Origin of the sequence: Sinorhizobium fredii NGR234 (genome assembly GCF_000018545.1) — a bacterium.
GTDB classification, from domain to species: Bacteria; Pseudomonadota; Alphaproteobacteria; order Rhizobiales; family Rhizobiaceae; genus Sinorhizobium; species Sinorhizobium fredii_A.
On sequence record NC_012586.1, the window covers coordinates 1 to 112,993 of the forward strand.

The 112,993-nt window shown below is 61.8% G+C and carries 106 protein-coding genes and 13 pseudogenes (1 of these 119 cut by a window edge); 54 read left to right on the forward strand and 65 right to left on the reverse strand.

Features of this window, described 5'->3' with window-relative positions:
• The first annotated feature begins 247 nt into the window (after positions 1-247).
• The 5 genes from repA (at position 248) to NGR_RS00025 (ending at position 6,384) form a co-directional block, all read left to right on the forward strand.
• Positions 248-1,441, forward strand: coding sequence for a plasmid partitioning protein RepA (repA, locus tag NGR_RS00005; protein ID WP_164924021.1), 1,194 nt, complete (start codon positions 248-250; stop codon positions 1,439-1,441).
• 3 nt (positions 1,442-1,444) lie between these two features.
• A complete protein-coding gene (gene repB / locus NGR_RS00010; RefSeq protein ID WP_012706085.1) occupies positions 1,445-2,449 on the forward strand; it encodes a plasmid partitioning protein RepB in 1,005 nt (334 codons plus the stop codon).
• 156 nt (positions 2,450-2,605) lie between these two features.
• Positions 2,606-3,919, forward strand: a complete 1,314-nt coding sequence (gene repC, locus NGR_RS00015; RefSeq protein WP_012706086.1) for a plasmid replication protein RepC — start codon at positions 2,606-2,608, stop codon at positions 3,917-3,919.
• A gap of 258 nt (positions 3,920-4,177) precedes the next feature.
• Positions 4,178-5,389, forward strand: coding sequence for a glycosyltransferase family 4 protein (locus NGR_RS00020; protein WP_012706087.1), 1,212 nt, complete (start codon positions 4,178-4,180; stop codon positions 5,387-5,389).
• A gap of 14 nt (positions 5,390-5,403) precedes the next feature.
• Positions 5,404-6,384: an NAD-dependent epimerase/dehydratase family protein gene (locus NGR_RS00025; protein WP_012706088.1), complete on the forward strand. Its 981-nt coding sequence runs from the start codon at positions 5,404-5,406 to the stop codon at positions 6,382-6,384.
• A 141-nt stretch (positions 6,385-6,525) separates the two neighbouring features.
• On the opposite strand, the gene NGR_RS00030 is transcribed toward NGR_RS00025, so the two are convergent.
• Both NGR_RS00030 and NGR_RS00035 read right to left on the reverse strand, forming a co-directional pair.
• Entirely contained in the window at positions 6,526-6,888 is a 363-nt protein-coding gene (locus NGR_RS00030) for a VOC family protein (RefSeq protein ID WP_164923768.1), read from the reverse strand.
• A 94-nt stretch (positions 6,889-6,982) separates the two neighbouring features.
• Positions 6,983-7,819 (reverse strand): hypothetical protein, encoded by an 837-nt coding sequence (locus NGR_RS00035; protein ID WP_012706089.1) that lies wholly within the window; start codon positions 7,817-7,819, stop codon positions 6,983-6,985.
• Positions 7,820-8,354: 535 nt separating this feature from the next.
• On the opposite strand from NGR_RS00035, the gene NGR_RS00040 reads away from it, so the two are divergent.
• Positions 8,355-9,518, forward strand: a complete 1,164-nt coding sequence (locus NGR_RS00040; protein ID WP_164923769.1) for an RHE_PE00001 family protein — start codon at positions 8,355-8,357, stop codon at positions 9,516-9,518.
• Positions 9,519-9,547: 29 nt separating this feature from the next.
• Here the strand turns inward: NGR_RS00040 and NGR_RS00045 are convergent, their stop codons facing one another.
• Both NGR_RS00045 and NGR_RS00050 read right to left on the reverse strand, forming a co-directional pair.
• On the reverse strand, positions 9,548-10,048 hold the full coding sequence (locus NGR_RS00045) for a hypothetical protein (RefSeq protein WP_012706091.1): 501 nt from the start codon (positions 10,046-10,048) through the stop codon (positions 9,548-9,550).
• Positions 10,049-10,346: 298 nt separating this feature from the next.
• On the reverse strand, positions 10,347-11,210 hold the full coding sequence (locus tag NGR_RS00050; RefSeq protein ID WP_012706092.1) for a DMT family transporter: 864 nt from the start codon (positions 11,208-11,210) through the stop codon (positions 10,347-10,349).
• A gap of 117 nt (positions 11,211-11,327) precedes the next feature.
• On the opposite strand from NGR_RS00050, the gene NGR_RS00055 reads away from it, so the two are divergent.
• Positions 11,328-12,725 (forward strand): PLP-dependent aminotransferase family protein, encoded by a 1,398-nt coding sequence (locus NGR_RS00055; protein WP_012706093.1) that lies wholly within the window; start codon positions 11,328-11,330, stop codon positions 12,723-12,725.
• Between the two features lie 65 nt (positions 12,726-12,790).
• Here NGR_RS00055 and NGR_RS00060 read toward each other — a convergent pair whose 3' ends face one another.
• Positions 12,791-13,690, reverse strand: a complete 900-nt coding sequence (locus NGR_RS00060; protein ID WP_012706094.1) for a LysR family transcriptional regulator ArgP — start codon at positions 13,688-13,690, stop codon at positions 12,791-12,793.
• A 102-nt stretch (positions 13,691-13,792) separates the two neighbouring features.
• Between NGR_RS00060 and NGR_RS00065 the strand changes: the two genes are divergently transcribed.
• Genes NGR_RS00065 through NGR_RS00075 form a run of 3 tightly spaced genes read left to right on the forward strand, consistent with a single transcriptional unit; the run spans position 13,793 to position 15,997 of the window.
• Positions 13,793-14,401: a LysE/ArgO family amino acid transporter gene (locus NGR_RS00065; RefSeq protein ID WP_012706095.1), complete on the forward strand. Its 609-nt coding sequence runs from the start codon at positions 13,793-13,795 to the stop codon at positions 14,399-14,401.
• A 56-nt stretch (positions 14,402-14,457) separates the two neighbouring features.
• Positions 14,458-15,093, forward strand: coding sequence for a LysE family translocator (locus tag NGR_RS00070; RefSeq protein ID WP_012706096.1), 636 nt, complete (start codon positions 14,458-14,460; stop codon positions 15,091-15,093).
• 10 nt (positions 15,094-15,103) lie between these two features.
• The gene (locus NGR_RS00075; protein ID WP_012706097.1) at positions 15,104-15,997 is read left to right on the forward strand and encodes a dihydrodipicolinate synthase family protein; all 894 of its coding nucleotides are present in this window, start codon (positions 15,104-15,106) and stop codon (positions 15,995-15,997) included.
• Here the strand turns inward: NGR_RS00075 and NGR_RS00080 are convergent.
• On the reverse strand, positions 15,963-17,291 hold the full coding sequence (locus NGR_RS00080) for a mechanosensitive ion channel family protein (RefSeq protein WP_012706098.1): 1,329 nt from the start codon (positions 17,289-17,291) through the stop codon (positions 15,963-15,965). The two genes, NGR_RS00075 and NGR_RS00080, sit on opposite strands and share 35 nt — an antisense overlap.
• 330 nt (positions 17,292-17,621) lie before the next feature.
• Here NGR_RS00080 and NGR_RS00085 point away from each other — a divergent pair, with 330 nt between their 5' ends.
• Entirely contained in the window at positions 17,622-18,092 is a 471-nt protein-coding gene (locus NGR_RS00085) for a cupin domain-containing protein (RefSeq protein WP_012706099.1), read from the forward strand.
• 103 nt (positions 18,093-18,195) lie between these two features.
• Here the strand turns inward: NGR_RS00085 and NGR_RS00090 are convergent, their stop codons facing one another.
• From NGR_RS00090 to NGR_RS00110, 5 genes are all read right to left on the reverse strand, one after another.
• On the reverse strand, positions 18,196-20,085 hold the full coding sequence (locus NGR_RS00090; RefSeq protein ID WP_012706100.1) for a bifunctional sugar phosphate isomerase/epimerase/4-hydroxyphenylpyruvate dioxygenase family protein: 1,890 nt from the start codon (positions 20,083-20,085) through the stop codon (positions 18,196-18,198).
• Positions 20,086-20,325: 240 nt separating this feature from the next.
• Positions 20,326-21,186: a shikimate dehydrogenase gene (locus NGR_RS00095; protein WP_164923770.1), complete on the reverse strand. Its 861-nt coding sequence runs from the start codon at positions 21,184-21,186 to the stop codon at positions 20,326-20,328.
• Positions 21,187-21,268: 82 nt separating this feature from the next.
• Complete coding sequence (locus NGR_RS00100; protein WP_012706102.1) at positions 21,269-22,282, reverse strand: TRAP transporter substrate-binding protein; 1,014 nt, start codon at positions 22,280-22,282, stop codon at positions 21,269-21,271.
• A 62-nt stretch (positions 22,283-22,344) separates the two neighbouring features.
• A complete protein-coding gene (locus NGR_RS00105) occupies positions 22,345-23,625 on the reverse strand; it encodes a TRAP transporter large permease subunit (protein ID WP_012706103.1) in 1,281 nt (426 codons plus the stop codon).
• 10 nt (positions 23,626-23,635) lie between these two features.
• Positions 23,636-24,199 carry a TRAP transporter small permease gene (locus NGR_RS00110; RefSeq protein ID WP_012706104.1) on the reverse strand — a complete coding sequence of 188 codons (564 nt, stop codon included), beginning with the start codon at positions 24,197-24,199 and terminating at the stop codon, positions 23,636-23,638.
• A 393-nt stretch (positions 24,200-24,592) separates the two neighbouring features.
• Between NGR_RS00110 and NGR_RS00115 the strand changes: the two genes are divergently transcribed.
• Entirely contained in the window at positions 24,593-25,258 is a 666-nt protein-coding gene (locus NGR_RS00115; RefSeq protein WP_012706105.1) for a TetR family transcriptional regulator, read from the forward strand.
• An 88-nt stretch (positions 25,259-25,346) separates the two neighbouring features.
• Here NGR_RS00115 and NGR_RS00120 read toward each other — a convergent pair whose 3' ends face one another.
• The 3 genes from NGR_RS00120 to NGR_RS00130 form a co-directional block, all read right to left on the reverse strand.
• Positions 25,347-25,841 carry a nucleoside deaminase gene (locus NGR_RS00120; protein ID WP_012706106.1) on the reverse strand — a complete coding sequence of 165 codons (495 nt, stop codon included), beginning with the start codon at positions 25,839-25,841 and terminating at the stop codon, positions 25,347-25,349.
• 232 nt (positions 25,842-26,073) lie between these two features.
• Positions 26,074-26,880 carry an isocitrate lyase/PEP mutase family protein gene (locus NGR_RS00125; protein WP_012706107.1) on the reverse strand — a complete coding sequence of 269 codons (807 nt, stop codon included), beginning with the start codon at positions 26,878-26,880 and terminating at the stop codon, positions 26,074-26,076.
• 204 nt (positions 26,881-27,084) lie between these two features.
• Positions 27,085-28,257 carry an MFS transporter gene (locus tag NGR_RS00130; protein WP_164923771.1) on the reverse strand — a complete coding sequence of 391 codons (1,173 nt, stop codon included), beginning with the start codon at positions 28,255-28,257 and terminating at the stop codon, positions 27,085-27,087.
• A gap of 48 nt (positions 28,258-28,305) precedes the next feature.
• On the opposite strand from NGR_RS00130, the gene NGR_RS00135 reads away from it, so the two are divergent.
• Complete coding sequence (locus NGR_RS00135; protein ID WP_012706109.1) at positions 28,306-28,830, forward strand: Lrp/AsnC family transcriptional regulator; 525 nt, start codon at positions 28,306-28,308, stop codon at positions 28,828-28,830.
• Position 28,831: 1 nt separating this feature from the next.
• Here the strand turns inward: NGR_RS00135 and NGR_RS00140 are convergent, their stop codons facing one another.
• Entirely contained in the window at positions 28,832-29,245 is a 414-nt protein-coding gene (locus tag NGR_RS00140) for a PIN domain-containing protein (RefSeq protein WP_012706110.1), read from the reverse strand.
• Positions 29,242-29,490, reverse strand: coding sequence for a type II toxin-antitoxin system VapB family antitoxin (locus tag NGR_RS00145; RefSeq protein ID WP_012706111.1), 249 nt, complete (start codon positions 29,488-29,490; stop codon positions 29,242-29,244). Before NGR_RS00145 ends, NGR_RS00140 begins: the two co-directional genes overlap by 4 nt.
• Before the next feature lie 204 nt (positions 29,491-29,694).
• Here NGR_RS00145 and NGR_RS00150 point away from each other — a divergent pair, with 204 nt between their 5' ends.
• The 3 genes from NGR_RS00150 (at position 29,695) to recX (ending at position 34,467) form a co-directional block, all read left to right on the forward strand.
• Positions 29,695-31,926, forward strand: a complete 2,232-nt coding sequence (locus NGR_RS00150) for an adenylate/guanylate cyclase domain-containing protein (RefSeq protein ID WP_012706112.1) — start codon at positions 29,695-29,697, stop codon at positions 31,924-31,926.
• Positions 31,927-32,087: 161 nt separating this feature from the next.
• On the forward strand, positions 32,088-33,680 hold the full coding sequence (locus tag NGR_RS00155; RefSeq protein ID WP_012706113.1) for a gamma-glutamyltransferase family protein: 1,593 nt from the start codon (positions 32,088-32,090) through the stop codon (positions 33,678-33,680).
• Positions 33,681-33,912: 232 nt separating this feature from the next.
• On the forward strand, positions 33,913-34,467 hold the full coding sequence (recX, locus tag NGR_RS00160; RefSeq protein WP_012706114.1) for a recombination regulator RecX: 555 nt from the start codon (positions 33,913-33,915) through the stop codon (positions 34,465-34,467).
• Positions 34,468-34,507: 40 nt separating this feature from the next.
• On the opposite strand, the gene NGR_RS00165 is transcribed toward recX, so the two are convergent.
• The 5 genes from NGR_RS00165 to NGR_RS00185 all read right to left on the reverse strand — a co-directional run bounded on the left by NGR_RS00165 (position 34,508) and on the right by NGR_RS00185 (position 39,655).
• Complete coding sequence (locus tag NGR_RS00165; protein ID WP_012706115.1) at positions 34,508-34,975, reverse strand: group III truncated hemoglobin; 468 nt, start codon at positions 34,973-34,975, stop codon at positions 34,508-34,510.
• Between the two features lie 374 nt (positions 34,976-35,349).
• Positions 35,350-36,855, reverse strand: coding sequence for a tripartite tricarboxylate transporter permease (locus NGR_RS00170; RefSeq protein ID WP_164923772.1), 1,506 nt, complete (start codon positions 36,853-36,855; stop codon positions 35,350-35,352).
• A gap of 10 nt (positions 36,856-36,865) precedes the next feature.
• Complete coding sequence (locus tag NGR_RS00175) at positions 36,866-37,327, reverse strand: tripartite tricarboxylate transporter TctB family protein (protein ID WP_012706117.1); 462 nt, start codon at positions 37,325-37,327, stop codon at positions 36,866-36,868.
• Positions 37,328-37,683: 356 nt separating this feature from the next.
• On the reverse strand, positions 37,684-38,661 hold the full coding sequence (locus NGR_RS00180) for a tripartite tricarboxylate transporter substrate binding protein BugD (RefSeq protein WP_012706118.1): 978 nt from the start codon (positions 38,659-38,661) through the stop codon (positions 37,684-37,686).
• A 202-nt stretch (positions 38,662-38,863) separates the two neighbouring features.
• Positions 38,864-39,655, reverse strand: a complete 792-nt coding sequence (locus tag NGR_RS00185) for a pseudouridine synthase (protein WP_012706119.1) — start codon at positions 39,653-39,655, stop codon at positions 38,864-38,866.
• Between the two features lie 267 nt (positions 39,656-39,922).
• Between NGR_RS00185 and NGR_RS00190 the strand changes: the two genes are divergently transcribed.
• From NGR_RS00190 to cax, 3 genes are all read left to right on the forward strand, one after another.
• Positions 39,923-41,344: a DUF3300 domain-containing protein gene (locus NGR_RS00190; RefSeq protein ID WP_012706120.1), complete on the forward strand. Its 1,422-nt coding sequence runs from the start codon at positions 39,923-39,925 to the stop codon at positions 41,342-41,344.
• A 21-nt stretch (positions 41,345-41,365) separates the two neighbouring features.
• On the forward strand, positions 41,366-42,331 hold the full coding sequence (locus tag NGR_RS00195) for a DUF2950 domain-containing protein (protein WP_012706121.1): 966 nt from the start codon (positions 41,366-41,368) through the stop codon (positions 42,329-42,331).
• 81 nt (positions 42,332-42,412) lie between these two features.
• A complete protein-coding gene (cax, locus tag NGR_RS00200; RefSeq protein WP_012706122.1) occupies positions 42,413-43,558 on the forward strand; it encodes a calcium/proton exchanger in 1,146 nt (381 codons plus the stop codon).
• A 26-nt stretch (positions 43,559-43,584) separates the two neighbouring features.
• Here cax and NGR_RS00205 read toward each other — a convergent pair whose 3' ends face one another.
• Positions 43,585-44,037 (reverse strand): potassium channel family protein, encoded by a 453-nt coding sequence (locus tag NGR_RS00205; protein ID WP_012706123.1) that lies wholly within the window; start codon positions 44,035-44,037, stop codon positions 43,585-43,587.
• A gap of 119 nt (positions 44,038-44,156) precedes the next feature.
• Positions 44,157-45,329 (reverse strand): site-specific integrase, encoded by a 1,173-nt coding sequence (locus tag NGR_RS00210; protein ID WP_164923773.1) that lies wholly within the window; start codon positions 45,327-45,329, stop codon positions 44,157-44,159.
• A gap of 70 nt (positions 45,330-45,399) precedes the next feature.
• On the opposite strand from NGR_RS00210, the gene NGR_RS00215 reads away from it, so the two are divergent.
• Positions 45,400-45,678, forward strand: a complete 279-nt coding sequence (locus NGR_RS00215) for a type II toxin-antitoxin system Phd/YefM family antitoxin (protein WP_012706125.1) — start codon at positions 45,400-45,402, stop codon at positions 45,676-45,678.
• A gap of 226 nt (positions 45,679-45,904) precedes the next feature.
• On the opposite strand, the gene NGR_RS00220 is transcribed toward NGR_RS00215, so the two are convergent.
• Both NGR_RS00220 and NGR_RS00225 read right to left on the reverse strand, forming a co-directional pair.
• A complete protein-coding gene (locus NGR_RS00220; protein WP_012706126.1) occupies positions 45,905-46,324 on the reverse strand; it encodes a type II toxin-antitoxin system VapC family toxin in 420 nt (139 codons plus the stop codon).
• Entirely contained in the window at positions 46,324-46,563 is a 240-nt protein-coding gene (locus NGR_RS00225) for a type II toxin-antitoxin system Phd/YefM family antitoxin (RefSeq protein ID WP_012706127.1), read from the reverse strand. The genes NGR_RS00220 and NGR_RS00225 overlap by 1 nt, the downstream gene beginning before the upstream one ends.
• A gap of 396 nt (positions 46,564-46,959) precedes the next feature.
• Between NGR_RS00225 and NGR_RS00230 the strand changes: the two genes are divergently transcribed.
• The gene (locus NGR_RS00230; RefSeq protein ID WP_012706128.1) at positions 46,960-47,280 is read left to right on the forward strand and encodes a hypothetical protein; all 321 of its coding nucleotides are present in this window, start codon (positions 46,960-46,962) and stop codon (positions 47,278-47,280) included.
• A 290-nt stretch (positions 47,281-47,570) separates the two neighbouring features.
• Here the strand turns inward: NGR_RS00230 and NGR_RS00235 are convergent, their stop codons facing one another.
• Positions 47,571-48,434, reverse strand: a complete 864-nt coding sequence (locus tag NGR_RS00235) for a TOTE conflict system archaeo-eukaryotic primase domain-containing protein (protein ID WP_012706130.1) — start codon at positions 48,432-48,434, stop codon at positions 47,571-47,573.
• 526 nt (positions 48,435-48,960) lie between these two features.
• Between NGR_RS00235 and NGR_RS00240 the strand changes: the two genes are divergently transcribed.
• Together NGR_RS00240 and NGR_RS00245 are read left to right on the forward strand one after the other, a co-directional pair.
• The gene (locus tag NGR_RS00240; RefSeq protein WP_164924022.1) at positions 48,961-49,578 is read left to right on the forward strand and encodes a type IV toxin-antitoxin system AbiEi family antitoxin domain-containing protein; all 618 of its coding nucleotides are present in this window, start codon (positions 48,961-48,963) and stop codon (positions 49,576-49,578) included.
• A pseudogene (locus tag NGR_RS00245) lies at positions 49,571-50,439 on the forward strand (nucleotidyl transferase AbiEii/AbiGii toxin family protein). Before NGR_RS00240 ends, NGR_RS00245 begins: the two are co-directional and overlap by 8 nt.
• Positions 50,440-50,651: 212 nt before the next feature.
• On the opposite strand, the pseudogene NGR_RS00255 reads toward NGR_RS00245, so the two are convergent.
• The 6 genes and pseudogenes from NGR_RS00255 to NGR_RS00285 all read right to left on the reverse strand — a co-directional run.
• Positions 50,652-51,010, reverse strand: a pseudogene (locus NGR_RS00255) (nucleotidyl transferase AbiEii/AbiGii toxin family protein); the annotation flags it as partial.
• 84 nt (positions 51,011-51,094) lie between these two features.
• Positions 51,095-51,364: a hypothetical protein gene (locus tag NGR_RS00260; RefSeq protein ID WP_164924023.1), complete on the reverse strand. Its 270-nt coding sequence runs from the start codon at positions 51,362-51,364 to the stop codon at positions 51,095-51,097.
• Positions 51,365-51,571: 207 nt separating this feature from the next.
• Positions 51,572-52,498: pseudogene (locus NGR_RS00270) on the reverse strand (hypothetical protein).
• Entirely contained in the window at positions 52,495-52,815 is a 321-nt protein-coding gene (locus NGR_RS00275; protein ID WP_012706136.1) for a hypothetical protein, read from the reverse strand. The pseudogene NGR_RS00270 and the gene NGR_RS00275 overlap by 4 nt, the downstream one beginning before the upstream one ends.
• Before the next feature lie 8 nt (positions 52,816-52,823).
• A complete protein-coding gene (locus NGR_RS00280) occupies positions 52,824-53,201 on the reverse strand; it encodes a type II toxin-antitoxin system VapC family toxin (RefSeq protein ID WP_012706137.1) in 378 nt (125 codons plus the stop codon).
• Positions 53,198-53,488 (reverse strand): type II toxin-antitoxin system Phd/YefM family antitoxin, encoded by a 291-nt coding sequence (locus NGR_RS00285; protein ID WP_012706138.1) that lies wholly within the window; start codon positions 53,486-53,488, stop codon positions 53,198-53,200. The genes NGR_RS00280 and NGR_RS00285 overlap by 4 nt, the downstream gene beginning before the upstream one ends.
• A gap of 753 nt (positions 53,489-54,241) precedes the next feature.
• On the opposite strand from NGR_RS00285, the gene NGR_RS00290 reads away from it, so the two are divergent.
• Together NGR_RS00290 and NGR_RS00295 are read left to right on the forward strand one after the other, a co-directional pair.
• A complete protein-coding gene (locus NGR_RS00290) occupies positions 54,242-54,841 on the forward strand; it encodes a BON domain-containing protein (RefSeq protein ID WP_012706139.1) in 600 nt (199 codons plus the stop codon).
• 369 nt (positions 54,842-55,210) lie between these two features.
• Complete coding sequence (locus tag NGR_RS00295; RefSeq protein WP_240545089.1) at positions 55,211-55,714, forward strand: hypothetical protein; 504 nt, start codon at positions 55,211-55,213, stop codon at positions 55,712-55,714.
• Between the two features lie 667 nt (positions 55,715-56,381).
• Here NGR_RS00295 and NGR_RS00300 read toward each other — a convergent pair.
• The 6 genes from NGR_RS00300 to NGR_RS00325 form a co-directional block, all read right to left on the reverse strand.
• Complete coding sequence (locus NGR_RS00300; protein WP_348774917.1) at positions 56,382-56,630, reverse strand: hypothetical protein; 249 nt, start codon at positions 56,628-56,630, stop codon at positions 56,382-56,384.
• 362 nt (positions 56,631-56,992) lie between these two features.
• Positions 56,993-57,424 (reverse strand): PRC-barrel domain-containing protein, encoded by a 432-nt coding sequence (locus NGR_RS00305; protein WP_012706142.1) that lies wholly within the window; start codon positions 57,422-57,424, stop codon positions 56,993-56,995.
• Between the two features lie 138 nt (positions 57,425-57,562).
• Positions 57,563-58,105, reverse strand: a complete 543-nt coding sequence (locus NGR_RS00310; protein WP_012706143.1) for a DsbA family protein — start codon at positions 58,103-58,105, stop codon at positions 57,563-57,565.
• Positions 58,071-58,583 (reverse strand): redoxin domain-containing protein, encoded by a 513-nt coding sequence (locus NGR_RS00315; protein WP_012706144.1) that lies wholly within the window; start codon positions 58,581-58,583, stop codon positions 58,071-58,073. The genes NGR_RS00310 and NGR_RS00315 overlap by 35 nt, the downstream gene beginning before the upstream one ends.
• 21 nt (positions 58,584-58,604) lie before the next feature.
• Positions 58,605-59,216 (reverse strand): HdeD family acid-resistance protein, encoded by a 612-nt coding sequence (locus NGR_RS00320; RefSeq protein ID WP_012706145.1) that lies wholly within the window; start codon positions 59,214-59,216, stop codon positions 58,605-58,607.
• A gap of 33 nt (positions 59,217-59,249) precedes the next feature.
• Complete coding sequence (locus tag NGR_RS00325; protein WP_012706146.1) at positions 59,250-59,900, reverse strand: BON domain-containing protein; 651 nt, start codon at positions 59,898-59,900, stop codon at positions 59,250-59,252.
• Between the two features lie 172 nt (positions 59,901-60,072).
• Between NGR_RS00325 and NGR_RS00330 the strand changes: the two genes are divergently transcribed.
• On the forward strand, positions 60,073-60,918 hold the full coding sequence (locus NGR_RS00330; protein WP_012706147.1) for an aldo/keto reductase: 846 nt from the start codon (positions 60,073-60,075) through the stop codon (positions 60,916-60,918).
• A gap of 15 nt (positions 60,919-60,933) precedes the next feature.
• On the opposite strand, the pseudogene NGR_RS00335 reads toward NGR_RS00330, so the two are convergent.
• The 6 genes and pseudogenes from NGR_RS00335 to NGR_RS00360 form a co-directional block, all read right to left on the reverse strand.
• Positions 60,934-61,232: pseudogene (locus NGR_RS00335) on the reverse strand (putative quinol monooxygenase).
• Between the two features lie 52 nt (positions 61,233-61,284).
• Complete coding sequence (locus tag NGR_RS00340) at positions 61,285-62,970, reverse strand: cation:proton antiporter (RefSeq protein WP_012706148.1); 1,686 nt, start codon at positions 62,968-62,970, stop codon at positions 61,285-61,287.
• Between the two features lie 360 nt (positions 62,971-63,330).
• Positions 63,331-63,984 (reverse strand): BON domain-containing protein, encoded by a 654-nt coding sequence (locus NGR_RS00345; protein ID WP_012706149.1) that lies wholly within the window; start codon positions 63,982-63,984, stop codon positions 63,331-63,333.
• A gap of 192 nt (positions 63,985-64,176) precedes the next feature.
• Complete coding sequence (locus NGR_RS00350) at positions 64,177-64,680, reverse strand: Hsp20/alpha crystallin family protein (RefSeq protein WP_012706150.1); 504 nt, start codon at positions 64,678-64,680, stop codon at positions 64,177-64,179.
• 13 nt (positions 64,681-64,693) lie between these two features.
• Positions 64,694-65,074 (reverse strand): Hsp20/alpha crystallin family protein, encoded by a 381-nt coding sequence (locus NGR_RS00355; protein WP_012706151.1) that lies wholly within the window; start codon positions 65,072-65,074, stop codon positions 64,694-64,696.
• 13 nt (positions 65,075-65,087) lie between these two features.
• Positions 65,088-65,528, reverse strand: a complete 441-nt coding sequence (locus NGR_RS00360; RefSeq protein ID WP_012706152.1) for an Hsp20/alpha crystallin family protein — start codon at positions 65,526-65,528, stop codon at positions 65,088-65,090.
• A 188-nt stretch (positions 65,529-65,716) separates the two neighbouring features.
• Here NGR_RS00360 and NGR_RS00365 point away from each other — a divergent pair, with 188 nt between their 5' ends.
• Both NGR_RS00365 and NGR_RS00370 read left to right on the forward strand, forming a co-directional pair.
• Complete coding sequence (locus NGR_RS00365; protein ID WP_012706153.1) at positions 65,717-66,631, forward strand: DnaJ C-terminal domain-containing protein; 915 nt, start codon at positions 65,717-65,719, stop codon at positions 66,629-66,631.
• The gene (locus tag NGR_RS00370; protein ID WP_164923775.1) at positions 66,632-66,985 is read left to right on the forward strand and encodes a chaperone modulator CbpM; all 354 of its coding nucleotides are present in this window, start codon (positions 66,632-66,634) and stop codon (positions 66,983-66,985) included. It abuts the gene before it with no gap.
• Positions 66,986-67,053: 68 nt separating this feature from the next.
• On the opposite strand, the gene NGR_RS00375 is transcribed toward NGR_RS00370, so the two are convergent.
• From NGR_RS00375 to NGR_RS00390, 4 genes are all read right to left on the reverse strand, one after another.
• Positions 67,054-67,584 (reverse strand): nucleotide exchange factor GrpE, encoded by a 531-nt coding sequence (locus NGR_RS00375; RefSeq protein WP_164923776.1) that lies wholly within the window; start codon positions 67,582-67,584, stop codon positions 67,054-67,056.
• Positions 67,585-67,642: 58 nt separating this feature from the next.
• On the reverse strand, positions 67,643-69,559 hold the full coding sequence (gene dnaK / locus NGR_RS00380) for a molecular chaperone DnaK (RefSeq protein ID WP_012706156.1): 1,917 nt from the start codon (positions 69,557-69,559) through the stop codon (positions 67,643-67,645).
• Between the two features lie 141 nt (positions 69,560-69,700).
• Positions 69,701-70,330 carry a hypothetical protein gene (locus NGR_RS00385; protein ID WP_012706157.1) on the reverse strand — a complete coding sequence of 210 codons (630 nt, stop codon included), beginning with the start codon at positions 70,328-70,330 and terminating at the stop codon, positions 69,701-69,703.
• A 90-nt stretch (positions 70,331-70,420) separates the two neighbouring features.
• Positions 70,421-71,077 carry a helix-turn-helix domain-containing protein gene (locus NGR_RS00390; protein WP_012706158.1) on the reverse strand — a complete coding sequence of 219 codons (657 nt, stop codon included), beginning with the start codon at positions 71,075-71,077 and terminating at the stop codon, positions 70,421-70,423.
• 957 nt (positions 71,078-72,034) lie between these two features.
• On the opposite strand from NGR_RS00390, the pseudogene NGR_RS33745 reads away from it, so the two are divergent.
• A pseudogene (locus tag NGR_RS33745) lies at positions 72,035-72,412 on the forward strand (cytochrome c oxidase assembly protein); the annotation flags it as partial.
• 111 nt (positions 72,413-72,523) lie between these two features.
• Here NGR_RS33745 and NGR_RS00400 read toward each other — a convergent pair.
• The 5 genes and pseudogenes from NGR_RS00400 to NGR_RS00420 all read right to left on the reverse strand — a co-directional run.
• Positions 72,524-72,856: a c-type cytochrome gene (locus tag NGR_RS00400; RefSeq protein WP_012706159.1), complete on the reverse strand. Its 333-nt coding sequence runs from the start codon at positions 72,854-72,856 to the stop codon at positions 72,524-72,526.
• Positions 72,857-72,867: 11 nt separating this feature from the next.
• Positions 72,868-74,133, reverse strand: a complete 1,266-nt coding sequence (locus NGR_RS00405; protein ID WP_012706160.1) for a PQQ-dependent sugar dehydrogenase — start codon at positions 74,131-74,133, stop codon at positions 72,868-72,870.
• 117 nt (positions 74,134-74,250) lie between these two features.
• Positions 74,251-74,730: a phosphate-starvation-inducible PsiE family protein gene (locus tag NGR_RS00410; RefSeq protein WP_012706161.1), complete on the reverse strand. Its 480-nt coding sequence runs from the start codon at positions 74,728-74,730 to the stop codon at positions 74,251-74,253.
• Between the two features lie 144 nt (positions 74,731-74,874).
• A complete protein-coding gene (locus NGR_RS00415; protein ID WP_012706162.1) occupies positions 74,875-75,972 on the reverse strand; it encodes a LuxR C-terminal-related transcriptional regulator in 1,098 nt (365 codons plus the stop codon).
• 497 nt (positions 75,973-76,469) lie between these two features.
• A pseudogene (locus NGR_RS00420) lies at positions 76,470-76,854 on the reverse strand (DUF1269 domain-containing protein); the annotation flags it as partial.
• Positions 76,855-77,058: 204 nt separating this feature from the next.
• On the opposite strand from NGR_RS00420, the gene NGR_RS00425 reads away from it, so the two are divergent.
• Positions 77,059-77,892, forward strand: a complete 834-nt coding sequence (locus tag NGR_RS00425; RefSeq protein WP_012706164.1) for a universal stress protein — start codon at positions 77,059-77,061, stop codon at positions 77,890-77,892.
• A 69-nt stretch (positions 77,893-77,961) separates the two neighbouring features.
• Here the strand turns inward: NGR_RS00425 and NGR_RS00430 are convergent.
• Positions 77,962-78,204: pseudogene (locus NGR_RS00430) on the reverse strand (IS21 family transposase); the annotation flags it as partial.
• A 38-nt stretch (positions 78,205-78,242) separates the two neighbouring features.
• On the opposite strand from NGR_RS00430, the gene NGR_RS00435 reads away from it, so the two are divergent.
• The 5 genes from NGR_RS00435 to NGR_RS00455 all read left to right on the forward strand — a co-directional run bounded on the left by NGR_RS00435 (position 78,243) and on the right by NGR_RS00455 (position 81,842).
• Positions 78,243-78,512: a DUF5372 family protein gene (locus NGR_RS00435; protein ID WP_010875067.1), complete on the forward strand. Its 270-nt coding sequence runs from the start codon at positions 78,243-78,245 to the stop codon at positions 78,510-78,512.
• 190 nt (positions 78,513-78,702) lie between these two features.
• Positions 78,703-79,152 carry a helix-turn-helix domain-containing protein gene (locus NGR_RS32715; RefSeq protein WP_010875068.1) on the forward strand — a complete coding sequence of 150 codons (450 nt, stop codon included), beginning with the start codon at positions 78,703-78,705 and terminating at the stop codon, positions 79,150-79,152.
• A 19-nt stretch (positions 79,153-79,171) separates the two neighbouring features.
• Complete coding sequence (locus NGR_RS32720; protein WP_010875069.1) at positions 79,172-79,438, forward strand: transposase; 267 nt, start codon at positions 79,172-79,174, stop codon at positions 79,436-79,438.
• A complete protein-coding gene (locus tag NGR_RS00450) occupies positions 79,428-81,512 on the forward strand; it encodes a recombinase family protein (RefSeq protein WP_010875070.1) in 2,085 nt (694 codons plus the stop codon). Before NGR_RS32720 ends, NGR_RS00450 begins: the two co-directional genes overlap by 11 nt.
• Before the next feature lie 111 nt (positions 81,513-81,623).
• Positions 81,624-81,842, forward strand: coding sequence for a hypothetical protein (locus NGR_RS00455; protein WP_164923777.1), 219 nt, complete (start codon positions 81,624-81,626; stop codon positions 81,840-81,842).
• A gap of 198 nt (positions 81,843-82,040) precedes the next feature.
• Here NGR_RS00455 and NGR_RS32725 read toward each other — a convergent pair.
• Positions 82,041-82,251: pseudogene (locus tag NGR_RS32725) on the reverse strand (hypothetical protein).
• A gap of 104 nt (positions 82,252-82,355) precedes the next feature.
• Here NGR_RS32725 and NGR_RS00460 point away from each other — a divergent pair.
• From NGR_RS00460 to NGR_RS00475, 4 genes and pseudogenes are all read left to right on the forward strand, one after another.
• Positions 82,356-82,520, forward strand: a pseudogene (locus NGR_RS00460) (DUF3606 domain-containing protein); the annotation flags it as partial.
• A gap of 399 nt (positions 82,521-82,919) precedes the next feature.
• Entirely contained in the window at positions 82,920-83,684 is a 765-nt protein-coding gene (locus NGR_RS00465; RefSeq protein WP_012706165.1) for a rhomboid family intramembrane serine protease, read from the forward strand.
• Positions 83,675-84,502, forward strand: coding sequence for an SDH family Clp fold serine proteinase (locus NGR_RS00470; RefSeq protein WP_012706166.1), 828 nt, complete (start codon positions 83,675-83,677; stop codon positions 84,500-84,502). Before NGR_RS00465 ends, NGR_RS00470 begins: the two co-directional genes overlap by 10 nt.
• 150 nt (positions 84,503-84,652) lie before the next feature.
• Positions 84,653-85,669 (forward strand): annotated as a pseudogene (locus tag NGR_RS00475) (Clp protease N-terminal domain-containing protein); the annotation flags it as partial.
• Between the two features lie 88 nt (positions 85,670-85,757).
• On the opposite strand, the gene istB reads toward NGR_RS00475, so the two are convergent.
• On the reverse strand, positions 85,758-86,534 hold the full coding sequence (istB, locus tag NGR_RS00480) for an IS21-like element ISRsp2 family helper ATPase IstB (protein ID WP_012708757.1): 777 nt from the start codon (positions 86,532-86,534) through the stop codon (positions 85,758-85,760).
• Between the two features lie 11 nt (positions 86,535-86,545).
• Positions 86,546-88,096 (reverse strand): IS21-like element ISRsp2 family transposase, encoded by a 1,551-nt coding sequence (gene istA / locus NGR_RS00485; protein WP_010875060.1) that lies wholly within the window; start codon positions 88,094-88,096, stop codon positions 86,546-86,548.
• A 179-nt stretch (positions 88,097-88,275) separates the two neighbouring features.
• On the opposite strand from istA, the pseudogene NGR_RS00490 reads away from it, so the two are divergent.
• Positions 88,276-89,965 (forward strand): annotated as a pseudogene (locus NGR_RS00490) (ATP-dependent Clp protease ATP-binding subunit); the annotation flags it as partial.
• 704 nt (positions 89,966-90,669) lie between these two features.
• On the opposite strand, the gene NGR_RS00495 reads toward NGR_RS00490, so the two are convergent.
• The 5 genes and pseudogenes from NGR_RS00495 to NGR_RS00515 form a co-directional block, all read right to left on the reverse strand.
• A complete protein-coding gene (locus NGR_RS00495) occupies positions 90,670-91,413 on the reverse strand; it encodes an ETC complex I subunit (protein ID WP_012706170.1) in 744 nt (247 codons plus the stop codon).
• 76 nt (positions 91,414-91,489) lie between these two features.
• A pseudogene (locus tag NGR_RS00500) lies at positions 91,490-91,814 on the reverse strand (Hsp20/alpha crystallin family protein); the annotation flags it as partial.
• Between the two features lie 90 nt (positions 91,815-91,904).
• Positions 91,905-92,423, reverse strand: coding sequence for an Hsp20 family protein (locus tag NGR_RS00505; protein ID WP_012706171.1), 519 nt, complete (start codon positions 92,421-92,423; stop codon positions 91,905-91,907).
• Between the two features lie 209 nt (positions 92,424-92,632).
• Entirely contained in the window at positions 92,633-93,424 is a 792-nt protein-coding gene (locus NGR_RS00510; RefSeq protein WP_240545090.1) for a FadR/GntR family transcriptional regulator, read from the reverse strand.
• A gap of 356 nt (positions 93,425-93,780) precedes the next feature.
• Entirely contained in the window at positions 93,781-94,194 is a 414-nt protein-coding gene (locus NGR_RS00515) for a GlcG/HbpS family heme-binding protein (protein ID WP_012706174.1), read from the reverse strand.
• Between the two features lie 327 nt (positions 94,195-94,521).
• Here NGR_RS00515 and NGR_RS00520 point away from each other — a divergent pair, with 327 nt between their 5' ends.
• The 13 genes from NGR_RS00520 to NGR_RS00580 all read left to right on the forward strand — a co-directional run bounded on the left by NGR_RS00520 (position 94,522) and on the right by NGR_RS00580 (position 109,787).
• The gene (locus tag NGR_RS00520; RefSeq protein ID WP_012706175.1) at positions 94,522-95,541 is read left to right on the forward strand and encodes a substrate-binding domain-containing protein; all 1,020 of its coding nucleotides are present in this window, start codon (positions 94,522-94,524) and stop codon (positions 95,539-95,541) included.
• 174 nt (positions 95,542-95,715) lie between these two features.
• Positions 95,716-97,209 (forward strand): sugar ABC transporter ATP-binding protein, encoded by a 1,494-nt coding sequence (locus tag NGR_RS00525; RefSeq protein WP_012706176.1) that lies wholly within the window; start codon positions 95,716-95,718, stop codon positions 97,207-97,209.
• 123 nt (positions 97,210-97,332) lie between these two features.
• Complete coding sequence (locus tag NGR_RS00530; protein WP_012706177.1) at positions 97,333-98,379, forward strand: ABC transporter permease; 1,047 nt, start codon at positions 97,333-97,335, stop codon at positions 98,377-98,379.
• Positions 98,380-98,416: 37 nt separating this feature from the next.
• On the forward strand, positions 98,417-99,475 hold the full coding sequence (locus NGR_RS00535; protein ID WP_012706178.1) for an ABC transporter permease: 1,059 nt from the start codon (positions 98,417-98,419) through the stop codon (positions 99,473-99,475).
• Positions 99,476-99,511: 36 nt separating this feature from the next.
• Positions 99,512-101,203, forward strand: a complete 1,692-nt coding sequence (locus NGR_RS00540; protein WP_012706179.1) for a GMC family oxidoreductase — start codon at positions 99,512-99,514, stop codon at positions 101,201-101,203.
• Between the two features lies 1 nt (position 101,204).
• Positions 101,205-101,900: a gluconate 2-dehydrogenase subunit 3 family protein gene (locus tag NGR_RS00545; RefSeq protein WP_012706180.1), complete on the forward strand. Its 696-nt coding sequence runs from the start codon at positions 101,205-101,207 to the stop codon at positions 101,898-101,900.
• A gap of 110 nt (positions 101,901-102,010) precedes the next feature.
• Positions 102,011-102,565: a gluconate 2-dehydrogenase subunit 3 family protein gene (locus NGR_RS00550; RefSeq protein WP_164923779.1), complete on the forward strand. Its 555-nt coding sequence runs from the start codon at positions 102,011-102,013 to the stop codon at positions 102,563-102,565.
• Positions 102,558-104,249 (forward strand): GMC family oxidoreductase, encoded by a 1,692-nt coding sequence (locus tag NGR_RS00555; RefSeq protein WP_012706182.1) that lies wholly within the window; start codon positions 102,558-102,560, stop codon positions 104,247-104,249. Before NGR_RS00550 ends, NGR_RS00555 begins: the two co-directional genes overlap by 8 nt.
• Before the next feature lie 29 nt (positions 104,250-104,278).
• Positions 104,279-105,001, forward strand: a complete 723-nt coding sequence (locus NGR_RS00560; protein ID WP_012706183.1) for an SDR family oxidoreductase — start codon at positions 104,279-104,281, stop codon at positions 104,999-105,001.
• 40 nt (positions 105,002-105,041) lie between these two features.
• A complete protein-coding gene (locus tag NGR_RS00565; protein ID WP_012706184.1) occupies positions 105,042-106,007 on the forward strand; it encodes a tagatose kinase in 966 nt (321 codons plus the stop codon).
• Positions 106,004-107,287 carry a D-tagatose-bisphosphate aldolase, class II, non-catalytic subunit gene (locus tag NGR_RS00570; protein WP_012706185.1) on the forward strand — a complete coding sequence of 428 codons (1,284 nt, stop codon included), beginning with the start codon at positions 106,004-106,006 and terminating at the stop codon, positions 107,285-107,287. Before NGR_RS00565 ends, NGR_RS00570 begins: the two co-directional genes overlap by 4 nt.
• Before the next feature lie 261 nt (positions 107,288-107,548).
• Positions 107,549-108,634 carry a nitrilase-related carbon-nitrogen hydrolase gene (locus NGR_RS00575; protein WP_012706186.1) on the forward strand — a complete coding sequence of 362 codons (1,086 nt, stop codon included), beginning with the start codon at positions 107,549-107,551 and terminating at the stop codon, positions 108,632-108,634.
• Between the two features lie 109 nt (positions 108,635-108,743).
• Positions 108,744-109,787 (forward strand): NAD(P)-dependent alcohol dehydrogenase, encoded by a 1,044-nt coding sequence (locus NGR_RS00580; protein ID WP_012706187.1) that lies wholly within the window; start codon positions 108,744-108,746, stop codon positions 109,785-109,787.
• Positions 109,788-109,988: 201 nt separating this feature from the next.
• Here the strand turns inward: NGR_RS00580 and NGR_RS00585 are convergent, their stop codons facing one another.
• Together NGR_RS00585 and NGR_RS00590 are read right to left on the reverse strand one after the other, a co-directional pair.
• On the reverse strand, positions 109,989-110,933 hold the full coding sequence (locus NGR_RS00585) for an IclR family transcriptional regulator (RefSeq protein WP_164923781.1): 945 nt from the start codon (positions 110,931-110,933) through the stop codon (positions 109,989-109,991).
• Between the two features lie 272 nt (positions 110,934-111,205).
• Entirely contained in the window at positions 111,206-111,454 is a 249-nt protein-coding gene (locus NGR_RS00590; protein ID WP_164923782.1) for a transposase, read from the reverse strand.
• Between NGR_RS00590 and NGR_RS00595 the strand changes: the two are divergent.
• Positions 111,441-111,914: pseudogene (locus tag NGR_RS00595) on the forward strand (hypothetical protein); the annotation flags it as partial. The gene NGR_RS00590 and the pseudogene NGR_RS00595 overlap by 14 nt on opposite strands.
• A gap of 83 nt (positions 111,915-111,997) precedes the next feature.
• Here the strand turns inward: NGR_RS00595 and NGR_RS00600 are convergent.
• Positions 111,998-112,993: the 3' portion of an SIS domain-containing protein gene (locus NGR_RS00600; protein WP_164923783.1), read on the reverse strand. Its footprint extends 36 nt past the window's final position; 996 of the gene's 1,032 nt are visible here — the last part of the coding sequence; the start codon falls outside the window, past its right edge; its stop codon occupies positions 111,998-112,000.

A 112,993-nucleotide genomic window follows, 5' to 3' on the forward strand; every position in this document is an offset into this window, starting at 1 on the left:
CGCGTCAAGCCCAGCCGGCCTTGTTGGCCGCCTAATAAAAGAGATGCTAGAGCGGGTCGCGCAGCCGCCGCGCGCCAGTTGTCCGCGGACAACTTTGTTCGGCGATACTCATGAAACCGTGCCGCCCGTACGGCTAAACGGACCCCTTTGCCAAGCGTTTGTCAATCGGCATCGAATCGGAGCATAGTATAACTGCGCAGATTCGCTGCTAATGCCGATTTTTGCGCAGTTTTCGGAGATCATGATGTTGCAGCCAAGAGTCCAGAGCGTCGATGAGCAGGAGCATTTGCCCTCCCTGCTTTCTGCCGACGCCCAGGAACTTGCCCATCAACTCCAGGAACATCAGAAGAAAATCTTCTCCCCGACGGCACAGAAGACCATGCGGCTCTTCAGCCCGGCGGAGGCGGCCGCCTTCATCGGAATCGGCGAAGGCTACCTGCGCCAGATCGCCTCAGAAGGCCACGGCCCGCAGCCGCTGTCAAACGGCCGGCGCATGTATGCGGTCGAGGACGTCGAACGAATCCGCCGCGTCCTCGACGAGGGGGCCAAGACGGGCAAATACATCCCGCACCGCCGGCCGGGCGAAAAGCTGCAGGTCATTTCGGTGATGAACTTCAAGGGTGGGTCGGGCAAGACGACGACCTCTGCCCACCTGTCGCAATATCTGGCGTTGCGCGGCTATCGCGTGCTGGCGATCGATCTCGATCCGCAGGCGTCGCTTTCGGCGCTTTTCGGCCATCAGCCGGAGCTCGACGTCGGCGAGGCTGAGACCCTCTACGGCGCCATTCGTTACGAATCTCCTCGCCCGATCGCCGATGTGGTGCGCTCGACCTACACGACCAACCTCCATTTGATCCCCGGCAATCTCGAATTGATGGAGTTCGAGCACGAGACCCCGAAGGCAATGATCGGCGGCTCGGCCGAGACGCTGTTTTTCGCGCGGATCGGCGAGGTGCTGACGGAAATCGAGAGCTTCTACGACATCGTCGTCATCGATTGCCCGCCGCAGCTCGGCTTCCTGACGATGTCGGCGCTCTGCGCGGCAACCTCGGTCCTCATTACCGTCCACCCACAGATGCTCGATGTCATGTCGATGTCGCAGTTCCTGTCGATGACCAGCGAACTCATGGCCGTCGTCGAGAAGGCCGGCGGCCGCACCAGCTATGACTGGATGCGCTATCTCGTGACGCGCTTCGAACCGAATGACGGCCCGCAGAGCCAGATGACCGGCTTCATGCGGGCGATCTTCGGCAATCGCATGCTGCACAATGCCATGGTGAAATCGACCGCCATTTCGGATGCCGGCGTCACCAAACAGACGCTCTACGAGGTCGAACGCTCGCAATTCATCCGCGGCACCTATGACCGGGCGATGGACTCCCTGTCGCTCGTCAATGCGGAGATCGAAGAGATGATCCGCAGCGTCTGGGGAAGGAAGTAAGCGATGGCCCGCAAGAACCTGATCGGCATCTCCGACAGCCCGGCTGCTCCGCCTGACGGGGAACGGCCGGCCGTCGAGCGGCCGATCGCCGGCCTTGCCCCGGGGCCTCGAACCAGTGCGCTGGTCGGCGGCATCACCAGATCGCTGTCCAATATTACCCAGAAGGTCGAGCGGGCCGAGGAGCTGGAACGCCAGCTGGCGCAAGGCCACGCGATTGTCGAGCTCGAACCGTCGCTGGTCGATGCCTCGTTCATCATCGACCGCCTCGGCGTGACGCCCGAGACGCAGGCTGCGCTGGTCCAACAGATCCGCGACCACGGACAACAGGTGCCGATCCTGGTGCGACCGCACCCGGAGGCCGAAAACCGCTACCAGGTGGCTTATGGCCACAGGCGGCTGGCGGCGCTGCGCGAGATCGGCGGCAAGGTCAAGGCCGTCATTCGCGAGCTGAGCGACGAGCAGCTCGTCATTTCCCAGGGGCAGGAGAACAACGCCCGCACCGATCTCTCCTATATCGAGCGGTCGCTCTTCGCGACTCGGCTCGAGGACCGCGGCTTTTCGCGTGAAACCATCATGTCGGCGCTCGGTGTCGACAAGGCGGCGCTGTCGAAGATGATCAGCGTCGTGCGCCGCCTGCCCGTCGAAATCATCGAGGCGATCGGTGCCGCGCCCTCCTTCGGCCGCCGGCGCTGGATGGAACTGGCCGACCGGCTTGAGCATGACGGACGTCGCGCCAAGGCGCTCGCCCACATCAGGCAAAGCCCGTTTATGGAAATGGACAGCGACCGGCGCTTCGAAAAACTCTTCGTCGTCCTGGCTGAAGCCAGGGGGCGGGCCAAGGCAGAGGCCTGGCTGGCGCCCGACCGGACGCGTCCCGTGCGCATCCGCGACACCGATACGGAGACGACGCTCGCCTTCAGCAAGGCGGCGGCACCGGGCTTCGCAGAATTCGTGAGGGGGAGGCTTGAGTCTCTCTACCTCGAATACCAACAGGAAACAGGAGACTAGGCAGAGCAAAAGAAAAAGGCTTCCGAACGACTAGCGCTGCGGAAACCCTTCTCTCGTGTAGCAACTAGAGATTCCCATTTCCGCGAATCAGTGTCAAGCGTTTTTGGCGTCGTTTCGGCGAACGGATTTCTTTTGCCTTGGAAAAGGTGAAGAAAAATGGAACGTGGGAATGTGACGACGCCTTTCGGGCGCCGGGCGATGACGCTTGGCATGCTCGCAAGGCAGATCGCTGCCGGCGATATTCCGCCGAAGCAGTCGGTCGACAAATGGAAATTGTTTCGCACGGTTTGTGAAGCGAAGTCGGCGATCGGCGTCTCCGATCGCTCGCTTGCCGTGCTCAATGCTCTGTTGAGCTTCTATCCCGGTGCCGAACTCTCGAGCGAAAACGGCCTCGTCGTGTTTCCCTCGAATGCGCAGCTTTCGCTTCGCACCCACGGCATGGCCGGCACGACACTGCGCCGCCATCTCGCCTGCCTCGTCGAAGCGGGCCTGATCGTTCGCCGCGACAGCCCGAACGGCAAGCGCTACGCCCGCAAGAGCCGCAACGGCGCGATCGGCGAAGCCTTCGGTTTCGATCTCAGTCCACTGCTTGCCCGAACGGAAGAGTTCAGGGCGGCCGCTGCGAAGCTTGCCGCCGAAAAGCAGCATCTCCGTCTCGTCCGCGAGCGTCTGAGCCTCTGCCGACGCGACATTGCAAAGCTGCTTGACCTCAGCCGGCAGAGCAATCCGGATGCAGATTGCCAAGCCTTCGAGTCCGCGTTCGGGCAGCTCAATGCCGGTCTGCCGCGCAACGCACCCGTCGGATTCCTCGAAGCACTCCTCGAAAAACTTGGGAAACTCCGCGAGCAGCTCACCAATCGATTGGAAATATTGCTGAATTCGCAAAAAACGGCCACCAATGATCACCAGAATGGACGGCACAAACAGAATTCAAATCCAGACTTCCAATTTGAATCTGAACCGGGCTTGGGAAAAGACGGGGAGGTCAGCCTGGCGGATGATTGCAGCCGAACGGAAAGCGCCGGCCGGACAGGGAAACCTCATCAACAGCGGCCGGACGAGACCTCTTCCCGGCTGCCGGACAGCGTTTCCCCCGCCCCGCCTGTCGACCGGCTTCGCCGCCAGATCCCCCTGCCCGCGGTTCTTCAGGCCTGCCCGCAAATTGCCGATTATGGGCCATCCGGCCGCGTGGCGAACTGGAAAGACCTGATGACCGCGGCGATCGTGGTGCGGACGATGCTCAATGTGAGCGCCGATGCTTTTGAGGATGCCTGCTTGGTTCTCGGATACGAGAATGCCGCGACCCTCATGGCCTGCATTCTCGAACGAGCCGATCGGATCAACTCGCCTGGCGGCTATCTCAGGGATCTCACCCAACGCGCAAGGCAGCAGGCCTTTTCGCTGGCACCGATGGTTGGCGCCTTGTCCCAGGCAAGGAGGCAGGGCTTAAGGGGGTCACAGTCAGCTTAACGCAACACTGCTTCCCTCCCCGTTCAAGACGTAAGGTTGTGAGAATACGCATCACGGCCTGCGTTTGGGAAGGCGTGCGCCGCTGTAGCAGATGCAATTGGGATCAAACTACTCGCGCATAGCGAGCGACCACTCGCCTTAGTGCGAAAGGAGTAATTGAATTTTACCGGAATAGGCGCTGAATACCACCAGGGGCATGCTGTAAAAGGCGAATCCCTTTCAGCCGGCCTCAAGTAACACAGTTAGTGACCGGGTTCGATGCGCCTCATTCTTGTCAACGATGTCTCCATCATTCGCGGCGGTGCCACCAAGGTGGCATTGCAGTGCATCGATGCGAGCAGGCAGGCAGGGCTGAATTGCGCCATCCTGGTCGGCGACGACGGCGAAGGACTGATGCCGCGCTTTGCCGGCATCCGGACGGTTGCGTTAGGCCAGCGACCGCTTCGCGACGGTCCTACCTTCACCGACGTCTTCGAGAAGAATTACAACCAGCATGCCTACGATGCGCTGGACGGTCTGCTGAAGGAAACGGACGAGGAGACCGTCGTGCATGTGCACGGCTGGTCGCAGATTCTCTCGCCGTCGATCTTCTACGCACTCGCCAAACACAAGGCCAAGGTCATCGTCACGGCGCATGATTTCTTCCTGAGTTGTCCGAACGGAGGGCTGATCAATTTCCAGAGCGGAGCCGTCTGCGATGTCCGCCCGATGTCGGCAGCATGTCTGACGACCAATTGCGACAAGCGAAACTATCTCCACAAACTCTGGCGCTTTCGCCGCACTCTGACCCAACGCGGCGTCGGCGAGGAGTTCTGGAGCCGCGTCGGCATCGTGCTGGCGCATGAAAGCATGGAGCCCTTTCTGCACTCGGGCCCGTTGCAACATTTTATCACCCTGCGCACACCGACCGAGCCGTTGACACATACGCCCGTGGAGGCCTGGCGCAATCACCGCACCCTCTTCTTGGGGCGAATGTGCTGGGAAAAGGGCGTCCGCACGCTCGCCGACGCCTTGAACAAGACCGGGCGAACGGCGACGCTGATCGGCCGCGGACCGCTGCTCGACGAAATGCAGCGGGCTTTGCCGCATTGTTGGGTGCCGGGCTGGCTGGCCGATGAAGAGGTAACGACGCTGGCGGGGCAAGCGCGCGTCTTCATCATGCCGTCGCGCATGCCCGAACCCTACGGACTGGTCGCCGCCGAGGCGCTGATGTCCGGCATTCCCGTCATCATCAGCAGCAATGCGCTGATTGCCGCCGAAGTAGAGCGGTACGACGCCGGGCTGGTCTTTAGAAGCGGTGATGCCGGCTCGCTGGCGGAAAGCTTGGCGAGCACCGATGACGACAGGCTGATGCAGAGACTTTGCGAAGGCGCGCTCGGGCTTGGCCAGCGGATCGCGCCCAGCAAGGCGGAATGGGGCCGGCGCATGGTCGATATCTATACAGGCAGAAGCGGCCTTTTCGCTCAATAAATGGAAAAAATCACATGGCGCGGGCTTTGGTGACGGGAGGCTGTGGTTTTGTTGGAAGACATCTGATCAAGCGGCTTTTGACCGAGGGGCTGGATGTCGTCTGCGTCGATCCGCTCGTGGAAGGGACGGGGGCACGGCATCCCGATCTCTGGCAGCGCTTTCCCGGGTCGCGCTTTGCGTTCTTCGAGGAAGATTGCCGGAGTTTCTTTTTTCGCCCTCTTGAACATTTCGACTACGTCTTCCATCTTGCCGCGCTGGTCGGCGGCCGTGTCACGCTGGAGGCACGCACCCTCGACGTTGCCGAGGACCTGGCGGTGGATGCCGAATTGTGGAAATGGGCGGCACGCGCCAAACCCGGCTGTGTCGTGTTCTTCAGCTCCAGCGCAGCCTACCCCGTTTCGCTACAGACGCTCGCCAACCATCGGCTGCTTTCGGAAGATATGATTTCTTTCGAAGCCGCCATTGGCGTGCCCGATCTCAGTTATGGTTGGGCGAAACTGACCGGCGAATATCTGATGAAGCTTTATGTCGAGCGCTACGGCAACCGCGCAGTCGCCTATCGGCCGTTCAGCGGCTATGGCGAGGATCAGGATCTTGCCTATCCGTTCCCCGCTATTTGCCGTCGCCTGCTCGATGAAAGAGGTGCTGCGGAAGTCTGCGTCTGGGGTTCGGGCCGGCAATGCCGGGACTTCATCCATATCGATGACTGTATCGATTTCATTTGGCAAACCAAGGAACTCCTGCCGGATGGCGCCAGCCTCAACCTTTCGACCGGTAGAGCTACCTCCTTCATGAAATTGGCCGAGATCATCGCTCGTCAGATCGGCTGGAATCCCGTCGTCAACGGCCTCCGCGATCGCCCGGAAGGCGTCTTCTATCGCTGCGGCGATACCGCCTTGCAGCGCTCCTATGGGCTTGCCCCGCGCGTCAGCCTGGAGGAAGGGATTGCGCGGATGCTCGATCATCTGCGCATGGAATTCGACACCTGTTCTTAACGAAATGGCGGTTATCATAACTCGTTGACGGAAAAGCTCCCCGGTTCGCCACACGGAAGCTAACTCGCCAATCGTTTCCGCTACATCGGTTTAAGAATTTCGGCCCTTCCCCGGGACGCCCAAGGTGTTGTCCACGTCTTTTCAGTCCACTTTGCGGAAAGCGCGACTGGAGACCGAGATGGAGTTCTGGCAAGGGTCTTTGGTATTGGCGAACTGATAGCCGTCCGCTTGGTGTATGGGGCCGAATTCAAGTCCATTCTCCTTCGAGCGCCGGCAGAAAGCCTCGACGTCCTCCACGTCGAAGACGAGCTTGATGACCGACTGGCCAGCACGCTGCCCCTTCGCAGCCGGATGAAGCATGAGTTTGGCACCGCCGTCCCGGGAGCACAGTTCCACAATCCGATCACCTGGGTGACGGCTTATCTCGAAGCCAAAGTGCTTCTCGTAAAAGCGCGCTGTCTCGTCGACGGCTCGGGCATAGATAATCAGCCTGCTGAGCGGCACATCGCTTCCTTCTCGCAAACGGTCACCGGTGAGACACGGGGCAAAGCAGTCCAGCCTCCAAGCCCTGTTGACAGCTGTCAACTCGATCCGGCAATCACTCGCGCCAATGCTCGGCCACCCAGCCGGTCGGTCGAATATAGTGGCGCAGATATCGGAACGGGTTTCTCTCTCGGCGCTCCGGAGAAAACAGGCCGCGGACGTGGCCGAGCGGCGTGGCGGCACGGCCCTTGTAGCCGAACTGACCGTCGATCGCGTGCTGCGGCAAAAGCCCGCGCGGGAAGAGAACGATCCGGGCATCGGCCGGCAGGCGCGGCGCCAGATAGTAGTTCAGCGGAAACGGCCAGCGGCAGTCCTGTCGGAAGTGCAGGACATGACGTCGCGGGAAGAACTTGGCCCCGCCCGGCGCGTTGCGCGTCACGAAGCGCTGCTCGAAGCGATACTCGTCGGCGACACCTTGGGGATCGGTCCGGAACTTCTCCTGCAACGGCACGAGCTTGCCGACCGGGAAGCGGAACACCGACGTCTGGCCGAGCCGCTCGAAGGGCGTCGTCTGGTTGACGGCGAGCACCACGTCATCCGGCCCGCCCGCCTCGAAGAAACTGTCGAGCGACCCGACGATGACGACGTCGAGGTCGAGGAACAGCACAGGTCCTTTGAGATTGCCAAGCTTCGGTCCCCAGAGCCGCGCCTTCGGCCAAATTCCCTTGGTGTTGGTCGGCATCTCGACATCGAGCGGCGGCAGGTCCTCGCAGAGAATTTCCGGGCGGAGGTTTTCGCGGCTGTCGGTGAAGCAGGTAAAGGTGAAAGGCGGCGTGATGTTGCGCGCCACCATGGCATAGAGCCTGTTGATGAAGGGGGCGCCATATTTGGTGCCCCAGCTGATGCAGATCACCTGCTTGACGCCGCCGCTTGCCGCCAGAACGCTTGCCATCGATTGTCGCTTCTCTCGTATCCGTGCCTGCCGAAAGCGCCTTCCCGAACTGGCGTTCGGACCGCCGGAACCGATGGTGTGGCGGATCTGCAGACGATCGATCAAACCCCGGGTGACTTAAAGCAGGAATTGCCGACAGCTGGCAAGATGCGGCGCCGAGGCAGTATCGGGCGGACGCGGTTCGACACAATTGGCGCAAGGGGAGGGGCACATTTAGCGGCGCCCGGCGGAATCGAAGTTGACAGCTGTCAACGGAGGCAGACAGGACACCGCGGAATGAAGGGGCGCTTGGTTCGCGAATGCTTGGTCGCGCCCCGTAGATGCGACGGGCTGGGGGATGCCAGACCGGACAGATGCTGTTGACAGCTGTCAACTCGATCAGCCACTGACCACGTCGCCCCGAAAAGCAGGGAACGCCGAGCGTTGGTGTCCGGAAGCAAGCTTCGCGAAATACCAGTGGGCAACGATCCGTCACCCTGTGACGGAAGGAAATTGCGTGTTAGCTTCCGTATCAGCGAAAGGCTTCATCTTTATAATGAGATACGAAACACCCGATCCGCTTCATCCAGCGCTGCTTCCGGGCCTGATCGCCGCGGAGGACGGGCTTGCTCGTCTCGATGAACGCGCCGCCCGCCACGCCGTTGCCGAGGGGTTTCGCGAACGCGGCCAGTTCTTCGACGCGGCGGCCGCCCTTTGGGTGGCGGGCGAACTCGTCCATGTCGAGGATCTCGTTTTACACGATTCGCACATGGATGCGCGAGCACCTTCTCACGAATTGACGATCGCCCACGCCGTTTTGCGAGCCCGGCGCCGCCTCGACCTCGCCGAGCCGGGCTGGGCGCTAAGCCTCTCCGGGCTGAATGCGCTGCGGGGAGAGCAGGGGGCTGTTCCCGCCAATGGCGGCCGCTCGGAAGCGCCGGATCACCCGCCGGACCGCGAGGAAGCGGGCGAAGCTGCTGTTGATGGCGAGGACAATCCGCTCGCCAATGAATTCGCCGAACTCGATGCGGCCATGGCGCGTTCGCAGCAGCTCCTGGATTTTCATGCCGGCAGCCTCGCTGAAGCCGCGTCGCCGCTGTCTGCGGAGAGGATGGCGCCGGAGAGGACGGCGGAGCCGACCGGCCAGCTCGGCCTGCTTTTCGACGAGGATTGGGACGAGGCGGCCCGGCTCGATGCCTGGCGTGGGGTTCTCGCGGCGGCCGATCAGTTGCCGGCCTGCCTCGGCGCCGCGGTGCTCTTCGATGCCTGGGAAAGGATCGAGCCGCTGCGCCGCCAGCATTGGCTCGGGTCGCTTCTCGTCGGCGCCTATCTGCGCTGTCGCGGCAAGGTCGCCTCGCATGTACTCGGCTTCAATACGGGGCTGAAGACCATCCGTCACGAGCGGCGTCGCTCGAAGGACCGGTCGGCGCGCCTCAATGCCTTTCTCGAGGCGATGGCGGTCACCGCCGATCTCGGCCTCAAGGAGCTCGACCGGCTGTCGCTTTCAAGGACGCAGATGGAGATGCGGATCAAGGACCGCCGCTCCAACAGCAATCTTCCGGGGCTGATCGATCTCGTCCTGTCGCGGCCGATCGTCTCGACGGCGATGATCGCCCGGCATCTCGGCGTTACCCCGCGCGGTGCTCTCAATCTGGTGCGCGAGCTGGGCGTGCGCGAAATCACCGGCAGGGGACGCTATCGCGGCTGGGGGGTGATCTGACGACGCGCGTTATGGACGGTGCCGGTCGGCTACTTCCGCTGCAGATTGATCTCGCTGGTCACGACGCGGTTGCCCGAGCGCGGGTCGACGTCGACGGTCATCAGCTTCATGCCGTTCTCGCCCACCTTCTGCAGGGTCAGGTTGGCGCGGCGGTCGCCGTTGACCTCCCGCGCCCAGTGGATGGTGAGATTGATGGCGCTGCCGCGCCGCTTGCCGGTGAGCGTCGACTTGCGGCCGCTCGGCCCGACATAGGTGCCGCTATAGTTGACACCTGTAAACTGAAGGTCGGCGCCGATCGAGCGCGATACGACGATGAGGCCGCGGCACGTGCCTCGCATCGACAGGGCGGCGTCGGTCGCTTGCGAATCGAAGTTGCAGGAGACGTTGATCGGCGTCCTGTCGACGCGAACCCTGACCATGCCGCCCCCGGTCCATTGCCCCTCCAGAGATCCGAGAAAGGCCGATTCATCGGCCTGAGCCGTGCCCGCAAAAAGGAGCAGCATGGCTGCGACGAGAAGATGCCTGGTCATCGGTGAGTGCCTCCCCCAATCGTCCGAGGCTGGACGCGTTTCCCATCCGGTCCAACGCGCCGCCTCGATGGAAGTTCCCGGGCCGATCTTATCATCGAGCGCCGGCATGAAGGACACCGACTTAGGGTGGTGGTCGAGGGCCGATCCGCGTCCCAAAACCGCCGCACACTTTTGGGCGACAGGCATTAGATCACGATGATTTTAGGTCGGATCGATCTAAAATCATGAACGTGATCGATTCTAATAGGTTAGAGGGGGATGCGGGCGGAAAACCGCACACACTTTTCCTCATCCCGCTCTAGCTTGCGAATTTCTTCGCCCCCGCCACGCAGGCCACGATCGCCAGCGTGGCGGCGAGCATCGGCCAGCTCACCGTTTCATCGAGCAAGGTCGCCGCCAAAGCGAGCCCGAAGAAAGGCTGCAGCAACTGCAGTTGGCCGACGGCGACGATGCCGCCCTGGGCGAGGCCGCGATACCAGAAGATGAAGCCGATCAGCATGCTGAAGACGGAGACATAGCCGAGGCCGAACCAGGAGGCGGGGCGCAAGGCATCGAAGCTCACCGGCATGGTGGCAAGCGCCAAGCCCAGCATGACGGGAAGCGACAGCACGAGAGCCCAGGAGATGACCTGCCAGCCGCCGAGCTTGCGCGACAGCTTGGCGCCCTCGGCGTAACCGAGACCGCAGGCGAGAATGGCGGCGAGCATCAGGAGGTCGCCGACCGGCGAGGCGGCAAAGCCCTGGCGCAGCGCGAAGCCGACGACGATGGTGCTGCCGAGCCCGGAGAACAGCCAGAAGGCCGGCTTCGGCCGCTCGCCGCCGCGCAGCACGCCGAAGATCGCCGTTGCCAGTGGCAGCAGCCCGACGAAGACGATCGAATGGGCGGAGGTGACGTGCCTCAGCGCCAGCGCCGTCAACAGCGGGAAGCCGACCACCACCCCCAGCGAAACGATGGCGAGCGGCAGAAGATCGCCACGCTCCGGCCGCTTCTCGCGAAAGACGACGAGCAGGCAAAAGGCCAGCAATCCGGCGATCGTGGCGCGGGCCACCGTCAGGAAGACCGGATCGAAATCCATCACCGCGATCCGCGTCGCCGGCAGCGAGCCCGAGAAAATCAGCACGCCCGCCATTCCATTCATCCAGCCGCTCGTAATCCTGTCCATGCGATGCTCCATTCTGTCCAATACCGGCATTGCTCTGTATCGGACCGGAGGACTGGCGCTTCCAGATACGGTGAAGTACAGTTGGCTAGAACTGTCATGGTTTAAGGGCCGGTACGGATGAGACCTCAGAGCGCAGATGCCGACGGCGAGACGCTGATCGCCAGGGTCATGGCGACGGTCCGGAACCGGATATCCGGGCGCACGCTCACGCCCGGTGCGCGGCTGCCGTCGATCCGCGCTTCCGCGACGAGCCTGAAAGTCTCGAAGTCGACCGTGGTGGAGGCCTATGAGCGGCTTGCGGCGGAGGGACTGATCCGTTCGCGGCCCGGTTCCGGCTTCTTCGTCGCCGCGCCGCTCGCGCCCTTGTCGCTTGCCGAAATCGGTCCGCGCGTCGAGCGCGAGGTCGATCCCTTGTGGATCTCGCGCCAGGCGCTCGAGGCGGACGGCAACGTGCTGAAGCCCGGCTGCGGCTGGCTGCCCGCATCATGGATGCCGGAAGAGGGATTGCGGCGTGCCTTGCGGGCGGTGGCGCGCGGCCGTGCCGCGACGCTCGTCGAATACGGCCCGCCGCTCGGGTTGCTGGCGCTGCGTCAACTGCTGGCGCGCCGCCTGGCGCAGCACGGCATCGAGGCCTCGCCGGAGCAGGTCATGCTGACGGAATCCGGCACCCAGGCGATCGACCTGCTCTGCCGATTTCTCGTCGAGCCGGGCGAAGCGGTGCTCGTCGACGATCCGTGCTACTTCAATTTTCACGCGCTGTTGCGGGCCCATCAGGCGAAAATCGTCGGCATCCCTTACACGCCGGCCGGGCCCGACATCGACCGCTTTGCCGCGGCGCTTCAGGAGCACCGGCCGCGGCTCTACATCACCAATTCCGCCCTTCACAATCCGACCGGCGCAACGCTCTCGCCGCTTGTCGCCCATCGCCTCCTGAAGCTCGCCGAACAGTTCGGGCTGACCATCGTCGAGGACGACATCTTCGCCGATTTCGAGGAGGCGGCCGCGCCGCGGCTCGCCGCCTTCGACGGCCTCGAGCGGGTCGTGCATATCGGCAGCTTCTCGAAATCGCTGTCGGCAGCGGTGCGCTGCGGCTTCATCGCGGCGCCGCGCGGCTGGATCGAGCCGCTCACCGACCTCAAGATCGCCACGAGCTTCGGCGCTGCCGGATTTTCCGCCGAGCTGGTGCTGACGCTGTTGAAGGATGGCAGCTATCGCAAGCACATGGAGACGGTGCGGCAGCGGCTGTCGCGGGCGATGGCCGGGACGATCGCCAGGCTCCGTCAGATCGGCATCGAGCCCTGGATCGAGCCGCAGGCGGGCATGTTCGTCTGGTGTCGCCTGCCGGACGGCATCGACGCGGCGCAACTCGCCAGAAGGGCGCTTGCCGAAAACATCGTGCTCGCCCCCGGCAACGTCTTCAGCCAGGCGCAGACGGCCGGCAATTTCCTGCGCTTCAACGTGGCACAGTGCGAGGACGAGCGGCTGTTTAGGGAGCTTGCGGGATTGATGCGGTAGCCGCCGTGCAATGGGCGCGCGGGGGGCTACATTGATGGTTTTGTCATGCGCGCACAGGGTCGAAGTCAACGCAGCAGCTGCTCCCTCGCCACCGTCGTCACCTCGCGCGTGAAATCGGCGAGCCGGTCGGCGGCAAGGCGGTTCATCTGCCAATAGAGCGGAACGTCCAACGGCGTGTCGGGGATCAGTTCGACCAGCCGTCCGGCGTCGAGATGCTGGCGCGCCAGCTGGGTCGGATTCATGCACCATCCCATGCCTGAAAGGCTGGCATCGAGGAAACTCTGCGTCGATGGCAGCCAGTGGGTCGGATAGGCGAGGTCTTTTCCGAGCGCCTGCCGTATCCACCGGCTTTGCAGCCTGTCCTTCTGGTTGAAGGTCAGGGCAGGGGCGTTGGCGATCGACTCCGGGGTGACGCCGTCGGCAAAATGCCGGGCAACGAAATCGGGGCTCGCCGTCGCGTGATAGCGCAGCGCGCCGAGCGACAGGCGCCGGCATCCCTGGATCGGCTTTTCCAGGCTGGTGACGGCTGCGATCACCCGCCCCCGCCGCAGCCACTCGGCGGTATGGTCCTCGTCGTCGAGGGCGATATTCAGCAGATAGTCCGAGCCCTTGGCGAAGCGCGATATGGCCGCGACGAACCACGTGCCGAGGCTGTCGGCGCTGGTCGCGACGTGAAGCGTCACCCTCTGCTTCGGTTCGCCGGGATCGGTGAGGGCCGGCAGGTGCTCGAACAGCTCGCTTTCGAGCATGCCGACAGTCTCCATGTGCCGGCAGAGCCAGGCTCCCTTTTCCGTCGCGGTACAGGGATTGCCCCTGGCGATGAGCACGGTGCCGAGGCGTTCCTCGAGCTGCTTCACCCGTTGCGAGACGGCCGAAGGCGTGACGTTCAGCATGGCCGCGGCCTTTTCGAAACTGCCTGTCTGGACGACCGCCGAGACGGCGCGGAGGGCGGAATAGTCGAGCATGGATTAGTTTCGCTTAATCAGGATCAGTAGCATTAACTAGCCTGAATCCGCCCGCCGCGATAGCGGAGACGCTCACTTAAGTCAGGGAGCGCCGCGCTAGGCATGAGTTTTTCGATCTATGTAACGGGTCTCATGATGGGGCTCAGCCTGATCGTCGCGATCGGCGCGCAGAATGCATTCGTCCTGCGCCAGGGCCTGCGCAACGAGCACCTGTTCGCCGTCTGCCTGGCGTGCGGCTTGTCCGATACCCTGCTGATCGTGCTGGGCGTCACCAGCTTCCAGCACATCGCCGCGCTGCTGCCCTGGCTCGATCCGGTCATGCGCTATGGAGGGGCGGCCTTCCTGATCTGGTATGGGGCAAAGAACCTCTATTCCGCCCTGCGGTCGTCCGGCGCGCTGGCGGCCCCCGAGGCGAGGCCGTCGAGCTTCCGCCAGACGCTTGCCACCTGCCTGGCGCTGACCTGGCTCAACCCGCATGTCTATCTCGACACGGTGGTGCTGCTCGGGACGATCTCGACCCGCTTTCCCGGACAGGAGTTTTCGTTCACCACCGGTGCGGTGACGGCCTCCTTCCTGTTCTTCTTCGGGCTCGGCTACGGCGCGACGTGGCTGCGGCCGATATTTCTCAAACCGACCGCCTGGCGCGTGCTGGAAACGCTCATTGCCTTTACGATGTGGATGATCGCCTCCAAACTGTTGCGCGGGGCGTGATTCCGACGACGTATCGTTCCGAAGGGACCGCCGCTCACTTCACAAGGATTCAAAGCTTGCTCGCCGAACTCAACCATCTTCTGCTTGTCTATACCGCCTATGTGATCGCTGCCGGCAGCCCCGGCCCCAGCAACATGCGGATCATGGGCGTTGCGATGAACAATGGAAGGCGAGCCGCCCTTGTGCTTGCCGCCGGCGTCGTCAGCGGCTCGATCTTCTGGGGCACGATGGCCGCCACCGGCATCTCCGCCATTCTCAGCCGATATGCCGAAGCGCTGATCGTTCTCAAGATCTTCGGCGGCCTCTATCTCCTTTATCTCGCCTTCAAGGCCGGCCGTGCCGCTCTCGCTTCCGACGCCGAGGCGGCGCGCACGAGCTCGGGCGACGAGACGCTCTCCGGCGCGGCGCTCTACCGGCGCGGACTGCTGATGCATCTCACCAATCCGAAATCCGTGCTCGCCTGGATCGCCCTGGTAACCCTCGGTCTCGGGCCGGGCTCGTCTTGGCATACGCTGGCGGCGATCCTCGCAGGCTGCGCGGTGCTGAGCGTGACCATCTTCTGCGGCTACGCGATCATTTTCTCGACCGCGCCGATGGTGCGCCTCTATCGCCGGACGCGGCGCTGGATTGAGGCCATTCTGGCGGTGTTTTTCGGCGTGGCCGGCCTGCGCCTGCTGCTGTCGCGCGCATGAGGAGAAGATCGTGACGCTCTTTACCGGACTGGCGGCCTTTCCCATCACCCCCACCGATGCTTCCGGGCATGTCGATACGGCGGCGCTCGCGCGCTTGCTGGAACGAATCCGGTTGGCCGGCGCCGATTCCATCGGGCTGCTCGGCAGCACAGGTGGTTACGCCTTCCTGTCGCGGGACGAGCGGCGATGCGCCGTCGAGGCGGCAATGGCCTGCGTCGGCGGACGAATACCCGTGATCGTCGGCGTCGGGGCGCTTCGAACCGACGACGCGCAAGCACTGGCGCGCGATGCCAGGGCCGCCGGCGCCGACGGGCTGCTGCTCGCGCCCATGTCCTACACGCCGCTGCTCGACGAAGAGGTATATCAACACTTCGCGGCGGTCGCCGATGCGGGGGACCTGCCGCTCTCCATCTACAACAATCCCGGCACCACCAGATTCACGTTCAGCAACGCGCTGATCGGGCGGCTTTCGAAGGTGGCGAAGGTCGCGGCGGTGAAAATGCCACTGCCGCCGGACGGCGACTTCAAGGGCGAGATGGCCCGGCTCCGCACCGAGACCGCGCCCGGTTTCTCGATCGGCTACAGCGGCGATTGGGGAGCGGCGGCTGCGCTGCTTTCCGGCTGTGACGCCTGGTACAGCGTGGTTGCCGGCCTCCTCCCCGCCGAAGCCATGGCGCTGACACGCGCCGCCCGGGCCGGCGACCTCTCCGAGGTCGAACGGCTGGACCGGGCATTTCAGCCCTTGTGGAGCCTGTTCAAGGCGTTCGGCAGCTTCCGGGTGATGTATGCGATCGCCGAAGCGCTTGGCCTTTGCCGGGCCGAGCCGCCGCGCCCGATCCTGCCTTTGCCCTCGACCGAAATACCGAGAGTCAGAAGCGCGCTCGATCGCGTCTTGTTGAAGTAGCCGGCTCTTCCGCGCCGGCAAGCTCGGCCGGCGTCTTCATGATGATTTCGCGCGGATCGGGCATCGAGATGCCGGCCGCATCGAACGCGTCCCAAAGCGCCATGAACACCTGGCCGCGGATGTTCGTCAGCCCGTTGCTCGGATCGGAGATCCAGAACCGGAGCTTGAAACCGAGCGACGATCCGCCGAAGCCGGTCAGCCAGCAGACCGGTTCGGCATAGGCACTGGCGACCCGCGGAACGGTCTTGGCGGTTTCGATCGCCAGGCGCGCCACCTCGTGCGGATCGCTGCTGGGGGACGTCTCGAAGCCCACGTCGATGCGGACATAGTCGCTGGAAAACGACCAGTTCACCACCTGCTTGGAAATGAAGTCCTCGTTGGGGATCAGATACTCCTTACCGTCCCTGGTGATGACCGAGACGAAGCGGGAGCGGAGGTCCCTGACCGAGCCGAAGGTTTCCCCAAGCGTGATCGTGTCGCCCGGCTTGATCGACTTGTCGAGGAGGATGATGATCCCGGAAATGAAGTTCGACACGACCTTCTGCAGGCCGAAGCCGATGCCGACGCCGACGGCACCGGAAAAGACGGTGAGCGCCGTCAGATCGATGCCGGTGGCCGAGAGCGCAATGGTGCCGGCCAGCATGATGAGACCGATCTTGATCAGCTTGCTGATCAAGACCTTCAGCGACGGCGTCAGGTCGGCGGATTTCTGGACCCAGTTCGACGACATGTTGCCGAAGAGGACGGCGAGCCAGATCATCGCCGCGGACAAGAGGATCGCCTTCAGCACCAGCAGCATCGAAAGGCGGACGGCGCCGAGATTGACGGCGAGGCTGTCGAGCGCCGTCAGCACCGGGCGGTCGAGGCCGAGCGCGTAGAGCGCGAAATAGAGCCAGCCGATAACCGCGACGACACGCGCCAGCGTCTGGTTGCGGATGATGCGGGTCAACACAGCGATGATGAACCAGGCGGCCACGAGCGTCAGCGCGGTCGCCACCAGCCAGCGATAGGAAGGCCAGCCGTAGCGCGACAGCACGACATCGGCGATCCATAACCAGACGATCAGGAACAGCCACTTGAGCCGCCGCATGAAGGCGATGATGACGCGCAAGAGGTCCGGGTTTCCCTTGATCATCCGCGCACGGGCCTCGAGCGCCGGCTCGAGGCGTTTTGCCAGCAGGCCGCAAACGAAATAGCCGACGACGATCAGCGCAGACTGGTAGAGCGTCCATTCGTTGATGAGGAACGTCTGGAGCCACGATGCGGCAGCGTTGAGGGCCTCGACGAAATCCATCGGAGTTCTCTTCGCGATTTGGTTGCTGCCTGTTCCCAGGAAATGGCGCCGATCCGGGACTGGGAGCAAGCAGCGGCCGTCGCGCGCCTGAAAAGGCGCACGGCGCAGTCATATAACCAACCGGGCAGGGGTTTTGTTCAATGCGGCGACCGATGCAGCGGCGCGGCTTTGGACGCGACGACGTCGATGGCCCCTCGTCGGTTGCCGCACCACCTCACATTTTCGGACGCGCTTGCTTGGAGGCGGCCTGCGGATTTATCCTCAGCGTTTCGCGAGCCTGCCCCGGCGCGCAGCCGAGGTGGAAGGCGCGGCGACAGAGGGAGGTTCATCATGAGAATCGTGTCACTAAGTGCAGTCGTTTGCATCGGACTCTGCGGGATCGCCTCCTTTGCCTCGGCAGAAGATGCGCACACGATAATCGCGCCCGATGATGTCAAGTGGGCTCCGGCCCCGAAAATACTGCCTGCCGGAGCAGAAACGGCGGTCTTGTTCGGCGATCCATCCAAGGAAGGCCTGTTTGCGCTCCGGCTCAAAGTGCCGTCGGGCTACGCGGTCCCGCCGCATACGCATCCAGCGGATGAAGTGGTCACAGTCATATCGGGGACGATCAATCTTGGCATGGGCGAAACCGCCGATCGGAGTGCTTCCAAGGCACTGTCCGCGGGCAGCTTCTTCGCATTGCCGCCCGGCATGGCGCATTTCGCTTACTTCGACGAAGAGACCGTCGTCCAGATTACAACCAATGGGCCGTGGGGCATCAAATATGTCAATCCGGCGGACGATCCCCAAAAGTCGCAGTAACCGCCCGCAGCACTGAAGGACGAGCGGCAGTCGCTCGACAAAGCGCGGCTCAAAGGGTCGAGTTCTGAGTGAATGCGCTCAGGACGCCGACCCGACGTCCCGCTCACCCCTTCGGCATGCCCTCCGGCCGCAGATGTTTCTTCAGCGCCGCAATCCTGAAGATCGCATTGGCCGCGCCGTAACCGCGGTAGCCGCGTCGTTCGATGATCTCGAAGAAGAAGCCCTCGCCATAGGTCGGGCTGTAGAGCTGGAAAAATTCGCCGCCCTCGTCGCGGTCGTAGAGGATGTTTTCCGCCTTCAGCCGCTCGACCAGGTCGGCCTCCAGGCCGAAGCGGGCCTCGACGTCGTCATAATAATTGGGCGAGATCGGCAGAGCCCGAAAACCGTTCGCCCGGAGGGCCGCGGCGGTCGCGAAGATGTCGTCGGTGGCGAAGGCGAGGTGCTGGACGCCGGAGCCGAAGGTTTCGGCGATGAAGCGGCCGGCGAGCGTGTTGCGGTTTTCGGCGCCGTTCAGCGTCAGGCGCAGCGTGCCGGCGTCGTTTTCCACCACCTGGCTGCGGACGATGCCGGCCGGGTCGATGATGTCGACCATCGGCGTTTTCCGGGTGTCGAGCAACGACGTGTAGAAAAGTAGCCAGGTCAGCAACTCCTCGTATTTGACCGTCTGGGCGACGTGGTCGATGACAGTGAGGCCGGCCGGCGCCGCCGTGTCGTCATCGGTCACCGGCTCGAATTCGATCTCCCAGATTTTTGAGAGATCGGATTTCTCGTCGAGGAAATAGATGAGGCCGCCGCCGACGCCGCGGATCGCCGGGACCATAAGCTCCCCCGGCCCGACCGCCTGCTCGAAGGGCTCGGCGCCAAGCGCGCGGGCCCGTTCCGCCGTCGCGGCGGCATCGTCGACCATCAGGCCGAAGGCATAGGCGGACGTGCCGTGCACCAGATAGGAAGCGCTGGCGAAGCCCTCGCGCTCGGTGTTGATCACCAGGTTGATCGCGCCCTGGCGGTAGACCAGCACCTGTTTCGTCCGGTGCCGCGCTGCTCTTCGAAAGCCGATCGTGCGGATCAGCGCTTCGAGCTCGACCGCTTCCTCTTCCGAGGCGGTGAATTCGACGAAGGCGACGCCCTTCACATCGACACGCGGCGGCATCGCCGGGACCGGTAGCCGGATACCCGGTTCGGCGCGCTTCACCTGGTCGCCGAGATAGATCAGCGAGCGGTAGCCGTCGACGGCGATGGCATTGGCATTGCCGCCGCGGAACTGGTCGTTGAAGATTTCGAGCGACAGATAGCCGTCATAGCCGGTCGCCGCCACGGCGCGGGTGAAGTCGGTCACCGGCAGGTCGCCCTCGCCCGGCATGTTGCGGAAATGACGGCTCCAGTAGAGGAGATCCATGTCGATCAGCGGCGCGTCGGCAAGCTGGACGATGAAGATTTTCTCCTTCGGAATCGAGCGGATCGAGTTGACCTCGATCTTGCGCGACAGCGTGTGGAAGCTGTCGAGGATCAGGCCGATATTCGGATGGTCGGCCCGCCGAACGATCTCCCAGGCGTCGCGATGATCGCTGATATGGCGGCCCCAGGCGAGCGCCTCATAGCCGACGCGCAAGCCGCGTTTGGCGGCGCGTTCGCCAAGCTCGCGGAAATCGGCGGCGGTCCGGTCGATGCCGCCGAGTGCCGCCGGCGAGACGTTGGAGCAGACGAGCACGAGGTCGGTGCCGAGTTCCTGCATCAGGTCGAACTTGCGTTCGGCCCGGTCGAAGGTGCGCGTCCGCAGCGGTTCCGGCATTCCCTCGAAGTCGCGGAACGGCTGGAACAGGCTGATCTCCAGACCGAAGTCGCGCACCATCCGGCCGACCTCGCGCGGGCTCTCGTCGAAGGCGAGGAAGTCGTTCTCGAATATCTCGACGCCGTCGAAGCCGGCCTTGGCGATGGCGCGCAGCTTGTCGCTGAGGTCGCCGCTCAAGGAAACTGTCGCTATCGAGGTCTTCATCGTCCTGTCCTCGCGTTTGGAGTTCAATTTCGGGAGGCGGAGACCCCCCTCTGCCCTGCCGGGCATCTCCCCCACAAGGGGGGAGATCGCCGAGCTGCGGGCTCCCCGTTCTCTCTCGTCGACACCGCCAGCCTCGAAGTCGGCACTGGTGCCGTGCGGTGCCTCCTGCCAATCTCCCTCCTTGTGGGGGAGATGTGCGGCAGGCCAGAGGGGGGTGCGCCAAGCCGACCGATCAGTTCATCACCCGGTCATCGCCTTGAAATGCTCAAGCATCCGCCCCGCATCCGGTTCGAGGCCGGTAAACAGCCGGAAGGCGCCGACCGCCTGGAAGACCGCCATGCCGCCGCCGTCGAGGGTGCGGCAGCCGCGCCGTTTCGCCTCCTTGAGCAGCGCCGTTTCGAGCGGGAAGTAGACGATCTCGGCGACCCAGTGGTGCGGGGCGAGGAGCTCGGCGTCGAGCGGCAGCCCCGGATATTTCGCCATGCCGGTCGGGGTGGCGTGGATCACCCCGGCGGCGTCAAGCATCGCCGCGGCGAGATCGGTGCCGGCGGCGATGTCCGCCTCGGGGAAGAGCGGCGCAAGCATTTCGGCAAGCGCCTCGGCCCGTTCCGGTTCACGGTCGAACACGGCAAGCCGACGCAAGCCGAGCGAGAGGCCCGCATAGGCCGTCGCCACGCCGGCGCCGCCGGCGCCGAGCTGCACGGCGGAGGATAAATCGGCGCCCGGCAGGCCGCGCTTGAATCCTTCGGCGAAACCCCACCAGTCGGTATTGTGGCCATAGCGCCGGCCGCCCTTCAGCACCACGGTGTTGACGGCGCCGAGCCGGCGGGCATCGGGGGCGAGTTCGTCGAGATGGGCAATCACCGCCTGCTTGCAGGGATGGGTGATGTTGAGTCCGGCAAGGCCGCGGGCTTCCGCCTCGGCGAGCAGACGCGGCAGGTCGTCTTCCGTGGCGCCCAGCGCCTGCAGGTCGATCAGCTCGTACTCATAGCTGAGCCCCTGGGCGGCGCCCTCGGCCATGTGCATCGCCGGGGTCAGCGAGGCCTGGATGCCGGCGCCGATCAGGCCGGCCTTCAAGGGTCTTACAAGCGTTTCGGCCATGTTTTCCGCTCTCACTTTGTCCGTCCCGTCGCGCCTTCTTCCGGTCCGCCTTTGGATAGGCGGACCGGAGCTTGGCCGGCTGTTACTGGCCGCGGGCCGCGCCGATCTCCTTGAACAGCGCCTGCACCGTGTCGGCACCGATCTCGGCGCTGAACTTCTCGATCACCGGCTTGACGGCATCGCGCAGCTTCTGCGTTTCTTCCGGGCTGAGTTCGCTCACCTCCATGCCGGTCTTCTTGATTTCCTCGAGCGCCTCGGCATCCTTCTCGCGCGAAACCTTGCGCTGAAAATCGCGCGCTTCGGTCGCGGCCGATTGGAGCACGGCCTTTTCCTCGTCGTTCAGCCCGTCCCAGAATTTCTTGCTGACCAGGACGATCTGCGGGTTGTACTGGTGACGGGTCAGCGTCATGTACTTCTGCACTTCGTAGAACTTGGCGTTCAGGATGTTGGCCGCCGGGTTCTCCTGGCCGTCGACGGTTCCGGTCTCGAGCGCGGTGTAGAGCTCGGTGTAGGGCAGCGGCACGGCATTGGCGCCGAGCGTGTTGAAGAGCTCGAGCGGGATCGGCGACTGGATGGTGCGGATCTTCAGGCCCTTGATGTCCTCGAGCTTGGTCACCGCATGGCGATTGTTGGTGAGGTTGCGGAAGCCGAGCTCCCAATAGCCGAGGCCGACGAGGCCGGTATCGGGCAGAAGCTTCAAGAGGCTCTCGCCGAAGGGGCCGTCCATCACCTTGTCGGCTTCCTCGCCGCTGTTGAACAGGAAGGGCAGGTCGACGGCGCCGAACTGCTTGACGTTGTTGGAGAGGATGCCGGCGTTCAGCACGGTCATCTCGATGACGCCGCCCTGCAGCGCCGAGATCGTCTGCACGTCGCCGCCGAGCGTGCCGCCGGGGAAGAGCTTGACCTCGATCTTGCCGCCGCTCTTTTCCTTGACGAGCTCGGCGAATTTTTCCATGCCGGTCACCTGCGGGTGACCCTTGTTGTTGGCCGAGGCGAATTTCAGCGTGTGTTCGCCGATCTCCGCATTGGTCGGCCCTGCGGTCAGCAGAGCGAGCGGCAGGGCAAGGCCCAATGCCAGTTTCGTGAATTTCAACATGTTTTCCTCCCGGGTTGGGCCGGCACTCCCGCCGGCCGTGTTGAAAAGCGTGAAAATCCGTATCAGTGCCCGAACCAGGAGACCGGAACGGTCACCAGCTCAGGGAACAGGACGAGCAGGAACAGTACGATCAGTTCGGCGATCAGGAAGGGCATCACGCCCTTCATCAGGTCTTCCATCGACAGCTTCGAGACGCCGCAGATGACGTTCAGCACCGTGCCGACCGGCGGGGTGATGAGGCCGATCGAGTTGTTGATGATGAACAGCACGCCGAAATAGACCGGGTCGATGCCCGCCTGCTTGATGATCGGCATCAAGACCGGCGTCATCACCAGGATGGTCGGCGTCATGTCCATGGCGGTGCCGACGACGACGACCAGCGCCATGATCGCGATGAGCAGCAGCGTCTGGTTGTCCATCAGCGGCTCGACAAGGGCGGCGAGCGCGCCGGGCACGTCGGCGACGGTAATCAGCCAGGCCGAGACCGCGGCGCAGGCGACCAGGAACATGACGACGGCGGTGATCTTGGCGGCCGCGACGAAGACGTGGAACAGCTGAGCCGGCGGCAGCTCGCGATAGACGACCATCGCGACGAAGAGCGAATAGACGGCCGCCACGACGCCCGCTTCGGTCGGGGTGAAGACGCCGAACTTCAGGCCGACGATGATGATCACCGGCAGCATGAGCGCCCATATGCTGTCGGCGAGGGCCTTGAGCCGCACCGCGCCGCTTTCCTTCGGCGGCAATTCGAACTGCTCCTTGCGGGCGACGAGGAACCAGGTGATGCAGAGTGCCGCGGCGATCATCAGGCCGGGGAAGATGCCGGCGAGGAAGAGCTTGGTGATCGAGACGCCGCCGACGACGCCATAGAGGATGAAGCCGATCGACGGCGGAATGATCGGGCCGATGATCGAGGCCGACGCCAGCAGACCGCCGGCGCGCGCCGCATCATGGCCGCTCTTCAGCATCATCGGCAGGAGCAGCGCCCCGAGGGCGGCCGCATCGGCGACGGCCGAGCCGGAAAGGCTGGAGAGAATGCAGGCGGCGAAGATCGCCACGAAGCCGAGGCCGCCGCGGATATGGCCGACCATGGCCATCGCCAGCGCGACGATGCGGCGGGAAAGGCCGCCGGTGTTCATCACCTCGCCGGCGAGCAGGAAGAAGGGCACGGCCATCAGCGGAAAGCTGTCGGCGCCGTTCAGGACGTTCTGCGCGACGATCTGCGCGTCGAAGAGGCCGAGATAGAGCATCAGTGCGACGCCGCTGAGGATGAGCGCGAAGGCGATCGGCACGCCGAGCGCCATGGGGCCGAGAAGGGCGCCGATGAAGATCGAAACGGTCATGGTCGCCTCCTCAGTGCTTCGCGGAAACCGGCCCGAGGGCGGGCGAGGGAATTTCGTCGAGGGCGACCTCGTCCTCGCTGTCGCGCACCAGTTCGGCTGTCGTCACATCGATGCGGCCGGTGGCGATGGCGAAGGCGTCGGAAAGGAGGATCAGGAAGGCCGGAATGCCGAAGGCAAGACCGGCGCCGTAGAAGAAGCCCATGGAAAGCCCGGTCGCCGGCGCGCCGACATGGAGATTGATCAGCGTCTGCGCCCAGCTGCCGCTGATCATCAGCCAGGTCGCATAGAGCATCAGCACGTGGCCGATCAGCACGGCGACCTTGGCGCCGAGCGGCGGCAGCCGCTTGATCAGCGTATCGACGCCCAAATGGCCGTGTTCGCGCATGGCGACGACGGCGCCGAGAAAGGTCAGCCAGACGAAGAAGATGCGCGACAGCTCCTCGGAGACCGTGATGCCCTGGTTGAAGGCGTAACGCAGGACGACATTGCCGAAGACGAGCACGACCATGCCGGCCAGCAGCAGGGCGATCGTCACCTTCAGCGCGAAGAAATAGAAATCGATGATGCGGGTCATGCGCTCCTCCCGAGCGACAGGCGAGTCCCGACGGACGCGCTTGCGCGAGCTTGTCTTCCAATGCCGGCCTACAGCGCCGTGCGTCTTTCAGACGCACAAAGGCCGCTGTAGCACTTTGAGTTGCTGCATGTTTTGGTCCTTAGATCGGTAACGATTTAAGGAAACATGCAGAGCCCGGCCGCCAGGACCCCGCGCTCCTCCGCGTGTCCGGCTATGTCCCTCTAAAATGTACTAACTAGTTCGGATGTCAAGCGGCTTGCTATTGAAAGCAAGCGCCAAGCTGAATATGTCTTGATGCATCGCTTGGGAGAGGGGCCTCCGGCTCGACCCTTTAAAGCGGGCATTATGGCCGACGGAACAAGGGCTTGTGGAAGAGCGGGGCAGCGCGCGACGATGGCCGAACGGCAGATGAACGGCAGGAAGAACGATCCGGCGAGAACCCAGGAAGACATTCTCGAGGTGGCGACGGAGGAGTTTTCGACCCACGGCCTGGCGGGCGCCCGGGTGGATCAGATCGCCGAACGGACCCGCACCTCGAAGCGTATGATCTATTATTATTTCGGCAGCAAGGAAGCGCTCTATCTCGCCGTGCTGGAGCGCTCCTACCGCAAGATCCGCACGCTCGAGGCTGACCTGGAACTCGCCAACCTGCCGCCCGAACAGGCGCTCCGCACCCTGATCGCCACCACCTTCGACCATGACGAGGCCAATCCGGACTTCGTCCGCCTGGTCAGCATCGAGAACATCCACCACGCCGCCCACATGCTGCGCTCCGAGGCGATCCGCGAGTTGAACGTCTCGGTGATCCAGACAATTGATGCCATAGTTCAGCGCGGCCTAGCGGACGGCACCTTCCGCCGCAGGGCCGATCCGATCGACATCCACATGCTGATCAGCGCCTTCTGCTTCTTCCGCGTTTCGAACCGCTACACCTTCGGCACGATCTTCCGCCGCGACCTCTCCGAACCGGCGACGATCGGCCGGCACCGCACGATGATCGCCGATGCGGTGGTGAGCTATTTGAAGGAGGAGGAGGGGGGGGGCCGAGGCGGGCGTTGATGACGCGGGCGTAAACAGCCGCTTACCTCGATGCTCGGAAAGAAGCCGCAACTAGGTAGCAACTGCCACCCATGTCGCAGAAGGGCCATCAACGGCGGGACCAGTATTCCTTGTGGAGTTTCGCCGCCTCGTCCGCAAGCATGGGACCGACGACTTCCGTCGGGCGCTGACCGGCGGCGAACACGATGTCGCAGGGGAGGTCAAGCGTCGGATTTTCCTTGCTGTCGCCTATCTGTTGTTTCATCTCTCTCTCGGACAGGCCAAACACGACGCGCCCTATGCCTGCCCAATAGATCGCGCCTGAGCACATGGCGCATGGCTCCGCGGATGTGTACATCGTGCATTCGGCTAAAAAATCCAAATCATAGGATTTGCCGGCGCGCGTGGCGAGAAGTCGCTCGGCGTGGGCAGTGCGGTCGCCTCCTTCCGAACTGTAGCCATTGCACTGTTCCAGTAAGACATTGCCGTCACGGTCGGCGAGAATTGAACCAAACGGGTGATCCCCGCCTTCGCGCGAACGCCGCGCCACATCGAAGGCCTTGCGCAAAAGTGACTCATCATAGGGCCGTTTGGTGCCAGGCATATTGTGAGCTCCTGAGAGTTATCGCAGTTCGTTCACCATCAATGGTTCCCCGGTACCGGGGCGGGTAATTTTTGATCTCGGCAAAGTAGAAAAGTTGCCAGCGTCCCAGCGCCGATCACCTGACATTCCCCCATGAACAGGGTCAATTTGATCCTTTTCGACTTTGTCAGCAAGACCGATCGAAGGTGCAAGCCTGTCGGGGAACGATCGGGTGGCTGGAGGCAGTTGCTACTTAGTTGCGGAAGAATCCCTCCAGTTCCGCAAAGCCCATCGCCTTCTCCGAAAACCGGAAAGTGCCCTGCGATCGCATCTCCCGTGCAGCGTCCACCACCGCACCGAAGGCAAGACGAGCCAGGGCGGAACCGACACTGATGCGTTTCGCCCCGGCCTCGGCCAGTTCGGCAAGGCCGAACGTCAGCCCCGGCATGCCCATCACGACGTTGACCGGCTTCGTCACAGCCTCGCAAATGGCGCGGATCGAATCGAGGTCGGGCAGGCCCGGAGCGTAGAGCACATCGGCCCCGGCCCGCTCGAAGGCTTGCAGGCGCCTGATCGTATCGTCGAGATCGGTGTGCCCCCACAGGAAATTCTCGCAACGCGCCGTCAGAAGGAAATCGTGCGGCAGCGATCGGCATGCCTGCGCCGCCGCCTCGATACGCTCCACCGCCAGTCCGAAATCGAAGATGGGCCGTGCCCGATCTCCCGTGTGGTCTTCGAGAGAGCACCCGGCCAAGCCGATGCCGGCCGCCGCCACGACGGTCTCCGCGGCACTTTCCGGGTCGTCCCCGAAGCCTTTTTCGAGATCGGCGGAAACCGGAAGCGGCGTCGCATCGACGATCGACCGGCAGTGGGCGAGGGTTTGTTCGCGCGAGGCGCGACCCTCCGGCAGGCCGAGCGAAAACGCCATGCCGGCGCTGGTCGTGGCGAGAGCGGGAAACGCGGCCAGAATTCGCGCCGTGCCGGTATCCCAGGGATTGGGAATGATGAAGGTTCCGGGGTCGTCGTGCAGCTTCCGAAACAGCGTGTGCTTGTCGTCCATGTGTCACCTCACCGAAGTTCCCAAAGGCGAGCATTGCACGTCCCCGAGAACAAATAAAGAACATTATACTCGACAAGTCGGCTCGATGGCTTCGTTTGCTCCGTATGAATCTCGACTTTCCCGCACGGAGGGGGGAGGCGTGGGTGCGCCCGAATCGAATGAGAGCGCACCCCCTTTTCCTACCGGAACCCTCGCAAGTACACCTTAGCGTGGCGCCAGCGCTGCCGAGGCGGCTGCCGCCAGCATCAAGGCTGCCGCCGCCAGCGGCAGGGTGTAAAAGGCAGTCCCGGAATAGGCCGCACCGAAGCCGAGCGTGCCGGCGAAGAGGGCGAGATAGGTGACGCCGCTGTTGAGCCCCATGATTGCGCCACGTCTGGCGGGGTCGAGTCCGGTCAGCCGCATGATCAGCACGTTCAAGCCGAAATGGTTGGCAAGCCCCCAGAGAAATACGACCGCCAGCATGGCAGGATAGGACCCGCTCGCTGCCGACATGAGAACGTAGACGCCGGCGACGGCGAGGAAAATGAGCGGCAGCAGCCTGTCCGCGCCGAAGCGATCGATCAGCCGGTCGAGGAAGGCGGCACCGCCGAAGCCCAAACCGTAGGACACCGCAACGAGGCCATTGGCGCTGACGGGCAGGCCGAGCGCGGCATGGAGATGGTCGCCGATATAGGCGTAGACACCATAGAAGGCCGCCATGAAGGCCGCGCAGGCGATGAGAAGCGGCGCGACGCCGCTGACGCCGAGTGCTGCCAGCGGCGACGTCGCCTTGCCCCCCGGACCCTCACGCACCGTCGCGAGCCGGACGGCGGCGCAGGCGACCAGCGTTGCGGCAGCGACGACGAGATAGACTGCCCGCCAGCCGGCGAAATCGGCGATGGCCGCCGACAGGGGCACGCCGGCCACCATGCTCAGCGTCCAGCCGGTCAGCACCAGGCCGATCGTCTCGCTCTCCCGCCCGGCCGGCGCGATCACCGAGGCCAGCGTGTAGATGGCCGGAAGCGCAATGCCCGCGGCGATGCCGACGACGAGCTGGGCGGCGACCAGGAGCGGCAACGCCGGCGCGAAGGCGCTGCCGGCGAGCCCGGCGGCAAGCAGCAACAGCGCCGCCGCGAGCATGCGCCGCGGGCCGTTGCGGTCGATGAGGCGCCCGAGAAAGACGGCGCTCGCCGCGGTGCCGAGGCCGAAGGCAGCGGAAGCCGTCATCACGGCAGGGACGTCGGCGCCGAGGGCCTTCGCCACTTCCGGTGCGATCGGTCCGAGCGCCAGCGAGTTGGAGCCGATGACGCCGATGCAGACCGTCAGCACGAAGGCGAAGGGCGGAATGCGTGCCCGCTCTGCGGATAGGGTGGAAATGGATTGATCGATGTTCGTCATTCCTGCATGGTTGCAGAACATAATTCGGCAGCAAGAGGAAATAACGGAATGGATCAAAATACAGATGACGTTCGGCGGAAGCGTCCGCCGGAGCGCGACCTCGACGCGATGGACCGAAAGCTATTAGGCGTCCTGGTCGAGGACGCGACGACGAGCTACGCCGAGCTCGGTGAACGCGTCGGGCTTTCGCCGCCGGCCGCGCACGAGCGGGTGAAGCGCCTCCGGCGCTCAGGGGCAATCCGCCGCGTCGCGGCGCTGATCGATCCCGAGGCTGTGGGCAAAACGCTGCTCGCCTTCGTCCATGTCGACACGACCGGCTGGGGCAAGACACAGGCCCTCCTTGCGATCGAGGAATATCCGGAAGTCGAGGAGATCCACTCGGTCGCAGGCGACACCTGCATGCTGCTCAAGGTCCGCACCGAGAGCACCCATGCGCTCGAGGGCCTGTTGGCGCGCCTCTACGACACGCCCGGCGTCAAGGCAACGCGCAGCTATGTGGTGCTTTCGACCTACCTGGAACGGCCGGTGCAGCCGGGCACGACGAGCGAATGGCCGGCCGTGGTGAAGAGCTAAATCAGAACTCCCACGGCGAAACGAGGTCGAGCCCCGTCGATCGAAAGTCCGCAATATTGCGGGTCGCCAAACGTCCGCGATTCACCTGTGTGATGGCGGCGATCATGCCGTCCGGAGCCGACATTGTGCTCCCCTGCCTCGAGGCTGCGCCCATGATCTCGCCATAGGCAATCGCCGCCTCTTCCATTAAACCGAATATCCGGCCGGCAAACCGTCGCCGCCAGTCGGAAAGCGCCTGTTCCAGCCGCACCGCGCGCTGATCGGGCATGATCTTCTGGATAGCGTAGGCGATCTCGGCGATCGTGACGGTCGGAAGTGCGATCTCCGCGTCGTGACGCACCAGCCAGGAGATCACCGTTTCGGACGGCGACTTGCGCAACGTCTCGGAGATGACATTGGTGTCCAGAAAGATCAAAGCTCGGGGCCTTTGTGGGGCCGTCGTCCTTCCCTGATCACTGCCTCAAGATCGATGTCGCTTCCGGAACTGTCAGACAGGCGGGCGTAGAAAGCCGACGCGGGCTCGCGGCCCGCTTCGCGAATCTCATAGGCTTCAAGCGCACGTTCGACGATATCGGCGATCGAGCGATTTTCGCGTCGCGCAAGCCGATGCGCAAGATCGCGGGCTCTGGCACTTCTGACGGAAAGCTGGGGCTCGGCCATTTTGGAGCTCCTTGTCCGCTTAGAGGCCGAGACGGTTATGCCATCAAGATGGCTCGTGCCATCCTGATGGCTCACGGGGTTCCCGAAGCGCGCGATACCGACGCTTGTCTCTTCGATTGCGGCGCACGCAAGGTCCAGGTCCACCGGCTCGTTTTAGTAATCGCCGATATTGCGGTAGAGTAGTCATCCGAGGGACTTCGTCCAATGGAGCGCAGGCTTGCCGCCGTCATGATTGCGGACGTCGCCGGCTATGGACTACTCAGCCAGGCCGACGAGGAAGGCACCCGTGTGCGGTTTCAGGCCGATCTGCACGAGCTTTTCGAAAAACGCATTGCCGCCCACGGCGGGCGGTTGATCAAGACCATGGGCGACGGGCTGCTGATCGAGTTCCACAGCGTCGTCGAGGCGGTCCGCTGCGCGGTGGAGGTGCAGCGGGCGAAATCCGAGAACCGCGGCGTCGAACAGAACGGGCTTGAATTCCGCATCGGCATCAATCTCGGCGACGTGATCGTCGAGGGCGACGACATCCAGGGCGATGGGGTGATCATCGCCGAGCGCCTGCAGAGCCGCGCCGAGCCGGGCGGGATCATGATCTCCGGCACGGCTTTCGACCAGGTCGAGAAGCACCTCGACGTCGGCTTCGACTTCCTCGGCGAACAGCGCCTGAAGCACATCGAAAAGCCGGTGCGGACCTACCGCCTCCTGCCATGTGAAACGCCCGTCGGCAGTACGAAGACGGCGGTGCGACGTCGCCGAAGACGCTTTGGAGTGCTCGCTGCGTGTGCCGCGGTGTTCGCCGTCGCTGCCGGCCTGATCTGGTGGCAGCCATGGCGGCAGACCACTCAAACGGCCTCGATCGCCCGCGCGGAACTCGCCCTGCCGGACAAGCCGTCGATCGCGGTGCTTCCCTTCGCCAATGTCAGCGACGACCCCAGGCAGGAGTACTTCGCCGATGGCATGACCGATGCGCTCGTCACCGAGTTGGCGCAGATTTCCGGACTGTTCGTGATCGCCCGCAATTCGACCTTCACCTACAAGGGCAGGGCGGTGACGGCCGCGCAGGTGTCCGGGGAACTCGGGGTCAGATATATCCTGGAGGGCAGCGTGCAGCGGGCCGGGGAACAGCTCCGCATCAATGCCCAACTCGTCGACGCGCAAAGCGGCGGGCACGCCTGGGCGGGAAAATTCGACGGGACGCTCGCCGATGTCTTCGCATTGCAGGACGACGTGACCCGCGGCATTGCCGAGGCCCTGGCGCTTCGCTTGCAGCCCGGCGAGCAAATGGCGCTCGGCCGCAAGGAAACGACGGTCCCGGCGGCTTTCGATGCGTTCCTGCGCGGCTGGGAACATCATCGGCGCATGACCCCCGAGGATATTGCCAAGGCCGTGCCCTATTTCGAAGAGGCGATTGCGCTCGACCCCGCCTATGGACGGGCCTACGCCGCGGCGGCGATGGTCTACGCGCGCCTTTATGCCTGGCGTTGGCACTACCATTTGGGAATGACGCGGTTCGAAGCGAGAGCCAAGGCATCGAAGTATCTGCGCACTGCACAGCGCTACAAGACGGCGCTGGCGCATCAGGTGGCTGGACTGCTGGCCGAAGCCGACTGGCAGCATGCACAGGCGCTTGCCGAACTCAAGGAAGCCATCGCGCTCGAACCGGGAGATTCCTGGAGCTACGCCATGATGGCGCTCACCCTCACATCCGTCGGGCGGCCGGATGAGGCTATACCCCATATCCGCACGGCCATCCGGCTCGACCCGCACTATCCCTCCTTCTTCATGTACGTCCTCGGCCTGACCGAGTTCAGCATGCGGAACTACGAGGCGGCGGCGGAGGCAGCGGAGAGCAGCACCAAGCTCAATTCCGGGGATGAGAATTCCTTCCTTCTGCTCGCCGCCGCGGCCGGACATCTTGGTCAGCGATCGGCAGCCGAAAATGCCGTCGCCCGTTTCAACGCCCTTAGCGTCGGACGCGGCGGAACCGTCGCCACCATCTCGACCACGCCGCCGCTTGATCTCGCCAGGCACGAGGACAGGCAATCGCTCCTCGAGGGGCTGCGGCTTGCCGGAGTGCCGGAGAGCCTGACGAGCGGCGATTTCACCAGCATCAACAAGCTGACGGCCGAAGAGGTCCGTTCGCTGTTCTTCGGGCAACGGCTGCGCGGACGCATGCTGGACTATGGCGAGGCGCACGAGGCAACCTTCTCGACGGAGGGCAAGGGCACGCTATCGGGAGGCTGGGCCTCCATCGGCGGTGGCCGCATGAGCGGCGTCGAGATACGCTTTGAGGGGGATGAGGTCTGTTTTTTGTGGCTCGACACCGCGCGCCTGTGCGGCCTGGTGCTGCGAAACCCCGGAGGGCTCAACGCCAAGGAGAACGAGTTCGTCTGGTATCATGGCGATATCGCCTTCACCTTCTCGCAGGTGAAGTAAGGGGAGTGCCGAACGGCGAGGCAGGCCATGCCGGTGTCGCCAAGCCCCGCAGGACTGGTATCATCGATTGATTATGAAGCCGCAAGACATGTTCGGCTGTTCGCGACTCACGCCGGGCCACTGCTGCCTTGGCGATGCTCAGGGAGTGACAAGACAACGCCATGCGCAACTTCGAGGATCCCGGCCGATCGCTGGCCGTTGCCCGTCACGGGATGGCGGCAACCTCGCATCCGGCCGCGACCCTGACGGCGATCGAGGTCCTGAAGGCAGGCGGCAACGCCGTCGATGCGGCGGTGGCGGCCGTCGCTGTGCAGTCGGTCGTCGAGGCGGGCTCGACCGGCGTCGGCGGGGATTGTTTTGCAATGATAGCGCTGGAAGGATCGACTGACATCCGCGCCTATAACGGCTCTGGCCGGGCGCCGGCCGGCCTGACCGGCGAGGCGTTGCGGGCCGAAGGGGTGGAGGCGATCGAGCGCTCAACGCCGCACGCGGTTACGGTTCCCGGAGCCGTCGATGCCTGGTGCCGCCTGTTGCGCGACTTCGGCCGGATGCCAATCGCCGAGGTCCTTCAGCCGGCGATCGCGATGGCACGCGAGGGCTACGTGCTGACGCCGCGCGTCGCCGCCGATCTTGGCCTGCAGCGCGATCTCCTGGCGGGGGATCCGACCGCCCGGGCCACCTTCCTAGTGGAGGGAGAGGCGCCGCCGGTCGGCAGCATCCAGCACCAGCCCCTGCTCGCCGATACCCTCGACGCGATCGCGCACGAGGGTCGGGACGCCTTCTATGGCGGTGCCGTGGCAGCGGACATGGTTGACTATCTGCGCGGCCTCGGCGGCCGTCACAGCCTCGAGGATTTCGGCAGCGCCCAGGGAGACTATGTGACACCGATCTCCACGACCTATCGCGGCCGAACCGTCTACGAATGCCCGCCGAACGGTCAGGGCGTCGTCGCCCTCCTCATCCTGAACATCCTTGCGCGTTTCTCGCTGTCCAAGGACCCGTTCGCCATCGACGATCTGCATGTCCTCCTCGAGGCGACCCGGCTCGCCTACGCCGCGCGTGACGCGATGGTCGCCGATCCGACCGGTTCGGACAAGGCCGTCGAGCACATGCTGTCGAGCACGCTTGCCGACCGCCTCGTCAGCGCCATCTCCGTCGATCGGATCGCCGAGCCGCTGCCGTCCTTCGACACGGTCGAGCACAAGGACACCGTCTATCTTTGCGTGGTGGATCGAGACCGCAACGCAGTCAGCTTCATCAATTCGATCTTCAGCGCCTATGGCAGCGGGCTCATGGCACCGCGCTCCGGCGTGTTGTTCCACAATCGGGGCCAGAGCTTTTCGCTTGTGGCAGGGCATCCGAACGAGGTCGGCCCGCGCAAGCGGCCGATGCACACGATCATTCCCGGAATGGTCGCCGAGGCCGGCCGCGTGGTCATGCCGTTCGGCGTCATGGGCGGTCACTACCAGGCGATGGGTCATGCCCATCTGTTGTCCCGGCTCTACGATTGCGGCCTCGATCTTCAGACGGCCATCGACCTGCCGCGCCTCTTCCCATTGCCCGCCACCGCGACGGTGGAAGCCGAGGCAGCCATCCGCACCCGCCTCGGCGCCGAGCTCGAACGCCGCGGCTTCAAGATTGAGTCGCCCCGCATCGCCATCGGCGGCGCGCAGGCCATCCGGATCGACTGGGAGCGCGGCGTCCTGATCGGAGCGTCCGACCCCCGCAAGGATGGGATGGCGTTGGGGTATTAGCCGATCTCGGGCACCGCAAGTCCGCTCCGAAGGAGCGATCGTCGCAGCGTGTGGTACCCTGAAGCCGTGAAGCTGGATACGCTCTCCTTCGCCAATTTGAATTCGCATGGCTTCGCATGTATGGATCCAGGGACGAGTCTTGACCGGGCGACCTGCGTGGAGGACGGGTAGGGAGCGCGGAGGATTTGCCTCGACGCACTAGGTCGTGAACGAACGGGAGATCAGGCTGGACTTGGACGAAGAGACGCAGCAATCCGACACGCCGACGCCGCGCATGTTCGCATGGGCGCGCAATTCGGCCATCTATCGCCTCGAACGGCGGATGCATACGGAAAAGCAGCTCTTCGACGCCATTTCGCGAAAGGCCAGGCAGGAGTTCGACAAAATCAGCGACGCGCAGGTCAAGGCGCTCGCCGACTCCGCCGTGAAGTTCGCCTCTGACAACCGGGCGCTCGACGATACGGCCTATGCCGAAATCAAGGCCCGTTCGGGCATGCGTGGCGGCAAATCGAAACGTGCAATCGCGCAGAATTTGTCGCAGAAGGGTGTCGCCAAGGATACGGTCGCGGCCGCCGTCGCCGAGGCGGATGACCTTTACGCGGCCCTCGTCCTTGCCCGAAAGCGCGCCTTCGGGCCGTTCCGGAAGTGTGACTCGGACGAAAAGCGAAGGTCGAAGGAGCTCTCCGCCTTTGCCAGGGCAGGCTTCGGCTTCGAGATCGGCAAAACGGTTTTCGAGATGTCGGTCGACGATGCCGAGGAGGCATTGGCCGCCGGCCGCCATTTCTAGCCGTCTGCCGGCACGATCTCTTTCGGCCGAAAAGCCTCGATCAGGCTCGCCTCAGCGCCGGGTCGTCGAGTGCCGGATTGTAGAAGAGCGAAAGCGTCAGGCTTCGCGCGATACGCTCCGCCGTGGCCATGAACCAGACCTTCGCCTCATTGTTGGGGGCAATATCCTCAAGCGTTGCAGCAAAAAGCTCCAGCCATTTCGGGAAAAGCTCCGGCGTCATGTTGGCGACGCCAAGATGCGCCTGGACCGGCTTTCCCCCGTAGGCGCCACTGCGGAAGGCAATGGCGGACCAGAAGCTCTTCATCTTCTCCATATGTTCAGGCCAGCGTCCCGAAAGCCTGGCGTCGAAGACCGGCCCGAGTTCGGGATGTGCCAGCACGCGGCCATAAAATGTATCGACCAGGGTGCCGATGAAGGCGGCGTCGACCCCGATCGCGCTCATCTCTTCTTCCGCGCTTTCGCGGATCGCTGCTACATGAGCAGCGCGGCCCTGCAATTCGTTGTTCATTTCAAGCTCCGGCTTTGCTGGCCTCATATAAGCGTTGCAAATGCGGCATCAAAGACGGTAACCGCCGATTGCGGCAATCTGTCAGACGAGGTCGGGTTCTGCGTCCCGCGCAATATCGCTTGCCTGCTTGCTTCGGCTCCGGACGAGACGCTCGTGGCAGCACGAATACCGGCTTGAGCAACGGACGCTCGCGCAGAGCCTAGACCGGCGGCGGCCTTCGTTGCGTCCGATGTCAACCTACCGTTGAAAAAAAGGCGCCAGGAGCGAGGCGGCGGGAAAGAGAAGACGGCGCATGCCGTCATGGTGGCCGATATAGCATGCGGCCCCGCGCCTGGGGAGGCACGGGGCCGCAACGGGTTGCAAGAGAGGCCTTCTCAATCCTCTTCGACGAAGACCTCCTCGCGCTTCGCCTTGACGCTCGGCAGGAACACGACGACGAGCACGATGGCAGCGATCAGCAAGAGGACGGCGCTGATCGGCCGGGTGACGAAGGTGGTCGGGTCGCCGCGCGACAGGATCATGGCGCGCCGAAGATTCTCCTCGAGCAGCGGCCCGAGCACGAAGCCGAGCAAGAGCGGTGCCGGCTCGCAGCGCAGCTTCAGGAGCAGGTAGCCGATGAGCCCGAAGAAGGCGACGGCGTAGAGGTCGAAGACGTTGGAATTGACGCTGTAGACCCCGATCGAGCAGAAAGCCATGATGATCGGGAAGAGCACGAAATAGGGGATCTTCAGAAGCTTCACCCAGAGCCCGATCAGCGGCAGGTTCAGGACGACGAGCATCAGGTTGCCGATCCACATCGAGGCGATGATGCCCCAGAAGAGCGCCGGCTGTTCGACCGCGACATTCGGGCCGGGCACGATGCCCTGGATGATCATCGCGCCGATCATCAGCGCCATGACCGGGTTGGCCGGAATACCGAGGGTGAGTAGCGGGATGAACGAGGTCTGGGCGCCGGCATTGTTGGCGCTTTCCGGGCCGGCGACGCCGGCAATGGCGCCGCGGCCGAATTCCTCGGGCCGGTCGGAGAGGCGCTTTTCCACCGTGTAGGAGGCGAAGGCGGCGAGGATGGCGCCGCCGCCGGGCAGCACGCCGAGCGCCGAGCCGATCACCGTGCCGCGCACGACAGGCGCGAACATCCGCTTGAAATCCTCTTTCGTCGGCAGAAGCTCGCTGACCTTCGCCATCAGGACTTCGCGGGTCTTTTCGCTTTCGAGGTTGCGCAGGATCTCGGCGATGCCGAAGACGCCGACCGCGAGCGCCACGAAGTTGAGGCCGTCGGCATACTCGCGAATGCCCAGCGTGAAGCGCGGCGTGCCGGTATAGATGTCGGTGCCGACGAGGCCGAGCAGCAGGCCGAGCGCCACCATGGCGAGCGCCTTGACGACCGAGCCGTGCGCCAGCGCGACGGAGGAGACGAGGCCGACGATCATCAGCGAGAAATATTCGGCGGCGCCGAATTCCAGCGCGATTTCGGTGAGCGGCGGCGCGAAGAGGGCGACGAGGAAGGTCGAGACCGTGCCGGCGAAGAACGAGCCGAGCGCTGCGACCGCCAGCGCCGTGCCGGCGCGGCCGTTGCGGGCCATCTGGTAGCCGTCGATGGCGGTGACGGCGGAGGAGGATTCGCCCGGCATGTTGATCAGGATCGCCGTGGTCGAGCCGCCATATTGGGCGCCGTAATAGATGCCGGCGAGCATGATCAGCGACGAGACCGGCTCGAGCTGGAAGGTGATCGGCAGCAGCATGGCGATCGTCGCCGTGGCGCCGATGCCGGGAAGCACGCCGATCAGCGTGCCGAGGAGCACGCCGATCAGGCAGAAGAGGAGGTTCGCCGGCGAAGCGGCGGTGGCAAAGCCGAGGGCAAGATTGCTGAAGAGATCCATCATCCGTCTCCTAGAACCGGACCCAGGGGCCGAAGCGTTCGAACGGCAGGTTGAGGCCGTAGCTGAACACCGCGACCGAGAAGATCGCCAGCCCCAGCGAGACGGCCAGCGCCCAGAGCGGCTTCATGCGATGCGAAGCGAAACAAGCGATCAGCGCCGTGAAGAACACGGCCGGCACGAAGCCCAGTCCCCGTACCGTCAGCCCGAAGAAGATCGGCGCCGGCAGGATGAAGAGCATGCCGCGGATGGCGATCGGCCCCATCGGCTCGTGGTTCACCCGGGCCGACTGCACCAGGATGACGACGCCGAGCAGCGTCAGCACGACGGAGAGCAGCAGCGGGAAATAGCCGGGGCCCATCCGGAAGGCGGTGCCGAGCTCGAGCCCGAAGGACTGCCAGGCGAAGAAAAGGCCAACGGCCGTCAGGATACTCCCGCACAGCGCGTTGGTGGCATCGAAGGAGATGGCTTTCATCTTGTCCCCATTTTATCGTTCGAACGCGGCCGCCAGCGTCCTGATGGCTTGGCCCTGATGTCTGGGCGATGTCCTCGCATTTTGCCGGCTCAAGCTCCTGCATGTTTCCTCGAAACGGAGCCGGTTCAAGGATAAGAACATGAAGGACTTCAAAGTGCTACAGCGAAACGTCTTGCGTCTGGAAAGACGCGCGGCGCCGTAGCGGGCCGAGAGCAAGTTGACGGCTGTCAACTTTGCCGGCCGCCGGTCGAGTTCTCCGACCGGCCGCTGCCCCACAGCGCGGCCGGTCGGAGGCGATGCCGCTTTCGTCCCGCTCCCGGTTGGAGAACGGATCGGCGGCGGCTCGCGGGAGCCGATTAGTCGGCGTACTGGCCGGCTGCCTCGATCACCGGCTTCCAGCGGGCGATCTCGCTTTCAAGCTTGGCCTTCAGCGCCGCCGGGGTCGCATCGGCTTCGCTCGAAGGTTCGGTGCCGAGCTCTGCGAAGCGGGCCGCGACGTTCTCGTCCTTCAGAGCCTTCTGCAGCGACTTCGACAGGCGATCGGTGACGTCGGCCGGCGTGCCCTTCGGTGCATAGACGCCGTGCCAGATGCCGACCTGGAAGCCCTTGAGGCCGGCCTCTTCAGCCGTCGGCAGGTCGGGGAAGATCTTCAGGCGCTTCGGCGAGGTTGTGGCATAGGCCTTGATCGTGCCGCCCTGGATCTGCTTCGTGGTATTGGTCGTCTGGTCGCACATGATGTCGACCTGGCCGCCGAGCAGATCGGTCATTGCCGGGCCGGTGCCCTTGTAAGGCACGGTGGTGAGCGGCGTCTCGATGGCGCTCATGAACATCATGCCGCAAAGATGCGACGCCGCGCCGATGCCGGCATTGGCGACCGTCACCGTATCCTTGTTGGCCTTGGCGTATTCGATCAGGCCCTTGAGGTCGGTCGGCTCGAAGTCCTTGCGGGCGACGATCGTCATCGGCACTTCGGTGACGAGGCCGACATATTCGAAGGCGTTCAGCGTGTCATAGGCGAGCTTGCGGTAGAGCGTGGCGCTGGTCGCCATGCCGATATGGTGCAGCAGGATCGTATAGCCGTCGGGATCGGCCTGGGCGACGCGGCCCGCACCGAGCGTGCCGCCGGCGCCGCCGACGTTCTCGACGATGATCTGCTGGCCGAGATCCTTCGACATGGACTCGGCGACGAGGCGGGCGACCGTGTCGGTCGGGCCGCCGGCCGAGAAGGGGACCACCATGGTGATCGAGCGCTCCGGATAGGTTTGGGCGCTGGCCGAAGCGGCAAACAGCGAAACGGCGGCGGCGGCGCCCAGAAGCGCGTTCAAAATTTTCATCTTTTCCTCCCGGATGACGTGTCCACCAGCCGGCACGGTTCCTCCCGCCGGTTCTGGTTGCACCCATTAGCAAACGGGATTTTACCACAGACAACCGCTCTCAGCGGTCGTTTTGCGCATTTCCCGCAGGAGCGGCGGGGCGATGGGTGGATTTGGAAACAAAAGCGCCTGGCTATGGGTGGATTTCCACCCATCGAAACGATCAGGAACCGGTATGTCGCCGAAGATACTGGACCTCCGCCTCGCTCAGGGGCCGGCTCGCCCCCTTGGGCAGGTCGCCGAGACGGATTTCGCCGATCGAAACGCGAACGAGCCGCAGGCATTCGAAACCGAGTGCATCCAGCATGCGGCGGATCTGCCGGTTGCGGCCTTCCTGAAGCTCGACCTCGATCCAGGAGTTTTTGTCGCCGCTCCTCAGGCGGCGGACGTCGATCGCCTTCAGCATCTCGCCGCCCTCGCTGACGCCGTCCATCATCGCCCGCGCCGCGGCCTCGTCGAAGAGGCCGCGAACCTGGACGTGGTAGGTCTTGCCGAGATGGGTGGCGGGATCAAGCAGGCGTTGCGCCAAGACGGTGTCGTTGGTGAAGAGCAGCAGTCCCTCGCTCGCCTTGTCGAGCCTTCCGACCGGCGACATGAAACGGGCATCGACCTTGCCGAGGCAATCGAACACCGTCGGCCGCCCTTCCGGGTCGTCGCGCGTCGTCACCAGGCCGCGCGGCTTGTTCAGCATCAGATAGATCCTGGCCTCGGCCGCGACCGGAGTGCCGTCCACGGTGATCCGGTCCCGGTCGATGTCGATCCAAAGCGAGAGGTCGGTCGTCTTCCGGCCGCCGACGCTGACGCGGCCCTCGGCGATCAGCCTTTCGGCCTGGGTGCGCGAACAGTAGCCGAGCTTGGAGAGCGCCCGGGCAAGCGTCACGCGCTTGCCGGCAGCGCCGTCGTCAGCCTTCGTTCCGGCGCGTTTCGTGTCTGGCGAGGGGCGGCGCTGCTTCACCCGTCAAGTCTCCGCGCTTGCTGCATTCAAACCGCTGCAGCCTCCTCCGTGCGCCTCTCGAAAAGACGCGCTGCTGCCCGGTGTCTCTGGCCCATCAGATACAACCGGAGTCAAGGGGCCGGACCCGAAAATCTTTTGATTGCGACGCTTTGAGAGCAAGACCACAAGTGGTAGTCTTGCTCCAGACTTGTTTGAGGGGCCGTCTCGGAAAGGCGCTGTTTCCTGAAATGCGAGCGCTTTCTCCGACGCTTGAGGGAGTCGCGTATCATGCACAAGTCCGTTCTGGGGGGACTCGTCGCCCTGGCCGCATCATCCCTGCTGCAGATCGACGGCACGCCGCTCTCTTCGGCAGCGCTGGCACAGCAGGCAGCCGCACCGTCAACGCCCGCTCCGCCCGCGGAGCAGCCGGCGGCGCCCGAACCGCTGACCGATGACGAACTCGAGGTGCTGGTGGCGCGCATCGCGCTCTATCCGGACGAACTGGTAGCACTCGTCTCTGCGGCGTCGCTCTTTCCCCTGCAGATCATCGAGGCGGAACGGTTTCTCGAGGCTCGCAAGAAGAACGCCGAGCTGAAGCCGAAGGAAAGCTGGGACGGCAGCGTCATCTCGCTTTTGAACTATCCCGAGATCGTCAAGATGATGAGCGAGGATCTCGAATGGACCCAGGCCTTCGGCGAGGCGATCGCCAATCAGCAGAAGGACGTGCTGATCGCCATCCAGCAATTGCGCGACGAGGCGGTCGCCAAGGACATCATCAAGACGGACGACAAGATGAAGGTGGTCGAGGAGGGCGACAACATCATCATCCAGTCAGCGAGCCCCGAAACCATCTATGTGCCGCAGTATCCGCCCGAGATGCTCTACGAGCCGGGTTACATGCCGGCACCGATCGATTATTACGACGATCCCTATCCCGCCTATTGGTATCCGGGCGCAGCCTTTTTCGCCGGTGCGGTCACCGGGGCGATCTTCGGCGCCATCGTCGACTGGGACGACTGGGGTGTCTGGGGCGGGCGCTGGGACGGCGACATCGACGTCGACTGCAACAAATGCTTCAACAACATCGACTTCGACGGCAAGCTCAACTTCAACGACATCGACTGGAAGAATGTCGACCGCAGCAAGCTCAGCTTCGACCGCGACCAGTTCAACAAGTTCGACCGGACCAACATCAAGAACAACATCAAGGCCAGGGGCGACAACAACCTGCGCAACCGCGCCGCCGAGATCAACCGCGACCGGCCGCAGGCGCGCCCGGGTGGTGCCGGGGGTGGCCAGCTGAAGGACGTGCGCAAGAGCACGCTCGAAGGGCTGAAGGCCCAACCGAGACGGGACGCATCGGCACGGCCAGGAACGCGTCCCGGCGGCGGGCAGGCGGCGGCAAGGGCGAAGGCCGGCGACCTAAAGCCGAGCGTCAACCGGCCGCAGGGCAAGAAGTCCTCCGTCAACCGGCCGGCCGGCAAGAAGAAGATGGCCTCGAAGGCGCAGAACCGGCCGAGGAAACCGTCCGGTCTCGGCAACGTCAATTCCGGCCGGCGCGAGGTCGCTTCGTCACGGCGTGGCGGCCACAGCATGGGCGGCGGCCATCGGGGCGGCGGACGCCCGCAAATGAGCCGCGGCGGCGGCGGCAGGCCGCCAATGGGCCGCGGCGGCGGTGGCCGCGGTGGCGGGCGCGGCGGCAGACGTTAACCGGACGATGGGAGAACGACCATGAGCAAGCTCTTTCATCCTCTTCTCCTGGGACCGGTTCTTCCGGGACTGGCGATCGGGCTCACGCTCGCCGTTGCGTCCATCGATCTGGCCTTCGCGCAGGTGAAGCCGCCGGAAAACATCGAGGACTACGCCGCAGCGGAGGATCCACCGGTATTCGACGATCCGGCCAAGGCGGTGGAGGCGCTCAAATCGGCGCTTGCCGCCAATGATTTCGACGGGGTCGCCAAGCTGCTCGGGCTCGACGCGGCAAAGGTGAGGACCGGCGAGGACGCGATGGAGACCTTCGCGCAGATTCGCGAGGGGGCGGCCCGCAATGTCCGGGTGCGCGATCTCGAAGGCCGCAAGATCATCGAGATCGGCGACCGGCTCTGGCCGCTGCCCTTCCCGATCACCAAGGGCGAGGACGGCAAATGGGCTTTCGACACCTATGTCGGGCTCGAGGAGATCGTCAACCGCCGCGTCGGCGAGAACGAGCTCCAGGCGATCGAGACGGCCCGCGCCTATGTCGAGGCGCAGAAGGACTATGCTTCGGTGGACCGCGACGCCGACGGTGTGCTCGAATATGCCCAGAAGCTGATCAGCAGCCCGGATCAGACCGACGGGCTCTTCTGGCCGGCCGATCAGGGCGACGGTGAAAGCCCGGTCGGCGACGCGATCAACGAGGCCGCTTTGGAAAAGGCCAAGGCCGGCGAGGGCTATTTCGGCTATCGCTACCGCATCCTGACCTCGCAGGGCGACAACATCGCCGGCGGCCGCTATGATTATGTCATCAACGACAACATGATTGCCGGCTTCGCGCTGATCGTCTGGCCGGTGACCTATGCCGAGACGGGCGTCAAGACCTTCCTCGTCAACCAGCAGGGCATCGTCTACGAACGGGATCTCGGGGCCAGCACCGCGGCGATCGTGCCGTTCATCGACCGCTTCGACCCGGACGACACCTGGACGGTGGTGAACGATTAGGCCGGCAAACCGGCATCGGGCGGAAGCGCAGACGATTTTCCTCGCCTCGAGCGGAGCCCGCAGCTCATCCGGGGAAAGTCAATGCACAATTTCGAGGAACGAGGCGCCGCCGCGCCACCACGCTCTGCCATTGGAGCCGCCATCGCCGAGTTTCGACGAACGCCCCTCCTTGCGCTCATCGTGTTCGTGCCTGTCGTCATCCTGCTGGAGCGGGTTTCGCCCGAGGCGCACACCCTGCTGTTTCTCCTTTCGGTCGTAGCTATCGTGCCGCTCGCCGCACTGTTGAGCCGTGCGACCGAGGCGGTCGCCGCGAAGACCGGAGACGCCGTCGGGGGCCTGCTCAACGCCACGCTCGGAAACCTGACAGAACTGGTGATCTCGCTTGCGGCCCTGCAGGCCGGGCAATATCTGCTGGTCAAGGCATCGATTGCCGGTGCGATCGTCACCAACACCCTTTTCATGCTGGGAGGCGCCTTTCTCGTCGGTGGTCTCAAGCACCACCTGCAGGAATTCAACAGGGTGAACGCGCGCTTCCAGGCGAGCCTGTTGTTCCTCGCGACGATCGCCATTCTGGTGCCCTCGCTGATCAGCGAAGTGGATCGCGCGCCCGCGGCCGCCTTCTCGCAGCAGCTGAGCCTGGGGTTGGCAATTCTTCTGATCATCGTTTACGCGCTGGGCATGTTGTTTTCGCTCAGGACTCACCGCGAACTTTTCGCCAGCAGCGGCCACGCCGAAGAGGAGGAGAAACCCTGGCCGCTTCCGGTCGGGACCGTCGTTCTGATTGTCGTCACGCTGCTGGTGGCGATGGTCAGCGAGATCTTCGTCGGCTCCGTCCAGGTCGCCGCCCAGCATCTCGGGATGACGCCGGCCTTCGTCGGCTTCATCGTCGTCGCCCTGGTGGGCGGGGCGGCGGAAATGACGTCGGCTTTCTCGGCGGCGCGCGCAAATCGCCTTGACCTAAGTGTCAGCATCGCATTGGGCAGTGCCGCGCAGATCGCTCTTTTCGTGGCCCCGGTCCTGGTGCTCGTCAGCTATTTTGTCGGTCCGGCGCCGATGTCCCTGCAATTCTGGCCCGGAGCGGTTGCGATGATGCTGGTCGCGACGATGGCCGCAACGCTGTTGTCGAATGGCGGGCGCGCGGCCTGGTATGCGGGCGTCATGGCGCTGGCGGTCTATGCCATCTTCGGCTTGACGCTGTTTCTCCTGCCGCCCGGAGCGCCGTCGTGACGGCAGCGCCGTGTTGCTGATCGCAATCAGCCCTTCGGGTCGCCGTCATCCATTGCCTGCGGATCGGTGCGGAAGTAGAGGCGCTGGATGACGGCCATCATCAGAGCCGTTGCCCATCCGAAGATGATCCAGCCATTGATCGCCTCGAAGGTCGCGACCTGGCGCCAGTCCCTGTCGAGAACGATGTCGCCGTAGCCGACCGTCGTGAAGGTGACGGTCGAGAAGTAGAGGGCGTCTTCAAAGCTCGGAAGGGCCTGCGCAAGATAGTAGAACGCTGCCCAGAGGCAGACATCGAACAGGATCGGGATGATCAGGTAGATGACCCAGGCCACGGTGACGAGAGTCGGATAATGGCTAAGGAAATCAGGCCGGTCCTTCTCCATCTGCCGGAAGGCCCGCAGTCCGGCGGACATGAAAAATGCCTGAATGGTGACCGTTGCCGCAATCAGCCCACCCGCGATGGCCAGCCGCAATATCACTGACGCCTCCACAAGCTGGCGGAGCGCGCGCTTGCCTCCGCTTCAGCCCTTGGTTGCCACTGTACCAAAGGCCCTGCATTAGATTGAACGATATAGCCAGGGCCCAGGCAATACGCGCTTTAGACGATCAGCCTGGCTGCCCGGCCCTGTTTACGTTCAGCATAATTGTAATAGCTCGCCGCCTGGGTCACTGACTTGTGCAGCGACTGCTCCATTGCTTCCGGGAGCGGAATGCCGCGATTGGCCGCCTCGGTTAGATAGCCGGATCTTAGGCCATGCGCCGAAAACAGCGCCGGGTCGAGCCCGGCCTGCCGGCAGCGGCGCTTCAGGATCAGGTTGACCGATTGGGGCGTCAGCGGCCGCCGGTCGACATTACCCCATTGATCGATGCGCCGAAATACCGGCCCTTCCTTGATTGCAGCTTCCGACAGCCAACGTTTCAGAGCGCTCGCCGGACGACCGATCAGCAGCACATGTTCGCTGTCGTCGCGGGTCGTCGTTTTCGTGCGGCCGAGACGGATCGACAGGCATGGCAGGGGAGGGGAGTTCTTGTCGGCCGGATCGGCGCGCACCGGTTCCTCGTCAACGAGATCCTCGACACGCAATCCCGCCACTTCCGACCGCCGACGGCCGCCGGAGGCAAAGGCGGTCAAAAGCAGGGCCCGGTCGCGCACGTCGACCACCCGCTCGCCGGCGCAGGTCCCGAGCAATTGCGCCAGGATATCGACGGTCACCGCCTTCCTGCTCTTCCTCTGCCGCGGCCGATTGCTCGCCTTGACCGCCAGCCTGAGGGCGCTTTTCAGCGAGGGCGCGCCAAAGGCGCCGGTCAGACCGCGCCAGCGGGTGAGGATCGACCACGAGGTCAGCCGCCGCCGCACCGTGCCCGGTGCGTGCGGTCCTTGCGTTTTCAGCAGCCGCTCCGCGCGCAATTCGGCTTCGACCTCAGCCGGCATGCCGTGGCTCGGATCCTCGGCGCGCTTGACCGGGTCCCAGAGGTGGTGGGCGACGAATTTCAGGATCAGCGCTTCCGGCGCTGGCCAGGGGAGGGGGGTACCGGTCGCAAGCCGGCACCAGGCCTCGAGATAGCCCAGATCGGAGGCGAGCGCCCTGAGCGTATTTTCGCCCATGCCCTCAGCTGCGAGATGCTTCAGCGTTGCGACGTCGTCGTCGGTCAGCAGCCCGGCGAGCTGGTCGCGCCGGCCGAACGGCAGGATGGCGTCGAGAGCGTCGAGCTCCGCGCGGCGATGCACCGCTTGGCTGTCCGACGCCGCAACTCTATGTTTGTTGATCATGGATTCAGCCACCGACGCTCTTGTGGGCATTCCGGAAAATCCGTGTGTTGCGGAAAAGAGGAGCATTGAAATGGCGTCCACCGTGACCGAGGCGGCGGTTTCCAAGAATTTCCCGGCCTACCAGGATGCCGCCGAGCGCGAGCCGGTGATCATTACCGAGAATGGCCGGCCGCGCACCGTGCTCATTGCCTATGAGGATTATCTGCGGCTGTCGCGGCGTGACCGTCGCGTCGAGACGACGGCGGACCTGAGCGACGCCGACCTCGCCGCCGTCGAAAAGTCCGAAATGGAGCCGGGCCTCGAGCACCTCAATGCCGAGTTGCTGACGGACAAGCATGCTGCCGACTGAAATCAAGGTCGGCCACGTCTTTCAGAGCTTTCGTGTAGGTCGCCGGCGATCATCTCGGCAAGCCGTGCTCGTCATACAGTCCGTCGTGAGCGGAGCTCGCTCCGACCGGGGCTGCGCGCCTACCCTCGGCCGCCAGATCGCACACCCCTTTAATGTCCGGCTTGTGTGATCACGCAGGCGGGACGCACGGTCGGCGTTTCGGTCATCCTGGCAAGTAGAATTCGGATCAGTGCTCATGCTCAAGTGGACCCACTATCTTCAAGCCTTCGCCGCGTGCGGCGGCGGCCATCCTTCGATCGACCGTCGCAAGCGGCAGCTCAGTCGATTTCGCCAGCGCGACGTAGCTCGCGTCGTATCCCGAGAGACCATGCTTGAGGGCAAGATCAACGACGGAGACGTCATTGCCGAAGCCGCCGTCCTGCAACGGCAATCCGCGCAGGCTCAGTGTCATGGCGAGCGCTGAGCCGGGATTCACCCGGCCGCGTCGCTCCGCCATGACGAAGAGGTTGCGGACTTCGAACCAGAACAGCGCAGGCACCAGGCCCGGTGCGACGGCGAGCGCCGCAATCAGCGTCTCGGCGGCCTCGCTTTCCTCATCGGGAAGAAACCAGCTGGCAGCGATCGAGGCGTCGAGGACGAACGACATTACGCACGGCCTTCATCGCGCCAGGCGCGGATCTCTTCCTGGGTAACGGGTTTGGCCAGCGCCCGCATCGCCCGGATCTCGGCGATTGCCGTCTCTATGGAGCTTTCCTTGCGAATGCGCGACAGTACGGCAATCGGATCATTGCCACGGGCAATGATCACCTCCTCGCCGGCTTCGACGCGCGCCAGCAGTTCGGAAAGATGCGCCTTGGCCTCGGCGACCTTGACGGTCACGGTCATCGTCGGTTCTCCATGGTTGCGCGCGCTCGGCGAAAGCAGTGCCAGAAGCCCGCGGTTCGACCTTTGCTCTACGATAGATGCAAATCTGCAGATGGTCAACGGGTGGACCATCTCACTATCGATACTTGAAACCTATCGATAGTGAGGCGTCGCGGTAGATGGCATCCGGATGACGGAAGTAACATTGCGGTTACTTCCGTTTACAGATTTTTACCCGCAATATCATATGGTTCATGATTCATGAATGAGGTCCGAACAAGGACTGCTCGAAGGCGGGTGAAGCCGATAGGGTGGCGGCGCTGCCTCAACGGGCTGAAATGATGTTGTAGGTAGCTGTTGACCCGCGTTGCATTGGTCGGTTTTCACAGCGACGATTGCTCTGGATGGAGGCCCAGAATGCACGGCATTAACCTTGACGACTTGAGCGAAACGGAGCTGATCGCCTTGCACGATGCGGTCGTCGATCGGCTCCGGTTTCTGCATCAGCAGAAGACGACGCATGCCTTGCTTGAACTGGCGATCGGCGAGCGGGTGATGTTCGAAGACAATAGCGGCCAGACGCAGGCTGGAATCGTCATCCGTCGAAATCGCAAGACGGTGACGGTGCACGGCGACAATGGCCGGCAATGGAATGTTTCGCCACAGCTCTTGCGAAAGGAAAAGCAGGCAGTCGCCGCTCAAGGTGGCAAGCTGGTGCCGTTTCTGCGGAAAGGGTGACCGTCAGGCGGGGCATGCCCACGAGGTCGGCCAGCGACGGTATTTTTGATCCGCCGGTTGCGAGACCAAGACAATCACCGAGATAGCGGTGAAACGACATACGCGACAGGTCTTCATGCGGCCGAGCATGACGTCGCGGGCAATACGGCCGTGGAGGCTGTTGCGCCACAGAAGATCTTGCGCCTGGTGACGAAAGCCCGCAGGTCGTTCTCGGAGGAAATTCTGAACTTGCCGTTTTCACGCGGGGACCGGGTCGCCGTGAACCAGCGCACTCCACCCACACGGCGCCGCTACTCGATCATGTAGCCCAGCGCCCGATAGCCCGCGCGACGCTTCGCCGCCATCCGGGCCAGAACCGGGACGGTGTCATCGACATAATCGACGACCAGGACATCCTTCTTGCCGTCATGCAGACGATGCAGACGGCCGACATACTGCGCCAGGGTTCCCTTCCAGGCGATGGGCATCGTCAAGAACAACGTGTCGAGTCGGGCGTCATCAAAGCCTTCGCCGATGTAGCGGCCCGTCGCGATTATCAGCCGCTCCTCGTCATCCGAGACCCGCAATGCGGCATTGGCCAGTTTTCGGTCGCTGGCTGACATGCCGCCGCGCAGGACCGCGATATTCTTTACGAAAGGCGCGAAGCGCTGCTGAAGGTAATCGAGATGATCCTTCCGCTCGAAACACGTTTCGTCTTGAAGCAGAGGATAAACCCCGGCGATGAAGTCGCCGAAACGGCCATCGCCGCCACGCAGGTGCTTTTCGATGATATCGGCGATGGGTGGAATGAAGGCCTGATGCGGGCACTCTCCACATTTCACCTTCGGTTTGCCGCAGATCCCCTTCGCCCATTCGTTGGAGCAGGCCGGCGAATATCCTGAGCGCCCGGCCTTTCTGTTTTCCCATCGAACGGGAAAAACATCGGGGCGCCCAGCAAACAAACGGCGAAACAGCTCGATCTTCTCGATCGATGGCGAGTTGTTGGTGACCGGCGCATCGGTAAAGGACGACCGTTCAGCCGCGCGACTACCGGATGCCAGCTTTTGCTCGAGCTCTTCCAACACAAGCTCAAGCTCCGCGCGCTCGGCGTCGAGATCGGCTAAACGACGCCGAATGCGCGTAATCTCTTCCGAAGTTTCATCCCAACCCGCCAACGCCGCAGTCCCGTCCCAAGAAGTTCCCTGCCATGCGGGCAACATAGAGCAAAGGCAGCTCATGCTTAAGGGCCGCAACGTGCAAGCCGCGCCTAGCGCTCGGCCTGGGGGGTCTTACTCTCGGGGCACCGGAAAAATCGACTGCAAATGTGTAGCCAGCCAATTAATATTGGCTCAAATGGCCGAGCACTGTACCTCAGTAAGTGATTGATACGGCAGTCTTATCAGTCAGTATATGATCACGACAGGCCGTGTGGTTTCTTGCAATTATGATAGCAAAAAGCGCTCAGGTGATGTAGCTTCGTATCCATGAATTCGCTCACCGCCGCTACTGTTTCTGCCTCTGTGGTCCCCGGCTGACGTCTTCGGGCCTGACACAGTCACCCGACCTGTCCGTTGTCGATCGTCGAGGCGCTGATTTTTTGCTTCATGGCCACCGCCCGCGCTATTTGAGGGCTTTATCGAGCTTGTGAGCGGTGATACAATTCCTCGGACAATGGTTTCCACGATCCGAGTTTTTGTATCAATGACTGGCTCCGCGACTCAACGTCAAATCGCCCGGACCGTGCTCATCGAGCGCGGCATAGCACGTCTGGCGGAGCTTCGGAACGCTGGTGTGACAGCGGCCACAATGAGCCGAATGGAACGGGATGGCGAAGTTCTGCGGCTTGCTCGTGGTCTCTATCAACTTCCCGATGCCGAGCTCGATGCCAACCATAGTCTCGCAGAGACCGCCAAGCGTGTTCCGAAAGCCGTCGTCTGCCTTGTCTCAGCTCTCGCATTTCACGGCCTCACCGATCAGCTGCCGAGACACGTGTGGCTTGCCATTGGCCGCAAAGACTGGGCTCCGAAACCAGATGGCACACCTATTCGTATCGTGCGCTTTACGGAGAGCCTGCTCCACGATGGGGTCGAAACGCATCTGGTCGAAGGCGTTCCTGTAAAGGTCTTTCGAGTCGCCAAAACAATTGCCGATTGCTTCCGCTATCGCAGCAAGATCGGTCTTTCTGTGGCGATCGAGGGACTTCAGGAAGCACTGCGGCAGCGCAAGGCCACGCCCGGCGACATCGCCAACCAGGCCGAACGTGGTGGTGTTGGCACCGTGATCCGCCCCTATCTCGAGGCACTGACCGCCAATGGCTAAGGAAATCAGAAATGTTGGCGCCTCGGTGCGGGCCCGCCCCCTGCAACTCTCCAAGGCAAGCGGGCAAAGCTTTGATCTGGTTCTGACGCGTTTTGCCCTCGAGCGGTTGCTGTTCCGGCTCAGCCAGTCACCCCATGCCGGTCGCTTCGTGCTGAAGGGCGCTATGCTGATGATGAGCTGGTTCGAGGATCCGCACCGCGGCACGCGCGATCTCGACCTTCTGGGCTTTGGCAGTCCCGAACCGGACCTGATGCTGGGCACATTTCGGGAAATCCTGGCGCAGCAGGTTGACGATGGTGTCATGTTCGATGCCGACACCCTGAGGGTGGATCGCATCCGTGAGGAGCTTGAATATGGTGGGCTCCGGCTACGGGCGGTCGCTTCGATCAGCGGCGCCCGGATCAACCTGACGATCGACATTGGCTTTGGCGATGCGCTTGAGCCCGGGGCGGAGATGCTGGACTATCCTTCTATGCTGGATTTCCCGGCGCCACGACTTCGGGCCTATGCGCGGGAGACGGTCATCGCAGAGAAGTTCCAGGCGATGGTCATGCTTGGGCGTGTGAACAGCCGGATGAAGGACTTTTACGACATCTGGATTCTCAGCAGGTCCTTTGATTTCGATGATGACAGGCTGGCGCGCGCAATCACCGCCACCTTCGAGCGCCGCGAAACGCCGATCCCGGAAGACCTACCGGATGCTTGACGGATGCTTTGGCTAAAGACGAGCAAAAGCAAAGGCAATGGCGCGCTTTTGTCGAAGGCGTTGCGCACGATCCGGGGGATCTGACGAACGTCATCGCGGAGATTGCCGCATTCCTGATGCCGCATGCTATTGCAGCCGCGAAGCTGGGAAAATAATGAGCTTGGCTTCAGACCGTTGGACTGTGGAGCATCGACAAGTCGGCTAAGTTGGCCGGCCATCGGTATAATGCGTCGTCATTTTATCCCCCTTATATCAGGGAGCGTTTGCTTTTATCCAGTTTTTGTCGGAATTCGAAGCCTGCTCGTCATGTGATATAAATGAAAACAACAAGATAGAGGCTGAAATCGAGAACGACTTATATCATTGCCATAAGCCGACATGGTATCGCGGCACCCCGGTAGTAAATCTTCTTTGCGATGATTTCTGCGGGAGTCTCAAGCAGAACGTCTCTTCCGCGCACCTCTGCTTTCACCGTCGGGTTGTCGGTCAGGCTAGCGGCGCAGATGAAGTCGATTTCACCGACATTTTCGAAGACGATCTTTAATGTCCTCGATCCGTCGGACTCATAGCCGACAGGGCTGATGTCGAGCGTGTAGCCTGTGTCTTCGGATTCAGATATGGCAGGACCTGTGGGTCATCGAGGAATATGTCGACATCAAAGCTCTCACGGTGATCGATCTGGAGCATTAGGGCCGTGCCGCCTCCAAAAGTCCAACCGTCGATCAATGTGAGTTCGGAGTTCGCTTGATCGAAGATGCGCCCAGCCTGCTCAAACAGGTCACCCCATCTGCTGGCTGGGTGTTCAATCACCTACGCCGCTCGCGCCAAAGGAAGCAGGTAGCCCGCAAGGGCCGAGAACTCCCGTGCCAGGTTGGCGGCGATCGATGGATCAACGTGCATCTCGTCCAGGAATGAGTTCTGAAGGTCCTCGTCCACTTCGGAAAAGAAGGAGAATGCCGAGGGATCGAAATCGACTGCGCTGGCAGGATCAGAAATCTTGGAGGCCAACTGCTCAGCCGAAAGCGCCGTCCCGTAAGGGGCGTTGACAGTGGACAGAACCTTTACTGCAACGACCGACATCTTTCCCACTGCAGAACTTCTTAGATCTTTATATACCGCGACGATGACTGCGAAACAAGGATCGCGGGTTGGAGAGGTCAGTTCCACCGTGTCGGTGGAACTGCGTCGGCCGCCGACCGGCACGATAGATCCCAGACGAAAGCGGAGCCGGCAGAATGGCAGTCGCTTGAGAGGCGAGCCGATACATTCTCCGGCGCGTTGCCACGCCTAGACGATCAGCCGGGCCGCTCGTCCATTCTTTCGTTCCGCGTTGTTGTAATAGCTCGCCGCCTGCGTCACCGACTTGTGCAGCGATTGCTGCATCGCCTAGGGCAGCGGAATGCCGCGGTTGGCCGCCTCGGTCAGATAGCCGGATCTGAGACCATGCGCCGAAAACAGTTCCGGATCGAGCCCGGCCTGCTGGCAGCGGCGCTTCAGGATCAGGTTGACCGACTGCGGCGTCACGTTGTCGGCCGACCCGCAATCGCGCCACTTCCGAGCGCCGACGGCCGCCGGAGGCAAACGCGGTCAGGAGCAGGGTCCGATCGCGCACGTCGACCAGTCGATCGGAGGCGCATGTTTCGAGGAGCTTTGCGAGCACCTCGCCAGTGACTGCCTTCGTGCTCTTGCGTTGCCGGAGCCGGGCGCTCGCGCGAACGGCAAGCCGCAGCGCGGACTTGAGCGATGGCGCGGCAAAAGCTCGGTCAGACCGCGCCGGAGCGTGAGGATCGACCAGGTGGTCAGTCGCCGCCGCACCGTCCCTGGCGCATGCGGGCCGTCGGCCCTGAGCAGGCGCAGGGCGCGCAATCCGACCTCGACCTCGGCCGGCATGCCGTGGGCCGGATCCTCGGCGCGCTTTGCCGGATCCCAAAGGTGGTGGGCGAGGAACTTCAGCAGTAGCGATTCCGGCGCCGGCCAGGGGAGGGGGGAGCCGGTCGCCAGCCGGCACCAGGCCTCGAGATAGCCGAGGTCGGAGGCGAGCGCCCTGAGCGTATTCTCGCCCATGCCTTCCGCTGCCAGATGTTTCAGCGTCGCGACGTCTTCGTCGGTCAGCAGCGCGGCGAGCTGGTCGCGCCGATCAAACGGCAGGATGGCATCGAGCGCGTCGACTTCCTCGGCGCGGCTGGCAATCGACGTCGATGGCGCGACAGTCATCGCGGCAGCCCGTCTACGTCATAGAGATCATCGTGCGCCGACGTCATATCATGTTCCCGCCCCGGCTTGCCTTCTGCAGCGAGGATCCATACGTCGTCGATCGAACCTAATTTTCCGCCCTCAACCAGCTTGCTGGCCGGCCCTGTGTGGGGAAGGGTTTCTGCGGATTCATTTGAAAGGAGATCCTCGCTCTGTGAGAGGCGGCGAGCTGAGCTATAGGCCGCTCGCCCCGGCACACAAACGTCTTGCCGGAAAGCCAGATCGATCAGCTCTTCCAAGCGTTCTGCCGCCTCGTCGACCTCAATCAATATCTTCATCGGCTTGCCTACCAGACCCGCTCATGCAGCACCCCATCGAAAGCGCTGTCGAGCGAAACAAACGTGCAATGCTCCAGCCGCGTCTGGGCGGCAAGAAGGCGGTCCCATGGGTCGCGGTGATCCCAGTCGAAGCTTGCGGCCAGTTCGGCATGCAGATCGGTGATGGCAAGCGTCTGCAAGCCGCTGGCTGTGACGGCGGCGCGCAACTCCTGTGGCTTGAGGTCGAGCTTCTTCAGCCGCATCTTGTTGTCGAGCTCGTAGAAGGAGACGGCGCTGACGAGGATCGTGTTGGCCTTGTCCTCGATCAGCGATCGTGCCCGCAGGGAAAGGCGGTCGCTGCCGATCGTCCACCAGTAGACCGCGTGGCTGTCGAGCAGCATCTTCATTTGGAGGGGTCGCGGTCGTTGGATTTGCCCTGCCAGACGCCGACATCGTCGTTCCAGTCACCGGCGTCGATCGCGGCCTGTTCGGCGTCGATTTCGTCGAACAGATCGTCCGGCAGACCACGCTGGCGCAAGAGGCCGAACGGGCGCTTGCCGCCGTCGGCCGGACCGATGCGGGCATAGACTTCGTTGCCGCGCATGATGATGATTTCCTCGCCGTGGTTGGCGCGTTCGAGCACCTCGGCGAAATGCTTGCGGGCTTCGCTGATCTTGTAGGTGATCTGGGGCATCGCAACCTCCGGCAATTTGGCGCGTGAGGCAGCATAACATCGCTTCGCGGGGCGTACAATGGTATTGTACGCGTCACTATCGATACTTGGTCCCTATCGATAATGAGACGGCGCGGAAAATGGCGTCCGGGTGACGGAAGCTAGAGGCAATTTTGGTTCCGAGAAAAGGATATCGCTAATTCATATAGTTAATGATCGGCTAACGGTGACCAAGACGCTGCGTTGAGGGAAACGGGGTGTGGCTTCTACTTCTGGACTTCAATTGAAGCCGCAAGCTGAAAATTGGGTCTTCGTAAAAGCCGCTGCAAAAAGCGCCACTACTGTTCCCAGAGTCCACATTCCCGAGCAGGGGAGGGATCGATCCAAACCCGCGGAACACCGGCCCGGGTCTAGGTTTCCGCTCAGTCGGCCTTGAAGCCGATACCATCGAGTCCGGCCGTTCAGCCCGCACAGACCCGAGAAGCTTTGCTCGACCACAAAACGTGGGCGAGCGAGGTTCCTCGCGCACCCCGCAAGGCACCGCTCTCGTCCAGAGAGGAGAGATCATGCCTGCCACAACGCTTCTCGCTACATTCTCCTTGCTTTCTCGATCGGCTTCGCTTCGTTCGATCCCGGGCCGGACCTCCCCTCACGTGCAAATTGTCATTCCGCTTGGAAACTGACGGTCGTCATGGTCCGAAGGACGCCTCCGTCGCTTGAATTTCGGGCGGTAAACCTGGCGCGAACGCAGCCAAAATGCATGGAGAAGAAGCCATGAGGACCGACATCGACATCAAGCAGGACGTGGAAGGCGAACTACACATGAATCCGGATATTGATGCCACCGATGTGGCGGTCGCTGTGAAGGACGGCGTCGTCACATTGACCGGCTATGTCCGCAGCTACAGCCAGAAATGGGAGGCCGAGCGAACCGGCAAGCTCGCCATCGGCGTCGCTGGTGTCGTCAACGACATCGAAGTCCGCCTACCGGTCTTCGCCCAGCGGCCCGACCCGGAAATCGTGTGCGATGCGGTAGCTGCGATCCAAGCCGAACTGCCCTATTCTTCAGAGCATATTCGCGTGGTCGTGAGGGACGGGTGGCTGACGCTCGAAGGCCGAGTCGATTGGGACTACGCGCGTGAGCGCGCGGAGAGTGCCGTAAGGCGGGTACGAGGCGTCAAAGGCGTCTCCAGCCTGATCCAGGTCACGCGGGTTGCTCCCTCCGAGGTGAAGCGGAAGATCGAGGAAGCGTTTCGCCGCAATGCCGAACTCGACGCAAACCGCATAAAGGTCGAAACCGATGGCGGCGTGGTAACGCTGCGTGGAACGGTTCGCTCATGGGCCGAGCGCGAGGAAGCGCAAGCGCAAAACTGAATGGCTCCGGGGTGCGCGGTGGAGAACCTGCTCACCGTCGGCATGTGAGCGGGCCAGGTTCATGGTCCGGTACGGACGGACAGGGAGGTGCGTGAGGTCGGCTTCGAGCCGCTCTCGAGCATTGCCACCGGGTGGGCGATCAGTTGTCTCACACCATTTTCGAGGCCTTTTTGCATCCGTCCCGACCAGCAGCGGCAATTCACGACTACCGGCGCCTCTCCCGCGCGCCGACCCGGCTCTGGGCGACATTCTGCCATTTGCTTCGATGTGCTTGTCGGCCGCTGCCGCTCTGTTACGCATTTGTAAGTTTGATTTTGCATGGGCTCCGACTATGCTCCGCTGTGAACACAACGATATGCAATGAGGACAATGCGGCCGATGACTTCTCTTCCTCGTGTAACCGAACTGACCCGGGAACTCGTGTCAAGGCAGTTCGATGACTTGGGCCCGGAGGCATGTCTGGCGGAAATCACCGAGTGCCTGATGCGAGAAAACCCCGAACTACTGGACATGGCCCGCAAGTGCGCCGCCGACGTCGGCGACGCACCTAAGATCATGGTTGGCTTCGGCATGTTCTATCAGCTGCTAATATCGGCGTCGCTCGACGCCGCCGATAAGCAGATCATGCACCCTTTGCCATGCGTGACGGCAAAGACGCGCGACGCGCTCGTGCGTGAAATCGATGATGATGGTTCCGAAGCGTTCACGCTCCGGGCAATCGAGGATCTGGAACGCACCAATCCTGAGCTCATGCAGATGGCGCATGGTTTCGCCTCGCGTTACAAGGACTACTTGCATGTGATGCAGGGATTTGCCCTGCTCTATAGATCTCTCGATGTCCAGGCAACGACCGACCGCAAATATCTGCACTGACGATCGAGCCGACCGGGCGGAAGAGGCGCTCCGTCGGATCGTGCCGGGTTCATCTTGAACTGGTCACGTCATCCGATGTCACAAGGTCGATGTAGGAATTGCCGAAATGTGTGCGTCAACGACGGTGGCAATTTGCCCCTCATCGGGCACTTCGCCGAAGGGCCGTGGACAATGAGGTAGGTGGGATAGCAGGCCGTTCCAGATTCTCGTTCTCTGCAAGCGCAGGATATTTGCCGGCGCAGACAGCGCCCTCGGCAGCCTTGGCAGACCCCGCGGTAGATTTCTCGTCGCCCGTCTTGCCGAAAAATGCGACGGATCGGCAAAACTCGAATCCACGCGCGCTTGCCGCCCTAGCCGGGAGCATGAGGAGCGGGAGTTGGCATTGTAAGTGATCAGCTTCCCGACTTTGCGTTCTAAAGCCTTGGCGATCATGTCCATGCCGCCGACCAGCTGGACGTCGGCATCTGGAATTCGCGGTTGTCACCAACGAAAACGCTGCGCCCGAGGCGTGAACTTACCACCTCGCGGGAGGGCAACGGTTCGGACGGTTTCGGTTTTCTCGAAAGGCCGCCGCGGTGCACGCCCGCTTTGTACCTGACGCCGCCGCAGAAATCGGTAGCGTTGCGGCTCTCCCCGAAAAGCCTTGGTGGAATGCAGGCAGGCGTTGTTATTGACCTTGATGAAGGGTTCGAGCGCCACATTCAGCGGCGACAGTAATCGAGCACGCCGTGGTGGTGATAAGGGATTCGCCACCGAGCAGGATTGAGATAGTTGCCTTCAGAGAACCCGACCCTTCTGGGCCGCCCAGTTCGGGAGTTCTCGCCGCAAGGGTCCAGTTTCGACCGCCCGCCTGTTCCGGATATTCGAGCGCCACGACCAGATAACCCGCGGCACTTAATTCGGGCGCCGCAGTCATGCCGGCAAGCCCAGCGCCAAGGATCAATATATCACGGCGCTTCCGGCGGTGGTGCCATCTGCGCCAGAAGCTCGCGGCGTGTCAGTATGCGTTTCATTCCGATCACAAATGCCTTCTGTCCGGGTCCAGAATGAGGCACTACGGAAGCCCGGCCAAGCCGGGGATGTAAACCGGCCCGGTACGTACGCCTGGCCGGCCATGCAGAGCGCCTGCACAGTCGCAACTTAGCCGGGTGTCGTTTCGGGCCTTGATGATCATATCTTTTACAGAGACGCAGTTTGCGTCCTCTTCCAAAGTCGCGATTTGCTGAATAAAAACCAACGCCCCTCATTGGGGCGTTGACAACGGGAGAGGTGCGACAATTACTTTTTTTCGTATTTGAACTCCGGAAGCTTCTGCAGCTCTTCCTTGCTTCCCTGGGCGAGCACGATCTTCGAGCCATTCTCGTTGAGCTCCAGCGAATTGTAGGGAATAGCGACGAGGAAGCCGCCAATGCCGAGAAAGCCACCGACCTCGAGAATTGCGAACAAGACCTTCTCGCGGTCGACGATAAGGTCATCGATCGAACCGATCTTCTCTCCCGTATTGTTTTCGACATCTGCACCGGCGAGCTCGGAGGCGCGATAGCCTTTGGCTACTTCCTTCACATCGACGTCGATCACCACGACGTTCTGCGAGAATGCCGGTCGTGTGGCCGATGACAGGAGGATGGCGATCATCAGGAGCATGCTCCCACCGATTGCCAGTGCGAGGCGGAAATTGCGATATTTCTCGGAAGCGCTGTTCTGTTGCATCTCGAATCCTCTGGCTTGGGAGCGATGTCGGCGGGCCGGGCGTAACCCCGTTCCTCCAGCTTCGCGGGCTTCGTGAGAGTTGAACGAAATCGCCGCGACTGCCTTGACGCCTGTCAGTTTCCCCAGCCGCGCTCGGACTCAGCGCACGGGAGCCAGGACGTCCATTGCGGTCTGGATCGACGCTGCAAGCTCCGGCGCAGTGAAGCCGCCCTCGTGCCGCAACCCATTGACGAAGAAGGTAGGCGTTCCGTTGACGCCGCTGCGGACGCCACCGATGAAGTCGGCCTGAATCTTGTCGGCGTGAAGCGAGCGTGCGATCGAATCGCGAAGCCCGATCTGCGACAACTGCAAGGTGCTGGCTATGGCGAACAGGAGCTGTATGCTTAGCCGATGCTGGTTTGAAAAGATGGCGTCGTGCATTTCCCAGAACAGGCCATGATCGCCGGCAAACTCCGCCGTCTCCGCAGCAGTCCCCGCGAACGGGTGGACTTCGATCATCGGGAAATGCCGGAAGACGACAGATAGGGCCTGACCATATCGGTTCTCCAGAGATCGGACGACCGGGTTGGCGATGGCGCAAACGGGGCACTGATAGTCGCCATATTCCACGAGCGTAACGGTTGCGTTCGTTCCGCCGCGCCTGTGATCACGCGGATTGATGGGAACTTTGAGCGTCGACATTTTTCTGCTCCAGGTTTGGCATCTGATCGAGGGCGTCGAGAATGCCGTCCGCTCCGGGGTTGACTGCGACCGGAGACAGGTGGCTCCACGCGATCGTGCCGTTCTCGTCGATGATGAAGAGCGCACGAGCGCTCTCCCCGACATCGTCGCGATAGGCGCCGTAGGCCCGGGAAACCTCTCCCTTGGGATGAAAATCCGCCAGCAAGGGGAAATGGAGGTTCCGGTCCCGGGCGAAGGCCTGGTGGCACCACGCCCCATCCACGGATATGCCCACGAGTTCCGCACCCTTCTTGCGGAACTCGGAAAGGACGTGGTTGTAGAGTGTCATCTGGTCGCCGCAGACCGGACTCCAGTCCGCCGGATAAAAGGCCAGGATCACGCGCCGTCCCGCGAACTCGGACAGGGAAAGCGTCTGGTCGGGCGTCACGCGCAGCGTGAAGCTGGGTGCTTTTGTCCCCGAGGCAAGAATCGCCGACATGTCTTTCCTCCCTTCGACCGGTCAAGCCGTGCCGGAAGTGGCGAGATCGCTCGGCATGCCGGTTTTGTGGGACCGCAGCTTGTACGCCAGGACAAGCAGTGTGGCGCCCAGCACGACCGCGTGCGCGCCGGTCCAAAAGGTGAGCACCAGGGCCCCAATAAAGGGCGAGATGACGAGGAGAATCCCGAACACGACGCTTGCGATGCCGCCGATCACCAGCCAGACGCGGCCATGGTCGATCTTGAGCCGGAATGCCGAGATCAGCATGAACGTGCCCGATACCAGCGCCCATGCCGCCACCAGAATGACGAAGGCAAGAACCGTGATGCCGGGCCAAAGGATCGCAACGGCGCTGGCGACGATGCTGAGGATGCCGCTCAGGAGCAGCCAGATCCAGCGCTCGCCCTTGCGCGCACCGCGCACGGACATGATGATCCCGAATACGCCGTCGACGAAACTGAAGGCGGCAAAGACCACCACCAGCGACACCATCATGAGGAGCGGCATCGCGAATGCGGCAATGCCGAAGAGGATTGCGACGACGCCTCGCAATGCGACCGCCCACCAATTGTTGGCAAGCATGTCGTTCATCGCTTCGGTTTTTGGGCTGTCGGTCGATTGGATGCTTGTCATTGTGCTCTCCGTTCGCGTCCGGGACTTGAATTGTTAGCTGGCGATAGTGATGCGATTGTCGACCTTTAGGACGCCAGGCGCGCGCCAGGCCGCTTCATCGGCTTCCTTGCGCTCGGCCCATGATCGGACCGTTCCTTTAAGGACGACTTCGTCGCCGTTTGCTTCCACGACAATATTGGCGGCTTCGAGCAGCGCGTTGCGCTTCAACGCCTCCGCTATTGTCTGATGAATATCCTCTGGTGAGACGGGAGAACGGACCTTGATCGTGTTGATGACACCCTTTATCCCGCGCACCCGCCGTACGGCACGGGTGACGTGGCGGCTCTGCCGATGTGTTTCGACTTCGCCCTCGAGCCTGACCAAGCCGTCCTTCACGACAACCCTGATGTCGACAAGGTCCGGCAATTCATACAGGAGCGTAGTCACGGCGTCCCTCGCGATGTCCGGATCCGGGCGCTGGCCGATCGACGGCAGGCGGACGTCCAGATCGTTGGCCACGCCGAGCACGCCGGCCACGCGCTTTGCCACGTCCTCGGCTTCCCATTTCTCGTTGAAGCTCTTGACGAAGCCCGTTAGGGTAACAGCGCCATCCTTGACCGTCGGGACGATGTCGTTGGCGTCCAGGGCCGGGTCCCACTGGAGTTCGCTCTCGACATCGGTCCTGATATCTTCGTCGGATTTCATGGTCGCCGGCTCCCTGCCGACGACCAAATTCTGCACGCAAAATCCGTGTCCGTCGGCATTTCAGGTCCGAACGTTAGAATTGCTTCGCCGCGGAGGCCTTGATGACCGTCAGTTTTGAGGCGATGCTTGGCCGATAGGATCGCAGCGACCCGGCCCAACAAGGGAGCCTGCCATGCCTTCAACCATCAGGACAACGCGATTGCCGGCGGGTGACCAGGTACCGGTTCTCGGCCAGGGGACGTGGGGCATGGGCGAGAAGCCGATCCGTCGCACCGACGAGGTGGCCGCGCTCAGACTGGGTCTGGATCTCGGCATGACGCTCATCGACACCGCCGAGATGTATGGCGACGGTGGCGCGGAAGAGGTGGTAGGCGAGGCCGTTTGCGGGCGGCGTGACGAGGTCTTCATCGTCAGCAAGGTCCTGCCAATCCACGCGTCGCGCCTCGGCGTGACGACCGCGTGCAACCAAAGCCTGCGGCGCCTGCGTACCGACCGGATCGACCTCTATCTGCTCCATTGGCGCCTCGGCACGCCGCTTGCCGAGACCATCGCGGGCTTCGAGGCGCTCAAGGCGGCCGGAAAGATACGCCATTGGGGCGTCAGCAATTTCGATACCGCCGATATGGTTGAGGTTGCCGGCGTCGCGGAGGGAAAGAACGTGCAGACCGACCAGCTGCTCTACAATCTGAGGAGGCGCGGCATCGAATATGACCTCCTCCCCTGGTGTCGCGAACGCGGAATCCCGGTGATGGCCTACTCACCCGTCGAACAGGGCGTCCTGGCGGACGACGGACGGCTGGCCAGGGTCGCCGATCGATACGGCGTGAGCCGCTCGCAGATCGCGCTTGCCTGGGTCTTGCGCCAGGACGGTGTCATCGCCATTCCGAAGGCAAGCAAACAGGATCACGTTCGGGAAAATCGCGCCGCGCATGACATACGGCTTATTCCTGCGGATCTGCAGGAACTCGATCGCTCCTTCCCGCCCCCGACAGCGAAACGCCCGCTAGAGATGATATAGAGCGTCCGCGTCGGTTCATGGCAGCTTGGTTGCGACCACCTCGATCTTTTCGATCTGAGGCGGCTGCGGAAAAGCTCCTCCGCACGCGTCCTCAATGCATCCGCAACCTTTCCAGCAAGATGGGCGTCGCGGGCGGCATCGTCCGGGAATGCATCGAAGATGCCGTATGTCATGGGACCCATCTTGACCGCGAACCAGGCTTTCGTTGACGGTTCCGCCTCCACCAGCGGCAAGGTGCTCTTGAGGAATTCTTCAACCCTTGTTTCGAAACCCGGCTTGGCTTCCAGCCGCACATACCGCGCCTTTTCGACCACGAACGTCGACTTTCTGGACGTTAAAATTTGTTCACGCCCCGAGCCAATTCCCTCAGCGCTTGATGAGCTCCGCCCTGACCGTGCTTACGATGCAGGCTGCCTCGTCCTGTGTCTTTCCACAGAACAGCAGCGCCCGATCCGCAAGGCTCAGGCCAGCCGCGAGATTTTCCGGGAACACTGCGGTCGCGTCGAGCTGCGAGAAGCGCGCCATGTTGAGATCGTCGGCAGTCGAGACAAGGGAGGCCGGCGCTGGGTCGAGTGTCTTTATCTGATGCAGGATGCGCTCCACCGCTCCGTGACGATCGAAGGTGAGGATCACCAGTTGCGCTCGGTCCAGCCCCGCTGCCTCGAGAATGCGGTGGTGTCTTGCATCGCCGAACACGACCTCGTGACCTTGTCGGCGCGCAGCACGAAACCGTGTCAGATCCAGTTCGATGGCGATATAGGCGATGTCCGCCGATTCCAGGACAGTCGCCACGAGGCGGCCGACGCGACCGCAGCCACAAAGGATGACGTGGTCGTGGAGCCCACCGCTCAGAGCACGGATCGATACTTCAGTCGCTGCGATGCGGCGATCACGATGGCCGAAAGGCCATTCGGCCCAGTGGTTGCGCTGTATTACGAGTGGGGCAAGGCCCATCGTGAGGGCCAAGGCAATCAGCGCGGGCTGGCCCAGGTCGGGCGACACGAGGCCGGATTGGAGTGCAAGCGTGATAAGGAGCAATCCGAATTCCCCACCATGCGCAAGAATGATAGCGGTTCTCGCCGACGCTTCCCGGTGCGCTCCGGCAAGCAGGCCGGTCATGAAGACCAGGAGAGCCTTTACCGGAACAAATACGAGCACCCACAATATGATCGCACCAGGAAAGCGCGCTATAGCCGACAGATCGATGCTCATGCCCACGCTAATGAAGAACAGGCCCACCAGCACGTCACGGAATGGCCGGATATCTTCCTCGACACGATGGCGGAATTCGCTTTCGCCGATGACCATGCCCGCGACGAAGGCGCCGATCGGAGGGGCCAGACCCGCAAGATGTACGGCATAGGCGGTACCGAGCGCGGTGATCAGCACCCACAGCAGGAAGAGGTCAGGGGAGCGGGTCCCGAGAACCCACGAGAATCCAAAATGGATCAAAGGCCGCGCGATGATGGCTGCAGCGGCAAGCGCTGCGGCGGCCATGGCCATCTGTTTCAGAATTGCTATCGGAGCCGCCGCTCCGGCGCTGGACCAGGCGTCCGCGAGAATGAGCAGGGGCAGTGTCGCCACGTCTTGGAAAAGCAGTATCCCGAGCGCGAGCCGCCCGTGCCGGTTGGTAATCTCGCCCTGCTCGGCGAGTTGCTTCAGCGTAACGGCCGTCGACGACATGGCGATTGCACCGCCCATGATAATGGCCGGCTGGGCTTGCGCGCCTGTCAAGACAAGTCCGGTAGCAACAAGCGCCACTGTCATGCTGACCTGCAGGCTGCCTGCAACAAGTACGTCCCATCGCGCGCCGAGAATCGTTGGAATCGAGAATTCGAGGCCAACCATGAACATGAGGAAGATCAGGCCGAGTTCCGCGAGAAAACGCGTATCCTCCGCGGATTCGATCAGATCGAAGCCATGCGGCCCGAGTGCCACGCCGACGACCAGGTAGCCCATGACGGCGGGCATTCGCAACGCGGTGAGTATGCCCACCGTCAAGCCCGAAGCCGCGACGAGGATCAACGTTCGGGCCAGCAGGAAATCATTCATTTGCTATCGCGAGGGTCTGCGACGGACGCGCTCGAGCATGTGGGAGCCAGGCGCGAACTGCTCTGCGGTGGAGTCACGGCCCGCCCCGGCGTCGGCGCGTCGGCGCGCGGATCGACCTTCCAGGAAGCGGACTTTTGAGGGAAGCCTTGCGTTGTAGTTGTGGCGGGGTTGCCAAGATGCATGGGAATCCACCAAGGCGGGTCGCTCGCAGGAAATGACTGGATGCGGGCCCGCTCAACTTGGTCGGGTTTCACTGTCTCCGGCTGATCAGGTTTCCGCTTGCGGCGCAAGTCACAAGCTCCTCTGTCGAGGATACCAGCCGGACAGACGAAAGCCCGGCCGGTTTCAACGTCGGATGTATCAGGGAGATATGGTGATTCGGTTCTCAACCTTGGTGACGCCAGGTGCCCTCCAGGCCGCGCGCTCGGCCTCCTGTCGTTCCGCCCAGGAACGCACTGTACCGGTGAGGGTTACCTCGCCGCCGCTGGCGGTGACCGTCACGCGGCCCGCATCGACTTCCGCCATCCGCTTCAGCGCCTCCTCGATCTTGGACTTGATCTCCGATGGAGCGACACGCGGTTTCAGCATTACCAGGTTCGAGATGCCCTTGACACTCCTTACCTTACGCACGGCCGCTTCCGCGCGATAGCGTTGATATTCCCACTCGGCATTTCCTTCGAGGGTAACCCAGCCGTTTTTCACAACGACCTTGATGTTCTCGTGGGAGTAGGGAAGCTCGCTCTTGATCGCCTCGACGGCAGCACGAGCAATCTCAGGATCGGGTTTCTCGTGGAGGGACGGCAGCCGAACCTCTATATCATTGGCGACACCAAGCACGCCCTTGACACGCTTCGTGGCTTTCTCGGCCTCATATTTCTGGCTGTAGCTGCGCACAAAGCCGCTCAGCGTGACGACCCCATTTTTCACCGCCACTCCGATGTCGGAAGCATCGATGTCCGGATCCCATTTGAGTTCACTTTCCACATCACGTTTGATGTCGCTATCTATTCTCATGTCGTGATCCTCCTTAGCCTGTGCTGTAAAGGCGGTCTTGCCTACGCAGCATTGTGAAGCTAGCGCATGTGTGCGGCTGCCGACCTTGACGGCCATCAGTTTTCGTCCGGGTGTTCGCCATGGTCGGAATGAGAAAGTCCGCAACCTGGGGGACGATTGCGGACAGTTGGACGGATCGCGGGAAGGGAGGGGCTAACCCACCTGGACGGGAACGTGCTTTGTATTGGCTTGAAATTTCTCGGACTTTGGAATTGCGATCGTCAGCACACCGTTCCTGAAAGTGGCCTTTGCAGCGTCTGGATCGACGCCGTCCGGAAGAGGCACAGTCCGCTCGACGGCGCCATAGATTCGCTCCCGGACAAGGACGCCGTTCTCCTCGGCTTCACGATCGGACTTCTTCTCGCCGCGGATCGTCAACCGGCCATCACTGATGGAGACGTCGACATCCGCGTCGCTCATGCCCGGCAACTCTGCCGTGACCGTAACCTCCTTGTCGTTGTCAACGACATCCACACGGACAGTATCGGTCTCTTCCAACCGTCCGAGCGCCGCAAACGGGTAGGGTACCGCGCGCCAGAAGTGGTCGAATGCGCGATCGACGTCCAGTTGCAGCGCGCGCATCGGGTCGATCGGCGCGGTTCGCGATGCGATGTCGCGACCGGAACCCCGCCATGGAACGAGATCTTTGATTTTCATCGAGATGCCTCCTTTAAGCCGCCTTAACGCTGATCTTGGCGAGCGACGGCGCCGCTTTCGGTAGAGTGAGCCGAAGCACACCGTCCTTGAACACGGCCTCGATCTTATCCATTTCGATCGGCTCCGAGACCATGAAGCTGCGTTCATAGGTGCCGTCGCGGTACTCGGCGTGAAGCAACGAATAGCCTTCAGGTGCGCTGGACGCCGATTGCGCCGAAATGCGCAGAACGCGATTGTCCAGGGTCACATCGAGGCTGTCGGGATTCGCGCCGGGCATGTCGAGCACCATCTGAACGGCGGACGTGGTCTCGATGATGTCGGTCGGCGGAGTGTAGACAGGCGCGGTCCGCGTGGCTTCCGCTTGTGCGGTTCCGTTGGTTTCGTGGTCGGTCATGGCGGCATTCTCCTCAGGAGCGGCTGACGTTGATCTTGTGTGGCCGGTCCGCTTTCGGCCGTGGCAGGTCGAGCCGCAGCAGGCCGTTGCGGAACTTTGCCGTGGCGTGGTCGCCGTCGACGCGGAAGGGCAGGATGAGATTGCGGGCGAATGCGCCGGTAGCGCGTTCCTGGCGGTGGATGACGGCGTCTTCCGCCAGCGGTTCGGCGGGGCGGCTGCCGCGTAGCGTCACCATGTTCTGGTGGACGGCGATGTCGAGCTCCTCCGGCGCAACGCCAGGTATCTCGGCGGTGACCACGGCTCCGTCGGTCCCGGCCCAGATGTTCATCAAGGGGAATTCGGGAGGCGCAGCAAGCCGCAGATTGTCTAACAGCCGACTCATGTCCCTCTGCGCAAAGCGCATCTGGCGCAGCGGGTCGAGCCAACGCCCCGTGTTCTCAAGGTGGTGCAGCATGCCAATCTCCCTTTTGCTTCGCATTTCGCATAAAGCGTCGATACCTCCCAAGGTGCGTCCGCCCCGACCAGGCGACATTGATGACCGTCAGTTTACCGCTGCGGAAATTCGGTTAGTTGCTTTCGGCGTCCCGATGCAAGCCACCAGCGGCCTTCCTCCTGCCGAGGAGACGTTCGCGAAGGATAAAGATGCCTATGAACAACGGCGATCCCTACGAAATCCTTGGCATCAAGCGCGATGCCTCGCAGAAGGATATCCAGGCGGCCTATCGTCGTAGGGCAAAGAAGCTCCATCCCGATCTCAACCCCGGAAACAAGCAGGCCGAACAGGACTTCAAGGACCTGTCTGCGGCCTACGAGATTCTGCGCGATGAGGAAAAGCGCAGCCGCTTTGATCGCGGTGAGATCGATGCGACGGGTGCCCAGAAACCCGAACGTCGCTACTATCGCGACTTCGCCGACGCCGGCGCAGGCAGCGCCTACGAGAACGGTGCGGGCTTCGCGGATTTCGGCGCCGACGACATCTTTGCGGAATTCTTCTCGCACCGCGGGCGTAAGGGCTCCCGCATGCGCGGCACCGACGTCCGCTATTCCATGGAGATCGACTTTCTCGAGGCGGTCAACGGCGGCACACGCCAGGTGACGCTATCCGACGGCGAAACGCTGGAAATCCGCATCCCACCTGGCGCGCGAGACGGGCAGACTCTCAGGCTGCGCGGGAAGGGCGGCGCCGGCGAAGGCGGAGCGGAGACCGGTGACGCGCTTATCGAACTCCATGTGCGTCCCCATCCCTTCTACCGGCGCGAGGGTGACGACATCCACTTGAACCTCCCGATCTCGCTTGCCGAGGCGGTGCTCGGCGGCAAGGTCACGGTGCCGACGCCCGCCGGCCCGGTGATGGCATCTGTGCCGGAGAATTCGTCGAGCGGCAGGAGGCTGCGCGTTAAGGGAAAGGGCGTGGCACGACGAAACGGTACCCGGGGCGACGTCTACGCAACGCTGAAGATCGTGCTTCCGGAAAGGCCGGACCCTGAACTGAAGGCATTCATGACCAACTGGTCGGCTGGCAAGAGATACAATCCCCGGCAAGGGATGGGGGTATAGATGATGGACTATCAGGAATTCGCCCGAGATCTTCGTATCGATATGGAAAGACTACAAGTCTTCATCGACCGGGGTTGGATATCACCCGCTATGCCGGAGGGAAGGCCAATGTTCCGGGATGTCGACCTTGCACGTGCCGCCCTAATAGCCGATCTCGCCAACGAAATGGGCGTCAACGACGAAGGCGTCGATTTGGTGCTGGATCTGCTCGACCAACTTTATAGTCTGCGATTCGCCTTCAGTAATCTGATCGACGCGCTGGAGGTTCAGCCGCGCGACGTCCGGCGCCACGTCGTGAATGACGCACAAAAGCTGAACAGGCTGACCCGACGGGGATTGCGCTCCCTTCGCTGAGATTTCATTGAATGTGTGCATCGGGAGCCGAATCTGCCAGGAGGCTTGCAATAGTAAGGGGCCTAGTTTCATGCCAAGTCATCCCGCGGCGGCCCGCCGTGTTGACTTCCGCGGACCGCGACGCCGACCATCGCCGGACGAAGCACCCGGCCGTGAAGCATATAGCCGGGCTGTAGCACCTCGACGACCGTGCCTTCTGCGGCTGTTGCGTCGGGACGCTGGAAAATGGCGTGATGATGGTGCGGGTCAAAAGCCTGCCCGAGCGGATCGATGCGTTGCACGCCATGCCGGGCAAGGGTCGCCAGCAGGTTGCTCTCGGTGGCCTCCACACCTTTCAGGAGTGGGTTGACCACGTCGTGGCCCGAAGCCTCGGACGGCACGCTCTCGATCGCGCGCCGTAGATTGTCGAGCGTGTCGAGCAGGTCTCCCATCAGCTGCGAGGCGGCAAACTTCACCGCGTCCTCGCATTGGCGCTGCATCTGCAGGCGGATGTTCTGCTGCTCGGCCACGGCGCGCAGCAGCCTGTCCTTCGTTTCGGCAAGTTCGGCCTGGAGAGCCGTCAGTGAAGCCTGGTCCGCGACAGTTTCGGCGGCCGGCATCTCCGCGTCGGGTCCCGATTCCGCAGCTTTCGGCCCAGGCTTTTGTCGGTGGCGCTCGTCAGCCATGGCGTTGACCGTCCTTGTCGTCGACTTCCTCGAAATCGGCGTCGACGACATCGTCACCAGAGGAAGTGCCTGACGAGTCCCCTGCACCCGAGGTTGAGGCGCCAGAAGCCTCATGCACCTTGGCGCCAAAATTGACCGAGGCGATCTGCAAGGCCTTGGTCTTCGCCTCGATCTCGTCTACCGAGTCTCCGGTCATTGCCGACTTGAGCTCGTCGATGGCTTTTTCGACGGGAGCCCTGTCGGCGGACGGAGCCTTGTCCTTCGCTTCGTCCAGCGCCTTCTGGCTCGCCGCGATCTGCGCGTCTGCTTGGTTGCGTGCCTCGACTAGTGCGCGTCTTCTCTTGTCGGCCTCCGCATTTGCTTCGGCCTCCTTCACCATTCGGTCGATATCCGACTGCGATAGTCCGCCGGAGGTCTGTATCTTGATCTGCTGCTCCTTGCCCGTAGCCTTGTCCTTTGCCGTAACATTGACGATGCCGTTGGCATCGATGTCGAAGGTGACCTCGATCTGCGGCACGCCGCGGGGGGCGGGTGGAATGCCGACAAGATCGAACTGGCCGAGCAGCTTGTTGTCGGCCGCCATCTCACGTTCGCCCTGGAAGACCCGGATTGTGACGGCGTTCTGGTTGTCTTCAGCCGTCGAGAAGATTTGGCTCTTTTTCGCTGGAATGGTTGTGTTGCGCTCGATCAGCCGGGTGAACACTCCGCCTAGTGTCTCGATGCCCAGCGACAGCGGTGTTACGTCGAGCAACAGGACGTCCTTGACGTCTCCCCGTAGCACGCCTGCTTGAATGGCCGCGCCGATCGCCACGACCTCGTCCGGGTTGACGCTCTTGTTCGGTTCCTTGCCGAAGATCTCAACGACGACTTCCTGCACCTTGGGCATGCGCGTCATGCCGCCGACGAGGACCGTTTCGTCTATGTCCCCCGGCTTCACCCTGGCATCCTTCATCGCCGCCTTGCAGGGTTTCTCGGTGCGCCGGATGAGGTCGTCCACCAGATCCTCCAGCTTCGCCCGTCTGAGTTTGATTTCGAGATGCTTGGGGCCGTTCTGATCGGCTGTGATGAAGGGCAGACTGACGGTCGTCTCCAAGGCGGACGAGAGCTCTATCTTGGCCTTTTCTGCCGCCTCGCGAAGTCGTTGGAGTGCCAGCCGGTCGTTGCGCAGGTCGATTCTCTGGTCCTTCTGGAACTCGTCCGCCAGCCAGTCGACGATGCGCTTGTCGAAATCCTCGCCTCCAAGGAACGTGTCGCCATTGGTGGCCTTTACTTCGAACACTCCGTCGCCGATGTCGAGCAGCGAGATGTCGAAGGTGCCGCCGCCGAGATCATAAACCGCGATCTTTGCGGCCGTTTTCTTGTCCAATCCGTAGGCCAGTGCGGCGGCGGTCGGTTCGTTGATGATGCGCAGCACATCGAGCCCGGCGATCTTTCCCGCGTCCTTCGTCGCCTGGCGCTGGCTGTCGTTAAAATAGGCCGGCACGGTTATGACTGCCTGGCTGACCTTCCCACCAAGATAGGCTTCCGCCGTCTCCTTCATTTTCACCAGGATGTGGGAGCTGATTTGGCTCGGGCTATATTTCTTTCCCGCGACCTCGATCCACGCATCGCCGTTGTTGCCCTTCACGATCTTGTAGGGGACGAGCTTCTTGTCCTTCTCCACGATCGGATCATCGTACCGCCGGCCAATCAGGCGCTTGATGGCAAAGATCGTGTTCTCGGGGTTGGTTACGGCCTGACGCTTTGCCGGCTGCCCGACGAGGATCTCGCCATCCTTGGTGAACGCCACGACGGACGGAGTGGTGCGACCGCCTTCGGCGTTCTCGATAATCTTGGCCTGCGTGCCCTCGATCACCGCGACGCAGGAATTGGTCGTGCCCAGATCGATACCGATCACCTTGCTTGCCATACTCGTATCTCCATGGAAATTCCGCGGCTCGCCGCAGACGTTGCAGGTGTGCCTACAACCAGAGTCTTGCCGATGGTTTCGGTCGCCGGCCTTGACGGTCGTCAGTTTCATGGTTTTGAAGTTTCAGCGGTGAACCAGCGGTTAGCCGCCAAGCCACGGATCGGGCTTGACTTTCGAGAGCGGAAGGTCGTCCAGGCGCTTGTCGATCTCGATTTCGTGGACGCGGATCGCTTCGCCGCCAAACCTGGCCAGGATTTCCTGCGCCTGCGCCTCCTTATCCGGGTCGCGAGTACGCACCCACACCACGATGCCTCCCGACATTAGTTGAAGCTCCAATTCTTCGGCCTGCTTCTTTCCAAGAAGTCGTATGGCAGAGGCGCCGATGCCAGCGCCGACAGCCCCGGCGGCTACGGCAGCAGCCGCAACAAGCGCCAGGCTTCCGCCTGAGGCTACTACGGTCATCGCCGCCGTCGCAGCGCCTAGATAGAATAGCATGCCGGCGACGCCGGCGGTCGCGGTGGCGATGTCGTCGCGGGCGATATAGGCGCCGCGCGGCGTTCCGGGCACATCGGCAATTTCCTCGGAGGGTACGTACAGCGTGCCCAGACGCTGGCGCACGGTCTCGATATCACCCATGATGTCGATGTCACCGCGGTCGAATCCGGCGTGAAGCAACGCCTGGATCGCGTCCTCAAGGATCTCCTTCCCGTGGAAGACCGCGGCGACCTCGCGGACAACAAGCCGTTCAAGTACATCGTCTCCCTCAGCCATTGCAGCAACCTCGTTGTTAACGCCTGCCGGCTAGATGACGAACACTGGTGTGCCGTGATCGCACCGCAAATGCGGGAGCGCCGGCCACCCCTATCGGCTCGGCCTTCGCATGATTTTGATGTGGCGCGGACCCTGCAGGGAAATGACGCCGCTCTCGCGCAGATCCGTGAAGGCGCGGCAGACCGTTTCGGCGGAGATGCCGAGCATGTCGGCGATGTCGTAGCGCGAGATGGGCAGCGCGAGACTGTCGTCCTTGCCCGCTGAAACACGGTCGTGAAAGTAGACAAGGAAATGTCGGACCTTTTCCTGTGCCGTCACCGTGCCGATGACAAGCATCTGCTCCTGTAGCCGTTCCAATGCTTCGAAACTTTGCACTATGATTTCGCGAGCCGTCGCGGAGTCCTCTTCGGCGAGCGCCTCGACACGCCAACGCGGGTAGCAGGCGATTAATGTCTGGTCAGCGACGGCCTGGACGGCAAATCTATGATGAACGCGGGAAGTGAAACCGAAAAGATCTCCCGGCAGGTAGATGTCGACAAGCTGCCTGCGCCCATCGGCGCGCGTGAGATATTTGCGAGCCGAACCTGAAATCACACGGTACCAGGTGTCGTTCCTCTCCTCCTGGCCGTAGATGTCCTGGTCGCGACGGAAACGACGAAGATGAGCTATGGACCGGAGCCGGGGGGGCTCGGCCGGTGCCCTTGACAGGCGCTGCGATGGGAAAGGTACAGCGGGAGCGTCAACCATTTTGGGGTTCCTTCCTATTGGCCCCCCGCAAGCTTGGCCATCACCATTGACCACAGTTCCTCGGAAGGATATTGCGGGATTCCCCGTAGGGTAATGACCCGTAGCACCATGCTATCGTTCGGTCTCCTTGAATACTGACGGCCGTCAATGCAGCCTTGCCTTTTAGTCCACAGCCTGCGGCGCCACGCCTAAGTTCTCATGTGAAGGGCGGGAAAATGCCTCAGGCTGGCATGTCTCACCGAGGCGCGCGTCACCGCGCGTTCCATCTTTCGTATCGCCATTGGGAGTGTCTTTGCGCTGCGGTTGCAAATGCCGCGCTCCGTATTGCGCGTCTTTGTCGAGTCGGGATGACCGGACCGGGCAACTGGTCCTGGCCTGTCCTTCGCAGCGCAACGGAATTCGGGCAAACCAGGGAGTCGGCTTCTGGCCGGAATGTCAGTCTGCTGCTGACAATCCGCACGCTGCTCTCCGGTTGTTCGGGGCCGCAGTCCACGCTGGATCCCGCTGGTCCTCGGCTGCGTCGATACATTTCTTGGGCATGATCATGTATGCGGGCGCGCGGCGGCAGTCACCTTGCTGGTCGTCGTGCTGATGCTTGGCCCATTCATGCGCAGGCGGGCGAGACGGGTCGGCAGCTGCTCCTTCATCTGGGGCGGCGGCGTTGTTCTACCGGCGCCCACGCTCACCGCTCTCGTGCCTTATGGGATGACTTCGGTCACGAGACCCGGGCCTCGACCGGGGCCGGACAGTCTAGCAGTCGACATCACCGGAAACCGTACTGGTGGGAAATTTCCTACCGCATCGACGGCGGCGCGCCGTGCCCGACGTCTACGTATTCCCCTCGCCGAGCCGGTTGAGGTGGTTCTGGCCACGAGGGACGTCATCCATAGCTTCTGGATTCCGAGCCTGCTCTTGGACTTCTCCTCTGGGCCTCGGGGATCGATCCCGTGGCAGCGCATGGATCCGACGCCGTGGGTCCGGCGGCGTGGTGGCGAATCTCGAACTCCGATCCGTTCGTTTCGTCCCCTTGCTGCTGACGGTCTGGCTTTACGCGCTCTGTGTGAAAGCCCTTTGGTCTCGCGCCGGGCATCGGACGCGGTAGTGCCTGCATGCGCTGTCCTTCACGAGCGCTGGCCCTTGCCGCCGCGCTTGCTTCGCCTCTCGATTTGCTGTCCGGGACGACTTCTTGCGGCGCATATGGCGCAGCACGGCCTGCTGGTCGCGGTCGCGCCGCCGTTTCTCGTTTTGGGCAAACCGGGTGTAGCGTTCGTCTGGGCGTTGCCGCCTTCATGGCGGGAACGCATCGCGACCTCCACCCGATGGCGGCTTTGGGTCGCGCTCGGCCGCTCGGTCTCCCAGCCACTTTGTCTACCTCGGCGTCTGCCTGATAGTCGCGAGTCGTCTGGTCGTCACGATGGAGGCGCGGGCGAAGCTCCGTACGCGGCCTTAGAGGTCGGGCATTTCCACGGTCACCTTGAGTGCCGCATACCAGGCCGCGAGGTCGGCGATCTGCTCGTCGCTGAGGCCCTTGGCGATGATCGACATCTGCGGATGGTCGCGCTCGCCAGACCGGTACGCGTTGAGTTCCTTGGTCAGGTAGATCGTGCTCTCGCCGGCAAGATTCGGAACGTCGGGCATCCTGCCTACGCCGTCCTGGCCGTGGCAGGTTGCGCATTGCCCGACGATCTTCTTGCCGGCGGCCGGATCGCCAGCGATCGCGGGCGGCGTGGTTTCTAGCGCCAACATGACGGTGAGTGTGCAAACGACAATGCGGAGCATTGGCTTTATCCCTACTCGGCGGGAGGAGGTTGATAGGAAATGCGATAGACTGCGCCGGCAAGGTCGTCGGAAACGAGGATTGAACCGTCGGAAAGCTGCGCGACGTCGACTGGCCGACCCATATATTCGCCGCTCGGCATCAGCCACCCCGCGGCGAACACCTCCGGCTCGCCGGCGTTTCCGTCCGCTTCCACCGGCGTGAACATGACGCGGGCACCGACCGGCACTGTGCGGTTCCATGAGCCGTGCTGGGCGGAGAAGATGCCTCCGCGATATTTCTGCGGAAACTGCGCGCCGGTGTAAAACATCATGCCGAGGTCGGCGGCATGCGCCTCGAATTCGAGGACCGGCGGCACTGCGTCGGCTGGCGGTTCGGTATCCTGGTACTCCCTGGTGCGCACGAGGCCGCCGCCATACCAAGGGAAGCCGAAATGTTGGCCCGGCTGCGTCGAGCGGTTAAGCTCGCCAGGAGGGGTGTCGTCGCCCATCCCGTCGACCTGGTTGTCGGTGAACCAGAGTTCCGTCGTCTCCGGGCGGAAGTCCATGCCGACGGAATTGCGGATGCCGCGGGCGTAGACTTCGCGGTTCGCGCCGTTGCGGTCGAGCCGGATTATACCGGCCATGCCGACCCGGTCGTAAGTCTCCAGTTTTTCAGGTGGCGGGACGTTGTAGGGTTGGCCGAGCGCGATGTAGAGCTTGTCGTCGGGGCCGATGTCGCACACGCGCGCGGTGTGGTTGAAGGATTCCTCCTCCGGCGGGATGAGCTCACGCTGCGGGACCACGATTTCGACCGCAACGTCTGGGCTTTCGTAGAAGAATTCCGCCGCGGGAAAGGCCAGCACGCGATTCTGTTCGGCGATGTAGAGGACGCCGTTCCTGGAAAAGCACGGTCCATTTGGCACGTTGAACCGGATGGACGGCGCGAAGCGCTTCACCTCGTCCGCCTGCCTGTCCTTGTCGCGATCGGTCGCGACCCAGACCTCTTCCTTGCGTGTTCCGACGAAGACAGCCACGCCCTGCGGTCCAATGGCGATGTGACGAGCATCGGGCACGACCGCGAAGAGGTCGATCGCGAATCCTGGCGGCAACGTGATCTGCTCGAGATTCATCTTCAACTGCCCGGCATAGTCGCCGTGCTGGTCGACGGGTTGGAATGCTTCCGAACTGGTCCCCGTCTTGCCGAATTGTCTGAGCGTCCCGATAGAGTCCGATTGACCGAAGGCAGGGCCCGCGCCGAGCGCCATGATTGCCACCGATGAAAGAAATCGTCTGGTCATGACAGCCTTCCTCGCTTCTGCTGACCCCGGAGGGATGTCTCTCGGATCGGAATCTGCCGGGAGCAGGCTGATGGCACATTGACGGTCGTCAGTTGCGCAAGCGCGAATGCAAATCGATCAGCCTTGGGAATCCTTTACAGGGCGCCTGTCGCGATCGCTGACCAGCCAGTAGACGATGCCCAAGGCAAGAATGGCGGCCGCGAGCGCCAGTATGTGCAGCGCATCGGTTTCCGTGAGGTCCAGAATGATGACCTTTCGGCAGATGGCCAGAAGCGCGATCACCACCACCGAGCGGATCGCCACCACGGTGTCCCGTCGTGCCGCCACCACGAGCAGCGATTTCTTGAATTCCAGGGCGATGATGACCGTGAAGATCATGCCGAAGACATCCTGGAAGGCGGTATAGTCGGATGGATCGAGGCTCCCGGACAAGACCAGGCCTACAAGGATTTTCAGGGTGAGATTCCAGACCGCGGCGACAACGACGACGGCGATGAGGGCGGTCAGGATCACGACGACGACATATTCGAATCGCTCATAGAACGAAAGCGGCAGGAGCTCGGCCCTCGTCGTTCTTAGTCCGTTCCTGATCAACATTGGTCCTCCTATTCAGCGTTGGCAACCGTAATAGTAGTTCAACTGCGCCCGACCTCACTGACCGTCATCATCGTTCAACGAGTCCAGTTTGCGTGGATTGGGCCGGTCTCCGGCGGGCCAACCCGTCGAACGGACACTTCCCGGTCAGGGTTTGACGGCGCCGGAAATGATTGCGAGCTTGATTGCTTCCGCCAAAGTCCGCACGCCTAGGCGCCGCATCATCCGCGCCCGATGAACTTCGATGGTCCTCACGCTTATGCCGAGTTCGTGAGCTATCACCTTGTGTGAGCATCCGGCAACCAGAGCATGCAGAACCTGGCGTTCCCGTTCCGACAGGCTCTCAACGCGAGCCACGGCCAGCATGATCTCACGCGTCGTCGCCAAAGCCGGTGAATCATTCGAAATACGTTCGGCTCGATTCCACTTGCGGATATCGACGCTGATCGTGCCGACGGCAACGGGCTCTGTCGTACGAGCGTCGATGCGGAAGCTCTCGACCAGAAGGGGGGTCGTCATACCGGTCTTTGCGTTCAGGAAGGAAAGCTGGCCGGCCCATCGCCCTTCGGACAAGACTCTCGGCCACACCTCGTATCGGGCTCGATCACGGTCGCGGAACTCCAGGAAATCGACGACATGAAGCTCTTGCGCTTCCTGAATGCTCGCCATGCCGACCAGTCTAAGGCCGGCCGGATTGACGAAAAGCGGCACGCCTTGAAGGTTTGCTACGCCGATAAAATTCGAAGAAAGGCTGACCAGCGTTGTCAGATGCGTTGCGACAACCGGGCCTTCCGCCTGTTCCATTGCCGCCGTTGCTTCGTTGGCGGCCATCCGCAGGACGAGCCTCTCGAACCCTGTGGGATAGTCGGATCGTTTCGAGGCGACGAACAATATGGCCTCGGCCTTGAATCCCAAGGTCGTCGAAAAGACAGTCACAAGATCGCCGCTGAGTGCACTCTGGATTCTGCTTAGACGCCTGACCGACGAACCGTGCAGGGATGCTCGAATTGCAGGGATCAATGCCGCGGGGATACGTCCTTCAGGCCCAAATGCCAGTTCCACGGTATGCGGATCAGCGTCTACAAATAGGTAGGCGAAATCGGCATCGAGTATTTTGACGAGAACGGAAGCGAGATTTCCAGCGATCGCCTCGTCGCCCATCTCTTTCCAGAGTAGTGGCAATGCGGAGAGCCGGACCAAAGCACGCAATAAGCGTCGGATCTCTGTTCTTTCCGTCTGAGGCATGCAGTTCTCCGTCCTCAGGAATTTCATGCTCGACGGAATATATCTGCCAACTAATTGTCGAATGGATAAAAACCATAGAATTTAATTCAGCCCCCATAAAGCCGCCCCGGATAAAAACATACGCAGACCACGGATCGAACGGCGGGTCGTCAATGATGGTTCCAATAGACAGACGGCGTTATACTGTTCTTGACGACCCAAACTCGGCAATAGAGAACGAGGTAATTGTAACAGTTTTCGATTGGCACGGGAAAGCACCCGTGCGTGCGACAGTGGGCTGGAATGCTCATTCCCGGAAAGGAAGAGATGTAGGATCCGACGAAGGAGCTGAAAGAGACGTCGAAGCGGCTCTCGCCCAAGCTCATCGGCTCGTCGAGCGCTACGGTTTCCAGTGCATCGTCATCGTGCTCGAACATGAAGATCTATGGGATCCAAAATGGGGCACCCTCATCCGACGGTGAGGCGCTTAAGCTTTCCGACTCGCCGTCGCCGAGCGGCTAGAGTGTTTTGCCATTGAGCGCTTCCAGTGCCTCGCGCAGCGCCTGTTCCTTGCTCCTGTCGAGTGACGTCTTGGTTGCCTTGCCGCCGCTCCCCTTGATGGCGTCGAGCAGCTTGTCCGCGGTCATCGTCGAACAAGAAGGAAAAGAGTCGCGCTTCCTGGCTCCAGGCTGGCAGCCAGCTCCTTCCTGAAATCGTCATTAGTGCCGGGGCCTGACAAGGCGCCGCCGATTGCGCCTGAGGCGGCTCCGAGTGCCGCGCCGGATAGTGCGCCGACCGCGCCCCCGTCACCGGCATCAGGAAGATCGCGCCGACGATCAAGCCCCAGAGGCTGCCCTGAAGCGCCCCGATCCGAGTCGGGCTGACAAGTTGGTTTAGGCTCAAAGTATCCTAGGCCTTAGCAGCTGTGCCGCCCTGACGAACGTCAGTTTTTCCCACCTGCGGCCAGGCGATCAGCGGTTGGGCTCGAAGCAGAACTTCGTCAGCGCTGACGACCGTCAATGAAACCTGCGCAGCACCTCCTAAATTGGACCTGTCGGGCCGTCGTGACAGCGCGTCGGAGTTAATTGCCGGTCTCAGGAGGCAGCTATGATCAAGGTGGTATTGGTACGACTCGACGGGACATCCGGCGACGAATTCCGCTTGGCCGCATCTGAGAGCCTTGCCAAGCTGTTTGATTCGCATCTGGTCGGCCTGATCCTGAATACATTGCCGGAGCCGGCATTGGCCGAATCTGGAGTGAGTGTCGAGTTCTGGACACGTCTTCTCCAACAGGCCCGCGAGCGGGGGAAGGAACTGGAATCCGACCTTAGAAGCCGGCTTCGAGCGATCAGTCCATCGGCGGAGTTGCGGCGCTTCGACGTCTATGCCCACGAGCAGGCGCGCGTTGCTTCCCGCGAATCCCGCGCCGCCGATGTATTTCTCGCCCTCAGACTGAGCGACGCCGACAAGACAGTGGAGCTCCATGATGTGGTGGAAGAGATTCTGTTCGAATCCGGCAGGCATTTGTTTCTCGTTGCCGACCAGAAGGCCTTCGGACAAGGCTTCGAGCACGCGATAATTGCCTGGAACCGGAGCCGGGAAGCCGCGAGGGCGGTTGCCGAGGCGTTGCCGTATCTGGCAAAGTCGCGTGCCGTCACCGTCGTCGTGATCGACCAAGGCGCAATGTCGGACCTGCCGGCGAAGGAGGGCGACGAGCTAGTCGATTATCTCCGCCATCACGGCATCAGCGCTTCCATCCATGTCGCAAGGGGACGCGGGCTTGATACGTCGTCGGCGCTGCTTGAGGTAATCGCCGAACAAAAAGCCGACCTCATCGTCATGGGGGGCTACGGCCATTCACGATTGCGCGAATGGCTTCTCGGCGGGGTTACCTTCAACCTACTGCGTAAATCCCCAGTGTCTCTGGTCATTGCTCATTAGTGGAATAGAACAATTCGTGGCGCTGACAGCAGCCATTCCCTTAAGCGGCCAGTGGCGCCGCATCTGAACGACTACGCAGTCCGCGTCAACCTTGCGGACAAGATCGCGCAACTGTCCGAATGGCGCCCGGCCGGCGAGCGGGCGCAGCGTTCCGTCCGTCGGCGGCATGCCCGTCGTTCCATGGTCGCTCTTATCGGCGATGTCTCGTGTCCACCGCTCCAGATGTGCCTCGAACTGCTCCCAGCTCTCGAACTGGCGGTCGGCGATTTCGTTGCGCTTGACGTAGCCGACCCCGCGCTCGTCCTTCCCTTTCTTTCAAGTCCAGGACTGCAGTTCGTACTGACACTCAAGTGCGTATAGAGTTCGAGGTCACGCACCCGTTCCATCCGTGGCGCGGCCAGCGCTTCGTGTTGTCGACACGCAAGCAGAACTGGGGCGAGGATCGCGTCATGTTCTACGACGCGGATGGGCGGCTTCGCTCGCTGCTTGCGTCATGGACGGACGTCGCTGCACCCGATGTTTTCATTCAGATCGCGGCCGGTAGGTCGTTCGTGCGTCCAGATGATCTGGCAACCCTAGCCGCATTGATCGAGCAAATCGAGCGCAGCCATGGCGGCTGAATGCGTGTCAGGCAATTTATGCCGATTATGTAAATCTAATTATGCCGAATCATACGGGCGCTCACAGCGATAATTGCCTCTACATTGTAGTTATATGCAGCATAAACAGCCATATCGCCCGGCGTCGTTAGGTTGACACGTTCTCTATCGAGGCGTAATTTGATTTACACCACTAGGAAGAGGTTATGCCATGCCCAACGAGACCAAACGTGAGCGACTGCGCGAGCTCGGAGCACTCAATGCGCGGCCCGAAGCCGTCCGTGCACCCTGGTTTCGTGAGTCCACCTTCTTCGATCCTCTCGATCTCGTGCAGGTGAAGTACGAGATGCTGCGTCACGTCCAGGAGGATGGCGTCAACAAGGCCGATGCCGCCGCGCTTTTCGGTCTGTCGCGGCCAACCTACTATCAGGCCGAGGCCGCGTTCGAACGCGACGGCATTGCCGGCCTGCTGCCGCGCACCCGAGGGCCAAAGTCGGCCCACAAACTCACCGACGAGGTCATGCAGCTCATCGAGCAGAACCAGCATGCGGGCGCCCCGCTGCAGGCGCGCTCCCTGGCAGAACTGCTGCATTCGACGCTCGGCATCAGTGTCCATCCCCGCAGCATCGAACGCGCGATCGCCCGTAAAAAAAAACGGTGAGCCCCATGCACGCACCCCGGTGCTACCGCGCAGCTGCAAGGATTTCTACGAGACGCTGCGCACCGCCGTCCTTTGCGGTCAGGCCTGCGCCAAGGACATGGGCGCCATCGTTTTCCACGGCCTTTGGCAAGGGCTGGCGGTGCTGATCGCGCAGCCTCCCCCGCCGACGCATCGGCGGCTGGAATCACGGCCTACGGCTTCGGTCGCAGTGCACGATCGCCAGCTCGTGCACATGCTCGCCAACATGGTGCTGGCAGCAGAGACCCGAGGGAACCATGTCTACTGACATCGCCATAAAGGTTGACGCCGACCATCTGCGGCGTGATGCATTCCTCTACGTGCGTCAGTCCTCGCTTCGTCAGGTGTTCGAGAACACCGAGAGCACCAAGCGGCAATACGCCCTGCGCGATCGCGCCGTGGCGCTGGGCTGGCCGATCGAACGTGTCCACGTCATCGATAGCGACCTCGGCCTCTCCGGCGCGCAGTCGCAGGACCGCGACGGCTTCCAGCACCTGGTGAGCGAAGTGGCGATGGGACATGCAGGGATCGTGCTGGGGCTGGAAGTGTCGCGCCTGGCACGCAACAATGCCGACTGGCACCGTCTCCTTGAGCTGGCCGCCTTGTCGCGCACGCTCATCATGGACGAGGACGGCGTCTATGATCCGGCCTATTTCAACGACCGCATGCTGCTCGGCCTGAAGGGCACGATGAGCGAGGCCGAACTGCACATCCTGAAGTCGCGGCTGCAAGGCGGCATTCTCAACAAGGCGCGCCGCGGCGAACTCGAGATGCCGCTGCCGATCGGGTTGGTCTACACCCCTGACGCGCGGGTCGTGCTCGATCCCGACCGACAGATCCAGGACACGGTGCGGCTCCTGTTCGATACTTTCCGCCAGACCGGCTCGGCCTGCGCCGTCGTGCGCCGCCTGCGGGGCGAGAAGATCCTCTTTCCGCGGCGTATCCGTCGCGGCATCGGCAAGGGCGACGTCCTGTGGAACGAGATCGACCATTCCCGCGTGCTCCAGATCTTGCACAACCCGCGCTATGCCGGCGCCTTCGCCTATGGACGCACGCGCACCGCCTACAATGCCAAGCTGAAGCCCGTGCAACTGCGCGTGGCGAGATCCGACTGGCAGGTACTGATTCCCGACGCCCACGACGGCTACATTTCCTGGGCCGAATACGAACGCAATCAGGCAGCCCTGGAACAGAACGCCACCGGTTTTTCACCCGGCCTGCGTGGACGCATGCCCCGCCAGGGCAGCGGCCTGTTGCAGGGACGGCTGCTGTGCGGCCGCTGCGGTGCACGCATGCGGGTCCATTACGAGCCGTTCGAGGGGCGGCTGCGCCCATATTACGTCTGCAACGAAGCCGTCGTGCGACACGCCGGCAAACACTGCCAATGGGTGCGCGGTGCTCCGGTCGACGAGGCGGTGAGCGCGCTACTGCTGGAGGTAATGGCGCCGGCAGCGATCGATGTCGCGCTTGCCGTGCAGCAGGAGATCACCCAGCGCGTGGAGCAGGCCGCGGCGCTGCGCGGCACGCAGCTGCAACGCGCCCGCTATGAGGCTGAACTGGCCCGCCGGCGCTACCTGAAGGTCGATCCGGACAACCGCCTGGTCGCCGACGCGCTGGAAGCCGACTGGAACGCACGGCTGCGCGACCTCGACGCACTCCAGCGCGAGCACGAGCGCCAGAACGAGGCCGACCACTCGCTGCTGGACGAGCCAGCGCAGCAGCGCATCAGGGCGCTGACCGCCGATTTCCCGCGCATCTGGAACGACGAGCGCACCGGTGCCGTCGAACGCAAGCGCATGCTCGGCCTTCTCATCGAAGACGTGACGCTGCTCGTCGACGATGAGGTCAACATCAACATCCGTTGGCGCGGCGGGCGCACGCAGAGCCTGTCGGTGGCCAGACCTCGGCCTATGTCGGTGATACGCAAGACGCCGGCACAGGTCGTGGCGTTGATCAACGAGCTGCTGGAGGCCACCAACGACCGGCAGATCGCCGCTCGTCTCAACGAACTCGGGCATCGCAACTGGCGCGGCGAACCCTTCACGCCGAAGAAGGTCATGCTCGTGCGCCGCACCTATGGTTTGAAGAGCCGGTACGAACGGCTGCGCGAGGGCGGCATGCTCACCGGCGAGGAAGTAGCCCAGCAGCTCGGCGTATGCGAATCGACCGTTCACCAACTCGGGCGCAAAGGCACTCTCAAGCGTCATCGATACGCCAGCAACCATCGATACTTGTACGAACCGCCGGGCAACGTCAGACTCGAAAAAGGCGCCGGCAGTCGATATGGTGGCCGTCAACCCAGATTAATTGTCGCTCAACCACTCCAACAAGGTGCATCGTGATGTCCGCTCCTTCGTTCGAGCCCGGTAGGGTGCGCAAGCGCGTGGTGTAAACAACAGTGGGCGAAGGCCCATAGCCGCGAACCCGAAGGCGCCCCATTTCCTGCAGCCGGCATGCTCGCAATAGTGTACGTAGAGCGTCGTGGCGTGCTTGGCCGCGCCTTGCTCGTCGCTCACCTCGTCGTGACGCTCTGGGCGGGGCAACCAGCCGCGGGTGAAGCCTATGCCCATTGCTATCTAGGCCAATTCCAGTTGCTCCCGCAGGTGCTTGCAGTCGGCGAGCAGCGTGCGGATTGTCGCTTCCGCGTCACCGCCGTGGCAAGCAAGGGCTGACGCCACCTCGTCCATCAAGGAGGTTGACTCTCCGAAGTCGGAAATTTGCTTCTCAGCAGACATGATGGCTCCTTCTCCGCGCATGCGCAAAGTCATTTACCCAGAGGTTTTCAGATTGGCGGCCGCAACACCGATGAATGTTCTTATTAAGTTCTAGTGGCGCTGAGAGTCAATGCGGCTGGCGAATAGTTCCGAAGATCAGGTCGGCTCTGGCACGTTTGAGCGGCTAGGGCCGGCATCGCAACCATCGTCGGGACGGTGGTCCGGCCACCAACGTTGCCAATCATCGCCAAGCGCTTCTCGCGCCTGTCGGCCATCTAGACGTGTCATAGTCATGCTCTGTAATGCCGCTCTCCGGCGGCAAGTAGGCGGCGATGTCTCGTTGCCAATCCTCGATCAGCTTCATCATTCTTGCTGCGTCGGACGTGGTCTTCTCCTTACCTGATCAATACCAGCGGCTGATCAAGGTTCCGCACGCTCTGCTTAGAATGGCTTCTATCCTTTGGCGGACAACCCGAAGAACAGGGTCGCGACCGCGAGCTGGTTTCCACACAGGAGCACGAAGTCGCATATATGATGCGGACGGCGAAGGTTACGAGGCAGAAGGCACTCGAGGCGATCCGCGAGGCGGGACCGGACCGTAAGAAAGTGATCGACTATCTGGCGAAAGCCAAATAGCGCGAGTGCCCGCACAGGGGGACTAGAGCGGGCACTCTAACAGGTTGAGGGACCTGTGCCGCTGAGGGGGAATAAGCGGCACCAAGATAATCCACCGGTGGTGTGATTGTTCCGGTTCCCTACGGCCGGCCGTGAAAATTATCCCCTCGGGCCCAACGGTCCGGTTCCGCTGTCGCCGTGACGGAAATATCTGCGTCTTTCGGGAACACGAGCGTCACTGTTCGCCCATCACGATCGACAACATCCTACGGTGGTAACGGTGAACAAAAAATGAGCCGGATGTACCCTAAGGAGACAATATCGGGAGACCTGACGGCCGGATAGCCTCAGCCACCGCCGCCAAAATTATGCTTGCAGGCTGGCGACACCGCGCTATCTCCCTTGCCGGAGGAAAGCTTCATGCTTCCGGTCAGGGACGCCATACCCACGCGCTACCCGCCTACGGTGGTCTGGACTCTGATCGCCGCCAATATCCTGGTTTTCCTCTTTCAAATTTCACTTCCACCGAGAGCGGAAGAGGTTTTCCTATTCAGCTATGGTCTGATTCCCTCGCGCTATTTCGGGGAGCTCAAGCTCAGCTACCCGCCACAGGATCTGTCCGATTATCTGCCGTTTGTCAGCAACATGTTCCTGCACGGCGGATGGCTGCACTTGATCCTGAACATGTGGACGCTCTGGGTCTTTGGCCCCGCGGTCGAGGACCGAGTGGGTCTGGCGAGGTTCGCCATGTTCTATCTGGTCTGTGGTCTCGTCGCTTCATCGGTGCACGCCATCGCCAATCCGAATTCGGTTATCCCGGCCGTTGGGGCATCCGGCGCGATTGCGGGCGTGATCGGATGCTATGCGCGGATGTTTCCATTCGCGCGGCTCGTCATGATTGTGCCAATTCTGTTCATACCTTTGTTCTTCGAGATCCCCGCTCTCGGATTTGCCGCCATCTGGTTCTTGATGCAGGTCATTCCGGGTGTCTTCTCGCTGGGTCAGCTATCCGATGTCGGGGGCGTCGCGTGGTGGGCTCACATCGGTGGCTTCATTGCCGGATGGATCCTGGCTCCGGTCTTGCGGCGAGCGCGGCGGACGTATCGGAAATACTACCCCGATGAAGGCGTCTACGGGTTCCTGCCCGATGGGCGCCGTCAGGAAGGACGCGGACCATGGGGGTGATGGATCTTCTCTGGATCTTCCTGATGATCACCGCGATGCAGCCGGTCCTGCATCGGCGATATCTCGAAGCGATGCGGATCCGTAAGATCGCCCAAGTCGAAAAGAAGCGCGAAAGCCGAGTGATCCTGCTTGTCCACCGGCAAGAGACTATGGGCTTCCTCGGCTTTCCACTCATGCGCTACATCGACATCAATGACAGTGAAGAGGTGCTGCGCGCAGTCCAGATGACGGACGACGATGTACCCCTTGATCTCGTCCTGCACACGCCCGGCGGGCTGGTGCTCGCGGCGCTCCAGATCGCGCGCGCCGTCAGGAACCACAAAGGAAAGGTTACCGTTTTTGTGCCCCACTACGCTATGTCAGGGGGAACGTTGATCGCGCTGGCCGCGGACGAGATCGTCATGTGCCGGCATTCCGTCCTGGGCCCGATCGATCCGCAGCTGGGGCAAATGCCGGCGGCATCGATCATCAAGGTCGCCGAGCAGAAACCACTTGCGGAGGTGGACGACCACACCTTGATCATGGCCGATATCGGACGAAAGGCGATCCGGCAAGTGGAAGCGGCCGCAGCAGCGCTTCTGAGCAGACACATGGACGAGGATGCGTCCAGGACACTTGCGGCAAAGCTCGCCAGTGGGACATGGACGCACGATTATCCGATCTCGCCCGAGGAGGCGAAGGTGATGGGCCTGCTCGTCAGCACCGATATTCCGAACGAGGTGCTGGAGCTCATGACGCTCTATCCGCAACCCGTCCGGCAACAGCGTGGAGTGGAATACCTGCCTTTTCCTCGTCAGCGCGAGTTGCGCCACCGATGAAGGTGCCTGCGAGATCTCCGAGTTCCGGGACCGTTGCCGCGTGCGTGTACCGGCTGGTTCGCCACAAGGACACCAAAACGGCCCGCAAACCACTCCGTGAATAAGCCTCGGGTCGGCACAAGCCCGCCCCCTACAGAACGGGAGAGTGTTATGGCCAACGGAAAATGCGACATCTGTGGAATGCCAGCAACCGTGCGCGCACAGGTCGTTAGTAGCGGTCGTCGGCAGAACATGGAACTCTGTGATGAGCACTACCGCCAGCTTGCGCGTCAGAGCCGCGGCCGGTCGGCTTCGCCCTTGGAGGAACTGTTCGGGCGCAGCGGCAGTCTTTTTGAGGACTTTTTCGGCGACAGCCTATTTCCCGGCGCTGGGTTCGGATCCGAGGAAGAGGGCGGGCGAACGAGTGCTCCCGTTCACCGCGGCGGGCGCAAAGGCCCGGCCGCCTTGGCTGACCGCTTGAGCGAGCAGGCGGAGAAAATCCTTCAGGAGGCAGCGCACAAATCGGTGGAATTCGGGCGACGGGAAGTCGATACCGAACATCTGCTTTGGGCGCTCGCCGACAGCGAAGTCGTGCGGACAATCCTCAACCAGTTCAAGGTGTCGTCGGACGACCTGCGGCAGCAGATCGAGAAGGAGGCGCGGCGCGGTCAGGCGAAACCTGATGAAGAAGAGAGTGAAATCGGTGTCAGTCCGCGTGTAAAGGATGCGCTTTCTCGCGCCTTTGTGACCTCGAACGAGTTGGGCCACACCTATGTTGGTCCGGAGCACTTGCTGATCGGTCTTACGGAGGAAGGAGAAGGGCTCGCGGCGGACCTCCTGAAACGCTACGGATTGACGCCGCAGGCCTTGCGCCAGCAGGTGACGAAAGTGGTCGGCCGCGGCGCCGAGGAAGGCCGGGTGGAGGCACCATCCACTACGCCCGATCTCGACAAATATTCTAGAGACCTCACGAAGATGGCGCGCGAGGGAAAACTCGATCCGGTGATTGGGCGAGCAAAGGAGATCGAGACTACGATCGAGGTGCTGGCTCGGCGCAAGAAGAACAACCCGGTGCTGATAGGCGAACCCGGCGTGGGGAAGACAGCGATCGTCGAGGGGCTCGCTCAACGCATCGTTACGGGCGAAGTACCCGAGGCGCTGCGCGAGAAGTGCGCGCTTCGCAAAAACTGGACATTGATTCCGCTAAATCCCGGACAGCAATTTCATTAAAGTCCGGACAGTTTGATGCGGTTGGTCCTCGGCAGCCTGGTTAGCATCAGGGCTGATTGATTTCGCCGTTTTCTGCCCCAGTCAAGAGGGGTGCGCTTTTTTGCTTTCGCATGCTCTCGCCCCGGAGGGTGATGCGGTGAGCATTGTGGACGATACGGTCGAGTATGGCGTCGGCGACCGTGCTGTCGGCAATAAGGTCGTGCCAGCTTGCCACGGGAACCTGAGCTGTGATCAGGGTGGACTTTCGCTGATAACGCTCCTCGACGATTTCGAAGAGGTGAAAGCGCTGCTGATCGGAGAGCGTATGGGTTCCAAAGTCATCGAGGATGAGGAGCTGGACGCGGGTGAGCCTGTCGATGAGGCGGGGGAAGGAGCCGTCGAGGCGGGCAAGCGCGAGCTCCTCGAACATTCGGGGCACGCGCACATAGAGCACGGAGTGACCGAGCCTGGCCGCTTGCCTGCCGAAGGCACAGGCCAGCCATGACTTGCCGGTGCCGGTGTGGCCGGTGATGATCAGGCCCTCGTGGGCGGTGAGCCATTGCCCCTGGGCGAGCGCCATGGTGTTGCGCCGGTCGAGACCGCGGGCGGCGGCGAAGTCGATATCTTCGATACAGGCCTGGGCAAAGCGTAGCTTGGCGGAGGCGAGCCGGTTACGGATGCGCTTGTCGGCGCGCAGGGTGACTTCGCGGTCGAGCATCAGTCCGAGCCACTCATCGCGGCTGAGCTCATTGGTGCCGGACTGCTCGGTCAATTCGCGCCAGGCGGCGGCCATGCCCGTCAGCCCGAGGGCCTGCATCTGGTCGAGGGTGGGGTTCGTCAGCATTCTTGCTTCCTTCACTGGTAGTAGGATCGGCCACGGATATTGGTATGCGCAGGCGTGGGGGCCGCGTGTTCAGCCTGCGGTCTTTCCCGGTCGAGGCCGGATTTGAGGATGGAGGCGACGGAGGAATAGGTGATGGCATTAATGGTGAGCGCCCGCTCACAGGCCGCCTCGAGGCGCTGGGATCCATAGCGCGGCGCCAGCGACAGAATGCCCATGGCCGAGCGGTATCCCTGTTCCGGATGCGGCCTGTCGCGCATCATGCGTTCGACCAGGATGGCGGCATTGGGGCCGATCTGGGTCGCACGGCCGATCAGATTGGCCGGCGTGGTGTTGGCATAGCGCTGATGCGCCTTGGGCATATGGTCGTTGACGGTGACGTGGCCGGAACGCTGGGAGCGGCGAACATGGCTGGCGACACGCTGGTGGTCGTGGAAGATCTCGACCACCCGGTGGGTGAGCCGCACCTGGAGGGTGCATCCGATCAGCCGATGCGGCACCGAGTAGAAGGTCTTGTCGACCTCGACATGATAGTCCGGATGGACCTTCGCCGACTTCCATTCCGCATATTCGAACGGTATCGCCGGCAAGGGCTTCAAGGCTGGCCGCTCGATCTCCTCGAACAGCTCGCGGCGGCTTTTGCCGACATGGCGCATCGTCCGGTTGTTCAGGTCCTCGAGCAATTCGGCAATCGCCGTGTTGAGGGCGGCAAGCGAGAAGAAGGTACGGTTCCTGAGCCGGGCCAGAATCCAGCGTTCCACGATCAATACCGCGCCTTCGACCCGGCCTTTGTCGCGCGGTTTCCTGCTGCGGGTCGGCAGGATCGTGGTGTCGTAATGCTCCGCCATGGCGGCGAACGTCGCAGTCAATGTCGGCTCGAACCAAAGGGCCTTGGCCACCCCCGATTTGAGGTTGTCGCACACGATTGCCTTGGTGACCCCACCATAGAAGGTCAGAGCACGCACCTGACCGTCGATCCAATCCGGCAACTGCTGGCTAAAGCTGGCATGGGCGAAGGTCAGGTTGGAGGCGCCCAGCACCGCGACAAAGATTTGGGCCGGATGGATGACACCGGTTGCCGGATCGATCACCGGCACCGTCGGCCCGGCATAGTCGGTCTGCATCACGGCGCCCGCCGCGTGCCGATTGCGGAACGCTACACTGGTGCGCTGCCGAAAGGCGGCAACCTGCTCGCAGAACCAGGTGAAGCCGTAACCATCAGGATGGCTGGCGCGGTATTCCTGCCATAGAAGCGTCAGCGTCACGCCTTTGCGCTTCAGCTCCCGAACCACCAGCGCCCAGTCCGGCTCGCTGAGATCGCGCGGCGGTCGACCGGCTCGGCCGAACAGCCGCCGCTCCAGCTTTGCATCCTCGTCCGCGCCGATTGGCAACGGCCACGAAAGCCCGGCTTCCCGAGATCGCAGCAAATAGGTCGATACCGAGCTCTTGCCGATCTTCAGCCGCTCGGCAATCTCGCGCACCGAAAGACCCTCTTCATGGGTCAGGCGCAGAATAGTCCGGATATCCCTCACTGTCGTTCGTCTTGCTTGCTTCCGTCTCGGCATCGGCCCCTCTCAACGTTGTCGTGAGAGGCCTAACCAACAAGACGGCGCAGCCGCGAACCAACCCGTCAAACCGCCGCCGGAAACTGTCCGGGATTTAGCGGAATCGCTGTCCGGGAATTACTGAAAACTGTGTCCGGAGATTACCGGAAATCCTGTCCGGACTTTGCCGAAACCCGCACGAGAAGCGGCTCGTCGAGTTAAACATCAATTCAATGGTCGCAGGATCCAAATACAGGGGCGAGTTTGAGGAGCGGGTACAGCAGATCCTGAAGGAGGTGACTGACAACCGGAATGACCTGGTTCTCTTCATCGATGAGATCCACACGATCGTGGGCGCCGGGCAGGGGGGTGGTGAAGGTGGCCTGGACATCGCCAATGTCTTCAAGCCCGCGCTGGCGCGTGGTGAACTGAACCTGATTGGGGCCACGACGCTCAATGAGTACCAGAAGCATATCGAGAAGGACGCTGCGCTGGAGCGCCGTTTTCAGCCGGTGCTCGTTCCCGAGCCGACGGTGGCCCAGGCAATCATGATCCTGCGCGGCCTGCGCGACACTTTGGAGGCTCATCATAAGGTCACAATCACCGATGAGGCGATCATCGCGGCCGTCGAGCTTTCGGATCGCTACGTCACCGGACGCTTCCTGCCAGACAAGGGCATCGATCTGATTGACCAGGCTGCGGCGCGGGTGAAGATATCTGCTACGGCACGACCGGTAGACTTGCAGGAGCTGGAGGCGGAGGTCCAGCAACTGAAGCGGGAGCAGGACTATGCCTCGTCGCGCAAGCATTTCGACAAGGCGTCGGAGCTCAAGGCACAGGTCGAGACCAAGCAGGGGGAACTGGATGCTTTGACCGAGACCTGGAAGCGCGACCGGGCCACGGGGTCGGCGGAGGTGCGTTCGGAGCACGTTGCGCAGGTGGTTTCCAAGCTGACCGGTATTCCGGTGACCGAACTCACCGTCGAGGAGCGCGAACGGCTCGTCAGGATGGAGGAGAAGCTGCATGAGCGCGTCATCGGCCAGGAGGAGGCGATCAAGGCCGTTTCCGATGCCGTGCGTCTCGCGCGCGCCGGCCTGCGCGAAGGTCGCAAGCCGGTTGCAACCTTCCTCTTCCTGGGACCGACAGGCGTCGGCAAGACCGAGCTTGCCAAAGCGCTGGCCGAGATTGTCTATGGCGACGAGGATGCGATGGTCAGGCTCGACATGTCGGAATATATGGAACGGCACACCGTAGCTCGCCTCGTCGGTGCACCCCCCGGTTACGTGGGCTACGAAGAGGGTGGACAGCTGACCGAGAGAGTCCGTCGCCGCCCTTATACCGTGGTTCTGCTCGACGAAATCGAAAAGGCTCATCCCGATGTCTACAACGTGCTGCTGCAGGTCTTCGACGACGGGCGGCTGACCGACGGCAAAGGGCGGATGGTGGATTTCACCAACACAATCATCATCGCCACATCAAATCTCGGGTCAGACATCATCCAGCGCAACCTGCGCCTGCGCGGATCCGCTGCCGAGGATCCTGGCAAACTCAAGCGCGAATTAATGGAGGTGCTTCGTGGACACTTCCGGCCCGAGTTCATCAACCGCATCGACGAAATCATTGTCTTTCAGTCGCTCAGCCGGGAGGAAATCAAGGCGATCGTCGAATTGCAGCTCGAGCGGGTGAAGAGAACCGCCCACGGCCAGGGCATCGAGCTTGAAATTGACGCATCTCTGATCGACTATCTGGCAAGTGAAGGTTATCGCCCGGAGTTCGGCGCGCGCGAGCTGCGTCGGCTGATCCGATCGGAACTTGAGACTGAACTGGCCCGCGCCATGCTTGCCGGCGAAGCAACCGACGGCGCGAAAGTCATAGCGCGCTGGGACAGCACGCATGACAAGATTGCATTCAAGATCGAGCCGGCGAAAGACACGGCGGCACCGAAGTCCATACTGCCGGAAACAAAAAGGCGAACCAGAACCAAACCTGAGAGCGAGGGCTCAAGGCCCTCCGTCCACTGAGGACGGGCATCTGCTACGGCGGCGCCGAACGGCCGCTGCTTCCAGCCGACTTGGGGCGAGGTGCTGCCAGTGAGAATCGACCGGTCGCCCGCCCGGTGGCGCAGGGCAGACCGAACTCGCATCGGTGCGTGCAGATACGTCATCGATCTTGCCTTTCCACGAAAAGTCCGTGCATGTGACAGCAGGCAATTCAGTGGTTCATCCGCCGTTAGCGACGCTATCGCTATGGGCGGGCCTGCAAAGGAAATCGAAATGGTCGCCCGGTCGATGGGAGGCTGGGGCGCAGGCGGCTTCCCGAACCGCCGTCGCGAAGCCTGGCATCCGGATCAGGAGGAAGAAAACGATTCTCTGTCCGCTCCAGGCAGAAACGGTGCGAGTTCGTCTGGCGTGAACGCGCCATCTGCAATCTCATGCAGCGCGAGCTCGCTCACGGCGATATTCGTTTTATCAAGCCCGGGCCCCAGCGCCTCGCGCGAGCGCCCGGCTTCGCGCTGCCGCTGCAAGCGCCAGCGCAAACCTGTTCGGCAGAACCTTCTGACAGTCGAAGACGAGAAACAGATCCATCGGTGTACCTCATGCGGCTTTCCGAGCGATCGTGCCTTGGAGGTCTCGACCCTCGACCTCCCGTTCGAGCGCAAGCAGCGCCTGCTCGACCTCGTCGAGACGGGAGGGCCGGTTGTTCTCCGGCATGCCTTCGTTGGTTGCCTGGTCGGGCAAGTATTCGATCCAGGCCCAGTTCATCAGGATCGAGCGCTTGGCTTCGAGCGAGAGCCCCAAGTCAAAGACCACGTCCATGGGCGAGGCCCAACTTTCCGGGCTGGAAGGATCGTTGCCGGTTGCCGCTGTGTCGAGGGCGCGCCCGTAGCTTTCCTGAAGAGACATGAGCCCGAGCCGTTCTAGCGTCGCGTCGGAGAAGGCGTGAGTCGCGCTTCCGGCCTGCCGACCGACCTGATCGGCGACCTGGCCGGCCGGCGCCTGAACGACATAGGTCAGACCCTGACGCTCGGCGTAACGGATAGCGGATTCGCGCGTCGGAAAATCGAGCTCGACCTGGGTCAGGGTGTCACGGTCGCCGGTATAGCCCATGAGGGGTTCGATGAAAGGTGCGCTGCGGCGATCAAAAACGAGACGCCATCCGTTTGTGCGCGCCTTGCCTGACGTCATCACCGATCGGGACGGCTTGAAGATGCGAGCGACCGCATCGCTGGGAAAAAAAGACCGCATCATGGAAAGAGGCTTGTGCCGATTGTCGTTCGAGGGCTGAGCCCCCGGAACTTGCGGTTTCCTTGCTTCCTCTACCTGCTTGACAATCTCCATCGTTCATCCCTCCCTTGTTAGCGAAAGATGGCGCCGGCGGCGTCGACAAAGCCCGTCGCCGGCCTCTCCGGTCAAATCAGTTCTTGATGGCGATGCGCTTGCCCTGCGACTGCGCCTTTTCGCCTTCGGCAAGATCACGGTCAGCACGCCGTTCTTGAGGCGGGCGTCGACTTGGTCTTCCTTGACCTCGTAGCCGAGCGGGATGCGCCGTTCGCATCGACCGTAGAAGCGCTCGGTGAACTGCTTGTTGTCCTCGTTTCGGACCACCTCTCGCCCTTCAGCGTCAGCACACCGTCATCGAGCAGCACCTCGATGTGCTTCTCCTCGAGGCCCGTCACCTCGGCCGTCACCTTGATTTCCTTCTCGCCGTCGGAAATCTCGACACGCGGCCAGCCACCGCCAAGCTGCGGCCCCAGGGTATCAGATCACGGACACTCATGGTTTTCTCCTTTCTGTTCTTCGATTGGCAATGTTTTCCCCTCGACGCCGGTTCATCGTCCGGCGCCGTGCGCAAATTGCGCTGTCGGGAAAGTGCAGGCTACCTGCTTCTCGGCCTCGATCTGCTTCGTTTCGACCTTCGGCAGCGCCTTACGGGTCGTGATCTCGATCCGGCGCGGCTTCATCTCTTCGGGAAGTTCGCGCTTAAGACCGATGGTAAGCAGGCCGTTCGCGAGGCTGGCGCCCACGACCTTCACGTGGTCGGCAAGTTGGAAGCGACGCTGAAAGGCTCGGCTCGCAATACCGCGATGCAGGTACTGGCCGTCATCCGCGTCCGCATTCTGGCCCGATACCATGAGCATGTACTGCTCCTGGGTGATGGCCATTTCGTCTTGCGAGAAGCCCGCCACCGCCATGGTGATGCGGTAATCATCCTCGCCGGTCTTGGCGATGTCATAGGGTGGCCAACTGTAGATCGATTCGACGCGGCTGGCAGCCTCCAGCGCGTTCAGCATTCGGTCGAAGCCGATGCTCGACCGGAACAGCGGAGTGAAGTTGAAAGTGGTTCTCATAGCCACATCCTCCTTTGAGCAACATGGGTACAAGACTGCTGTCTCCGCCGCCGGATGCTTTTACATCCGCTCGACTGGCCGGCCCCCAGGGGCATCCGGCGATTTACGATTTAGTTCAGTTGATTAGCTGTTCAAGAGGGAAGCCACCGTCGCAGACGGGCTTCCAGTCTTCCGCACCACCGATCGCTTCAACGTGAGCATAATAATGCCTAGCTGCGGACGCCACTATGTTCATGACATGCGCTTCGGCGGCCATGTTGTTGATGTACCGTAGATCTCTCGCAGCATGCGCTTCCTCCGGATTTGATGAGGTATTCCATCGCCTGCCGCGCGCCAACCTCATCCCTCCTGCCGATCTCCTCGACGATGCGGATGTGGTTGCGAGCCACTTCGTCTATGCCGCCCTTCTCGTCCGTGGGCGGACTCAATTTGAACACGCCGACCAGGGCTGCCTCGATCAGACCGCCGACCGTTCTAAGGAACGAATTTCCGGATGCTTCGAGAACGGCGAGATGGAATTTCAGGTCGGCCACAGCCAGGGCCTCGGCCGTGTGATTGGCGTCACCCATAGCAACCGCGAGCCGCATCATTGTGGCAATTTCCGCTTCGGTGGCGTTCCGCGCCGCCAAAGCAGCGGCGTGCGTCTCGAATGCGAGCCGCACCTCGATCAGATGGTAGAGGAAATCCTCGTCCACCCCACACGCGAAATGCCAGGTCAGGATATCGGCGTCGAAGAGATTCCACTCTTTCCTCGGAGTTACGCGAGTCCCGATGCGGGCCCGAGGCACAACCATGCCCCTTGCCGCGAGCGTTTTCATCGCCTCGCGCAAAACCGTGCGCGATACACGGAATCGGAGTGCCAGTTCAGGGTCGCCAGGCAGAATGCTGCCGACCGGAAATTCTCCTGAAACAATTGCCTTGCCGAGTTGGTCCACGACCCGTGCATGGCTCGTCCACTTCGGCGTGCTGGATATCACCGTGTCAAGCAGGCTCTTGTTCAAACCGTTCCCTCCCAAGAATTTCCCCCACAGCCAAGCACATATTCCACCACGATTGACACGGCCGCGGCTTTGCTCGCCATATCAGCACGGTCTCCTCCCTACGCACGCGAGTTCAGCATGGGTGTAGGCGCGAATTGACGCCGCGGCTCGAAGATGCCGCCGGCCTGAAACCCTTCCGCCAACAACAGAGGATACATCGCCAACCCCAGAACCGCCGCGACGCCGACGGCATTCGTCTTCGAACGTCCGAGCGTTGAACAGGCGTCCCGACGGCCAGCGCCCCGGCCGTCCAGGCGGTGAGAGAAGCGGGCTAGATTCTCCAGCACATCGACACTGCCGGTCAGTAAACGATCACATCAGCGATTTACTTGTCCCAGTCTTGCGACCGCGGCTTCGACGATCTCTACATCCTGTTCGGTGGTGCCACCGCTGACGCCGATGCCAGCGACAAACGTCCCGTCGATGCGAAGCGGGACCCCGCCACCAAGTACCGTATAACGCCCGCCGGCCACGGAAGCGAACGTGTAAAGGCTTTCTCCAGGACGCGCCAAAAGTGTCATGTCCGCCGTTTTGATCACCGGCAGGGCCGCGCACGTGTATGCCTTGCGTTCTGACATCTCGATTGAGATGAGATTTGCCCCCGGCATTCGATGCTTCAGGATGAGGTTCCCATGAGCGTCGATTGCGCAGAAGGTCACGCTGATGCCGCGGCGATCTGCCTCCTGCTCGACCAGCTCGGCAACCTGCTTGGCGATCTTCAATGGATCCATGGCCCCTGTTCCCTCCACATTTTGGCGCACAACCCGCTTCGCTTCGACTGAAATGCGTCGAATTGTTGCCTTGATTGTTCGTATATAAGAACTATGTTCGGAAATGCGGACACTAATGCTGGCGCCGCTCGCTGTCAATCGCGGCACCTCCGAATTTGGGGTGACGGAGCGGACTGTTGCACAGAGGGTTGACAAAAAAAAAGGAACATGGAAGAAATTCCGAAGTGAGTTCCTAAATGGGAACTTAAGCAGCGCGAGACCGGCCGCCGGCCAACCCGCGTATCGCTTGAGGAGGATGCTTCCAAGGAAGCCAGGGAGGAAATTTACATGTATCAGACGAGCATGGGCCGCAGGATAGTTTTGGGATTGATCGCATCTGTGGCGCTCGCGGGTTCACTCGCGGTGCCCGCACAGGCCCAGGAAATGAAGACGATAGGTTGGTCCGTCGCCTACTTCGATCATCCAGTCTACCAGCTGATGATGAAGGGGGCCGAGAAGGTCGCCGACGAAGCGGGCTGCAAGGTCATCTTTGCGGATGGGAAGGATGATCCCTCGGTGCAGGCCTCCCATATCGATAATTTCATAGCCCAAGGCGTCGATGGTATCATCCTGACACCGACCGTCTCCGACCCGCTGATCCCTGCGGTGAAGAAGGTGAACGACGCCGGCATTCCACTGGTGATGGCGGATCGCCGCATGCAGACCCACGGACAGCCCATCAAATGGGAAGCGCTTGTGTCCTGGGACATGGTCAAGTCGGGAACGATTGGCGGTGAGCAGACCGTCAAGGCGATTGGAGGGAAAGGCAACATCGTGGTCGTCGAGGGCACTCCCGGCGCCGGTTCCACCATCGACCGTGGCAATGCATTTTACGAAGTGATTGAAAAATATCCTGATATCAAGATCCTCGCCAAGATCCCCGCCAACTTTAATCGAGCCAAAGGCCAGGAGGTTACCGAAAACATCCTCCAGCGCTTCAAACCCGGCGAGATCGACGCCATTTACTACATGGCCGATGAAATGACCTTCGGTGGGCTGCAGGCAATCAAGGCGGCTGGTCGGCTCGGCGAATTCAAGATCATCAGCGTTGATGGCCAGAAGGAAGCCATGGATCTGCTGCGCGCCCGCGAGATCGATTACGAAGCGATCTTCCATCCCGATGATCAGGCGGTGGCCGTTCGGATCCTTTGCGATATTGTCAACGGGCGCACTCCGGATTTGGCAAACCAGACCTACGAGGGTCGCAAGATGGACCTTGTCGAATTCGAGGGCATGCCCTGGGTGCGGCCGACGGTCTATGCAGTCGACAAATCCAATGCGCATCTGCCAGAGAACCAGGGCTGGTAGTGCCTACTCGCTGTTGCCGCCGGGCGCGAACCTGTTTCGCGCCGGCGCTTCTCCCCCGCTTCCTTCGTGGTGCGGAAGAATCGGCAATCCCGAAGCAGCATTCGACAACAGCACGTTTGGCTGCGTTGGACATAACGCGTGACGTGTCGCCGCTGCGTCGGCAGGATGGATGAAATGCCAGCAATTCTTGAAATGCAGGACATCGAGAAGAATTTTCCGGGCGTCAAGGCCCTCCGGGGGGTGACGTTCACCATCGAGAGCGGCGAGGTACATGCGCTACTGGGCGAGAACGGCGCCGGTAAATCGACGCTCATGAAAATCCTTGCGGGCGCCCAGGGCAAGGACGCAGGCCAGATCCGCATCGACGGAAGGGATGTGGATATCAGCGGGCCTCTGCACGCTCGGCAGCTTGGCATCGCCATCATCTACCAGGAACTCAGCATATTGCCGCATCTTAGCGTGGCGGAGAACATCTTCCTTGGGCGGCTGCCCCGCATGGCCAGCATGCCCTGGATCGTGGACTGGAAGCTCTGTTGCGCACGCGCACGAGAACTACTGAAACAGGTGGGGCTCGACATCGACCCGCTCATACCCGCCTCTCGCCTCAAAGTCGCCGATCAGCAGATGGTCGAGATTGCCAAGGCAGTTTCGGAAAACGCAAAGATCGTGATCATGGACGAGCCGACCACGTCGCTGACCAACCGCGAGGTCGAAACCCTGTTCAAAACTGTCCGGCGGCTCCAGGAGCACGGCGTCAGCATCGTCTATGTCTCTCATCGCCTAGCGGAGGTGAAGGAGATCTGCGACCGCGCCACGGTTTTGCGTGACGGCATGAAGATCGGTACCGTGAACGTCGCAGAGACAACGAGCAAGGACTGGGTCAAGATGATGGTCGGGCGCGATCTCGACCAGCTCTTTCCCAAAATGCCGGTCAAGCGCGGCAAGGAGGCGCTGCGTGTCGAGGGTGTAAGCAGCCAGAAGCTCAAAAACGTCTCGTTTTCGGCGTATGAAGGCGAAATCCTTGGTATCGCCGGTTTGATCGGATCGGGGCGCTCGACACTTGCGCGAACGATCTTTGGCGCAGAGGCCAGAGTGGCCGGCTCGGTGAACATCGGGGGCAAGGAGGCGGCCATCGCTTCGCCGCTCGAAGCCATCAGCCAGGGAATCGCGCTGGTACCTGAAGACCGCAAGTTGCAGGGACTCGTACTGCCCATGACGGTTCGCGAGAACATCACTCTCGCCAAGCTCGGCGGCATCAGCCGGGTAGGACAACTCAACCTGCGCCGCGAAAGCAAGGTGGCGGCCGAGTACGTACAGGCACTTCAAATCTCGACGCCCCATATCGATCAAAAGACGATCAATCTCAGTGGCGGCAACCAGCAGAAGGTCGTGCTTGCAAAATGGCTCTATTCGGACGCCAGGATCCTCATCATCGACGAGCCTACCCGTGGCATCGACGTCGGTGCCAGAGCCGAGATCTATGGATTGCTCCAACAATTCGTCGAGAAGGGCAAGAGCGTCATCATAATTTCATCGGACCTGCCCGAACTCATCGGCATGAGTGACCGCATCATCGTCATGCATGAAGGACGCATAACTGCCGAGCTTGCGCCCAGCCAGTTCAACGAGGAACTGATCATGACCTACGCATCCGGTATGAGCCACTAGAGGGTCCAGGAAAAATACCTGCGTCAGCTTTTCGACCAGGGATGCCCGAGGGATGGCGGAGGAGCCGGCCTTCGGAAACGATATGCAGGTCCGTCGCGTGATAGAAAGAGTGGGAGGATCGAAATGAATAAAAGGGAAATTCACGCGAAAGGTGGAGCTGCCGACAGGCTCTCGGCACCGGCGGGCGCGTCCCACCTGATGGGGAGGTTTGGTGATCAGCTAGTCCCGGCCATTTTTCTCATCGCGCTGGTAATCACCCTGAGCCTTGTCTCGCCGAATTTTCTCTCTGTCGGCAATTTCCTCGACATTGCACGCGTCGTCTCGATTATCGGTATCATGGCCGTGGGGATGACCATTGTCATCCTGACTGGTGGCATCGACCTCTCGGTTGGTTCGACCTTCGCGCTTGCGTCCGTGGTCGCGGCCTCGTTGATCCCCGGCAGTTTCAGTGACGCGCCCCGCATATTAGCGTTCGTTCTTCCCGTTCCCTTTGCCATCCTTGCGGGCCTTCTGGTCGGTGCTGCCGTCGGCTTCATCAATGGATTCATTATTGCCAAGTCACGCGTCGAGCCCTTTATCGTGACGCTGGCGACCATGGCGTTCGTTCGCGGCCTCACCTATCTTTTTACGGGAGGTTTTCCAACGATCTTTCGCCCTATGCCCCCGCTCTTCGAGTGGTTCGGGCAGGGTTATGTTTTCGGTCTGCCCACCCCCACGATCTTTTTTGCGCTCGTCGTCCTGATCGGTGTGTGGATCACCCGGCGTACGACTTTCGGCCGCTCGATCTATGCGATCGGCGGCAACGAGGAGGCATCCCGCCTTTCCGGCATCAAGGTCCAGAGCATCAAGATATGGGCGTACACGCTGATGGGTGCTCTTGCGGCGCTTAGCGGCATCATTCTGGCGTCACGTGTCGGCGCGGCGCAGCCAACCGCAGGCCTTACATACGAACTTGACGTTATCGCCGGCGTGGTGATCGGTGGGACCAGCCTGCTCGGCGGGAGGGGATCGATCATGAGCACCGTGCTTGGCGTCTTCATCCTCGGCGTCATTTCCAACGGCCTGAACATCGCCGGTGTGCCCACCTATTACCAGTACGTCGTCAAAGGGTTGCTGCTGATTAGCGCCGTCGGCTTCGATTCCTATTTGCGCAAGATGCAGCGGAACTGACGTCTCTCTCGCTGGACGAACCACCTGGAGTATCGAAATGCAAGCTCAGTCTAAAGCAGCTGCTCCCCTGGCTGTACCACAGTTCAATGGATTGCGATCGACGCTTCTGGCGCGCGGTGGTCACCAGTTGATCATAATTGCGTTGATCATCATCGTTGGCCTCGCCATCTACTGGATCCAGCCACGGTTCCTCTCGGCCTATAGCATCGACAATATCCTGCGAACCGCCAGCATCTATGGCATCGTCGCGCTGGGAATGACCCTGGTGATCATCACCGGCGGCATCGACCTTTCCGCCGGGTCGATGATGGCGCTCGGCGGTGCTCTTGCGGCAGGTCTCCTCGGGACCGCTTTCGGAGCGGCAAATCCTCTGTCCTTTCCCCCGATGGTAGCGATATTGATCGCTCTTGCGGTGGCGGCCAGCATCGGCATGTTGAACGGTTTGGCCATTTCGGCTCTTGGTATGGCGCCGTTCGTCGTCACCCTTGGAATGATGACTGTGGTGCGCGGACTTACTTTCATTTTCGCCGATTTCACAGTCGGTTCGGTTCCGGGATCCCCGATAACATTCATGGATAGCCTGTTCTCCTGGCTGGGGTCTGGCTCCTTCGGGCCGATCCCGACGGCCGCCGCACTTTTTCTGACACTGGCCGTTATTCTGTCGATCGTGCTTCGCTTCACGCCGTTCGGACGCTCCATCTATGCAATCGGTGGAGACGCTGAGATCGCCCGTCTGGCCGGCATCAACGTTCCACTGGTCATCGTCGGCGTCTACGCCCTGATGGGAATGCTGGCGGGCCTGGGCGGCGTCGTCCAAGCAGGTCGCCTCTCGTCCGTCTCGCCTCTGATGGGGGTCGGCTATGAGCTCGACATCATCACCATTGTGGTCGTGGGTGGTGCAAGCTTGGCAGGCGGCCGCGGGACCGTCTTCGGCACGGTTCTCGCCGCGATCCTCATCTCGCTTATCGACAACGGTCTAACGATGATGAACGTGCCATCCTTCTATCAGTACCTGGTGAAGGGCTCCGTGCTGCTGGCCGCTGTGATCCTGGATCAATGGTATCAGCGTCACCGCGCGGCGATGGCAACCGCTTGATGCGTGCATAAGAGCCAGAACAACGGGATGTGATAAATGGGATCGGGAACGCCGTCACCGGTAGACGTGGTCATCGTCGGCACGGGCGCCACTGGGGGGACTGCTGCCAAAGTATTGAGCGAACGCGGATTGAACGTGGTCGGCATCGATCGTGGCCCCTATTTGACGCCCAAAGATTTTTCCGGAGACGAGATCAAGTACGTCAATCGCAACTTCCTCGTTCCTGATGTGCTGCTTAACCCACGCACCTACCGCCAGGACGAGAGCGAGACCGCGGAACTGTCGGCCTTTTCATTGCTGCCGCAGGTGGTGGGCGGCGGAACCGTGCATTGGGCCGGCTGGTTTCCCCGACCGAAACCTTCGGATTTTATCCAGCACTCGTTGCATGGCGACGTGCCTGGCGCCAGCCTCGCCGATTGGCCCTATAGCTACGAGGATCTGGAGCCCTTCTTGACCAAGGTTGAATGGGCCTTTGGCTGTGCTGGTCTAGATGCCGCCGATAGGAATGCACCGTACCGAAGCCGGCCCTATCCCAATCCGCCGATGCCACCGACCAAGTTTGGCAGGGCTTTTTATCGCGCCTGCCAAAAACTCGATATCAACGCTCACCCCATCCCGCAGGCCCTTGTCACGCAACCCTTCAAGGGTCGTAAGCCGAAGCATTTGACCGGCTTCTGGAATCTCTACGGCGATCCGAGCGGGATGCGGTCAGGTACCGCGACAACTTTCATCCCGGAGGCGCTGGCCACGGGAAACTATGAGTTGCGTACCGACTGCTACGTACAGCGAATTGTCGCAGACAGATATGGTAACGCCGAGGGCGTCATCTACCTCGATGCCGATGGCGCACAGGTTGAACAGAAGGCCAGCATCGTCATCCTTGCCGCAGGTGCGATTGAATCGGCTCGCCTGTTGTTGCTCTCGGCGACGGAGCGTCACCCCGACGGACTTGCCAACAGTAGCGGCATGCTCGGCAAGAACGCTACGTTTCACGAATATGTCTATGCAACCGGCGTCTTCGACCGCGAGGTCTGCGAGCCCTTCGACGGCTACGCTGGACACTATCTAAGCGGTGGCTCGATGCAGTTCTATGAGACCGACGAAAAGCGCGGACATATATGCGGCTCGATCATCGGCGCATCGCAGGTCGGACATCCCATCAACTGGATGCTGCCCGGGCGTCCGGTCTGGGGTGAGGCGGCAAAAAGGGCCGATCACGACTATTTCCGCCATTCCATGAAGATCGGCATGTGCCTGCATGACCTGGCCGTGGAGAGCAATCGCGTGGATCTCGATCCGACCGTCAAAGACGCCTGGGGCATGCCGGTGGCGCGCATTACGCATAGGTCACACTCGAATGACCTGGCGCTCGCCAAGTGGCAGCTTGCCAAGAACGCGGAGATACTCGATGCCGCTGGAGCAAAGCAGGTCACTTCGGTTTCACATCAGCGCTGCACGGGGAACACCTTCCATCAACACGGCACAGCGCGCATGGGATTTGACCCCTCGAAGACGGTGCTCAACGAATGGGGCGAAGCCCATGATGTCCAAAATCTCTATGTAATCGATGGCAGCGGATTCCCGACGGCCCTCGGAGTAAACCCGACGCTGACGATGATGGCGCATGCCTGGCGGGCATGCGAATTCATCGCAGATTACCACGCGAAAGGCCGCAAGTTCCGGCTCGATCGTCGGCCCGCAGCCCGGAACAACGCGGGAGGGGCTTGATATGGCAAGCAGAGCGGAATGGCAAAGGATAACTCGGTCCGTCACGGGCGGACCGGAAAACCGGCTGTTCTTTACCGCGCATGAGTGGGCCACAATAGAAGCGGCAACCGCGCGTATCTATCCCACCGACGAGACGCCAGGTGCTCGCGAGGCAATGGCGGTTCGTTTCATCGACCGCTATCTCTCAGGCCTCGACTACATCTTTGCCAGTGCCGACGGAGACGCATTCCTCCAGATCAGCGGTAAGGACCGAGACGCATGGCGCATCCGGATCGAGAAGCTCCAAAGGAGATATCGCGACGGCATCCGCCGGCTCGATGATGTCGCACTCACCGAGTTCAAGACCGAATTTCGCCACCTTGATGCCGCGCAGCAGGACCGCGCACTCGAGATCCTATCCGGTTCACCCAAACCGACTCGCATTCAGGTCGCCGAAGAGGGCGAAGCCCATGTCCAGAACATCTCGGATGATGACCTGGATTTCTTTGCCGCGCTAACCCTGCACACTAGGCAAGGCACGTTCTGCGATCCGGTCTACGGCGGCAATGCCGGTCGTGTTGGCTGGGATGCGATCGGCTTTCCCGGTCCGCCAACACTCGCCTCGACCCAGGACTGTTCCTATGGCCATGCGGACAAGTTCCTGACCGATTTTGACTGGGAGGATCTGATCCCGCATCTCAAGAACAGAGTTCGGTAACGCGCGCGAGAACGTTTCATTGATGCCGAAAGGCGGAAGGAGAAAAAATGACCAACCACTCACCAGGGAACGCCAGCCCCCCTACTACCGGAATAAATCCCGACGGATTCATGTTCTTCAATGCCACCGAAGCGCGCACGCTCGATGCGATGACCGCCCGCATCATGCCGAGCGAGCCGGACGGATTGGGCGCCCGCGAAGCGGGCGTCGTCACATATCTCGATCACGCGGTCGCGGGTTATTTCCGGGATCTGCAGAGCATCTATCGGGTCGGCCTGCAGCGGCTCGATTCCTATTGCCTTGCGAAGGCCGGCGCCGTCTTTGCCGGACTCAGTGTGTCTCGACAGGATGAAATCCTGCGCGAACTCGATGCCGGAATCGACGTTTCCGCTGCCGGCGCGGACACCGAGGGGCTGGAAGGAGATTCCGTTGAACCGATCCTCACCCGTTTCTTTGCGATCGTGCGCGAACATACGATCCAGGGCATGTTCTGCGATCCGATCTATGGCGGCAATCGCGATTTTGTTGGTTGGAAGCTGATCGGCTTTCCAGGAGCCCAGTGGGAATACACCGAAGAGCAGATGCGCCCGGGGTTCGATGCGACGACTATTCCCATACTGTCCCTTGCCGATCTCCAGCGTTCGAGAGTTTTCTGTCATGACTAAGAAGAAAGAAGCCATTGTTGTCGGCCTCGGCGCCTCGGGCGGCATTATCGCCGCAGCGCTCGCCAAGGCAGGTGTAAAGGTAACGGCTCTGGAAAAGGGCCCTCATTACCCCGAGGACCATTTTCGCGACAAACAGGATGAAATTCGCTACTACACACGCGGAGCACTCGTTCCCCACCTGTCGAATAATCCAATAACCTGGCGTGCTCGTGGTAGCCAGATTGCGCGGCTGTTGCCTTGGGCCACCGGCCCGCTTGGCACAACGGAACCGCTGCATCTGCCGCCGTCCATCGGGACAGGTGGCGGAACCTTGCACTGGGGTGGTGCGGTGTGGCGCCATAGGGAGGCCGACTTCCGCATGCGCAGCGCTCTTATCGCGCGGTATGGCGAGGCAGCGATTCCGGAGGGCACCTCGATTGTTGACTGGCCGTTCGGCTATGACGAACTCGAACCCTATTACGATCGCGTCGAATGGGAACTGGGTGTTTCCGGTCAGGCCGGCAACATCAACGGCGAACTCGTTGCCGGTGGTAACCCGTTTGAGGCCCCGCGCAAGCGCGGCTATCCCATGCCGCCGCTGCGCTCCGCGGCGGCAAATTCGCGCTTCGTGGAAGCCGCGCGGCGACTAGGACTCCATCCATTCCCGCAGGCAGCAGCAATCGCGTCCGAAGACTACAAGAACCTGAAGGGCTGTGTCTATTGCGGGTTCTGTCATGGCTACCCCTGTCATGTGAATGCCAAGCAGACCTCGCACGTAACGTCGGTCCCCGAGGGACTCGCCAGCGGCAATCTCGACATCATCCCGTTTGCGCGTGTCATCCAAGTCAATCGCGACGGCGGGCGCGTCAAGGGCGTCTCCTATATCGATGCAGTTGGCAAGGTGCACGATATCGAAGCCGACATCGTCGTGCTGGCAACCTATTCGCTCGAGAATACGCGTCTGCTACTGCAGTCAGGTATCAATGCGAACGGCCAGGTCGGCAAACACTTCATGACCCACTGCTTCGGCTGGTCCACCGGTGTCGTTCCCGAATTCACCAATTCCTTCATGGGCCCGCTGGTGGGCGCGCACGTCGTCGATGACTACACCTCCGAGCTCATTCCGGACAACGATCTCGGCGTTGTTTGGGGCTCCCCGATAACCAGCTTTCCTGGTGACACTCAACCGATCGAGGCGTCGCACAACACACCTCCCGGTATGCGCAAATGGGGGAGCGAATACAAAGAATGGTTCGCCAGTTCCTACCGGCGCATTTTTTCCATGCATACTCAAACCTCGAGCCTGCCTTACGCAGGCGGCTATTGCGACCTCGATCCGAACATCAAGGATCCCTTCGGCCAGCCGGCATTGCGCATCACGCATGATTGGATGCCGCATGACATAAATTCGATGAAGTTCTTTACTCGCGTGAAGCAGGCGATCGCCAAGGAAATGGGCATGACGGAGTTCTGGGAAGAGCCCAATCCTCCGCCATATCATCTGTCGACCCATGAGGTCGGTACGCATCGAATGGGGCTCGATCCCGAGACATCCGTCGTCGATCCCTATGGCGAGTCCCATGAATGCGAGAAGCTCTTCGTTGTCGGTGGCGGGCAGTTCCCGACATTGCCTTCGTATAATCCGACCATGACGATCCAGGCCCTCGCGTTCCTGACGGCGGACCGGATTGCAGGCAAGATCTGATGACCACGACCGGGCAAAGGAGCGAGACAATGGTTACGACCTCTTCGGTTTCCCTGAAGGGCAAGGTTGCATTCGTGACTGGCGCCAGCGGCGGTATTGGCGCCGCTGTTGCGCAGGCATTGGCCGCGCAGGGCGCCAAGCTCGGCCTTGCCTCGCGCACCGGCAACGATCTCGGTTTGGCGGACGTCGTGGCCTTGAGATGCGATGTGCGCGATCCAGCGCAAGTAAAGGCAGCCGTGGCCGCCACCGTGGAGCGCTTTGGGCGTCTCGACATCGTCATCGCCAATGCCGGATTGGGTTCATACCGACCGGTAATCGACACATCGACCGAAGAGATTGACGAGATGGTCGACGTCAATGTCAAAGGGCTGATCTATACCGCGCAGGCCACCATTCCATACCTGTGCGAACGCGGTGGTGATTTCGTCACCCTTGCTTCAGAAGCTGGGCGGCGAGGCTTGCCGGGCGAGGCCGTCTATGTCGCCTCGAAATTCGCCCAGGTCGGCTTTACCCGTTCGCTGGACCACGAATTGCGCGGCTTCGGGATCAGATGCTCGAATATCTGCCCTGGAGGGGTTGCGACCAATTTCGGCATGGGGCGCGGCCTGAGGACGCCCGATATGCCGCAGCTTTCCGAGATGATGCGGTCCGAGGATGTGGCGGAGGTGGTGCTCTTCAACCTGACACGCCCCCCGACTTTCCGCATTCTCGAGACCGCTTTCCGTTCAATGCACGAACAGAGCTGGGGTTGAGAATTGCGCCCTCGCGACGACACTTTTCCGGGATGTAAGTATGAAGAAAATAGTGACCATTGGTGAGATCCTCGTTGAGATCATGGCCGTCGATCGCGGGGAGGGCTTCACTCAGCCGATGTCGCTCGTTGGACCGTTTCCATCCGGCGCCCCGGCAATTTTTATCGATCAGGCGGCGAGATTCGGCCAGCCTTGCGGAATGGTCGGCTGTGTTGGCGCCGATCATTTCGGCCGTGTCAACCTCGATCGCCTGAAGCGTGATGGTGTCGATATTTCAGGTATTGCTGTCGATTCCGAGTATGCAACTGGCAGCGCCTTTGTTCGTTACCGTCACGACGGCTCGCGCGATTTCGTTTTCAACATCAAACATAGCGCCTCGGGACGAATGTCCCTTACCGACAATGCCAGAGCGCTCATCGATGGCAGCGACCATCTGCATGTCATGGGCACATCCCTATTTTCGCCGCGGATCGTCGAGGTCGTCCTTAAAGCCGTAGGAATGATCAAGGCGAAGGGGGGAACCGTTTCATTCGACCCGAATGTCCGTTCGGAGATGCTGGCACTGCCCGGCCTGCGCGAGGCGTTGGAAACCATCCTCGGCCAGTGCGACCTGTTCCTGCCCAGCGGCCCAGAGCTCTTCCTTTTTGCGCCTGGCAACAGCGAAGTGGAAGCCATCGGCCAAATCCTCAAGAAAGAAATCAAGGCGGTCGTCGTTAAGAACGGTTCGCAAGGGGCGAACTATCACGACTTGGGGTCCACCATTCGGCAACCCGCCTTCAACGTGCACGAGGTCGATCCGACCGGCGCCGGCGACTGCTTCGGTGCGACGTTCGTAAGCTGCTGGTTGCGCGGCATGACGCCGGGCGACGCACTGCGCTACGCTGCCGCAAGTGGCGCCCGGGCCGTCGAAAGGCAGGGACCGATGGAAGGCGTCTCGACCCTTGCCGAACTCGACACCTTCATCGCCGATACCAGCGCCCCCCTCATTTTCAGGAGCCATCAATGAGCAAGTTGCGCATTGCAACCATTGCACGCGATCGCATCGCAGGCGATCGCTCTGGTATCACATCTGTCTGTACCGCCCATCCGATCGTCATCGAGGCCGCTCTCCTGCAGGGGAAGGCCGAAGGCACGGAGGTTCTCATTGAGGCGACTTGCAACCAGGTCAACCAGGAGGGCGGATACACGGGCATGACGCCGGCCCATTTCAGGCGCTTCGTCAGCGGAATCGCCGAGCGCGTGGGTTTTGATCCGCGGCGGCTGATCCTCGGTGGAGATCATCTCGGGCCCAATCCATGGAAACACCTGCCGGCGCAAGAGGCCATGGTGCGAGCCGAGGCGATGGTGGATGCTTATGTCAGAGCCGGGTTCACCAAGATCCATCTTGACACGTCAATGGGATGCGCGGGCGAGAGTCTTGCGCTTGCCAACGAGACGACTGCCGAACGCGCGGCGCGCCTTGCGAGCGTCGCGGAAGCCGCATCAGGCAATACGGGGTCATCGCCGTTCTATGTTATCGGAACAGAAGTACCGGTTCCCGGCGGAGCGCTGGAATCCATCGATAATCTTGAAGTCACCGGCCCCGAGGCGGCACTGGAAACGGTCGATGTGCACCGCAAATCCTTCGCAGCGGCCGGTGTATCGCATGCCTTCGAGCGCGCCGTTGGCGTGGTTGTGCAGCCTGGCGTCGAGTTCGGCAATGCCAACGTCATAACCTACGACCGCGAAAAGGCGGCGGACCTTAGTGCAGTGTTGTCGAAGATGCCCCAATTCGTCTTCGAAGCTCATTCCACGGACTACCAGCCCGCCGAGGCTCTCCGCGCCCTGGTCGAGGACGGCTTTGCCATTCTAAAGGTCGGTCCCTGGCTGACCTTTGCGCTTCGACAGGCGCTTTACGGCCTCGATCAAATCGCTCAAGTGCTCGACGCGAAGTTTAGTGAACACAGCCTGTGTGCGGCCATGGAAAGACTGATGCTGCGGGAGCCAGCGAACTGGCAGAAATACTATCACGGCGATGCGACAGAACTGCGTATCCAGCGTCATTTCAGCTATTCGGACCGAATCCGCTACTACTGGCCACATCCTGAAGCGCAAGCCGCCATCAAGCGTCTTCTTTCCTTCCTTCAAGGTCGGACGATTCCCGAGACCCTGATCAGCCAATATCTGGAAGGCCTGTATCCGGCCGTCGCTTCGGGGCAGGTCTCAGCGGACGCGATTAGCTTGCAGCTCGCCTCCGTTCGGCGCGTGCTCGGCATTTACGCGAGGGCCTGCCGCCGATCCTCCTGAGTTGAGGTCGGGCGAACCTGTCCGGCGCTCTCGTCGGGTACCCGGTTGTATGATGAAGATGTCCGCCGTAGCTCCCGGGACTCCTCGGGGGCTTTGGCGTGTTCAATTCTTCATAAAACCATGAAAACAAAAGAAATTCTCATCCAGAAATGAACTTGCTTAATTCCTATTTGTGAACTAAGTTCCGTTTTAGTGCAGATCAGCCTCAACTACGCGATTGAACTCTGCGCACCCACAGATCGAATCATGGAGGATTTTCGAGTGATTGCCCCCTATACCGCCGTGGCTCTGTCCACGCGAAACTACGCCGTGAAGACGACCAAGGAATCGCTGGAGAACATCAAGCGGATTAACGATTTTATGGACGTCGCCGTGATGGTTGCGGCAACAGATGGTGCTCCCGTGCGCCTCATCGTATTGCCGGAAATGGCTATCCAGGGCATGCCGATGGACTTTCGTGCTGGCAACAAGGAGCAGCACGAATCCGCCGCCACCACAATTCCGGGACCGGAAACCGAAGCTCTCGCTGTGAAGGCGAAGCAATTCAACGCCTATATCGCCGCAGAACTCCTGTGGGTGCGCGACGACGATTTTCCTGGCCATCTGTTTAACGTGGGCTTCATCATCAATCCGCAGGGCGAAATCATCTATCGTCGCGCCAAGGCCACGAGCGACGCTTACGAAGGCGGCGCACTCGGAACAACCAACCCGCATGACATCTGGGAAGAGTGGGTCGAGAAGAAGGGTAACGGCAGCAAGCTCGATGCCTTTTTCCCGGTCGCTCGCACTGAGATCGGCAATATCGGCTACCTGATCTGCCATGAAGGAGCCTATCCGGAAACTGCCCGCGGTCTTGCGATGAACGGCTGTGAAATCATGATTCGCGCAACACTCATCGAGCCACAGGTCATGCAGGGTATGTGGGAGCTCCAGAACCGCGCCCATGCAATGTTCAATCAAATGATGGTCATCTCCCCCAATCTCGGACCTCAGGTCGGCAAGGACGGCGGATTCTTTGATGTCTTCGGTGGCCAGTCGATGATTGTCGACCACAAGGGTCATGTACTGGTGAAACAGCCGGGTATGGCGAATGGCGACTCCTTCGTGAGTACCGTGGTCGACGTCGAAGCATTGCGTCGGGCTCGCATCGCGAACGGCGTAACCAACTGGTTTAAGGACCTGAGAACCGAACAGTATGCGGCCATTTACGAACAGCCCATCTACGAGAAGAACCAATATCTCAAGGAACTTCCACAGGAAGACTGGCTTGCCCGCGAGGCCAAGCGCCGCGCCGGCAATATCGAGAAGTTGGTGGAGCGCGGCGTCTTGGTTCGACCGACCAAGTAAGAAATGTTCCAGCAGTTGAGAGTCGCTCCCGGCTGGGAGGTCATCAGTGACGAAGGGGTGGGGCGCTTAGGCGCTCTGCCCCGCCCAGCTTTCAGCATCCGGAGATACCATGTTCCATTGTTACGGCTATGCCGCTACCTCTTCAGATACTCCTCTCGCCCCATTCTCGTTTGAGCGCCGCGACCCCGGTCCGAAGGACGTTCAGATCGAGATCCTTTACTGCGGCGTTTGCCATTCTGATCTCCACCGCGTGCGCAACGAGTGGGGTGGGACGATCTACCCATGCGTCCCTGGCCACGAAATGGTGGGTCGCGTTACAGCTGTCGGCACCGAGGTCACCAAGTACAAAGTGGGTGACATTGCCGGTGTTGGCGTAATGGTCGATTCCTGCCGCCAGTGCGCCAACTGCCGAGATGGCCTCGAACAGTTCTGCGACAACGGCAACACTGAAACCTACAATTCTTACGACAAGCACACCGGCGGGCATACGCTTGGCGGATACTCGAGCCACATCGTTGTCGACGAGCATTTCGTGCTGCGTATCCCGGAAGGCTTGGATCCGGCCGCGGTTGCACCGTTGCTTTGCGCCGGCATCACCACCTATTCACCGCTGCGGCGGTGGAAGGTGGGACCCGGTCAGAAGGTTGGGATCGTGGGGCTGGGCGGGCTCGGCCATATGGGCGTCAAGATTGCCAAGGCGCTTGGTGCCCACGTGGTGTTGTTCACCACCTCGTCGGGCAAGGCCAAGGACGCTGAAAGGCTGGGCGCGGCCGAGGTGGTACTCTCCACCGACAGCAACGCCATGGCACAGCAGGCAAACAGTTTCGACTTCATTCTGGATACCATATCGGCCAGGCACGATGTGGCCGCCTACCTCGAACTGTTGCGACGCGATGGTACCTTGACCCAGGTCGGCGTTCCAGTCGAGCCGCAGCCGATCCATGCGGGGACACTTGTCGGCAAGCGCCGCAACTATGCCGGATCGGCGATCGGCGGTATAGCAGAAACGCAGGAAATGCTGGATTTCTGTGCCAAGCACAACATCGTGTCGGACGTTGAGTTGATTTCGATCGATCAGGTCAATGAAGCGTTCGAGCGGATGCTGCGTTCCGATGTCAAATATCGTTTCGTCATTGATATGAAGACACGTTGAAAGTGCAACGATGATCCTGCGGATCGAGCCGCGGAAGCGCATTGTCTGCTACGGCATGTCTACTTAAATCGCATCCGGACAAAACCGTGCAGAAGTTCAAACTGCTGCAGCGGCTTTTGTGGGCCTGTGTGAAAAGACGCACTCCACTATCCCAGAACGCTGCACCCGGTCGTCGGCGCGGCGTTCTGTGATTGCAACTCTTCAAGCCCGCGGTGTCACGGAGAGAATTTTCTCGATTTCCTTGGCTGCCGCCAGCAAGGGCTTTGCCAAGGCCCTCAGTCTCTCGACAGGCGCGCGCTGGAGCGGCAGAGAAAAACTGATATGGACTACGGGCCAGTTTGGCACTGCAACGGCAACACCTACGCAGCGAACGCCAATGTAAGCTTCCTCCATGTCCAAGGAGTAACCTTTCGCACGAACTTCGGCTAGCCTTTCCCGAAGTTCCTCCCGGCTCTTGATCGTGTTTTCGGTCAATTGCGGCAAGGCCTCGGGGAAGGCTTCAAGATCGGCATCTGTCATTGATAGCGCCATGGATGCCAGGCCACCGGAAGAGGCATAGGCAGGATGACGCCGACCGACGGTGAGGGCGAGTCTGACGACCTGCTCAAGTGGATCCAGGCGTTTGAGGATGATTTCTTCGCCACCTTGAAGAATTCCCAAGTGGCACGTTTCGTTGTTTTCCTCAACGAGTTTCTCGAGGATCGGCTTCAACAAGAAAGGCAGATCCGCCGGGCTGGCTGCACCGGCAGCGGCAACCTCCAATGCGGCGAGACCAACGCTGTATTTTCCCGTCTCCTGGTCACGCCGGATAAAATGCAGCGCCTCCAGGGTGAATAGTAGTTTATGCAGCGTGGCCTTGGGTACACGGTGCTGGTGTTGAAGATCGACAAAGCTCTGGGGATAGGGGTTGTGAGCTATATCCAAAAGCAGATCGAGGGCTCGGGATACGCTGCGATTGAGCCCCGCAGGCCGCTTATTGCCGCCAGGGGAGGCGGGCTCCGCCTTGTGGTTCTTGCGGGCGCGTGGTTGCCTTCGCGCAGCCGCTGAATCAGACCGCAAATTCATCAAAAATCGTCCTTCGCTCCGGGTTCCACCTGCCAAATTAATGGCGCTATAAACGCGCGCTGCGGTGCCGACTAGGGTCATGAAACATTTGCCACCTTGTCTAGCAGTTCGACCAGCAGCTGCGTGCTTCTAGAACCAGGTTCCTTTTGTAGTCAATTGCCAAGTGACGACGCAAGTGTGATCGTTGTTCGTCAAGCGTTTGTGCGGCGTTGAATGCCTGCTGTTCGCGCAGCTCCGTGAAGGAGGTTGGAAAGGCGGTACCCTATGCGGTGCTAATGTCGGATAGGTGCACGACCTGACGGCGGTCAGCTTCGCTCACTCAACCAGCTTGAACCTAAGCAGAGATTCTCCGATTAACCAACGGATTGGGGCTTCGCTCCCGGTTCAAGGCTCCCACCGCGGGGTGGGTGGCCGATCGAGGCGGCGGTGTCGGTGAAGGTTTGGTGTGCCAAATGATGGGTCTTGAGATCGTGCCAGACCACCTCGATGTCGTTGAGTTCGGGTGCATATTTGGGCAGCCACTCGACGGTGAGCCAATGCTTGCGGGCTTCGAGCGCGGCCAGCGAGGCCTTGCTGAGGTGGATGGGGCCGCTTGCAGACATCGAATCGGCGCACTGGGATCTCTACTGGCGCCTCTTCTGCGCCTGGGAGAAGGTGATCGGCGAAGACGAGCTGCGCGAACGTCTCGCGAAGGTGCGCGCGGCCGCCCACATCAAGGCCGATCTCGGCGACCGACCCTGGATCTTGACGGACGAGCCGGTGAATGTCTCCCAGGTGCTGCACGAAACCATCTTCCCCGGCCCCGCGACCAAGACGGTGGAATATCATGAGGCAACGGGCCGGGCGATGGTGTGGTGGACCTCCGCCGCTTCCGGCGCATTCCAGATTGTCCAGCGGCGCCAGTCCGGCTGGGTGAACTGGGGCAGCAACGGCGAGAACGAATGCCCAGAACTCCCTGTCGGCGTCGACATCAAAACGGCCTACGGCGCCTTTGCCGAACGCTGGGAGACCGTCGCGGATCAGCTTGAAACGCCGCCACTCGTGAGGGTTGCGGCTGGGTGACCCGTTACTGGGGTAACGACGAGAATAGTGCAGGGCCCGCTAACCACGGCCTCGCCCTTAGCGAGCCTGAAAGAGAGCCTTCTTCAAACGGTCTTAGTCACTTTCCTGAGGAGCGCCGGAGCATCGGGGTTCTCTCCGAGGGAGACGGCAAGCGCCTCAACGAATCGATAGAAACTGACGACGCGGCAAATCGGGTTGAGCAACGCGTGTCGCACCGCGACGGTCGGAAGGCTTTTGCCTCCGTCCATTTGGGCACCGGCGACGAAAGCCTTAGCGCCGGCGGCTTCCAGATTTTGGACCGCACCTCGAATGCTCGTGTCCGCGTCGTCGCCATTGACAAAGACCAGAGCCGCAAAACGGTCGCGTGCCAGAGCGATCGGGCCGTGGCGCACCTCGGCGGCACTGTAGGCCTCCGCATGAAGGCGGCAGGTTTCCTTAAATTTCAGTGCTGCCTCCCCTGCAATGCCGAGGCTCGGCCCACGGCCGATGGTGAACAGCGACTGCGACGCCGCGATCGGCAAAGCCGCAGCACTCCAGTCGCACTCCAGTGCCTCAGCCAGGCTTTCGGGCAGGCTCACCAGGGCGTCGATCAGCGCGCGATCCTCGGTCCAATTTGCAGCAACACTCGCCAGCGCCACCAGTGATGCAACAAACGACTTTGTGGCGGCCACGGCCTTCTCCGGTCCGGCCAGCATCGGCAGCACACTGCCTGCGCCATTGCCGACGGGCGAGTCCGTCACGTTCAACAGCGCAACGGTGCGCGCGCCGCCGTCACCCGCCCGCTTCTGCAGGCTGACAAGGTCCGGGCTGCCGCCCGACTGTGAAACGGTCAAGCACACACCGCCAGCGAAATCGAGCGTGGCATTGTAGACCGAGGCGATCGACGGACCCACCGAGGCAACCGGAATACCGACACCGGTCTCGACGAGATATTTGAAATACGTCACCGCCTGATCAGAGGAACCGCGAGCGCAACTCACCAGAAACCTTGGCGACTCCCGTCTAAGCCGTAGCCCTTCGTCGCGATAGGCCTCCGCCCCTTCCCTGATCTGGCGCTCGACAACGGCCGGGATTTCCTT

Coding starts and splice junctions, on each gene's coding strand:
- repB (WP_012706085.1), top strand. CDS start 1,445: ATGGCCCGCAAGAACCTGATCGGCATCTCCGACAGCCCGGCTGCTCCG.
- repC (WP_012706086.1), top strand. CDS start 2,606: ATGGAACGTGGGAATGTGACGACGCCTTTCGGGCGCCGGGCGATGACG.
- NGR_RS00020 (WP_012706087.1), top strand. CDS start 4,178: ATGCGCCTCATTCTTGTCAACGATGTCTCCATCATTCGCGGCGGTGCC.
- NGR_RS00025 (WP_012706088.1), top strand. CDS start 5,404: ATGGCGCGGGCTTTGGTGACGGGAGGCTGTGGTTTTGTTGGAAGACAT.
- NGR_RS00035 (WP_012706089.1), bottom strand. CDS start 7,819: ATGGCAAGCGTTCTGGCGGCAAGCGGCGGCGTCAAGCAGGTGATCTGC.
- NGR_RS00040 (WP_164923769.1), top strand. CDS start 8,355: ATGAGATACGAAACACCCGATCCGCTTCATCCAGCGCTGCTTCCGGGC.
- NGR_RS00045 (WP_012706091.1), bottom strand. CDS start 10,048: ATGACCAGGCATCTTCTCGTCGCAGCCATGCTGCTCCTTTTTGCGGGC.
- NGR_RS00050 (WP_012706092.1), bottom strand. CDS start 11,210: ATGGACAGGATTACGAGCGGCTGGATGAATGGAATGGCGGGCGTGCTG.
- NGR_RS00055 (WP_012706093.1), top strand. CDS start 11,328: ATGAGACCTCAGAGCGCAGATGCCGACGGCGAGACGCTGATCGCCAGG.
- NGR_RS00060 (WP_012706094.1), bottom strand. CDS start 13,690: ATGCTCGACTATTCCGCCCTCCGCGCCGTCTCGGCGGTCGTCCAGACA.
- NGR_RS00065 (WP_012706095.1), top strand. CDS start 13,793: ATGAGTTTTTCGATCTATGTAACGGGTCTCATGATGGGGCTCAGCCTG.
- NGR_RS00080 (WP_012706098.1), bottom strand. CDS start 17,291: ATGGATTTCGTCGAGGCCCTCAACGCTGCCGCATCGTGGCTCCAGACG.
- NGR_RS00085 (WP_012706099.1), top strand. CDS start 17,622: ATGAGAATCGTGTCACTAAGTGCAGTCGTTTGCATCGGACTCTGCGGG.
- NGR_RS00090 (WP_012706100.1), bottom strand. CDS start 20,085: ATGAAGACCTCGATAGCGACAGTTTCCTTGAGCGGCGACCTCAGCGAC.
- NGR_RS00095 (WP_164923770.1), bottom strand. CDS start 21,186: ATGGCCGAAACGCTTGTAAGACCCTTGAAGGCCGGCCTGATCGGCGCC.
- NGR_RS00100 (WP_012706102.1), bottom strand. CDS start 22,282: ATGTTGAAATTCACGAAACTGGCATTGGGCCTTGCCCTGCCGCTCGCT.
- NGR_RS00105 (WP_012706103.1), bottom strand. CDS start 23,625: ATGACCGTTTCGATCTTCATCGGCGCCCTTCTCGGCCCCATGGCGCTC.
- NGR_RS00110 (WP_012706104.1), bottom strand. CDS start 24,199: ATGACCCGCATCATCGATTTCTATTTCTTCGCGCTGAAGGTGACGATC.
- NGR_RS00115 (WP_012706105.1), top strand. CDS start 24,593: ATGGCCGAACGGCAGATGAACGGCAGGAAGAACGATCCGGCGAGAACC.
- NGR_RS00120 (WP_012706106.1), bottom strand. CDS start 25,841: ATGCCTGGCACCAAACGGCCCTATGATGAGTCACTTTTGCGCAAGGCC.
- NGR_RS00125 (WP_012706107.1), bottom strand. CDS start 26,880: ATGGACGACAAGCACACGCTGTTTCGGAAGCTGCACGACGACCCCGGA.
- NGR_RS00130 (WP_164923771.1), bottom strand. CDS start 28,257: ATGACGAACATCGATCAATCCATTTCCACCCTATCCGCAGAGCGGGCA.
- NGR_RS00135 (WP_012706109.1), top strand. CDS start 28,306: ATGGATCAAAATACAGATGACGTTCGGCGGAAGCGTCCGCCGGAGCGC.
- NGR_RS00145 (WP_012706111.1), bottom strand. CDS start 29,490: ATGGCCGAGCCCCAGCTTTCCGTCAGAAGTGCCAGAGCCCGCGATCTT.
- NGR_RS00150 (WP_012706112.1), top strand. CDS start 29,695: ATGGAGCGCAGGCTTGCCGCCGTCATGATTGCGGACGTCGCCGGCTAT.
- NGR_RS00155 (WP_012706113.1), top strand. CDS start 32,088: ATGCGCAACTTCGAGGATCCCGGCCGATCGCTGGCCGTTGCCCGTCAC.
- NGR_RS00165 (WP_012706115.1), bottom strand. CDS start 34,975: ATGAACAACGAATTGCAGGGCCGCGCTGCTCATGTAGCAGCGATCCGC.
- NGR_RS00170 (WP_164923772.1), bottom strand. CDS start 36,855: ATGGATCTCTTCAGCAATCTTGCCCTCGGCTTTGCCACCGCCGCTTCG.
- NGR_RS00175 (WP_012706117.1), bottom strand. CDS start 37,327: ATGAAAGCCATCTCCTTCGATGCCACCAACGCGCTGTGCGGGAGTATC.
- NGR_RS00180 (WP_012706118.1), bottom strand. CDS start 38,661: ATGAAAATTTTGAACGCGCTTCTGGGCGCCGCCGCCGCCGTTTCGCTG.
- NGR_RS00190 (WP_012706120.1), top strand. CDS start 39,923: ATGCACAAGTCCGTTCTGGGGGGACTCGTCGCCCTGGCCGCATCATCC.
- NGR_RS00195 (WP_012706121.1), top strand. CDS start 41,366: ATGAGCAAGCTCTTTCATCCTCTTCTCCTGGGACCGGTTCTTCCGGGA.
- cax (WP_012706122.1), top strand. CDS start 42,413: ATGCACAATTTCGAGGAACGAGGCGCCGCCGCGCCACCACGCTCTGCC.
- NGR_RS00210 (WP_164923773.1), bottom strand. CDS start 45,329: ATGATCAACAAACATAGAGTTGCGGCGTCGGACAGCCAAGCGGTGCAT.
- NGR_RS00215 (WP_012706125.1), top strand. CDS start 45,400: ATGGCGTCCACCGTGACCGAGGCGGCGGTTTCCAAGAATTTCCCGGCC.
- NGR_RS00220 (WP_012706126.1), bottom strand. CDS start 46,324: ATGTCGTTCGTCCTCGACGCCTCGATCGCTGCCAGCTGGTTTCTTCCC.
- NGR_RS00225 (WP_012706127.1), bottom strand. CDS start 46,563: ATGACCGTGACCGTCAAGGTCGCCGAGGCCAAGGCGCATCTTTCCGAA.
- NGR_RS00230 (WP_012706128.1), top strand. CDS start 46,960: ATGCACGGCATTAACCTTGACGACTTGAGCGAAACGGAGCTGATCGCC.
- NGR_RS00240 (WP_164924022.1), top strand. CDS start 48,961: ATGACTGGCTCCGCGACTCAACGTCAAATCGCCCGGACCGTGCTCATC.
- NGR_RS00260 (WP_164924023.1), bottom strand. CDS start 51,364: ATGTCGGTCGTTGCAGTAAAGGTTCTGTCCACTGTCAACGCCCCTTAC.
- NGR_RS00275 (WP_012706136.1), bottom strand. CDS start 52,815: ATGAAGATATTGATTGAGGTCGACGAGGCGGCAGAACGCTTGGAAGAG.
- NGR_RS00280 (WP_012706137.1), bottom strand. CDS start 53,201: ATGAAGATGCTGCTCGACAGCCACGCGGTCTACTGGTGGACGATCGGC.
- NGR_RS00285 (WP_012706138.1), bottom strand. CDS start 53,488: ATGCCCCAGATCACCTACAAGATCAGCGAAGCCCGCAAGCATTTCGCC.
- NGR_RS00290 (WP_012706139.1), top strand. CDS start 54,242: ATGAGGACCGACATCGACATCAAGCAGGACGTGGAAGGCGAACTACAC.
- NGR_RS00295 (WP_240545089.1), top strand. CDS start 55,211: ATGCGGCCGATGACTTCTCTTCCTCGTGTAACCGAACTGACCCGGGAA.
- NGR_RS00300 (WP_348774917.1), bottom strand. CDS start 56,630: ATGACTGCGGCGCCCGAATTAAGTGCCGCGGGTTATCTGGTCGTGGCG.
- NGR_RS00305 (WP_012706142.1), bottom strand. CDS start 57,424: ATGCAACAGAACAGCGCTTCCGAGAAATATCGCAATTTCCGCCTCGCA.
- NGR_RS00310 (WP_012706143.1), bottom strand. CDS start 58,105: ATGTCGACGCTCAAAGTTCCCATCAATCCGCGTGATCACAGGCGCGGC.
- NGR_RS00315 (WP_012706144.1), bottom strand. CDS start 58,583: ATGTCGGCGATTCTTGCCTCGGGGACAAAAGCACCCAGCTTCACGCTG.
- NGR_RS00320 (WP_012706145.1), bottom strand. CDS start 59,216: ATGACAAGCATCCAATCGACCGACAGCCCAAAAACCGAAGCGATGAAC.
- NGR_RS00325 (WP_012706146.1), bottom strand. CDS start 59,900: ATGAAATCCGACGAAGATATCAGGACCGATGTCGAGAGCGAACTCCAG.
- NGR_RS00330 (WP_012706147.1), top strand. CDS start 60,073: ATGCCTTCAACCATCAGGACAACGCGATTGCCGGCGGGTGACCAGGTA.
- NGR_RS00340 (WP_012706148.1), bottom strand. CDS start 62,970: ATGAATGATTTCCTGCTGGCCCGAACGTTGATCCTCGTCGCGGCTTCG.
- NGR_RS00345 (WP_012706149.1), bottom strand. CDS start 63,984: ATGAGAATAGATAGCGACATCAAACGTGATGTGGAAAGTGAACTCAAA.
- NGR_RS00350 (WP_012706150.1), bottom strand. CDS start 64,680: ATGAAAATCAAAGATCTCGTTCCATGGCGGGGTTCCGGTCGCGACATC.
- NGR_RS00355 (WP_012706151.1), bottom strand. CDS start 65,074: ATGACCGACCACGAAACCAACGGAACCGCACAAGCGGAAGCCACGCGG.
- NGR_RS00360 (WP_012706152.1), bottom strand. CDS start 65,528: ATGCTGCACCACCTTGAGAACACGGGGCGTTGGCTCGACCCGCTGCGC.
- NGR_RS00365 (WP_012706153.1), top strand. CDS start 65,717: ATGCCTATGAACAACGGCGATCCCTACGAAATCCTTGGCATCAAGCGC.
- NGR_RS00370 (WP_164923775.1), top strand. CDS start 66,632: ATGATGGACTATCAGGAATTCGCCCGAGATCTTCGTATCGATATGGAA.
- NGR_RS00375 (WP_164923776.1), bottom strand. CDS start 67,584: ATGCCGGCCGCCGAAACTGTCGCGGACCAGGCTTCACTGACGGCTCTC.
- dnaK (WP_012706156.1), bottom strand. CDS start 69,559: ATGGCAAGCAAGGTGATCGGTATCGATCTGGGCACGACCAATTCCTGC.
- NGR_RS00385 (WP_012706157.1), bottom strand. CDS start 70,330: ATGGCTGAGGGAGACGATGTACTTGAACGGCTTGTTGTCCGCGAGGTC.
- NGR_RS00390 (WP_012706158.1), bottom strand. CDS start 71,077: ATGGTTGACGCTCCCGCTGTACCTTTCCCATCGCAGCGCCTGTCAAGG.
- NGR_RS00400 (WP_012706159.1), bottom strand. CDS start 72,856: ATGCTCCGCATTGTCGTTTGCACACTCACCGTCATGTTGGCGCTAGAA.
- NGR_RS00405 (WP_012706160.1), bottom strand. CDS start 74,133: ATGACCAGACGATTTCTTTCATCGGTGGCAATCATGGCGCTCGGCGCG.
- NGR_RS00410 (WP_012706161.1), bottom strand. CDS start 74,730: ATGTTGATCAGGAACGGACTAAGAACGACGAGGGCCGAGCTCCTGCCG.
- NGR_RS00415 (WP_012706162.1), bottom strand. CDS start 75,972: ATGCCTCAGACGGAAAGAACAGAGATCCGACGCTTATTGCGTGCTTTG.
- NGR_RS00425 (WP_012706164.1), top strand. CDS start 77,059: ATGATCAAGGTGGTATTGGTACGACTCGACGGGACATCCGGCGACGAA.
- NGR_RS32715 (WP_010875068.1), top strand. CDS start 78,703: ATGCCCAACGAGACCAAACGTGAGCGACTGCGCGAGCTCGGAGCACTC.
- NGR_RS00450 (WP_010875070.1), top strand. CDS start 79,428: ATGTCTACTGACATCGCCATAAAGGTTGACGCCGACCATCTGCGGCGT.
- NGR_RS00455 (WP_164923777.1), top strand. CDS start 81,624: ATGCTCGCAATAGTGTACGTAGAGCGTCGTGGCGTGCTTGGCCGCGCC.
- NGR_RS00465 (WP_012706165.1), top strand. CDS start 82,920: ATGCTTCCGGTCAGGGACGCCATACCCACGCGCTACCCGCCTACGGTG.
- NGR_RS00470 (WP_012706166.1), top strand. CDS start 83,675: ATGGGGGTGATGGATCTTCTCTGGATCTTCCTGATGATCACCGCGATG.
- istB (WP_012708757.1), bottom strand. CDS start 86,534: ATGCTGACGAACCCCACCCTCGACCAGATGCAGGCCCTCGGGCTGACG.
- istA (WP_010875060.1), bottom strand. CDS start 88,096: ATGCCGAGACGGAAGCAAGCAAGACGAACGACAGTGAGGGATATCCGG.
- NGR_RS00495 (WP_012706170.1), bottom strand. CDS start 91,413: ATGGAGATTGTCAAGCAGGTAGAGGAAGCAAGGAAACCGCAAGTTCCG.
- NGR_RS00505 (WP_012706171.1), bottom strand. CDS start 92,423: ATGAGAACCACTTTCAACTTCACTCCGCTGTTCCGGTCGAGCATCGGC.
- NGR_RS00515 (WP_012706174.1), bottom strand. CDS start 94,194: ATGGATCCATTGAAGATCGCCAAGCAGGTTGCCGAGCTGGTCGAGCAG.
- NGR_RS00520 (WP_012706175.1), top strand. CDS start 94,522: ATGTATCAGACGAGCATGGGCCGCAGGATAGTTTTGGGATTGATCGCA.
- NGR_RS00525 (WP_012706176.1), top strand. CDS start 95,716: ATGCCAGCAATTCTTGAAATGCAGGACATCGAGAAGAATTTTCCGGGC.
- NGR_RS00530 (WP_012706177.1), top strand. CDS start 97,333: ATGAATAAAAGGGAAATTCACGCGAAAGGTGGAGCTGCCGACAGGCTC.
- NGR_RS00535 (WP_012706178.1), top strand. CDS start 98,417: ATGCAAGCTCAGTCTAAAGCAGCTGCTCCCCTGGCTGTACCACAGTTC.
- NGR_RS00540 (WP_012706179.1), top strand. CDS start 99,512: ATGGGATCGGGAACGCCGTCACCGGTAGACGTGGTCATCGTCGGCACG.
- NGR_RS00545 (WP_012706180.1), top strand. CDS start 101,205: ATGGCAAGCAGAGCGGAATGGCAAAGGATAACTCGGTCCGTCACGGGC.
- NGR_RS00550 (WP_164923779.1), top strand. CDS start 102,011: ATGTTCTTCAATGCCACCGAAGCGCGCACGCTCGATGCGATGACCGCC.
- NGR_RS00555 (WP_012706182.1), top strand. CDS start 102,558: ATGACTAAGAAGAAAGAAGCCATTGTTGTCGGCCTCGGCGCCTCGGGC.
- NGR_RS00560 (WP_012706183.1), top strand. CDS start 104,279: ATGGTTACGACCTCTTCGGTTTCCCTGAAGGGCAAGGTTGCATTCGTG.
- NGR_RS00565 (WP_012706184.1), top strand. CDS start 105,042: ATGAAGAAAATAGTGACCATTGGTGAGATCCTCGTTGAGATCATGGCC.
- NGR_RS00570 (WP_012706185.1), top strand. CDS start 106,004: ATGAGCAAGTTGCGCATTGCAACCATTGCACGCGATCGCATCGCAGGC.
- NGR_RS00580 (WP_012706187.1), top strand. CDS start 108,744: ATGTTCCATTGTTACGGCTATGCCGCTACCTCTTCAGATACTCCTCTC.
- NGR_RS00585 (WP_164923781.1), bottom strand. CDS start 110,933: ATGACCCTAGTCGGCACCGCAGCGCGCGTTTATAGCGCCATTAATTTG.
- NGR_RS00590 (WP_164923782.1), bottom strand. CDS start 111,454: ATGTCTGCAAGCGGCCCCATCCACCTCAGCAAGGCCTCGCTGGCCGCG.